Raw genomic sequence first — 115,343 nt, 5'->3', positions numbered from 1 at the left:
AGTGCCCATGCGCCAGAGAAGAACCTGGAAACAGCGACGCCGCCTTGCCGACCCGATCGAGGAACATGTCGCGTTCAATGACACCGAAACCAAGATCGCCCTGTCCGGGCACCCCCTGCACGCGATGATGGTCGCCTTTCCCATCGCGCTGGCTTTTTCCACATTCGGCGCGGACGCGCTCTATTGGTACACCGGCGACGAATTCTGGCCCCGTGTCGCGCTGTGGGCCACGGGTGCGGCCTTTGGGCTGGGTGTGTTGGCCGGGATCACCGGGACGATCGAACTGTTGATGGTGCCCGGCATCCGCATCCGGGCGGCAAGCTGGACGCATTTCATCCTCGCGGTGATGCTGCTGTCCCTGCTGGGACTGAACTGGGGGTTCCGCCTGCCCGACCCGCAGGGCGTCGTGCTGCCTTGGGGCATCCTGCTGTCGGCCCTGACAGCCGGAATGACCGGGATCACCGGCTGGCACGGCGGAAAGCTGGTGTTTGACTATCAGATCGGCACCAAGAGCGATGGGGCGGGCGGTTAGACGGACCATCATGCCTGGCCCGCCGATTGCCCACGCGGCGCCAGCATGAATTCGGGCAGCCAATCCGCGACCCACGCCAGGTCGGGCTTGGCCAGCACCAGCCACAGTACCCCCACAATCATCGGCAGTCCGAAAACTAAGGCCCACATGGCCGAGGGCATGTTCTGCAGCCCACGGTTCTCTCCGGACGTCAGAACCAGATGGCCGATCCACGCATGGACCAAGGCCATGCCTGCCACCAGCGTCAGTTTTGCCACGAACCACAGATCGAACACTTGTCCTGCAAAGATCAGGCCGGTCCCCGCGGCAATCGCGATCACTGCCGCCGGTGTCGCAAAGCCCACGTAACCGTAATGGGTGATCAGACGAAATTCGGCATAGCGGGCCTGGGTCTGGCTGCTGTCGGCCTTGCCGCGCCATATCTGGCCATAGAAATGCAGCAACAGCGGCAGTGCAAGAAGCCCTGCGCACCAGCAAAGCATGGCGGCCAGATGCAGGTATTTCAGCCCTGCGACCATCATGTGGCGAACCCACGCCGCCAGGCGTGCCACACCATCCGTCCCGCGATGGCCGCCACGGGAATGAAGCCCGGGACCCACATGATCAGGCCAGCCAGTTGTTGGTCGGCCAAGGGCGACATCCCCCACGTCATCGCGCCGCCGACATGAGGGAAATACAGGATGTCGGGCGCAAAGGTCAGGATCGCGCCCAGAAAACCCATGATCCCCGCCAGGCCGCCGATCAGCACGGCTCGGCGCATCGCCTCTTCAGCCCCAAAACCGGGGGACAGGACCGCGGACCAAAACGCCCAGGCAGGCAGCAACATGGCCGCCTGCATCAACCAATACAGTCGGTCCGATGCCCAGATCGCGTCATAGACCCCCGGCAGGTGCCACGCGATCATTGCCGCGCTGACAGCAGCCAGCGACAGGCTGGCCGGAAGGCGCGTCATCAGCGGCAACGCCACTGCCAGCGCCGGTGCCGCGACCGTGATCAGCACCAGGTGATGCGCCGCCCGTGCTGAAAACAACGCCACCGTCAACGCACACAAAGGGGAGACGAACGCCACGAACAATGCTCCGACCGCCAGAATGGCCGGGCCGCGCCGTTCCGAACCCCCGCGTCGCACCAGAACCACCGCCAGCGCCGCGATGCCCGCCAGTACCACGGGGTCGAAATTCCAGCTGTTCCACAGCTGGTCGGGGGCCGGTGCCGGGCCGCAATAGGGCATCAGCCGCTGTGTCATCGTCTCTCCGTGATCATGGATCATCTGCAGAACGTGCGCGCACGAACTTGTTTCTCAACAATGACCTGCGCCGCGGGTTCCATCGACGGATGACATCGGATCGGTTTGCGGTGCCGCCTGTGCGAACCCGCCGCCGGTTCCCCGGCCGATACTCGCGCTGCCGATCAGATCGGGTCCACTAGTGTGCGCGACATTCTGATACTGCTTATCGCTGGTGCTGGGTCATTTCAGGATAATGCGCAATTCATACGCGTACGACAGGTTTGCGCTGCGCCCTTTGAAACCCGATTTCGGATGGACACCGGGCCGGATCGCCCTGTCGTGTCTTTTTGCTATTGCGGTGACGTCGCCGTTCCACACGCGGCTGCGCCCGGATGACCCGTGGCAGCGCCGTTCGCATGTCGGTCGGGATCTGACGGTGTTTGTCTGCGGATGCTGTGCGGTGGCAGTGACATTGGTCCGGGCAGGGTTTTTCACCATATCGATTTTCCGCATTCAGGGCGTCTGTCGCGCCACGATCTGCGCAGGGTCGAGAACCCTGACCCTGCGACGCGCCATTATTGGCATCCCTGACGGTCCGAACGACGGGCGGCGCGCCGTTTTGCGTGCGCGACCGCGGTGCACCGTCTTAGGGGCGACAGCGGAGGGTCCGGATGTCGCATGGTGATCACGCTATTAGGCGATGACAGCCGCGGCCTGTTCCACACCGCCTCCGACGCTGGCCACCTTGCGCCGAATCATTCGCGGAATTGCCCTGCACGAAGTGCGGCGCGGCGTGGATCCCGGGGGCGACCCACGCGGGACCGACTGAAAAAGGGACGTCCGTATCCGCTGTCCATGCCGAGGTCATGTGCGTGTCGTGACCGATGCGCCTGTGATTTGACGTGATCTTGACGGCGCTGACCTCAGGCAGAGGTCACGCGCCAGATGATATCGCCCACGTCGTCGGCCACCAACAGCGACCTGCCGTCCGCACCTATGGCCACGCCGACCGGGCGGCCATAGGCGGTTCTTTCGTCATCCGACAAAAAGCCCGACAGGATGTCGCGCGGCGGTCCCGAAGGTTTACCGCCCGCGAACGGCACAAAAATCACCCGATACCCGCTGAGCGTGGACCGGTTCCAGGACCCGTGCTGACCGATGACCATGCCGTCGGGAAAACCGGGCAGGGTGCCCGCGGGCATCCAGCACAGGCCAAGCGATGCGGTATGCCCGCCCAAGGCGTAATCCGGGGTGATCGCGCGCGCGACCAGCGCCGGGTCCTGTTCGACGCGGTCGTCGACCGTCTGGCCCCAATAGCAATAGGGCCAGCCATAGAACCCGCCCTCGCGGACGGATGTCAGATAGTCGGGCGGCGTCTCGTCGCCCAGACCGTCGCGTTCGTTCACCACCGTCCACAACGCGCCCGTCGACGGCTCCCACGCCATTCCCACAGCATTGCGCAGGCCCGAAGCAAAGATCCCGGCCTGTTCGGTTGTCAGATCCAGCCGCCAGATGGCCGCGCGGCCCTCCTCGGCATCCATGCCCTGGTCGGCGATATTGCTCAGCGATCCTACCCCGGCATACAGGCTGGTGCCATCGGGCGACACGATCAGGCTGCGCGTCCAGTGGCCGTTGGGCTTGAATGTGACCAGCTTGCGTCCGGGGGCAGTGATCGCCGCCTGGTCCGCCGCATAGGGAAACGCCACGATCCCGTCCGTGTTGCCCACATAGAATGTGTCGCCAACCAGAGCCATGCCAAAGGGTTGGTTCTGGTGTTCCAGAAACACCTCTCGCGTTTCGGCAACGCCATCGCCGTCGGTGTCGCGCCACAGCGTGATGCGGTTCGCGCTGATGCCGATGGCGCGCGCGCGGCGCATCGTCGCCTGTGTCGCGTGGGCCATCAGCGTCTTGGGCGGGTTGGGCTGTTCCTTGGATTCCGCGACCAGAACATCGCCGTTGGGCAGGACCTCGATCCAGCGAGGGTGATCCAGTCCCGATGCAAAGGCGTTGACGGCCAGCCCCGGCGCGGTGTCCGGGACGTGGCCCGGCTCCCAGCCCTTTGCCGTGGGCATCTTGAGCGTCATGATACCCTGTGGTTTGGCGTCCGGAATGGCTGGCGCGGTGCCGACCGCGGGCACCTTGGGCGCGCCGAACCGCCTGATCGCCACCATCGTTCCGCCCACGATTGCCGTTGCGCGTGCCAGAAATTCCATCATCCGCCCCATCTTATCACGAAGACGCACCTTAGCGGCCCCCACCGGCGCGTCAAACGCTGATGGTGTCGCGACCCGGTTGTTCTACCAGCCCGCAGCGTGACGGGGTTCGACAGTTGCGGGGCGCGACACCTGCTGTGGCGTGGTGCGGAACTGGCGGGTCTTTTGCTCCAGATGGTCGGTCTGTTCCTCCAGCGCGCGGGCGGCGGCGGTCGTTTCCTCGACCATGGCCGCGTTCTGCTGGGTCACCTTGTCCATCTGGTCGGCCCCTGCCGACAATGCGCGCAGGCTTTGGGACTGTTCGCGCGTGCTGGACGCGATCATGGTGATGATTGTGCGGACCGCCGACACCTCATCGACGATGGTGACAAGCGAGCTGCCGGAACTGCGTACCAGGCTGGCGCCTTCGCGCACATGGACCGTCGATGCGCCGATCAGGTCCTTGATCTGATGCGCGGCCTCGACGGTCTTGTGGGCCAGGGCGCGAACCTCGTGGGCGACGACGGCAAAACCGCGCCCGGCCTCTCCGGCGCGCGCGGCCTCGATGCCGGCATTCAGCGCCAGCAGGTTGGTCTGGAACGCGATCTCGTCGATGACAGTGATGATGGTGCCGATCTGGCGGGTCGATTCCTCGATCTGGCCTACGGCCCCCACGGCCTGCTGCACGATTTCGCCACCGCCCTGGGCGTTGCGCTGCGCCGTTTCCGCACTGGTCTGGGCGGTCGACACGCCCTCGGCTGCCTGATCGACGCCGCGCGACACCTCTGTCAGGGCGGCGACGGTTTCCTCAAGGTTGGCGGCCTGCTGCTCCGTGCGATGTGCCAGGTCATGGGCGGCCGTGCTGATCTCGGCCAGACCGCCGCGGATGACGGAGACCCCTTCGACGACCAGCCCCAAGGCGTCGTCCAATTGGCCAAGCGATGTGTTGAACTGATCCTTGACCGATTCGAACTCGGGTGCGACCGGATCGGTGATCCGCACCGTCAGGTCACCGCGGCTGAGACTGTCGAACCCTGTGCTGATCGCACCCACGAACTGCTGCAGCTGCATCGCGCGCAGGTTTGTCTGTTCGACCATCTGCGCCTGTTGGGCATTCACGGCATCGGCGTCGCGCGACAGGCGGTCGCGATCCTTGGTCGCGGCGCGGAACGTTTCGACCGCACGGGCCATGGCGCCGATCTCGTCCCGGCGGGCGGACCCGGGGGCGGCGTCGTCGGTATTGCCCTGGGCCAGGCGTCCCATCATCGCGGTCAGGGCCTTTATCGGCTTGCTGATGCTGCGCGACAGCGGGATCGCACAGGCGATCAGCGCCAGAAGCAGCAGCACGGACCAAACGCCGCTGCGCTTGATTTCGGCCATGAAACCGGCAGCGACATCGTCAACGTACAGACCCGCACCGACCGTCCAGTTCCACGGCGTGAACAGCGTCGAATAGGACAGCTTGGGCTGCGGATCGCCACCCGACAGGCGCGCCACGAAATATTCGGTGAACCCGCCGCCCTCGCGGGCGGTCACGATCATCTCACGGATGTGCAGCTTGCCGTTCGCGTCGGTCGCCTCCCACGCGTTCGTGCCCTCGCGCTCGGTGTCGGGATGCATGACGCGCAGGCCCTGTGGATCATAGATGAACACATAGTCATCGTCGCCATAACGAATGGCCCGTGCGGCTTCCTTGGCGCGCTCCTGCGCCTCGGGGAGGGTCATCACGCCGGACTGCGCCTGCGCCGCGAAATGGGTCAGCATGCTGATCGTGCTTTCGACCTGCGTCTCGATCAGCTCTCTGCGGTCCTTCCACAGAAGGTGGTGCAGCGAGCTTAGCTGGAGCGACATGGCAATGAGGCTGAGCAGCACCGCAACCCCGGTCAACAGCGTCAATTTTCGTGAGATACCAAAGGTCATGCGGCGGCCTTTCCGATTTGTTCAAACCACACATAGCTGCGACACATGAACGGACCGTTGACGGCGGCAGATGATTGAACCCGGCGCCGATTGCGTCGACACTGCTCGTCGACGGGATCTGGGGAATACGACGATGTGCAGACAGTGCGATTACACCATTCATGCGGCGCAGCATCATCTTGGGTGGGACAACGCGATTGCCCCGGTCCAGACCGTGGCGCCGGGATCGACGATCCGGTTCGCCTGCATGGAGGCGTCCGGCGGACAGTTGAGCCTGTCCAGCACCGCAGACGACATCGCCGGATTGGATTTCGAACGAATCAATCCGGTCAACGGGCCGATTCACGTCGATGGGGCCGAACCTGGGGACGCGCTGAAAATCACGCTGATCGATTTTGCTCCGCAGGCACAGGACGGGCAGGGATGGGGATGGACCGCAAACATCCCGGGGTTCGGCCTGCTGGCGGACCAGTTCCCCGACCCGGCCCTGACGCTGTGGCGCTATGATGCCGCGACGCTGGCCCCGGCATTGTGGGGCACGCATGGCCGTCTGGGGCTGAAACCGTTTGCCGGGACCATCGGCGTTGCCATGGCGGAACCGGGCACCCACTCGATCGTCCCGCCGCGGCGCACGGGCGGCAACCTGGACATTCGCGACCTGTCGCGCGGGGCCGAACTGTATTTGCCGGTCGAGGTGGCGGGCGCGCTGTTCTCGGTCGGTGACACCCATGCGGCCCAGGGCGACGGAGAGGTGTGCGGCACAGCCATCGAAAGTCCGATGGACGTCACCCTGAGGCTGGACCTGGTCAAGGGCGCCAATCTTGCCATGCCGCGGTTCACCACCCCCGGCCCGGTGACGCCGCATCTGGACGCCAAGGGCTACGAAGTCACCACCGGCATCGGCCCTGACCTGATGGCCGGTGCGCGTCAGGCGGTCGAACAGATGGTCGACCTGCTGTGCGCGCGCCACGGGATGCCGGCGGTCGATGCCTATATGCTGGTGTCCACCTGCGGCGACCTGCGGATATCGGAAATCGTCGACATGCCGAATTGGGTCGTGTCGTTCTATTTTCCGCGATCGGTGTTCGAATGAACGACCCGCATCCCTGGGCCGTGGGGTTGGACAGCCTGCGCGATCAGGTCTGGCAGCGGCTGCGGCGCGGCGTGGCGGACCGGCACGATCCGGCGCGCCACCCGGTGCTGGCCACGGTGACGCCGGGCGGCATGCCGCAGGCGCGCACGGTCGTGCTGCGCGGCGCCGACCCCGCCGCCGGGGTGCTGGAGGTGCATACCGACCTCATGTCGGGCAAGGTCGCGGATCTGCGGGCCAACCCGCTGGTGGCCCTGCATGTCTGGGACGCAGGCGCGCATCTGCAGACCCGGATCGAGGCGCGGGCTGCCATCCTGACGGGTGACGCGGTGGCGCAGGTCTGGGCGCGCGTCCCGGACCCGTCGCGGCAAAGCTATGGCTCGCAACCGCCGCCCGGCACGCCCATCGACGATGCGCTGGCCTATGCGAAACGCCCGGATGCCGCATGTTTTGCGGTGCTGCGGCTGACGGTGCTGGCCATAGACGCGGTGCATCTGGGGCCCCAGCACCGCCGCGCGCGATACACGCGCGAGACGGGTTGGCAGGGGCAGTGGCTGGCGCCCTAGACCATCACGAAATGACGCTCTGCGACCTGACGCCAATCGCGTTTCGGCAGTTGAAACCCGATTGGCCGGACAGGGCTTTTCAGTTCGTCGACCTGCATGGCGCGGCGCAGCCCGCGGCGTGCGGGGTCAGGGACCGGAACGGCGGCGATCAGCTTTTTCGTATAGGGATGCTGGGGGTCGGCAAAGATCGCCTCGCGCGGGCCGATCTCGACGATTTCGCCCAGATACATCACGGCGACGCGGTGGCTGACGCGTTCGACCACCGCCATGTCGTGGCTGATGAACAGATAGGCGATCTTCAACCGCTCCTGCAGGTCCATCAGCAGGTTGCAGACCTGCGCCTTGATCGACACGTCCAGCGCGGACACGCTTTCATCGGCCACGATGACCTTGGGATTCAGGCCCAGCACGCGCGCGATCGCGACGCGCTGGCGCTGGCCGCCGCTGAATTCATGCGGGTACCGGTCCATCATCGATCCGTCCAGCCCGACCTGACGCAGCAATTCGGCGGCGCGGTCGCGTGCCTCGGCCCGGCCGGCCAGCTTGTGCGCCAGGATCGGTTCGGCCACCGTCTGGCCCACCGTCATGCGCGGGTTCAGGCTGGAGAACGGGTCCTGAAAGATCATCTGTCCCGACCGGCGCATCCGGCGCAGGTCGCTGCCCCCGGCGGTCAGCACGTCGAAACCGTCCAGCTGGACCTGTCCCGATTCCGGCTGGACCAGCCGCAGGATCGACCGCCCCGTGGTCGATTTTCCGCAACCGGATTCGCCCACCAGCGACAGGGTCTCTCCCTGCCACAGATCGAATGACAGGTCTTCGACCGCGTGGACCTTGCCGGTGGGGCGGCCCAGCAGGTCGGACCCGGCGGCAAAGCGGGTCACCAGGTTCTTGACCGACAGCACCGGGGTCGCACGCCGGTCGACGGTATCGACCACCGCCGGCTGCGCGGTGATCGCGCCGCTGGCCATGTCGACCCGTGGAAAGCGCAGCGGCCATTGCTGGCCCGCCATCTGCCCAAGCCGCGGCACCGCCGCCAGCAGCGCGCGGGTATAGGGGTGGCCGGCATCCCGGAACAGGCCCGCTGTGGTGCCGGTCTCGACATGGTCGCCGCGGAACATGACCACGGTGCGATCGGCGATTTCGGCCACCACGCCCATGTCATGGGTGATGAACAGGACGGCCATGTCCTGTTCCTCCTGGATCTCCTTGATCAGGTCCAGGATCTGGCCCTGGATGGTCACGTCCAGCGCCGTCGTGGGTTCATCCGCGATCAACAGACGCGGCCGAGCGGCCAGCGCCATCGCGATCATCACCCGTTGACGCATGCCGCCGGAAAACTGGTGCGGATAGTCCTTGATGCGCGCCTGTGCGTTCGGAATGCGGACGCGGTCCATCAGGCGCAGAACCTCGGCCGCGACCTGATCGCGGGGGACCTGACCGTGCCGGATCAGCAGTTCGGCGATCTGGTCGCCGACCGGAAAGACCGGGTTCAGCGACGACATCGGTTCCTGAAAGATCATCGCGATGTCGTTGCCGCGGACCTTGCGCATGTCCTTTTCGGGCAGGCGTGTCAGGTCGCGCCCCCCCAACAGTACCTGACCGGTGATGCGGGCGCGCTTGTCCAGCAGGCCCATGATCGCCAATGATGTGACACTTTTGCCCGAACCACTTTCGCCGACGATGGCCACGGTTTCGCCCGCGCCCACGTCAAAGCTGATGTTGCGGATGACCTCTTTCATGCCGTCATCGGTGGGAAAAGAAACGGAGAGATCGCGCAGCGACAGGACGGAACTGGTCATGTTACCGCCCCGCCGCATAGGCCTGCATCAGCCGGGGCGTGGCCGCCGCGCGCAGGATGCCCTGTGGGTCGCGGCTGGCCGCGGTCAGGCGACCGATGTCCCATGGTCCGGTGACGGTCACGTCATGGCCGCGGCGGCGCAGCTCGTCGATGGTGGGCTGGCCCACGCGATCCTCGATCAGCATGCCGCCCGGTGCCGCGGTGCGCGGGTGGAACGAGGCCGGGAAATGCGTCGAATGGAACAGCGGCGCATCGATGGCGGCCTGCAGGTTCGGTTCGAAATGCGCGTGGCGCAGAAAGAACACCAGTTGCCATTGGTCCTGCTGGTCGCCGCCGGGCGTGCCAAAGGATAGATGCGGCATGCCGTCCCGCAGCGCCAGCGATGGCGTCAGCGTGGTGCGCGGCCGCCGCCCCGGCGCCAGCGACGTGGGCAGGCCGGGTTCCAGCCAGAACATCTGCGCCCGGCTGTTCAGGCAAAATCCCAGATCCGGGATGATCGGCGACGATTGCAGCCAGCCGCCCGACGGCGTGGTGGACACCATGTTGCCCCACCGGTCGATCACATCGATATGCACGGTATCACCGCGCTTTTCCGACAGATGCGCCATGGTCGGTTCGTACACCGCGCCCTTGCCCATGTTGTCCAGCAGCGACAGGGTGCGGGCGCGCTGGTCCTCAAACCCCGGTACAGTGCCGGGACGCAGGTCCAGTGATGCGGTATCACCGATCAGCGCGCGGCGGTCAGCGGCATAGGCGTCCGACAGCAGCGCTTCCATCGGCACATCGTGCATGGCGGGGTCGCCGTAATAGACCTCGCGGTCGGCATAGGACAGTTTCATCGCCTCGATCACGGTATGGACGAAGTCGGGGCCGTTCGGGTCCATCGTGGCGATGTCGATGCCCTCCAGGATCTTCAGCCCCTGCAGCAGCACGGGCCCCTGGCCCCACGGCCCGGTCTTGGCGATGGTCCAGTCGTGATAGCTGCCCCAGGTCGGTTCCTCGGTCGTGGCGGCGTATCCGGCCATGTCGTCCGCGGTCAGCACGCCGCGGTGTTTCTTGCCGCTGCCGTCCATGACCTCGGTTTCCTTGCAGAACCGGTCGATCGCCTCGGCAACAAAGCCGCGATAAAACGCGTCGCGGGCGGCCTGCACACCGGCCTCGCGCGTTGGCGCGGCATCGGCGGCGGCGACAATGCGGGCATAGGTGTCGGCCAGCACCGGGTTGGTGAACAGCGCGCCCGCCTGCGGGAGCTGCCCGCCGGGCAGCCAGGTGGCATGCGACGTGGGCCATTCGACGGCAAAGAATTCGGCCAGACCAGAGATGGTTCCCGCCACGCGAGGCAGCATCGGGTGGCCGTGGCGGGCATAGTGGATGGCGGGGGCCAGAACCTCGGCCACGGTCATCGTGCCATGGTCCTGCAGCATCAGCATCCAGCCGTCGAAGGCGCCGGGAATGACCGTCGCCAGCAGGCCGTTGCCGGGGATCAGGTCCAGCCCCTCGGCCCGGTAATGATCGATCGTGGCACCTGCGGGGGCGGCCCCTTGGGCACAGATCACCTGCGTCTTGCCGGTTTTCGCAGAGTGGATGATCGCGGGCATGTCGCCCGCCGGGCCGTTCAGGTGCGGTTCCACGATCTGCAGGACGAACCCGGTCGCCACGGCGGCGTCAAAGGCGTTGCCGCCCTTTTCCAGGATCGCCATGCCGACGGCGGTCGCGATCCAATGGGTCGAGGTGACGACGCCGAACGTGCCGGTGATCTCGGGGCGTGTGGTGAATTGCGTCATGGGATGTCCTTGCGGTCAGTGTTCACGCGGGTCCAGCGCATCGCGCAGCCCGTCGCCAATCAGGTTGAAGCCGATCACGACCAGAAAGATCGCCGCCCCCGGCCACCAGGCCATCCAGGGAGCCTGGGTCAGAAAATTCTTGGCCACGTTCAGCATCGAACCCCAGCTGGGGGCAGGGGCCTGCTGGCCCAGGCCCAGAAAGGACAACGACGCCTCGGCGATGATCGCGGTCGCAATGGTCAGCGTCGCCTGTACGATGATCGGCGGCACGATGTTCGGCAGGACATAGCGGCCCATGATCGCCATGTGGCCCAGGCCGATGGCACGGGCGCCCTCGACATAGTCCTCTGTCTTGACGGCCATGACCTGCGCGCGGGTCAGGCGGATAAAGATCGGCATGGCGGACAGGCCGATGGCGATCATCGCGTTGGTCAGGCTGGGGCCCAGAAAGGCGGCCAGCGCAATTGCCATGATCAGGAACGGCATCGCCAGCAGCGCGTCGGTGAACCGAGAGATGATCGTGTCGGTCCAGCCGCCGAAATAGCCGGCGATCAGCCCGATGGGCACGCCCGTCAGCACCGCGATGGCGACGGACACGACGCCCGCCATCAAGGACGCCTGCGCGCCCCAGATCATGCGCGACAGGATATCGCGCCCGATATCATCCGACCCCATCAGGTATTCTGCCGATGGTGCCAAACGAATTGCCGTCCAACTGGTGGCCAGCGGATCGGCAATGGGAAGAACGGGCGCGGCAATCGCGATCAGGGCGAAAAAGGCCACGATGATACCGCCCACAAGCGCCGCGCGGTTGCGCCGGAACTTGCGCCAGAAGCGGCTTTTGGCGCGGGGTGCGGGCATGTCGATGGCGGTCATAGGGCGGCCCTCATCCGGGGGTTCAGCATCACGGACAGCACGTCAGCGATCAGGTTCATCAGCAGGAAACCGACAGCCGTGCACAGCACGACCCCCTGGACCACGGCATAGTCGCGGTTGAACACCGCATCGACGATCAGCTTGCCGAAACCGGGAATGGTAAAGATCTGTTCGGTTAGCACGGCACCGGCCAGCAATTCGCCGAACAGCAACGCGGTCAGCGTGATCACCGGCAACAGCGCGTTGCGAAAGCTGTGTTTCAGCACCACCTGACGGCCCGACAGACCCTTGGCACGGGCGGTGCGGATATAGTCGGCGCTCAACACGCCCAGCATCGCCGACCGGGTGTGCCGCATCAGCGTCGCGGCCAGCCCGGTTCCCAGCACGAATGCCGGCATGATCATCGTCTGCAACGATCGCACCGGATCGACGAAGATCGATTCATAGCCCGATGCCGGCAGCCAGCCCAGATTGACCGAAACCAACAGGATCAGCATGATCCCCAACCAGAAATTCGGAACGGACAGGCCGGACAGCGCGACGATGTTTGCCGTCCAGTCCAGCGCGGTGCCCTTTTTGACTGCCGCGATGATCCCCGTGGGAATGCCGATCAGGGCTGCAAAGATCATCGACATGATCGCCAGCTGGATCGTCACGGGCAGTTTTTGGGCGATCAGTTGCGCCACCGGTTCGCCGGTCCGCAGGGATGTGCCGAAATCACCGGTCAGGACGCCGCCCAGCCAGCGCAGGTATTGCACCGGAATGGGGTCATCCAGGTTCAGCTGTTCGCGGATGCGGGCCAGCGTCTCGGGGTCGCGTTCCTCGCCTGCCATGGCCAGGACGGGGTCGCCCGGCAACAGCATCTGCAGGCCAAAGACCAGCATGGATACGATCAGCAATGTGGGCAACGCCACCAGCAGGCGCTTGGCGATATAGATCAGCATTGGGGTCCTTTCGCCCTTGGATCGGGGGCGCAAGAGATGCGCCCCCATTCAAGGTCAGTCGATCGAGGTCATTCGGACAGCGTGACATCCTGCAGACGGATCATCCCGTCGGGCAGTGCCTCAAACCCCTGAACCGATTGTTCCAGTGCAAAGATATAGGTCTGGTGGCCCAGATAGATCACCGGCAGGTCCTTGTTCAGGATCACGCTGGCCTGGTCATACAGATCCTTGCGGACCGCCACGTCGCTGGCGGCGCGGGCCTCGTTCAGCAGGCGGTCGACCTCGGGGTTGCAGTATTTCGGATCGTTGATGCCGCCCTCGCAGGTCACGAACTGGTGCAGGTTGCCGTCCGGGTCAGGACGTCCCGACCAGTCCGACCGCGAGAACTGGAAATTGCCCGCCGTCTGTTCCGCCAGCAGCGTCGCAAATTCAGTTGCGCGCAGGGTGACGTCGAAACCGGCCTCGGCGACCATGGCCTGAATGACCTGCATCATCTGCGCGGTCACGGGCGTGTTGGCATGCTGGATTTCCAGCGCGACGCGGTCCTGACCTGCCTCGGCCAGCAGGGCGCGCGCGGCCTCGATGTCGCGCGGCTGCACGGGCAGGTCCTGGTTGTACCAGGGCGAGGTCGGCGGAAAGGGCTGATTGCCCGCGCGCGCCGTGCCCTCAAAGACGACCTGGTTCAGCGCCTCGCGGTCGACTGCCAGCGAGAATGCCTGACGCACGCGGGCATCCTGACCCACCGGGGTCTGTGAACGGTCGCCATTGTCGATGTTCACGTAAATGCCCATGTAGCCAAGGCCCACGGCCTCCTGCAATTGCAGGGCCGGATCCTGGCTGACGGCTGCCACGTCCGGGGCCGCAAGCCGCTCGACGATGTCCAGTTCGCCCGACCGCAGGTTGGCCAGCCGCACGGTCGTGTCAGGGATCGGACGATAGGTCACGCGCTCGATATGAATCCGGTCGGCGTCATAATAGTCGTCGAATTTTTCCAGCACGATGCGGTCCTGCTGGATACGTTCGACGAACTTGAAGGGCCCCGAACAGACAGGGTTCAGCCCGAAATCAGCGCCCGACGCCTCGGCCGCGGTGGGCGAGATCATCATGCCCGCGCGGTCCGACAGCTGTGCCACCAGCGACGCGTCCGGTGCGGTCAGCTGGAATGTCACCTGCAGCGGCCCTGTGGCGGTGATGCTGGCGACGGATGACAGCTCGGACTTGCGGCGCGATTCCGGCAGCGTCATCGAACGTGTGATGTTGGCCACGACAGCGTCCGCATCAAAGGGCGTGCCATCGTGGAACACCACGCCTTCGCGCAGGTTCATGACCAGCTGCATGCCGTCGTCGGAATAGGCCCAATCGGTGGCCAGCATCGGGATGATGTTCACGTCGGCGTCCAGATCGACCAGCTTGTCACACAGGCCGGCATAGACGATGCGACCGACAAAGGTACGCGATTGATCAGGGTCCAGAATGTCGGCGTCGTCGCCCAGGCCGATGCGCAACTCCTGCGCGGCGGCGGGCATCGCGGTCAAAAGGGCAGCCAGCGCAGTGGCGGTCAGCAGATGGCGGGTCATGGGGTATGTCCTTCGTGTTGGGGGTCAAGCATGGGCCGGTTGGTCCGGCCTTTTGGTGTCGTGTGCGGGCAGGTCCGGTGATCCGACGCGGATCAGCTTTTCCTGGAGCATCAGCAGATGCAGCCGCATCTGTTCGGCGGCCTCCTGCGGGTCGCGGGCGGCGATGGCGTCGACGATGGCGCGGTGCTGGGCCACGGGCAGTGCGTGCATCACCTGGCCGCCCCGGGCACGTTCGCGAACCGCCTGCCAGGCAGGATCCTGGCGGATGCGGTTGACCACGTCGAACAGCGACAGGAACAGGGCATTGCCCGCCGCTTCGGCGATCTGGCGGTGCAGGGTGCCGTCCCACAACTCTCCCTCGTCGGCATCGATGCACTGGGCGATGCGGTCCGACAACTCGTGCATGCGGGCAAGCTGGACGGGGTTTGCGCGCAGGGCTGCCAGGGCTGCCAGTTGCGGTTCCAGGCGCAGGCGCACCTCCATGATTTCGAAAAAGTCGGTGGCGGTGGTTGATGCCGACGTATCGATCTGACCGCCGACAAAGGTGCCCGCCCCCTGGCGCCGGGTGATGCGGCCCTCGGCCTCCAGCACCTCCAGCGCGCGACGGATTGCCCGACGCCCGACGCCCATCTGTTCAGAGAGCTGCCGTTCCGTCGGCAGGCGGGTGCCGTTCGGATGACCTGCGTCACCGACCCACGCGCGCAACCGCTCCAGCGCATAGGCAGAGGTCATGTTTCCATGACCCGTCACAGGACCATCATCAGGAATGTCGGGGTCTATCATAAAACGCGCCTGAACCATTTCGGTATTGGTTCATGCTGTCACAAATCTGCCGTCATGCAAGAGCGTTGACTGGCTATCACGTTGTAACGGTGAAAATGGCGCCGTTACGGGACTGGTTCGGCATCTCTGACGGGGATTAAAGGCGAACCATTACAGCGTAATGGTTTGCCAGTGCCGATTTCTTGATCTTGATTGCTCAATATGTGGTCGCATTGAGAAAACTCTCGGTACGATCATCTGTGACCCGTATCACAGGTGGTATCACACCCTTGGCTGCCGGGAATCGGGGCCTGATCCCATTGGTCCTACGCCGTCCGCACTGCATTGTCGGCATGTTCACAGTGTTGAACGCATGCCCACGCGTCGCCTCAGTCAATGTCCGCCCGGGCATGTGATGGCGATCACGGCGCAGCACTGATGCCATCTGGCGCATGCGTCGTGAACCCACCGCCCCGTGATAAACAGTGCCTTTGATGCGCAGGTTTCCTTGGTACAGTGAGTTCACGCCGATCCAGGCATCCGCATTGATCAGGGCTTCGAGTCCGCGACGTTGGCCACGGCACCTTTTGCGTTCTGCCGCCAGCAAGGGCGGAGTACTGCGGGTAACGCACAGCGCGCCTGCATGGATGCCGGGACCGACCACACCCTTGGGCGTCGTTGCGTCCTGTACAGCGGCTGGCCCTGTCTTGCACGACAGGACAGGGGTCTGTTCGTCCGTGGGTTCAGTTCCACCAGCGGTCACGGGACGACCCCAAACATCCGTGGACTGCCGCCCACCGCCACAGGTCCTGCGCCGGCAATCCCCCACGGGGCTCGTCGATCACCATTGCGCCTGCCGATCAGCGTCCATATCGCCCATGCGTTGCAACGCCGGTGGACGCCCCACGGCGGCACGATCCGGGACGGCTGGGGCAAGGTGACGCTGTCCCAGTGCGCTCTGCTCCTGACATGTTGATACTCATCCAGCGCCCAGATCGGCCCCGGAACGGAACGCAAAGCGGCGTTGCCGTGACCGACGCAAAGGCCCGGACCATTTGGTTCCAAACGCGGCGACTGCACCGATGCGGCGGCGATGTCGCGCGGTCTGCCACAGGCTGACGGGACACAGCGTGCATCACGAGAGCAAACGCTATCGGATCACGCCCATGTTTGGTCTGCTGAAAGACATGCGACATGCGGCCCCGCCTTATTCCTGAAGCTGCACCTGTCGGTCTTTTCCGCATCCCACGTGCGAAGGCGTTTTGGCTGCGCAGGCGGATTGCGGCCAATCCCGATGGGCTGCTGGTGATGGGTGCCAGAGATGCCGTTCCGGTCGATCATCACGTGTTCGATTGGAGAAATTCCCGGTGGGACGGCTTTTCAAGGGGGCGTTGACCTGGGGGCGGCCTGCGCTTGTGAAGCCCGGCCAGCTGTCGGAGGTCATGGAGGGACGTGTGCGACCGCTATCGCCACCCGGTGGCAGCGTGGCAGCGTGGCAGCGTGGACGCGCGGACATCACAACCGTTTCATGATCGTGCCCGAAGCGCCTGATAAAGCCACACTGACCAAGGCCTTGGCATATCGTGGCTTTTCGCGGTTACCCCCGGTTCTGTCCACGAAAAATGTGGATAAACCCGATCACCAGCGCAGGCGCTTGTGTCCGGCGACCGCGCCCGCCACTGATGACAAGACAATGGCCGCACCATACCAGAACACATAGAAAAGGGGCGAATCCTCGGTGCAGGACAGCGCATAGCCGGTCGCCGCGCCAGCCCCCGCTGCCAGCCCGATCAGCGCGCCTGCCAATACGGGACGTGTGCTGGCGCCCCGGCGCATCATCCAAATCCCCGCGATCAACGGTGCCGCCGACAGGGCCAGCACCGCAATCATGCAGTTTTTCGCCGAATGGCCCAGCCACTCGTTCATCAGCCTGTCGCCCGGCGTTTGAAACAGCGCCCAGCACGCCAGTACCAGCGCCAGCGTCATGGGCAACGCCAGAGGCCAGATGTTGAGGCGCGCACCCGGTCGCCCCACGCGCGCCACCTGCGGCCACACGATCAGCAGTGCCATCAGCGGCAGCAGCGGTTTGGCCAGCGTCACCGGATCGGCCAGCGACGCCGCCAGGTCGGCGCGCGGCCCGGACAGCGTCATTTGCAGCGTCAGGCCCAGCAGTGCCGTTCCCGCCATCGCGACAGTCATCCGCACGGTCGAGAACCGTGCTGTCGGCTGCGACTCTGCCGCCAGTCGCGCGATCAGCGCCTCGGTCGAGGATGCATGTGTCATTCGCGTGTTCCCAGTCCGATTGCGGACAATTTTTTCATGGCGCGGTGCAGGGCGACCCGGACGGCGCCGTCGGTCATGCCAAGGCGCGCGGCAACGTCATCCGAGCTGTGCCCTTCGATTCCGACGGCACGGACGATGCCCGCGGATCGCGGGTCGATGCGTGATAACAGCACGCCAAGATCGCGCGCGGCGGTCGGATCATCATTGCGGCTGTCCGCGATGATGTCGTCAAAATCATGGATGGGCAGATGGACCCGGCTGCCACGCCTGCGGAACGCGTCGATGACCTTGTACCGGGTGACCGCGTACAGCCATGGCCGCAGCGGGGTGTCGGGTTGCCAGCTGTCGCGTTTCAGATGGATGGCCAACAGAACTTCCTGAACGATATCCTCGTGCAGGTCGCGCGGCAGGCTGCGCCCGCGGGCGCGCACCACGGCACGGATCAGCGGCGTCACCTGCGTCAGGAACCGGGACATGGCGCGGCTGTCGCCGGCCTGCGCCGTCGCCAGAAGTGTCGCCCATTCGGTGCCGTCCTGTTGCATGCCCGGTCCTTGTCTGCGCCCCTGTGCGGCTGGTCGCAGGCTAACCGCTGGCAGGGCAGCCTGGCAAGGCACGATGGCGGCATGCGCGATCACGGCTGAACGCTGCGCGTCATCAGGATATGGTCCACCGACCACCGTCCCGGCCCATGCGCGATCAGCGCCAGAAACGCCGCGGCCCAAAGGCCATGCGTGATCCATGCCGATGGATAGACAAAGATCTGGATCGTCGCCGTCATAACCAGCAGCGCCAGCGCCGAAACGCGCGTCATCAGGCCCACGATCAGCAACATCGGCAGCAGATGTTCCGCCACGGTCGCTGCCACGGCGGCCCAGTCCGATGGGATAAGGGGCAGGGCATATTCGTGTTCGAACAGGAACCAGGTGCTGTCCTTAATCGACCATCCCTGGACCTTGGTGCGACCCGATTGCCAGAATACCGCCGCTGGAAACAGGCGCAGGGCGAGGCCTGCCAGATCGGTCAGGATGGGTTTCATGGCGCTGTCCCCGTGTCGGTCAGGCTGCCCGAGCGCATTAGCAAAAGCAGCAGCGGTTGCGGATCATGGTCGGGCTGCACCGCCTGCGCGGCCTGTGCGGCCTGCGCCAGCGACCCCGTCGGGATAGCCGCGATCATGGCGGCGTCGGCGGCGCTGATCGCGGTGACTGGCACGGTCCAGTGCGGATCGCGCAGGATCAGCGCGATCTGTGGTCCCGGTGGGACGGGGCCGGGGGTCATGCCGGGTTGGTTCATCGCCCAGGCCGCGACGCCCGCATGGCGCAATGGCAGCACCATCACCGAAGGGTGAAGGCCCAGCCTCAGCGAGGCGGCATCGGCATGGGCCAACCGAATCTGTTGGACCGGTGCAGCGTCGGCGGCATGAAAGGCCAGCCCGCGGGCATGTTCGATCCGCGCCACATCGGCCATCCAAGGCCAGGCGGCCAAAGGCGCAAAATCGGCAAGAAACGGGGCGAATCCGGTGCCCCATTCCGCCATCACGGGCGACCGTGGCCGGTCGGTCGCGACAAAGCTGGCGGCCAGTGCTGCGAAATATTTCGCCCCGACCAGCCTTTGGATCACCGGAAACCGCTGCGCCAGCGCAGCCGACAGGCCGACCGCGACGTTGTTGCGATAGACGGCAAAGCGACGCTCGGCCTCGGGTCCGGACACGCCAAGGGGCAGCGGCCCGCCGCGCAGTGCGGCATCGAATGCCGCCGTGAAATGGGTGTGATCAAACGGCACGGGCCAGCCCTGCATTGCGCAGGATCGCGCCTGCGCGCGCGGCCTCGGCCGCAAGAAGGGGCCAGTCGGGCACGTGGTTGTCCCATTCGACCAGTGTGGGCAGCGGGCCCTGACGTGCAATGACGTCCGCGTACAGCGCCCAGACCGGGTCGCCAACGGCGCTGCCGTGATCGTCGATCAGCAGCGGACCGGACGGCAGCTCCTCTGCCGCATGGCCGCCTAGATGGATCTCTTGCACAAGGTTCAGCGGAAAGGCGTCCAGCCATTCCCAGGGGTCGCGCCGATGGTTCACCGCCGAGACATAGAGATTGTTGACGTCCAGCAGCAACCCGCAGTCGGTGGCCTGTGCAATGGCCTGAAGGAACTGGGTCTCGGGGATTTCCGACTGCTCGAACGTCAGGTAGCTGGCCGGGTTTTCCAACAGGATCGGACGGGCCAGCGCGGTCTGCACCTCGTCGACGTGATCGATGACAAGCGCCAGTGTCTGGGGCGTATACGGCAGGGGCAACAGGTCGTTCAGGTATTCGGCACCGTGGCTGGACCATGCCAGATGTTCGGAAAAGCTGTCGGGCTGATAACGGTCGCACAGCGCGCGCAGCCGCGTCAGGTGGTTCCCGTCCAACCCGTGCGGGCTGCCGATCGACAGGCCGACACCGTGCAGCGACAGCGCGAAATCAGCGCGCAGCGCAGTCAGTTGCGCGTGGGGCAGGCCACCTGCGCCAAGGTAGTTTTCGGCGTGGACCTCAAAGAACCCGACGGGGCGGGCATCCTGACGGATCGCGGCGAAATGCTGAGGTTTGAAACCGACGCCGGGAGTGGCGGGAAGGCGGGACATGGCAACACCCTTTTGGAAGTGGACGCGCGGGGCGATCCCCCCGCGCGGTCCGTGACGGATCAGGCGGGCAGGTCGCGCATCTGTTCCTCCAGCGTGCCCATGCGGGCCGTACCGTCGGCCTGCGCGGGCAGGTCCATCGTGGTGCAGGTACCGGCCGGCACCAGCGACCAGGCGTTGCCCTGATAATCAACGACAGAGGTGCCGGCGCACGTCGTGCCCGGTCCCGCAGCACAGTCGTTCTGCCCGGCCATCGAAACGCCAAAGCATTTTTCCATGTCCTGTGCCATGACGGGGGCGGCGGCCATTGCGCCCAGTGCGCAAGCCAGCGAGGTGCCAAGGGCAAGACGGGTCGTGAATGCGGTCATGATCATCTCCGTTGCGATACAGAAGACGCCTGATGCAGCCTTCATACAGATCCGATCGCGCCGCATGTCCTGTCCGTTACAGCGATCCGGTGAATTACCTGCAGGCGGCGGATGCCCGTTGGCAAGGCATTGCCCGGTACGGCCCAATTCATCTTTCTTAAGTCGACCGGTTTTCCGTGAACCGATGGCTGGTCAGCGGTGTTCCTGCACCAGTGGCCGGATTGCACGGTCTGCAGTCAGTCTGCCGAAAGGCATAACATGTACATTCTTCATCTAGCCTTGGGCGGTTGCCTCAAGGCCGCTCCGGTACGCTATGGCGTCACCGAGGATACGGGGGGGCACATCGCCTATGTCCTGGGTGCCGCACTGGCGCAGGCCGCCCTGCCGCAGGTCACGTCGGTGGACATCGTTACCCGCGCCTTTGATGGCATGGACCCAATCCATGCACAGGCGACAGAGCAGATGGCGCCCGGATGCCGCATCCTGCGCCTGTCGACGGCAAGTCGCCGCTATCTGGCAAAGGAGGCCCTGGAGGCCGAGCTGCCTGCCCTGACGCAGGCGTTCTGCACCATGCTGGCGGGCATGGATCGCCTGCCCGACGTGATCCACGCGCATTTCGCAGACGCGGCCCGTCTGGCGCGGGCGGCGCAGGATCAGTTTGGCATTCCATGGATCTATACCCCCCATTCGTTGGCCCTGCAAAAGGACCCCACGGCTGCGCGCCGTCCCGATCTGCGCGACCGGATCGCGGGGGAAAGGGCCGCGGTGGCGGGCGCGTCGGCGATCATCGTGTCGTCGCGCGACGAGGCCGAGCGCCAGTTGCGCCCCTATGGCAAGGCCGCCGAAGGGCGCAGCCATTGCGTGGCGCCCGGTGTGACGCTGTTGCCCGATGTTGGGACCGCTGCGGCCGATGCCCTGCTGGCGCCGTTTCTGCACGCACCCGACCTGCCCATCGTGCTGGCCGTGGCGCGCCCGGTGACCAAAAAGAACCTTGTCGGTCTGGTCGACGCCTATGCTGCATCTGCGGCGTTGCAGAGCCGTGCGAACCTGGTGATCGTGGCCGGCCTGCGCGAGGGCGTCGATTTCGGCCCTACCGAGCAGGCACAGGTTCTGAACGGGTTGTTCGACCGGATCGACCGGCACGGGCTGTGGGGCAAGGTCGCCCTGCCGCCGCGCCATGATGCCGATCAGCTGCGCGCGTTGTATGCGCGGGCGGCACAGGGTGGGGTGTTCGTGAACCCGGCCCTGCACGAACCCTTTGGCCTGACCCTGGTCGAGGCCGCGCAGGCCGGCGTACCGGTTGTGGCCACGCGCAATGGCGGACCCGTGGATATCATCGCGCAACTGGGCCACGGCGCACTGGTCGATCCCTGCGATCCCGCGCAGGTCGCAGCCGCCTGCCTGCGGATGATGGACGACCCGCAGGGTGCCATCCGTGCGCAGGCCCGCGCCCTTGCGGCGTTCGACTGGCAGGACTGGGCGCGGCGGTCGGTGGCGATCTGTCAGGATCTGCATCGCGCGGCTCCTGCGCCGCGCCGCGCGGTCCGCCGCATTCTGGCCAGCGACATCGACGGTACGCTGACCGGCTGTCCGGTGGCCGCCGCGCGGTTTGTCGACTGGCACGCGCAGCGCGACGAAGGGTTGCTGTTCGCTGTCGCAACCGGCCGGTCGGTGTCACAGGCGCGGCGGGTGCTGGGTGATTGGTCGTTGCCGCGGCCAGACGTCTTCATCACCTCTGTCGGGTCCGAGATCTGGCGGTGGGGCGCGGGTGACCGCCTGCATCCCTGTGGCGACTATGCGGCGCTGCTGGACGCGGACTGGGACCGGGACGCGGTGCACGCCGTCCTGACGTCGCGCAGGCCCGTCTGGCAGGCCGATTACGAACAGCGCCGGTGGAAACTGTCGTTGCTGGGGACTGCCGCACAGGCATCCGCGATCGAACGCGATCTGGCGCAGGCGGGTCTGGCCGCGCGGGTCATCGCCTCGCACGGGCAGTTCATCGATGTGCTGCCGCAGGCGGCCGGCAAGGCCGCCGCCCTGCGGTTCGAGGCGCAGCGCCGCGGCCTCGACCTGCGCCATTGCATCGCGGCGGGCGACAGCGGCAACGATGCCGACATGCTGGCCGCCAGCGGGGCGTCGATCCTGCCGTCGAATGCCTATGCGGAACTGTCGCATCTGCGCGGGCGCGGCATCTATCAAAGCCGCTATCACCATGCGGCAGGGGTGATCGACGGTCTGGCGCAGCTGGGGTTGGCGCGCCAGGCACAGCATGCGTGATCTGACCCCCACCGGTTCGGGCCAGCGGCCCTTTGGCTATTTCGTCCACCATCAGGGGCGGGGTCACGCCGAACGCTGTGCGGCCATCGTCAACGCCCTGCCGACCGACCGTCCTGTGACGATCTTTTGCGCGCGCGACGATATCTTTCCGCCGCTGGCCTCACAGGCGCGCATCGTCGCCATCCCGTCCCTGTTTGAACGGACAGGGGGCGAATGCGACATGGACCATGTGCCCACGCCCGACACCCTGCATTGCGCGCCCCTGGGGTGGCCGGGCATCAGGCAGGCGATGGGCCAGATCGCGGGATGGTTCGCCAGCGAAGACCCCGCGCTGATGATCTGCGATGTCAGCGCCGAAATCGCGCAACTGTCGCGCATCTGTTCGGTCCCCCACGTCAAGATCCTGCAACATGGCGACCGCAGCGATGCGGGTCATCAGGCGGCCTATGCGGGCGCGGTCGGCCTGCTGGCGCCGTTTTCCCCGGCGCTGGCGCAGCCGGATTGGCAGCCCTTTGCGGATCGCATCCATTTTGCCCCCGGGCTTGGCATTCCTGCCGTAGCGCCGATCGACCGGGCAACGGCGCGGCGCGCCCTGGGGCTGGACCCCGACCGGCCGGTTGCGCTGCTGGTGTCAGGGGCGGGCGGCACGGGGTTCGCGCAGGCACCGATGGGCGTGGCCGCACGCGCCTTTCCCGATTGGCACTGGATGACCATCGGCGCCACCCAATCCGACTGGCACGCGACACAGGGTTGCAACCTGACCCACCGAGGCTGGGTGGACGACCCGGCGACGCATGTCGCGGCCGCGGATCTGGTGATATCGTCGACTGGCAACACCACCTGCGCGCAGGTGCTGGCCACCGGGCGACCCTGGATCGTGGTGCCTGAATGGCGCTATTTCGACGAACAGCACGTGAAGGCTCACGCCTTGGCCCGCGCCGGCGTGGCGCTGCACCTGCCGCATCTGCCCTCCAGCGCGCATGCCTGGCGCTCGGCGGTGACGCGGGCGATGGACGAACACGACCCTGCCGCACAGGCGCGTCTGGTGACACCCGATCCCGCGAATGACACGGCCCGATGGCTGGAAACCCTTGTGCGCGACCTGTGGTCCGCGCGCGCCCCGATCCGCATTCCCGAAGGAGCTTCTGCATGATCCACGTTTCCGCCCTGACAATCGCTGCGGGCCGTGCGGCCCATTTGCGCAATGTCGTTGCCGGCTTTCAGGCCCAGCATCACAAACCGTCCGAACTGATCATCGGGGTGATGCAGGATGACGAGTATACCGACCTGCCGGCCACTGATTTCCCCATCCGTCAGATCCGCGTGACGGCGCCAGAGCTGCCGCTGTCGGCGGCGCGCAACGCGGTGGCCGACGCGGCGACGGGCGAGATGTTGGTATTCGTTGATGTCGACTGCATTCCTGCGCCCGATTTCATCACGGGCTATCTGGACCGCATGGCGGGTCATCGGGGCCTGTTCATGGGCGAGGTCATGTACCTGCCGCACAACACCTCTGATGCCGGGCTGGATTTCGACCGTTTCGCCGCCATCGCTGTCAAGCATTCCGACCGTCAGGGCCCCCCTGCGGCGGGGCTGGAGGCATGCGCGGACTATCGGTGTTTCTGGTCGCTGAACTTTGCACTGTGGCGACAGGATTGGCTGGACGGTCCCCGCTTTGACGAGGCATTCACCGGCTATGGCGGCGAGGATACCGATTTCGGCCGTGCATGGTCGGAAAGCGGCGCCCCGATCTGGTGGATCGCAGGGGGCCGCGTCTATCACCAATATCACCCTCATTGCATGCCGCCCGTGCATCACCTGCATTCCGTGCTGCGCAACACCGAGGTATTCGCCCGCAAATGGGGCCACCGCACCATGGAACACTGGCTGTATGCGTTCAAGCTGATGGGCCTGATCCGCAACACGACGGACGGCCTGAAGGTGCTGCGCGAGCCCGGTCCCGCAGAATTCGCACTGTGCGAACAGCAAGGTCACATGCCCTATGCTAATTCCCGCCGTGTCATCGACCACCTGCATATGCAGGCGCAAGATGGGCGTATTTCGGCTGAACGAACGGTCCGCGAACAACGTGCCCTGCTGCTGCCTGCCGCCGAATGACCGCGCACCCGCTGCGGATTGCGGTGATGGCGCATTGCCGCCATCCTATCGCCGCGCCATTCATGGGCGGGATGGAGGTTCATGCCCACCATCTGGTCCATGCCCTGCAGGCGCGTGGACATGACGTGACGCTGGTCGCGGCGGGTGGCAGCCGTGTTGACGTGCCTCTGTTGCCACTGATGGCGCAGCATTACGACCGTGACTATCCATGGCACCAATATCACGGAACAGCAGCGCTGAATGAACATCTGGACCGCCACCATGCCGACAGCCTGACAACGCTGGCGGGCATGGGGTTCGACGTGATCCACAACAACACGCTGCACCGCTTTCCCCCGCGCTTTGCACGGGCGGCCCGTGTGCCGATGGTGACATCGCTGCACGTACCGCCATTTGACGCGCTACGTCGGGCGGTGCGCGACAGTGTTGCGCCGTGGCATGTGACGACGGGCTGTTCGCGGCGGCATCTGGCGGCGTATTTCCCGGAACATGCGCCTGCATCGACGCGGGTGGTCCCCAACGGCATCGACCTTGCCCAGTGGCCGTATTCACCGCAGGGCAACGGGCAGGCAGTCTGGGCGGGACGGATCACGCCGAACAAGGCGCCGCATCTGGCGATCGCCGCCGCGCAGCGGGCGGGGGTTGCCCTGACGCTGTTCGGCAGCATCGAGGATGGCGACTATTTCGAGGCAAAGGTCCGTCCGCATCTGTCGGGTGACACCCGGTTTGGGGGGCATCTGGCGGGACCGGACCTGGCGGCGGAATACGGTCGTGCGTCGGCACTGCTGTTCACGCCGCAATGGGACGAACCCTTTGGCCTGACCGCGATCGAGGCGATGGCCTGCGGCACGCCCGTCGCCGCCGTCGCGATGGGCGCGGTCCACGAAGTGCTGGGCCCGGCGGGACGGTTTTCCGCCCCCGACGGCACCGGGCTGGACCGCGCGCTGGTCCGGGCGATGGACATTCCCCGTGAGGTGCCGCGCCGCCATGTCACCGATCATTTCGGACTGGACCGCATGATCGACACGTTGTTGTCGTTGTATGCCGAAGTGATCGCCCGACGGCATGATCGCGCGCAGCCGGTCGATTATCCGCCGATAGAATTGCCGCCGTCGCTGACCGCGCGTCTGGCTGACGCAGTGCGTCCCTGAGGCAGAACCCTGTCAGGGATACCCGACGGACCGACAGATGAAAGAACCCCAACGCGCGCTGCGGTGATAGGGCATCACGGGTTTGGCGACAGCCCTGTTTCATCGCGGCGGGATGGCGCTGACAGGGCATGCAATGAACTTATGTCAACGGAACGAGCGATGGTGGGCGCGGTTGATTTGCCGGAGTACAGCCCCGTAATCCTGCCGGGCTATGGAGACATCTCATGGCAAACACCAGCAACACCAAGACGACATCCTCGACCAAAAAATCGGCGCGCGCGGCCGGGCAGAAGACGGCAAAGCCGACTGCCGAGGTGCGGACCAAACGATCCCAGACGGTCGCCGCCAAATCAAAAGCTGCGGCCGCAAAGTCCGCCGTGTCGGACAAGGGGCTGGCCGATCTGTTCGAGCATGCCCTGGCCGACATATATTACGCCGAAAAAAAGATCTACAAGACGCTGCCCAAGATGATCAAGGCGGCTGACCACCCGGATCTGATCGCCGCCCTTACCGAACATCGCGAGGAGACGGCTGGCCAGATCGAGACGCTGGAGGCGATCTTTGAGCTGCTGGGCAAGCGTGCCAAGGCCGTGAAATGCGAAGCCATCGACGGGATCCTGGAAGAGGGCGAAAGTCTGCTGGAGGATTTCGGCGACAGCGTTGCCGCCGACGCCGCGATCATCTTCAGCTGTCAGGCGGTCGAGCACTATGAGATCACGCGCTATGGTTCCATGCGCGCCTTTGCCGAGGCATTGGGCATGGACGAGGCCAAGACCCATTTGGAGGGGATACTGGCCCAGGAAAGCGCAGCCGACAGCAAGCTGACAGACCTGGCCCAGGATTCCGTCAACGACGCCGCTGCCGAATACGACGACCACGCCGCGTGAACATTTCGATGGGCCCCCGCACAGCAGGGGCCCATCGTCTATCCAAGGAAGAACGCCATCATCGCATCTGTCGCCTGCGGGCCCGGCGCGGTGTGGCTGGCAGTCGGCGCACCGCCGGACCAGGCATGACCCAGCCCATGCACACGCCACGTCTGAATTCGCAGGCTGCCGGTGTCGTCGCGATAGCGTCCGATCTGGACCATGCGATCGTTCAGTGTCGCATCCGCCGCGCGCCGGATCAGGCCGGGTTGGCGGCGCAGCGCCTGCGCCAGCACGACATCGGCGTTGCGCGATGATACAGTCTTGTCCATTGTTCCGTGGACGATGAACAGCCTGCAGCCGACGCCCTGACCCTGATCCGACCCACCCTGAGACATCGCCTGAAACGCGCCCGCCATGTCGGTGGCTGCGCCGTTCGGCAGACCGGAATGGCACGCCACCGCTGCAAAATCGTCGGCAAAGACCGCGCCCAGGATAACAGCCATGGCCCCACCCGCCGACAGCCCCGCGGCAAAGCGCCGGTCCGGCGGCACGGCATGGTCATGGGCGACGCTGCGGATCAGATCGACCAGAAACGCGGCCTCGCCTGCATCGCGGGCGGCGTGCCGGGCCTCGAACCAGTTCCAGCAGCGGTTCATGTTCGCCTGCGCCGTCTGCGCAGGGACCACAATGATCATGCGATCGCGTTCTGCCGCCGTCATGATGCCTGTGCCGCGGGCAAAATCATCCGGGTCCTGAGTGCAGCCGTGCAACAACAGCAATAGACCTGCCGCCGGTTGCCCGTCCAGCGACGCCGGCAGGTACAGACGATAGTCGCGTGATTGCCCCGCCGCCTGATGCCTGTGCGTGGTCCACGTGGCACCGGCGATCAGATCGACCGACGTATCGCCCCGTGCCGTTGCCCGGGTGGAAAGGCCCGCAGGCATCTGCGGCATCGACAGGGCGCCCGCCGACATACCCGGAATGGTGCCGCCGCCAAGCCCCGATTGTATCATCTGTGTGGCCTGCGCCAGGTCGCCCGACCGCATCAGTTCGGTGATCCGGGCCATCGTCATCCGTTCGGTCATCATCGTGTCCCCTTGTTCCTGCGGCAGGCATTCAGCGCGGTCTTGACCCCGGCATCGGCCTGAATGGTCCCCAGAACCTCGATCGAACGGATCGTCGCAGTGATCAGGTCGGGGGGAATGTCGCGCGCGAACCGGGCAAGTCCGATCACCCGCAGATCCAGCATCTGGTTGGCATCGCGCAATGCCTCCAGCTCGGTGCGGGACAGGTCCCGCAGGCCCATGACGAAATCATCGCGGACGATGGCGGGTGCCACCGACGCGTCATGGCGATCCAGCTGAGCGCGGATCGCGGTTCGGATCAGGTCGCTGCGGCTGGCATAGAACCCTTCGCGCACCAACAGGTCTATCCGCCCCAGATCGACAAAGCCCAGATTGATGGTGATCTTTTCAGTATCGGCCGTTCGGGCCGGAGAGGCGGTTGCCATGATCGAAATCCCTTCCTGATGACATCCATATGGATGGTAAAAGGAGGGATTGCGATGCAATCTTTGTCAGTCCCGCACAGTGTCCCTCTATGACACCAGCCTGCGTCGCCGTCCGGTGGCCATGCCACGGGCGATCGCCTCTGCGATATCGGCGCAGGCTGTGATGCCTTGGACAAAGGGCCGGTCGTGCATCAGGTAGGGAATTGCGGCCATGCACAACCGGCCGCTGAACGCGCCGGCACCCAGCAGGCTGTAATCCTGTGCCACGTCGGGAACCTGTTGATCCGCCTCCAGCAGGACCTTGCGCAGGGTGGGAAACGGCAGATCGCTGCTGGACAGCGATTTTTGTCCTCTCGCATCGATAAAGACCTCAAAGCGTTCGGTCCTGTCGTCATGCACGATCACCGTTTCCGCGCCGTCGCGGGTCATGTCATAATCCTCGCCAAGGGGCATTATCGACAAAATACCGGCATCGCGCAGCGCCAGGACACGTCGGATCGATTCCGATGGAACGGCGGCATAGTTGTCCACGAACACCTTTTTCAGGCCGTGATCAAAGCGGTCGCGGTCATCGTCGGACAGATCGGGCACGATCTCCTCGACTTGCTCATGCATGCGCAGCAGGGCGTAGCGCCACGCCACGGTGATTTTCTTTGCCTTGTTGTGCTCGACTTCGTCGAGGTTGGCGCGCGCCCATTTGAAGGGGTCTGCAGTCTCTCGCGCAGAGAAATAGGCGTCGGCAAAGCTGTCGGCGTCCAGCCCGCCCAGACCGATCTTCATCGAAAAGGCCGGATCGGCCTGCATGATCTCTGCCCGGATAAGATCAAAGGCGGCGTCCAGTGGCGAAGGGGTAGTCAGGCATGCCGCCAGTGCGGGAGCGGTCGCGATGGTCAGCGGCTCGTACGGGATCGGGCAATAGAAATCAGCTTCGGGCAGCACGCCCGACCGGGACATCATCACGATACGCAAACCGGCGGATGCCGGGTCCACGTCAAAGCCAAGCTCGCCAGCATGGCGACGGAACCGACCATGCTGGTTCACCACCGCCATTGCCGCGTCGATCGAGCTGAGCGACGTCCCCATGATCCCGACACGTGTCGCGGGGATCGTTGCATCGATCAGGCCGGACCAGGGGCTGGGAAAATAATTGCGCGTCGCTTCGTCGTCGTCGGGAAATTCGTGCCCGGTGGCAACGATCACGCGGTCAAAGGGGCCGTCGGCACCGTCCGCCGTGGTGACCGTCAGACCTTTATCTCCGGGCAGAATGTCCAGAACTTCGGTCTGTTCTACGATATCGATGCGGTGGCCGGCTGATCGCGCACGGTCCACCAAGGACAAAAGCTGGTCGCGGAAATAATTGCCAAGCAGCAGCCGCGGCGTGAACTGGCGGTCGTCCAGGTTCCGCGGGTCCAGCCCATAGGCAGTCAGCCGTTCGTCCGGTTGTGCCTGCAGCCACGCCAGATAGGTGGTGACAATGGGCGGTATCTCGATGCTGGCGATGTTGGCCAGCATCGACCTGTTCGACACCTCGGGTGAGTATGGCATGCCGATCCCCGCGCGCGGACCCTTTTCATACAGGGTCACGGACAGCGGCAAGCCGGCGTCCAGCAGATGCAGCAGCGTATAAATGCCTGTCGGCCCGCTGCCGATGATCGCGATCGTCCTGGCTGTCATGTGCGTCTCCATTGCAGGTGGAAACGCCGTGGGCGGCCGGGTGTTCCAGCATCAAATGCTGGTTGCGTCGATCAAAAAGTCCAGCCGCGCCACCGTGCCGCCACCATCGCCACGCACCAGCAACAGCCGACCGTTCAGGGCTGTCGCGAACTGGCGTGCGACGATCAGGCCAAGGCTGTCCGATGTTTCCAGGTCGAACCCCATCGGCAGGCCCGGACCGTGGTCGGCGATGCGCAGAGCTGCGGGGATCCGGCCGTCGGGATCAGGCGCGCCAACGGTCAGTCCGACGTCAATGCGCGTGTCGCACCCTTCATGGGCGCCGTGTTCAATCGCGTTCATCACCAGTTCGCTGGCGATCAGGCCCAGTGGCACGGCCGTATCGTGTGGCAACGGCAGGCTGTCGGCGCTGAACTGCAGGTCGACATTGCCCGCCCCCGATACCTGCACCACATCCTGAAGGATTTCGCGCAGGTAGTCGGCGGCATCCAGCGTCTGCATGTCCGGCGAATGCAGCCGCCGCTGCAGCAGAGAGATCGAACGGATGCGGGTCTGTGACGCGACAAGCGCCTGGCGGGCGGTCTCGTCCGTGACCAGCTGGGCCTGCAGGCGCAACAGGGCCGCGACCGTGGACAGGTTGTTCGAGATGCGATGCTGCAGCTCCGAGAACATCAGGCTGCGCGATGTCGCCAGCGCGTTGGCACGCTGCTCGGCGGCCAGGTGCTGTTCCAGGGCCCGGCCCGCAGCGGTGATGAAAACCACGTATGTGGCGATGATCAGCGCATAAAGCGCCAGGGCAACGACCGCCCCCGGCGTGACCGCAAGACTGCGCACGGGGTCGATGAAGAAATGCCACGCGATCAACCCGCAAACCGCGCCCGCCACCAAACCCGACGACAGCGAAGAGAAAACCATTGTCAGCATGACTGCGGGAAAGAAGGTCAGGAACGGAAAGCCGGGTGGCAAAGCGCCGTCGAGGACAAAGCGCAGCACCGTTGCCAAGGCGACCGCCGCCAAGGCGAACAGGATCTGATAGCGCATGGATCGCTGCGCCAGCAACGCCGTGCCAAGTCTCTGCATCAATGTGTCGGACAGCGTCCGGCGGTCTGGCGCTGCGGTATTCGTCACGTCATGTTCCGTCATGTTCCCAGGCAGTCGGACCATGTGCCGGACCCCCGCGTAACTTAGCAAGAATAATCAGATCGAAAATGGCAGAAGCGACTGATCTTTGACGGCTCAAAGGGGGTATGCGGATGGTCGTCTTGCCGCCGCCGGACCCTGACCAAACTCCGTTTGGCGGAACCGCATCGCAGTCCGGACAGAGGGTACACAAAGGGTAGACCTGAAATTTCCGCGCGACCATGTCGCCGGAAACGAACCCATAGTGGCCAGCGTCATGCATGGTCAGCCCCGATCGGGTCGGTATGACGAAGTGGTTGCCGGACAGGTCTGGATGTCATTGCTGCGCCTGTTATTCGTACAGGAGCATAGGTGTGACCCAGTGCGCCCGCCCCCGGGAAAGCCGGTGCCGCATCAGCAATGCCGTCGCCTGATTGTTCATGAACCACGAAGGTGGCGACGCTTTACGGTTGCAGATACGGTTTGCAAAGCCGGGGCACGATCAGGCGCCAGTCATTGCGAACATCGTCGATGCCTGGGGCGTTACCAGCTGCACCCTCAGGTCCGCAAATGGGCGGATCAGGTCATCCTTGCTGGAATGCATTTCCGCCGGCATCAGAACCACGATGCGCAGCAGAAATGCCCGGTCTGGCTGTTCGATTGCGCTATTTGCCTAAACCACCCTGCGACCGCTTCTGGCATGGCAGTCCGCGTGTTGAGAGATTGCCGGAACCAGGTATCGGTTATTCCGCCTTGGCTGAAAGTGATATCTGCACTGTCGCGCCGCCATACAGGGCGCGCAGTCTTTCGTCATCGCCGGGCCGGTTGAGCAAATTGGACATGACGACGGCGCAGGGTTTCGCCGCGTTGCTTGTGTTGATGGTCAAGACGTTGCCTTCGTGACCCGTGTCGGCAGCTGGTTCAAGGCAGATGGACTGGACCAGGCAGACGAAGACGACAAGAATTGCAGAAATCTGGACTGTCTTGACCACACGATCAGCAAAAACCCATAATTTTAGGGTATAAGGGCCGGGGGCCTCACGCATTCGATACGGTCTGGAAGCATGACGGCGGTGGTCGTAGGGCCTCGCGTGTCGCCAGCCGGCCCCATCGTCATGTCTAAATCCGCATGCGCCGGATGGTGGCCGTGTCGCTAGGTGCCGACTAACATTCATACATCAACAGGTGGTCCGCGACCTTTGAAAAACGCGGTGAAAGCGGTGACATCTTGCGGCGCAATTCGGCAAAATGACAATCATGGCATGAATTATCATTAACCATAGCTAAAAATTCGCAATTGTAAATTTTGGCGAATAACGTCAATTCATTTATGTGGTGTGGATTAGTGATATGATCCATACATCCGGAAAATGTCATGGGACAATGCCACGTCGATTGGCAGGTATCATCTTATGGACTGTTGGCGCGATCCACGTAAAAGGGCAGCCTGATGGTCCGTAATCAGGACAGTCGTCGCGAAGATCTCATGCACCGTACACCATTGCCCGGTCAGGGGCACGCCCTGCACGTTAAGGCTGAACTCACTGGCCGAAAACTGCAGTGCGACGGCCCGATAGTCGATCCATAGCCCGGTCAACGGAAACTGTGCCTTGAATGCGGCCTCCTTTGCGCTGAACAAAAGTGTCGATGCCAGCGCCGGGGGCAGAAATGGCGGGGGGTGATCCAGCGGGTGACGGATCAGTTCAGCCATGCCGTCATCCATCGCACAGGCACTCTCAAGGTCCAGCCCAAGGCCTGGCCAGTCCTGCTGCCTTGCAACAATGGCCGCCGCAATATGGGCGGTATGGGTGATGCTGCCTGACAGCCCGTCGGGCCAACGCGGTGCCCGGTCCCGGTTCGTCGTCACAGGTGCCGGTGGCAGGCCTGCGTCCGTCATCGCCTGTCGTGCCGCGGTACGGCCCGCCGTGAATTCGCGGATGCGTGCAGGCACCGCGCGGCTGATCGCATGGTCTTCATCCGGCCACAGCGGCGGATGGAGGACGTTGATCTTGCATAATGCCAGCCCGACCCCAGGCTGCACCATTGCCCGGATCGCCCGGGTCAAACTGATGATATTCTCTTTCGTCATGGCCTGATCTAAACTTGCGCCTCGCACCGGGGCAATGGGCACGGTGACACGCTGCCTAGCATTGCCATGGCGCAACCCACGGGCGATAACGTGCGCTTGGCGGACAGGGGATGGACGGCGTCAATGGACTTGAACGGCATCAGCGTCATTCTGCCCGCCCACCAGGAGGCAGACCGCATCGGCCCCTGTCTGCGCGCATTGCGCGACCAGCGTCTTGTGCCGGGCGTGTCTCACCAGATCGTCGTGGTCGCGAACGGCTGCACCGATGCGACGGCACAACTGGCCCGCGATGCGCTGCCTGAATTGACGACGGCGGGGTGGCGGGTCGTTGTGATGGAAACTGCCGTCGGCAACAAGATCGCGGCCCTGAACATGGGCGATGCCACAGCGACCGGCGGCATGCGGATTTATCTGGATGCGGATGTGGTGGTCGGACCAGACATGATCGTGGCGCTGCACGCCGCGCTGTCCGGCATGGGCGCGCGCTATGCGGGTGCCAAACTGACGGTGCCGCCCGCGCGCAGCCTGCTGTCACGGGCATATGCCCGGTTCTGGCAGCGCCTGCCGTTCGTCGCGACGGGGGTGACAGGCGCGGGGCTGTTTGCCATGAATGCCGAAGGGCGCGCCCGGTGGGACCAGTTTCCGCAGATTATTTCCGACGATGGATTTGCGCGGCTGAACTTTGCCCCCGGCGAAAGATCCCGGGTCGAAATTCCCTATTCCTGGCCAATCACCGAAGGGTTTTTTCGGCTGATCCGCGTTCGCAGGCGCCAAGATGCCGGAACGGCCCAACTGGCGGATCTATACCCCGATCTGCATCGGAACGCGTCGGGGGACCGGCCGTCGATGCGGGGGATGCTGCGTATCGGGCTGACGGATCCGGCGGGTTTTGTGGTCTATGCGGCCGTAACTGTCGCTGTGCGTCTTCGCCGCCCTTCGCAAGGCTGGGACAGGGGCCGCTAGGCGCGCAGCCGCAACGTTAGGTTGCACGACGCTGTGCCCGGTTATGATGGTGCCCTGAGGTCTGCTCCGACGACGAATATATATATCAAATCGGATTGATCATTGCTTTGACTTCGGGGAAATAATTTTTCCAATTTATTGAGTCAGGCGATATTTCGGTCATCTCCCTCCGGCAGTGAGCGGCGATTTTTAAAAGGTCACAACCCCAACGTGCATGGGGATTAATTTTAATAAATCAAAAGGCGAAAATTTGCCGCCGGCCCATCTTTTTGTACAACTTGTATCGATATTGGTCTTTTGGATAGAAGCGGCGCATGGGCCCACGTGGCGGTTTGCCGGACCCGTTAGTTAAAATTTTATCGATTTCTTTGTCACGAGTGCGGAGACACGCTGATGCTACAGTCGAACGACGGCCCCGAGCTTGGTTCCTCGCCGGCCACCAACCCGATCGCCGGGATTGAACTTCCGAAAGTCTATGACAATGGCGGCAAGCGTCTCTTGGACCTGTCGCTGATCGTGCTTGCCTTGCCGTTCCTTATTCCGGTGATGGCGATTGTGGCGATGATGGTCATGCTGGACGGTGGCTCGCCGATCTATACCCAGAAGCGCCTTGGCCGTGGCTGGCAGTCGTTCCGCCTGTACAAGTTCCGCACGATGAAGCCGCAGGCTGACATGCTGCTTGAAGAGCATCTGGCTGCCAATCCGGCGGCACGCGCCGAGTGGGATGCCGATCAAAAGCTGCGCAACGACCCGCGCGTGACAAAGGTCGGCGCATTCCTGCGCAAAAGCTCGCTGGATGAACTGCCGCAGCTGATCAACGTGATGCTGGGCCACATGAGCCTGGTCGGTCCCCGCCCGATGATGCCCGAACAGCGCGTTCTGTACCCGGGCGTGTATTACGCGGCGCACCGTCCGGGCCTGACGGGTCTGTGGCAGGTTTCAGTCCGCAACGGTTCGACCTTTGCCACGCGTGCAGTCTTTGACGAGCGGTACTCGCGTGAGATCGGTTTGAAACTGGACGTCTCGACGATCATCCGCACCTTTCAGGTCGTCGCACGCTGCACCGGCTGCTAAGCGACCCTGCGATATAAAAAGCAAAGGCCTGCCAACCTGATGGGGTGGCAGGCCTTTGCTTTTCAGTGTGTCGACAGGACGTCGCGGTAAAGCTGGATGATCCGGGCGGCCTTGGCATCCCAGGTATAGTGATCCTGCACCAGCTTTCGTGCGGCGGCTGCCATCGTTGACAACTGTGACGGGTCGTTCACCACCCCGGCCAATGCCTGCTCCATCCGGGCCGCAATCTGCTCTCGTGTTCCCAACGGAATGGCAAAGCCCGTATCGGGCGTTACCAGCTCTCCGGGACCGGCATAGTCGACGACCATCGGCACGACGCCCAGGGCCATCGCCTCCAGCACGACACCGCCGCCGAATTCGCGGATCGAGGGAAAGGTCAACAGGTTCGCAGCCGCTAGGATCTGCTGAACCTGCTGGTGGGGAAGGTGGCCGTGGAACGTGACCTTGTCGCTGACGCCAAGGCTTGCGGCCTGGGCGGTCAGCTCTGGCAACATCGGCCCCTCACCGACGATGTCCAGCACCATCTGGCCTGACCGGGCAAAGGGCGCGATCGCATCCAGCAGGATGTGCGGCCCCTTGTACGGGACCAGTCGCCCGACAAAGCAGGCGCGCAGCGGCAGTGCCGTGTCCTGTGGTGCGACCATGTTGAACCGCGCGGGGTCGATGGCGTTTTCGGGCAACCAGGCGACCTTGTCCTGAAACCGTTCCGGGATCTCGCTGGCGGTGTGCCGCGATCCGGCGATGATCAGCGCTGCAGCTGCATGGGTCTGCCGCAACTGCGGATTCAGTTTGTAGATGCCGCGGATATAGGACAGCCACTCGCGCTCGCGCCGTCGTTCTGCATCGAACCCTTTGGGCCAGGGCACACCACCGTTCAGCGGTCCGAGCACGAATGGCACACCGGCCGCAGCAACCTTGGGTGCCAGCGTCGATGCGGTCGTGGGCGATAACGGTGTCACCCGGTGCACGACGTCGAACCGTTTGGCGCGGATGTCGTCGCCGAACCGCTTCCAGACCAGATGTTCGAAATACGGATAGCTCAGTGCGGCGATGGCGGTGACTGTCGTCCAGCCGCGACCTTTGCCCATGCGCAGAACCTCTGCCATGCGGTACATGGGTGCGGCGACGGCCTCGCTGTCGATTGCCGTGAAATCACGCCCCTCGACCATGCCGGCACGCAGGAATGCCTCGCGATTGCGGATCTGTGTCACGATATGCACATCGGTCTGGCGATGCAGCGCGGCAGCCAACGACCAGCCGACCAGCGGAACAGAGACCCATTCAGGGTTGGCGGCTTCGGCAATTACCAGGACCCGTGGTCGAGACAGGGACATCAGATGCCTTTCCACTAGATCTTGAACGCGCCGACGCGATGGCGGACAACGGTCCAAGACTAGCCGACTCGTGCAGCCTAGACCATCGGCCTGATCGAAAGATTGCACCGATTTTTAGTCCGGCATCGCAGATGGGGAACAGGGCATTGCCCACGGACAGGGAGACGCGATCTTGGCGCTAGGCTATGTGGTTCCTGAATTCCCGTCGCAAACCCACGCATTCTTCTGGAGAGAGATCGGCGCCATCGAAGAGGCGGGGACCCCGGTCCGTCTGTATTCGACACGCCGACCGCCTGCGGGGTCGTGTCCCCACGCATTCGCACAACAGGCGACCGCGCGGACGACCTATCTGTTTCCCGCGCGTATCCGTCCGGCGCTGCGCCTGTTGGCACACCCGGTCCGGGTGGCGCGCGCCCTGTCCTATCTGGCAGGACTGTCGCAGACGTCAATCGCCGGCAGGCTTCGACTGCTGGCGTTGATTCCTTCGGCCGCGGATTTGGTGCAGGACGCACAGGACAATGACGTAAGCCATTTGCATATCCACTCCTGCGCCAATGCCGCGCATCTGGGCGCTCTGGCCGCTATTCTTGGCGGACTGACCTACAGTCTGACGCTGCATGGCGATCTGCCGGTCTATGGCACCGACCACGCCGCCAAGATGGCTCGCGCCAGCTTTGTCGCGGCGGTGACCCGACCCCTTGCGCAGCAGATCGCCGATGTCAGTCCGACGACTCCGAACCCGGTGATCTGGATGGGCGTCGATTGTACGCGCTTTGCCCCATCTGATCGTCCAGCGGGCGGGCAGTTCATCGTCGCGACGGTCGCGCGCCTGAACCACATGAAGGGACATCGGTTCTTTTTGCAGGCGATGGCCCAGCTTCGGGAGCAGGGTATCATCATCACCTATCGTATCGCCGGCGATGGCCCGGAGCGGGATGCAATTACTGCGGAGATCGACAGGCTGAAGTTGCAGGACCAGGTTCAGCTTCTTGGTTCGCTCGACGAATCACGTGTGCTTGCCTTGCTGCAAGAGGTCGATGCGCTGGCCCTTTCGTCCTTCGGTCAGGGAGAGGCTGCACCTGTTACCGTGATGGAGGCCATGGCCTGTGGTCTTCCGGTGATCTGTTCGCGAATCGGTGGCACGGGGGACATGATCCGCGACGGCGTCGACGGTTTTCTTATTCCACAGGAGGATGTCGACGCGATCGCCGACAGACTTTCTCGGTTGCAATCTAACGCGAAATTCGCTGACATGGTCGGTAAGGCTGCGCGTCAGACGGCGCTTGCGTCGTTCGATTGTCGGCGAAATGCCCGTCTTCTGTTGAGTCAGATCACGGGAATCCGCGGCCGCACTTAAATCCCGGGGACAGGCGGAAATGCGCTGCCAAGGCTAAAATTCATTGACATGTACATTCAAATGCGGTGTTCCGCCCAAGCAAAATGACCAAAAGCAAGATCTCGCTGGATAATGGGAACTTTTCCGGTAGGGGATAATAATGCGTTAACCTTGATAGCATAATGCTGCCCGGAACGAGGCAACATGGATGGGATCACGGGATGCCGACAATCAGAGGATCGAGCGGCGACGATGCCATGCGGGGCACGTGGCAGTCTGACGTAGTCTGGGGTCTGGATGGACTGGACACGTTTTATTGGCGCCCAGGCATGGGCAGCGACGTCTATCACGGTGGCACCGGTAGCGAACGTTACGATGCCAACCCCTACACTCCGGGCAATCCCGGCGGTGACCGACTGTTCCTCGAGGGCGACAGGGGTGTCCGGGTCAATCTGACCTCAACCGAGAGCGGGTTCGTCCAAAGCGGCAACGAGCGTCTGCAATTCACGGGCATCGAACGGATTTACGGTACGGCGGGCAATGATATCGTTTCCGCCGCCTTTGCCGTCATGAATGCTGCTGGCGGGGGCAAGCCCACGCACGGCGTTTCGATCTTTACCGGGGCAGGCAATGACCGGATTGCAGGGTCGCGGTATGATGACGTGCTGGACGGCGGCTCGGGCAATGACACGATAAATGCCGGTGCGGGCAATGATTTCGTGCACTCAAGCACGGGGAACGACTGGATCAACGGCGGCCTTGGCGACGACAATATCCGGTGGGGCAACGGTGACGCCAACCACAATCCTGGCCGTGACTGGATCAATGGCGGTGGCGGAAACGACCTGATCAATATCTGGATCAAGCAAGGCGATATTTACGCGCATAACGAGGACGTCGGCATCCAGGGCGTCACCGTCAGCGTCTATCGCGTTCTGACGACCGGAGCGTTCTTCGGAAATGCCAGCACGACGATCGGTGGTCCCGCAAGCCTGCACTTTGGTGACTTTGAGCTTGGCTGGACGCATGCGGGGAACGATGTCCTGAACGCATCGCAGGCCCGGGTGTCGGTTGCCGGTGTCGGCGTGAACTTCAACACACGTTGGGGTCATGACCGGTTAATCGGTAGCCGCGGCGACGACACCCTTGACGGATCGATGGGCAAGGACACCATTCAGGGCGGTCAGGGTGACGATGAGATCTGGATCGGCGACGGTCGCAATGGTGACGGCGATCGCGACGTATTGATTTTCCGCGCCGGTGATGATGCCGACCATGTCTATGGCTTCGAGACAGGGCGTGACGTGCTTGACCTAGGTGGGCGGAACTATTCGGCAACAGAGGTCCGCGACGGAACGCTGCTGAATTTCGGCGGTGGTGATTCTGTCCTGCTGCATGGCGTGTTCGACTTTATCTGAACGACACAACCAAACGGCGCGCATCTTCCTGACAGAAGATGCGCGCCGCTGCTAGCGGTTCAGGATCAGGATGATCGCCGCGATCATCCCGGCCAGCAGGATGACACAACTGGCTGCATTGCGCGTGCGCTGCATCACCTGTTCGCGCGCCGTCGGCCGATACGGAATGGCGGCGATCGGGGCCACGCCCAGATATTTGGTCACCATGGCCTGCGTGCGCAGGATGGGACGCCGGATTTCCAGAGCGAATCCGGACAGCAAGGCAAGTCCCACACCCATGATGATGCCCAGCATCGCCAACCGTTTCCGCCCTGAACTGAGCGGATATTCCGCCTCGGTCGCGCTTTCCAACAGGATCATTTGCTGTCCGTAATCGCTGGTGACCAGGCTTTGGTCCAGTCGGGCTCGGGATAACCGTTCCGCGATCGCGATACGTGGAATATCAAGCGCGGCAAGCCGCCGGGTATAATCGGCCATGGTTTCCGTCACTCCGGGTATCCCCGCGACATTCGATGCAATCACGGGCAACCGGCGCTCAATGGCCTGCAACTCCAGCTGCAGCGATTCCTCCTGCTGCAGGATCAGGTCGATCTGACGGCTTTGTCCGGCTGGCATCTGTTGATCATTGCCATCGCGCAAGGCATCGATCTGCGCCTGCAGGCGCAGCACTTCCGGATGGTCGGGGGCCAGCGTCCGACGCGCCTGTGCCACGTCGACTTCCAGGATGCGCAACTGTTGCGCCAAGGGTTCCTGACGGCCCAATTCGGGTGTGCCCACCTCCAGCGCAATTCGCTCGCGCTCCAGCGATTGCATGGTCCGGATCAATTCGGTGCGTTGTTCCTCAAGGCGGGTCTGCTCGGCGGCCAGAAACTCCAGGTTCTCGGGCATACTGTCGATATTTGCCGCGCGAAACGCAGCCAGATCCGCCTCTACCCTGCCAATCGCCTCCGCGGCACGCTGATCCTGAGTCTCCAATGTACCGATCAGACCGCTCAGCCGCTGGTCACGCTCTCGCAGGTTGCCCGTCTGGATCTGGCTGACGATGTCATTGGCGAGGTTCGCGGAATTTGCGGCGGTCCCGGTCCGTGCCGTCACCTGGATTGCCGAAACCTCCTCCATCGCACCCGCCGAGGCGGTCACTCCGGACACGAAACTGACCCGTACGTCCTGCCGGAACTGCGCGACCCTTTCATCCTCGCTCAGGGGCGTGTCGTCGTACATTCCAAAGCGGTCGATCATGTCCAGCACGTTATTGCGCGCCATGATCCGCTGTTCGATCGTGCGCAGGCGGGTCGCGGTGTCGCCGCTGTCAACGCCACCGGTCAGAACGGTGGGTTGGACCTGCAGCACCGCGATGGATTCAAACGCACGGGGCAGGGCCAGCGCCTGCGCCAGCGTGACCAGTACGCACACAACCAGCAGCGCGGCCATTACTGGTCCGCGGCGTTCCAGCATCCCGATAAATTCGCGTATTCCGACAATCGGTCCCATTCAAGCCTCGGCGCTATGAAGAAAGATGCCCAGAACCGGGCAGTGACGGGTGACATGCGCCTCGCACCGGCGCAAGTCTGCGGCGGTGTCGCGGCGTCCGTCGACGGTCAGCAGAACCGTGTCGACCAGCGGCAACGCGGCCAGCCCGGCGTCATCGGCCAGGCACGATGGCAGGTGCAGGATCGTCACATCGGCGGCCATGTGTGCAATGGTATCGGACAGAGCCTGCTGAAATTGCGGCGACAACAGCGCGATGGCGGCTGATTCCGGATCGGCCTGCACCGTCGAGAATGCAAGCTGAGGGGTCACGGCGCGTGTCTGAAACAGGGGACCCGTCGGCACGACCGTATGACCGAAACGTCCCGCAACAGATTGGTTGGCGATATCAAGGTCGATGAGCAGGACATGGCGGTCGGGGCGTCGTGCCTCGGACAGGGCCAGGTTCAGTGCGGTCAGGGGCGCGGCGCTGCCAGGTCTGGCTTGACTGACGCCGATGCGCGTCCACCCGCGTTCCATGATCTCGGGCAGCATCCTGGTCCGCAAAAGGTCATAGGATCGGCTGAGTTCGGATCCGCGGTCGTCCGCAATTGTCGCGCGCAGGCCGACCTTTTGTGGCATCGCGAGTGGTGGCAGGTCCGACCAGGCTTTCAATGTGTCCTGCCTGCGCGCGCTGGTACCATCCATTCTCAAATTCTTTCTTCCGTCTCGACGCCGTTTCGTATCATATCAAAAAGCACATTGCATGAAGCAGATCGACTTGTCCGCACCTTCCGACACATCTTTCCCGCAATATCCCGTCACCGCGATCGTCATTGGACGAAACGAGGGCACGCGCCTGCAGGCCTGCCTGCGGGCCTTGTCGCAGCAGTTGTCCCGGATTGTCTATGTCGATTCGGGATCAACTGACGGCAGCGCCGAATTTGCAAAAGGCTTGGGCGTTCAGGTCGTCCAGCTGGACATGGCATTGCCATTTACCGCGGCCCGTGCCCGCAATTTCGGGCTGCGTGCCGCTGCCACGGATCCGACCGATTTTATCCAGTTCATCGACGGCGACTGCATCCTTCAGCCGGAATGGCTGCCTGCCGCCGTTCGGACCCTGCAGGACGCGCCCGAGCTCGCCGTTGTCGCCGGCCGTCGCAGGGAGCTGTTCCCAGAGCGGTCCGTCTATAACTGGCTTTGCGACCTTGAATGGGACACGCCTGTCGGAGAGGCGCGCGCCGTCGGGGGGGACATGCTGATACGCCATGACGCGATCCGCGCCGTGGGCGGGTTCCGCGAATCGCTGATCGCCGGAGAAGAGCCTGAGATGTGTGTGCGACTGCGCGCGGCAGGGTGGCGTATCCGCCGACTGCCGGTCGAGATGACGTTGCATGACGCCGACATCACCCGATTTGGACAATGGTGGCGGCGCAGCAAGCGCGCCGGTCACGCCTTTGCCGAAGGCGCGGCCCTTCACGGCGCCGCGCCCGAACGCCATTGGGTTGCGGAAACGCGGCGCGCGCTGATCTGGGGTCTGGCCCTGCCGATCATTGCCGTTTTGGGCGCGCTGTTGGTGCATCCGGTCATGCTGGCGCTGCTGCTGGTCTATCCGTTGCAGGTTGCACGGTTATCGTCGCGTCTGGGACGCAAGCGGGCGGTCTATACGCTGTTGGGCAAGTTCCCCGAGGCATTGGGCGCGGTCCAGTTCTATCTGAACCGGCTGCGCAATCGTCGGGGCATGCTGATCGAATACAAATAGCGCGTCGGCCGGTTTCCCGCCCGACGCATCGCGGGTCAGTTCTGACCCGTGGGCCGCATGCGTGCGCGCAACGCCCGGCGCGCGGCCATCATGTCGCCCGCCGCCACCGCCGGGGCCGGTTGGCCGGTTTCCGGTCCGGGTGCCGGTGCAGCGATGACGGGGGCGACTGTCGCCGTCCGTGCGCCGCCCAGATGTGTCGCAAGATCGCGCAGCACGGGGAACCGAAAGATGTCCGTGATCGAACTGCGGGTTACCGCAAGTTCGTCCCGGATGGTCCGATGCAGCTGCACCGCCAGCAGTGAATGCCCCCCCAGCTGGAAGAAGTTGTCGTCCTCACGGACCTCCGGCAGGCCCAGGATGCGCGCCATGATCTCGCCGATCCGCGATTGCAGGTCCTGGACCTCTGGCATCGACGTGGCAACCGGCGCGGCAGGTGCGGTCCTGGCGACCGGCGGCGTTGCAACCCGGACCGGTGGCGTGGCGTCTGTCGCCGCCAGGGCCTTGCGGTCGATCTTGCGGTTGGGTGTCAACGGCATTTCCGGCAGGACATGGATTTGCAGCGGCACCATGAAATCGGGCAACTCGCGTGACAGTGCTGCGCGCAAGGCCGCACCGTCCAGCGCCTCTCCGGTGGCATAGCCGATCAGCTGGCGGTCGCCCGGCCCCTGACCCTTGGCCACGACGGCGACGTCGCGGACACCGGGCAGACGGGCAAGGCGGGTTTCGATCTCTCCCAGTTCGATCCGATAGCCGCGCAGTTTGACCTGCTGGTCGATGCGACCCAGAAACCGCAGGCGTCCGGTGCTGTCGCGCCGGCACAGATCGCCGGTGCGGTACAGCCGTCCCTGCGCGGTCTGAGGAAAGGCCGCATCGGTCTGTGCCTGACGGTTCCAGTAACCGCGCGTGACACCCGCCCCGCCGATCCACAATTCACCCGCAACGCCGTCGGCCACCGCCTCTCCCTGCGGATCGCGCAGGTGCAGGCTGGTCGCGGCGATAGGATCGCCCAGCCAGACGTCGTCGGCCTGCGTCCCCAAATCGGCGACCGCGGACCAGATCGTCGTCTCGGTCGGGCCGTACATGTTCAGCACGCGCGCAGCCCCGTTGCCCCGCAGATCGGCCAGCAGGCCTTGGCTCAGCGCCTCTCCCCCCAGGGCGATCGTCTTCAGCCCTGCCATCGCTGCGCGTGACGGCGCGTCCTCCAGCAGCAGGCGCGCCATCGACGGGGTGGCCTGCAGATGCGTGACCTGATGACGCGTGATCTGGGCCGCGATGCCGTAATCGGCAACCTCTGTCACGACCGGGTTCACGCGGTCATGCAGCACCGCCAGATGCCGCAGGCTGTCCAGAACCATCGACGGTGCGATGCCAAAATCGATCAGGCACGCGATCTCGGTCACGCCGATCCTGCGCAGGGCCGCGATCCGCGCTTCGGCGTCATCCACCGTCCCGAACAGGCCGCTGTCGTTGAAATAGCGCAGGAAGGCGAAATCCAGAATGCCCTCCATCTCGTCCGCGTCCAGGTTGGACAGGTCCAGCGACATGGCGTCCGTCACGCCCGCGGGCTTTTTGAACGCGGGGAACGCCCAGGCATATTGCTTGACCAGCGCGGCAGCCGCGCGAAGGTAGTCCTTCATCGGTTCGCGGGCGACCTCCATCGCGGCCTCGCGCGTGTCGGCCAGATAGCTGTGCAGCATCAGCGTGACGGTGAAATCGGCCGGGTCGTGTCCCGCCCCCCGCAGGGCCGCGTGATATTCAGGAATGCGCGCGGCAATGTCGTCCATGCTCTGCCCCAGAAGATGGGTCAGGACGTTCGCGCCAAGCCGCCCGGCCTCGCGCCAGGTTTCGGGGTTTCCGGCGGTGGTCACCCAGATCGGCAGTTCGGCCGACACCGGCCGGGGTTGGGTCACGACCGCAAACGGGGTGCCGTCGGCACGCGGAAATTCCACCGCCTCGCCGCGCCACAGCCGTCGGACCTGGTCGATCGTCTGCAACATCGCGGGCTTGTTGGCGGGGGGCGTGTTTTGGGGGCGCAGCACGAAATCGTCCGGCTGCCAGCCCGATGCCACCGCGATACCGCTGCATCCGTTGGTCAGGTTGTCGATGACCGCCCATTCCTCGGCGATGCGGGCGGGGTGGTGCAGGGGGCCCACGCATGACCCTGCGCGCACCGCTATGTTCTGCGTAACCGCCGCCACAGCCGCCCCGGTGACCGAAGGGTTGGGATAGGGGCCGCCGAACGCATGGAAATGCCGCTCTGGCGTCCAGACGGCGACAAAGCCATGCCGGTCGGCAAATTTCGCGCCCTCCAGCAGCAGTTCGTATTTCTTGGGGCCCGCGCCGTCGTCATTGCCCCAATAGTACAACGACATCTGCATGCCCTGACGGCTGCCGGTCGCGGGCTCTGTCGCAGCAGCGGCGGCGCCCAGCAGGTCGCCCGCAACCACGACCTTCCAGCCGCGCGTCAGCGTCCAGAAGATCTCCAGCACAGAGATGTCGAACGACAGGCTGGTGACCGCCAGCCATGTGCCCGGTTCGGGCGAGGCCAGCGACCGGTCCATTCCGGCAAAGAAGTTCACCACGTTGCGGTGTTCGACCATGACCCCCTTGGGCGTCCCGGTCGAGCCGGAGGTATAGATCAGATAGGCCAGATCCTGCGCTGATGCGGGCTGCGGGTCGGCCTCTAGACCCTTGGCGTCCAGCGGCAGCACACGTGCCTGATGCGCGGGCAGGCGCGACAGGATCGCGGGGTCGACCACGACCACGGGCGCGCCACTGTCGGCGATATAATGCTGCAGCCGGTCCGCCGGATAGTCGGGGTCCAGCGGCACATAGGCGCCGCCCGCCTTGAGGATCGCCAGCGCGCCGACGACCAGTCCCAGCCCGCGGGGTGCAAACAGGCCCACGGGCACGCCCGGTCCGACGCCCATCGCCGCCAGCTGTCGTGCCAGATGGGTCGCGCGCTGGTCCAACTGGGCATAGCTCAGCCGTTCTCCGCGAAAGATCAGCGCGTCGGCCTCGGGTCGCCGCGCGACCTGCGCCGCAAAGGCGTCCTGGATCGTCGCGGGTGCGTCGGGGCCTGCATCGCGGTCGTCGCGGGCCACGGTCGCCGCGTCATGGTCCGACAGGGTCGGAGCCTTGTCCAGCGGCAGGGACGGATCGGCAGCGGCCAAAGCCTCGGTGACGTTGGCAATGGCACGCCATGCGGCCTGCGACAGGCGCGCGCGGTCCCACCAGACCTGCACCCGGGACTGGTCTGCGTCCGCCAACGCCACGCAGATTGCGGCCCCGGTCGGCGCATCCTGCGGCCCTGCGGCCAGGATCAGGCCGGGGGTGCCCGGACGCCCCAGTTCCGGTGCGCGCGCGATCAGGTCGGCCTGTACCGGTGCGCGGTCCAGCAATGCGCCACGGTCGCGATCCAGCGTCGCCGCCAACGATTCCAGCGTCTGGTCGTCAGCATCGACGGTCAGCGGACGATAGCCCAGCATGTGATCACGCACGCTGTCCGGCAGATGCGGCGCCAGCCCGATGTCAAAGGTGGTCGATCCCGTCATTCGCACCAGCGCGCCCACCATCGCGGCCAGGATCATTGCGGCGGGCAGCGGACGTGCCAGCGTCAGACCATCCGCCTGCCAATCCGGAGGGGCGTCCGACAGCGCGGCCTCGGGGACGGCCACGGGGGCAAGGCGCGCCATGCGTTTGCGCCAGAACGGCTCGTCACGGGCCGCGGCGCGGATAGCTGCGTCCAATGTCGGATCGGTGAGGCCAGTCGGCAGGTGGTCCCCCACCGAGAGGCCATGCGCCGCCGCCTGTCCATCTGTGCCGTGCAGATCGGACAGACGCAGCGCGCCGCCCTGCGCCGTGGCGACAACGATGGCGTGTTCCCCGACCTGCAACACCTGTCCGGGCTGGGCCGACGGATTGCCGGGGGCAGGTTCCGCGCCGCCCACCAGCAGAATGCCGCGTTCCGTGCGCAGCCGCGGGCGCAGCATCGGATTCCAGTAGGGGCCGTGATCCAGCGCGCGGACCAGCCGCGCCAGGCCGTTCGCGTCCTGCGCCAGGTCCAGCGTCGCCGTACCGGCCGGGCGGTCGATCCGCATGTGCCGTTTCAGTGGCGCGTGCGGTTGCACCGACCCCTGGTCGTCGCCACGTTCCAGCATGTCGATCAGGGTGGGCAGGCTGCTCAGCGCGGCCTCCCAGCAACGGGCGTTCAGGGTCAGGGCGGTATCGTCGGACGCGATCTGCACCGGTACGCGCAGCAGGACCGGACCTTCGTCCACACCGCCGCCGATGCGGTGCCAGGTGATCGCGTGGCTGTCGGCGCCATCCAGCAGCGCCCAGATCGGGGCGTTCAGTCCCGCCCGTTCCGGCAGCGGGCCGTCGTGGAAATTGATCGCCCCCCGCTGAGCGAGGGCCAGCGTCTGTGCCGGAATGACCGTCAGGTTCGCCACGCTGAGAATATAGTCGCATTCCACAACCGGGCCCACCGGCAGGCCCTGTGCCCGCGCCGCCGCGGCCAGGGCCGGATCCTCGACCGTGAACGAGCGCAGGATATGGCCGCGCCCGATAAGGGTCCGCGCCGCCTCCAGCGCAAGCGAGGCGTTTCCGATCAGTGCGAAATCAAGCTGGGTCAAGGTCTGTCTCCGGGTCGGAAAATCTGGCGGGGTCGACTTGGGGCCAGCGCGTGGCGGATCAGCGCGCGCGCCTGCCCCCTGGGCAAGGTCTGGTCGTCACGTCCAAGCGCGCGCAGGCGTCGGATCGTCAGGCCCGCCAGATGGGCCAGCATTGCCACGACTGCATAGGGGCGCCCGTGGTTCTTGCGATAGTAATGTTCGCGCGAGGCGAACCAGTAGTCAGGCGGCAGGGTCCATTCCCGCATGCCGGTGCTGACCGATCCGATGTGCATCACGGAGGCGTCGGGCAAGTAATGCGTGGGCCAGCCCGCCTTCGCCGCGCGCAGGCACAGGTCCGTTTCCTCGAAATACAGGAAATACGCCTCGTCAAAGCCGCCGATCGAATTCAGGACATCGCTGCGGATCATCAGGGCGGCACCTGCGGCCCAATCCACCGGTGCCGCGACCGGCGGCATCGGCAATGTCACGACATGGCGCGCCAGCAGGCGCGAAATCGGCCCGGTCCGGGCCGCATCCTCCAGTTCGCCGGCCGCTGAGGGAAAGCGGAAATGGGTGGTGTGATGATTGCCGTGTTCACCCAGAACGCGACATCCCAACAACCCGATATCAGGATGTGTCAGCATGTGCGTCCGCATGCGTGCGATCGTATCCGGCTCCAGGAACGCGTCCGAATTCACGAACAGAACCAGATCGCAGGGCCGGTCCGGGGGCACGCGCAGCGCCGCGTTGTTGCCGGCACCGAAGCCGCCGTTATGGCCCGATTGCAACACCCGCAGGCGACCGCCCTCAGTCCAGCCGCGATCCGCCGCGTGCTGGCTCATCTCTTCAAAGCTGCCGTCGCCGGAGTCGTTGTCGACCAAGGAAACAACGCCGTCGATCCCATCCATCGCGGTGATGGCGGCTTTGGCCGCGCGCAGCGACATCTGGGCACTGCGCCAGTTCAGAATGATGACGTGCACGGTACCAACGCTCATTCTGCGGCCCTCCGGACCATCGTCTTGTCGCTCTGCGCCAGATCCTTGCGCATCCAGTCGGCCAGGACCCTGACGCAGGGCTCCAGCACCATCGAATCGTGATCGCCGGGCACCTCGACCACGGACAGATCAGGCATCCACGGCGACCAAAGGTTGTCTTCGAACACATATTCACGGGCAGTGCTGACATGCATTCCGCCCGACACCGTGAACTGCCGGTCCAGCCGCGGTCGGTACAGGGTCACCGGGCCGTTCCAGACCTGCATGTCGAACTGCGGCAGCGCGCCCAGAAATGCCGTATGGATCGCGGCGTTATGGAAACCCGCGGAATCGGCCTGCGGCACCTGCTGGCGGCGCGCGCGTTCATAGGCCATCCGTTCGCGCAACCAGCGCGAGGCAAAGCCCGGACCTTCACGCCGGATTTCGGCCATGCGGATCATCAGGCGGTCCTTGCGGGACAGGGTCGGGCGCATGGGCACGGGCGTGTCCAGCATGACCAGTCGCGCAATGTGTTCGTCGCCCGCCTGCAACTGACGCGCGATCTCCAGCGCGGTCAGGCCGCCGCCGGAAAAGCCCGCGACCAGATAGGGCCCCTGCGGCTGGATCTGACGGATCTCCTCGATGCAGCTGGCGGCGGCCTCGGCCAGGGTCCGGTGCGGGTCGGCGTCGCCGAACAGGCCGCGGGCCTGCAGGCCCCAGACCGGACGATCGGGCGACAGGCGCTGTGCCAGCGCCCGCAGGTTCAGCACGTTGCCGAACATGCCCGCGACGATGAACAGCGGCGTGCCACCCCCGGCGGCGCCCTGGCTCATCGGGACCAGATGGGTGAAGCTGGCCGTCTGTGCCAGCGGCACGACCTGGCCGGGGGTCGCGTCGGTGCGCGGTCCGATCCGTGCCTCTATCAGGGCCGCCAGGGCCGCCACGTTCGGGGCCTCGAACAACGTCGCCAGCGGCAGATCAACCGTATAGGCTTTGCGGATCATCGCGAACAGCCGCACCGCAATCAGCGAATGGCCGCCAAGGTCAAAGAACCCGTCGTCGACACCCACCTGCTGCACGCCCAGCAGATCGCGAAAGAACCCCGCGATGCTGCGTTCCAGATCGGTCCGCGGTTCGACATAGTCGCTGTCCAGATCCGGACGCTCGAAACTCGTGCTGGCACCGGCGGCGCGCGCGCGGCTGTTGCGGGTCTCGTGCGCGATCAGCTGCGGCAGGTCCATGCTGGAGATGGCGATCTGTGGCAGCCCGGCCCGCAGCGCCAGTTCCAGCAGCACGGCTCCGCGTGCGGGCGGAATGCCCTGCGCGACCATGCGCGCCAACCGTTCCTGTCCAGGCCGTGCGGGTTGCGCCATGTCGGGCCCACGCATCGCCAGCCGCAGCGCCGGGGCGGCGTCCAGACGGCGCAGGGTCAGCCCCTGAACCTCGACCAGGATGCGGCCCTGCGGATCGGTCAGCGTCACGTCAAAGCTGGCATAGCCGTCCGACGCATTGGCCAGCGTGACAAGGCTGGCAACGGCGGCGGGCAGCGGTGCGTGCATGGTCAGCGCCCGATAGGACAGTGGCACCCACAGCTGCGCCCGGTCATAGCCGGGGATCAGGTCCATCGCCCAGCCTGTCGCGATGTCCATCAACGCAGGGTGCAACACGAAACCGCGCTCCAGATCCGCCAGCGCCGCATCGGGCAGCCGCAGCTGCGCCAGACCCTGTCCATCGCCCATCCACGTGGCCTGCAGAACGCGCCAGCGCGGGCCAAAGGCCATCTGGCCCTCCTGCGCGGATTCCAGGGCATGGCCGATGGGCGCACGGTCGACCCGCATCCGCGCCGTCAGCGCCAGCAGGTCCAGCGGTGCGCGCGCGGGTTCGGCGGTGGTGACGCTGGCCTCGGCCACGGCGACCGGACCTTGGCCGAAATCGGCCTCGACCAGGAAAGCGGTGCTTTCCTGCCCCGGCGTCAGGGTCACGCGGAAATCGCGGGTACCGCCATCCTCGACCGTCAGCGGGTCCAGGAAGGTCAGATCGCGCAGGGCCCAGGGTGCCTTGCGCCCCGCCGCCTGCAGCGCCTGCGCCGCCAGTTCGATGGTACCGGTGCCGGGCATCAGGGCCACGCCGTCGCGGGTGCGGTGTTCGGCGATGATCCAGTCCGTCGCCGACAGTTTGCCGCCAAAGCGGTCAACCGCGTCCTGACGCGTATGCGTCGACAGCAGCGGCTGATCGACGGGCACCGGTGCAGGTTCGTCGCGCCGCCCCGACAGTGCATCGGCGGCCATGCCGATATCGGCCCAGATCCCCCAGTTCAGCGAGACGACCTGACCAAAGGCGGCAATGCCGGCCCCGGCGACGGCATTCAGGTATTCGTTGGCCGCGACGTAATCGACCTGTCCGGTCGCTGCGATCTCTGTCGAGGTCGACGAGAACAGCACGGTGCGCTGAACCGGATGCGCGGCCAGAACCATCGCCAGGTTGCGGGTGCCGTGAACCTTGGGGGCCAGCACGTCCTCTATTCCGGCGCTGGACTTGGCCAGCATCGGCGCATCGTCGACGACGCCCGCGGCATGGATCAGATCGGTGATCGGCCCCAGTTTGGCGCGCAGGGCGGCCACGGCGCGTGACAGCGCCTCGGCATCGGTGACGTCCGCAGCCTCGACCGCGATGGTCGCACCACCCGCGCGCAGGTCGCGCAGTGCCGTCATCTGACGGGCCTGACGATGGGCGGGATCGGCCGCGATACGGGCGTCCCATTCGTCTTCGGGCGGCAGCGGACGGCGCGTCAGCAACGCCACCGCCGCGCCCTGCGCGCTGATATGGCGCGCCAGGGTCAGCGCGATGCCGCCCAGGCCGCCTGTGATCAGCACCACCCGTCCCGGACCGAATGTCGGTGCGGCGTCCGGTTCGGGCAGCGTCGCAGGCACCAGGTGGCGCGCCAGGCGCCGCCCGTCACGCCATGCGGCGCGCGCCGGGGGGGCGGGGTCCAGCAGATCCTCGACCAGACGATGGGCCAGCGCGGTCTGATCGCCGCGCGTCTGCACGTCGATGCTGCGCGCCGACAGCCACGGGAATTCGCGCAGGCCCACGGCCAGCGGCCCCAGGATGGTGGCCTTTTCCGGTGCGCCTATCCGTTCGGTTCCCACGCGCGCCGCGTCCGATGTGACGGCGACGAAATCGACCTCTTGTCCGCCGCCTTCGTTGGCCAGCGCGCGGATCAGGTGCAGCGCGGTGTTGAAACCCTGTTCCAGATGCCGGTGAAACGCGCTGAAGCCCGCCCGCGCGCCCTGGCGACCGGCATCGGGCACCAGCCAGAAACTGACGATCCGCTGCGGCAACCGGTTCTGCGCCACCAGCGCGGCGATCAACAATTCGAAATCGGACGCGCCGTTTTCGGGCGCGACGATGAAATCGGATTCGCCCGTCTGCGCAAAGCAATCGCCCGGGCGCAGCCAGATCACCTCGTTCCCGGCATCGCGCAGTTGCGCGCCAACACGTTCGGCAAGGCCCGTCTCGTCCGCCAGGATCAGCCAGCGTTCGGGCGCGCCCTGTGGCCGGCCATCGGCACCCAGTTCGATGTCGGGCGCGGACAGCCGCCAGGACGGGCGCCATGCCCAGCCTTGCGATTCCGGGATGGCCAGCGGCGCATCGTCGGTCGTGGCATAGGATGCGTCGGACGATGCCGGTTCGATGAAATAGCGTTTGGTCTGAAAGACATAGCCTGGCAGGGGCACACGGCGGCGACCCTCTCCCCAGATGGGCGACCAGTCCAGGGCCAGACCCGCTGCGGACAGCCGCGCGAATGCGTTCAGGAAGAATGCATCGTCGTCGATCGCATGGTCGGGATGGCGCAGCGTGCTGACCACCCGGTCGGGCAATGCGCCATTGGCCTGTGCCAGCGCCGACATGGCGCGGCCGGGGCCGACCTCGACGAACAGGCGGGCGGGATCTTCGCGCAGCGTGGCGATGCAGCCCGCAAAATCGACATGGTGGCGCAGGTGGTCGACCCAGTACCGCGGATCGGTGGCCTGTGCGTCGGTCATCCAGGTGCCGGTGCGGTTCGACAGGATCGGGATGCGCGGCGCTGACAGCGGAATGCTGCGCAGGAACGCCTCGAATTCCGGCAGGATCGGTTCCAGCATCCGCGAATGGGCGGCGATGTCGATCGCGACGCGCTGACAGTCGATGCCGCGCGCGACCAGCGCCGCCTGCAGCGCGTCGATCGGGTCGCGGGGGCCCGACACCACGGACAGGCCGGGCGCGTTGTCGCAGGCCAGGTCCAGATCACCGCCCGCCTCGGCCATCAGCTCTGCCGCCGGCAGGGGCACGCTGAGCATGCCGCCAGGCGCGATGCGGTCGAACAGGCGTCCGCGCAGTTCCACCAGCGCGATGCAGTCGTCGAACCCGATCACCCCGGCCAGGCAGGCGGCGGTGTTCTCTCCCATCGAATGACCGGCCAGGGCCTGCGGGACTGCGCCCCAGCTGATCCACAGCTGCGCCAGCGCGTATTCGACGATCATGATCAGCGGCAGTTGGACCGAAGGGCGGTTCAACGCCTCGGTCGCGGCCTGTTCCTGACCCGGTTCGGGCAGCCACAGCGCGCGCGGGTCGCGGTCGGTCAGACGTTCCAGCACGGCCAGACCGCGGTCCATCCATTCGCGGAAGACGGGTTCGGTCTCGTACAGGCCACGGGCCATGTGGATCGATTGCGCACCGCCGCCGGGGAACAGAAAGGCGGGCTTGGGTGCGGCCGACATCCTGTCGTGGTTGAAGACGCGGCGCGTGTTGCCGCTCTCCAGCAACTCCGCCGCCTCGGTCGCGTCAGCGGCGACCAGCACGCGGCGCTTGTCGAACAGCTTGCGCCCCTGTTGCAGGGTGAAACCGACATCGGCCAGATCGGCATCGGGATGCGTGCGCAGCCATGCGGCCAGCGCCGCCGCGTTGGCGTCCAGCGCGGCGCGGGTGCGGCCTGACACGATCAGCGGCTGGACCGGCCAGTCGGATGGTTCGGACGCAGGGGCAGGGGGGGCCTCCTCGACCACGACATGCGCATTGGTGCCGCCCACGCCAAGCGAGTTGACCGCCGCCCGGGCCGGACGACCCGGATGCGCGGGCCATGGTTCGCGCATGGCCACGACGTGGAAGGGGGTGGAATCGAAATCGATGACCGGGTTCGGGGCCTCGTATCCCAGGCTGGGCGGGATTTCGCGGTGGTGCAGCGACAGCGCGACCTTGATCAGGCCGGCGGTGCCCGCGGCGGTGTCGGTATGGCCGATATTGGTCTTGACCGAACCGATGCCGGTCCGACCGCCGCCCTGACCCTGGGCAAAGGCCTCGGCCAGGGCCGCAACCTCGATCGGGTCGCCTAGGCTGGTGCCCGTGCCGTGGCATTCGACGTAATCGATGGTCGATGGGTCGACCCCCGCGATCAGATGCGCCTCGGCCATGGCCGCCGCCTGCCCCTCGACCGAGGGGGCCAGATAGCCAGCCTTGGCCGCGCCGTCGTTGTTGATCGCGCTGCCCCGGATCACCGCCCAGATATGGTCGCCATCCGCGATTGCATCCGACAGGCGGCGCAACAGCACGACCGCCGCACCGCTGCCAAAGACGGTACCCTGACTGCGGTGATCGAACGCCCGGCAATGGCCGTCCGGCGACAGAATTTCGTTCGGCTTGTAGATATAACCGCGTCCCTGCGGCAGCTCGATCGTGACACCCCCGGCAAGGGCCGCGTCACAATCGCCCGACAGCAGCGCCTGGCACGCCGAATGGACCGCCACCAGCGATGTGGAACACGCCGTCTGCACCGACACGCTTGGGCCGCGCAGGTCAAAGATGTGGCTGACGCGGGTGGACAGGAAATCCTTGTCGTTGCCGGTGTGGCGCAGCAGGAACATGCCCGTTTCCTCGACCAGGTCGCGGTTCGAGCAGATGTTGACTGAAAAATAGCTGCCCATCCCGCAGCCGGCCCAGACCCCGACCGCGCCCAGGCTGTCGGGCCGGTGCCCGGCATGGTCCAGCGCATGCCAACAGGTTTCCAGAAACTTGCGATGCTGCGGGTCCATGACCGCCGCGTCCTTGGGGCTGAGGCCAAAGAATTCAGCATCGAAATGATCAAACCCATCCAGGCGGGCGGCGAACGGGACATAATCCGGATGGCGGATACGCGATTCTGATTCGCCGGCTGCCCGCAGGTCCTCTGCCGACAGCGGAATGATCGATTCGACCCCATCGCGCAGATTGTTCCAATATTGCCCAGGATCGGATGCGCCAGGAAGGTCGACACCAAAGCCCACGATGGCAATGTCACGCATGTTGGTCGGCGTATCGGTCAAGCCCGTCTTCCTTGTACTTCCGCACGGCAACCCTGCGCAGGGCAGAGGCAGCAGTCCATCACTGAAACCTTACAATCGGATGATTATCAAAGCTGACGGGATGTTGCATTGGTATTTACACTAATTCCTGTGGATTCACGTCAACGTTCCCCTTAAGCGTGACGTTCAAGCTGGGAGAGGACATGGGCAACAGTCTGTCGCTGATCATGTTGGCAGCATGGCCGGCCTTTGCGGCGCTGCTGTTCTCGCGGCTGACGCCCCGTCAGGCACTGATCTGGGTGCCGCTGTTGGGGTATATGCTTTTGCCGCCGGTGGTTGGCATCGACCTGCCGATCGTGCCGTCGCTGGACAAACACTCGATCCCGGCGCTGTCGGCCATGCTGGGGGCGGTGATTTTTCGTGACCGGTTTCCGGTGCCGTGGATCCGGCCCGAGGGTTGGATCGTCGCCCTGACCGCGCTGGCGCTGGTCACCCCGATGCTGACGATGGCCACGAACCCCGAACCCCTGATCGAAGGGATCACCTATCGCCCCGGCCTTGGACTGTTCGATGCGTTGAACGGCACCATCAACACGGCATTCACGCTGGTGCCTTTCCTGCTGGGGTACCTGGTGCTGTCATCGACAGATGGTGTCCGGGCGTGGATGGTGGCGCTGACGGTGGGGACGCTGGCCTATTCGCTGCCGATGCTGCTGGAGATCAGGGTCAGCCCGCAGCTGAATGTCTGGATCTACGGTTTCTTTGCCCATGATTTCAGTCAGACGATTCGTTATGGCGGCTTTCGGCCAATGGTGTTTCTGGAACACGGGCTGTGGGTCGCAATCCTGGTCGTGACCGCCGTGATCTGCGCCGCCGTTGCGCTGCGCGACGGCAACCGACAGGCGCGGATGCGCAACATCGCCGTGCTGGCCTATCTGATGGTGGTGCTGGTGCTGTGCAAAAGCGCGGCCTCGATCATCTACGGGATGCTTCTTGTCCCGATGGTCCTGCTGACCTCGCCGCGGCTGCAGGTCCGGATCGCCGCGGTGCTGGCGGCGGTGGTGATGCTCTATCCGCTGGCGTTGTGGCTGGGCGTGATGCCCACCGATGCCATCCGCGACTTTGCCCTGTCGATGGACGCCGAACGCGGCCGGTCGCTGGAATTCCGCTTCATGAACGAACAGGTGCTGCTGGACCGTGCATCGCAAAAGCCGCTGGCCGGCTGGGGCGGATGGGGACGCAATCTGGAGATCGACCCCGTATCGGGACAGTTCACCAGTGTCAGCGACGGGTATTGGGTTGTCGTGATGACCATCAGCGGCATCGCGGGATACCTGTCGATCTTTGGTCTGCTGTGCGGTTCGGTGATCCGGTTGTGGGCGGCGGCACGGTCAGGCGCGGTCAGCCGCTGGACCGGCGGTCTGGCCCTGATCATGGCGGCCAGCCTGGTCGACCTCATTCCGAACGCAACGGTCACGCCCCTGACCTGGATCAGTGCAGGGGCGTTGGCCGGGCTTGCAGCGCGGGGCATGCCGGCCTCTGCCAAGAGCACCGTCGCGTCCCAACCCGCCAGTCGTGCGATGAAGACGGTGATCGGATGATCGCCCCGGCTCATGCGCATCGTGGGGCAATGGCGTCTTTGTCGACGCCGTGGCCGCATTGCCCGTTTCCTGTCGCATCCCACAGATTTGAGATCTCATGGACGATATCATGACCAAATCCTGGGACGTCATCATTGTCGGCGCCGGTCTTGGCGGTGGCCTGTGCGGCCGTGCCCTAGCCGAGGCAGGCCTGTCGGTGCTCTTCGTGGAAAAAGGTTCCAGCAGCCCACGTCTGGCTGAAAACGGTCAGGAATGTGGCTATGATGATCCTTTTGCGCGTCAGATGTTCGGGTGCTGGCCAGTCCCGGTGGAATCGACCGTCGACGGCGCCACCTCTGTCGGGTGGGGCGCGCAGGGTGTCGGTGTCGGTGGCACGTCCGTGTTCTATGCCGCAGCGATGGAACAGCCTGAACGCCATGATTTGGAATCCCTCCCTGATCTGCCGCATCCGACCGGCGGTTGGCCCGTAGGATACGACGAATTCGCACCGTGGTATGACCGTGCCCGCGACGTGATGGCCGTGAATGGCAGCCAGGACCCGTTGGGTGCACCTGCGGCCCCCTTGGCCGCCCCCCGACCCCTTGCCGCGCGCGACGAGGCCTTGGGCCAGGCGCTGACCCAGGTGGGCCTGCACCCCTATCGCGCGCATCTGGGCATCCGCCAGCTGGAGGGGTGTCGCGAATGCATCGGCCGCAAATGCCCCCACGACTGCAAGATGGACGGCCGGTCTGCCGGAGTGCTGCCTGCGCTGGCCACCGGTCGCGCCGCCGTGCTGGAGGGTGCCGACGCGCTGTCGTTGCAGGGTGACGCCGGAACCGTCACTCACCTGCGCGTGCGCCGCGACGGGGTAGAGCATCTGCTGTCCGCGCGGGCCTTTGTCCTTGCCGGGGGCAGCCTGTCGTCGCCGCGGCTGATGCTGGCCTCGGCGACCGACTATTGGCCGGACGGTTGTGGTAATTCCAGCGGTCTGGTGGGGCGGGGGCTGATGTTCCACATCAATGAACGTATCGCCATCTGGCCACCACGCAACGCACCCGCCAGCGCACCGGGGCCGCTCAAGACGTTCTCGCTGCGCGATCTTTACCGTGACGGGCCGGATCGGATGGGCCTGTTTCAGTCCCTTGGCTTACCTGCTGATTATGGCAATATCCTCTATGTGCTGCGCCAGCGCTATCTGGCGTCGCCCCTGCGTCGCCTGCGCATCGGGTACGAACTGTTGCGCCTGCCCGCGCTGACCGCGGCCAAGCTGCTGGGCGATGCGCGCGTCTTTGCAGGGATCATCGAAGATCTGCCGGACGAGGATAACCGCGTCCGCCACGACCCCGCGCGGCCAGACACGATCATCTATGAATACCGCATGTCCGACGAGTTGCTGGCCCGCCGGGTGCGGTTCCGCCGGTTGCTGAAACGGCGCCTGCGCGGGGTGCGGTCGCTGTGGCTCAGCCATGCTCCCGAACTGAACATCGCCCATCCCTGCGGTACGCTGCGCTTTTCGGACGATCCGCGGCGGGGTGTGTTGGACCGTGACTGCAAGGCGCATGACCTGGACAACCTGTTTGTCGCCGATGCCAGCTTCATGCCCAGTTCGACCGGGGTGAACCCGGGCATGACCATCGTGGCGAACGCCCTGCGCGTGGCCGATGCGATGGCGCGACGCCTGAAGGGCGCGCCATGACCCCGGTCGCCGTCGTCACCGGCAGCAGCACGGGTGTGGGCCAGGCCATCGCGCGACGGCTGGCGGCACAGGGGGTCGTGGTCCGGGGCATTTCGCGCAGGGACCGCCCGGCCGAGGGCGCGTTCCAAACGGTGCAGGGGGACGTGACCGACGCGCAGGCCATGCGTGACCTTGCCCAGACTGTCGAGACAGAGGTTGGTCCGGTGACCATCCTGATCCACGCCGCCACCATCCATCACCGCCAGGATTTCCTGACTGCCCGGGCTGAGGACGTCTGCCGCCCGGTGCAGGTGAACCTGTGCGGGCGGATCAACGTCACGGCGGCGTTCCTGCCGGGTATGGTCGCGCAGGGGCGCGGCCGCATCGTCACCATTGCCCGGCCCGTGCCGCAACCACCCTTGCCCGGGAACCTGGGGTTCGCGGCGGCACAGGCCGGTGCCGATACCCTGTCACGAACCCTGGCGGTCGAGGTCGGCATCCGCCTGCCCGGCATCGTCGTGACGGAATGGGTGCCCGCCCTTGATATGGAACACGACCCCGATCTGATCGCAGGTCTGGGGGCATCGCTGGCGCTGAACGACGATCCGGCGCTGCACGGTGCGACCGTCTTGGGGGATCGGCAGATCCTGCCGGGTCGGTCCCTGCGCCGTCGCGTGCTGGACCTGCTGCTTTTGAAACCCGCCGCCCGACCCATCGTTCTGGCCCAGGAACCGACCCGCCCGAAAGAGACGACATGAAGCATATCCTGTTACCCGCCATCGCCGCCCTGGGCCTGTCCGTGCAGGCACCAGTCGCGGCCGAATCCGCGCGCGACAGCGCCCGCGTGTTCGTGTTCGGCAACAGCCTGATCCACCACCTGACCGATACGGACGAAACCACCGTCCCCCACTGGCTGGCGGTCATGGCCCGGCACGAGGGGCGGGATCTGGCGCTGGACGGGCGGTTCGGGTTTCCCCGCGAATTCGCGGCCGAACTGCCGCCGGTCGCGAACTGGGCCTTTGACGCTGTCACACCGGCATGGGACCCGGATCAACCGTTTGCCACGGCCGATTTCGACACGATCATCCTGAACCCTGAAAACTTCATCCAGTACGGCCGGGCCGACAAACGGTATCCAGGCGACAACCCAGACCGGCAGTCCCCTTATGGTGCGACCGTGACGGTGCTGGACTGGGTCGCGCAGAATACCGACGCGCCGCGGATCCTGATCTATGAAGGCTGGGCCGACCTGCACCCCTTTGCCGATGATTTCCCGCCCAAACCGGGCGAGATGGAACAGTATTACCAGCACGCGCAGGACGGCTATGCCGGCTGGTACGACGACTATGTCGCGCGTCTGGCGGGGGTGCGGCCCGATGCGGATATCAGCCTGCTGCCAGTCGGGCGCGTGATGGCCCGTCTGCTGTCGGAGAAGCCGTTGTCGGCCATCGCGCCTGACGCGCTCTATTCGGACCTGTCCCCGCACGGAACCGAAACGGTCTATCTGCTGGCCGCGATGATCACCTATGCCGACGTCTACGGCGCGCGGCCGCCGTCCGGGCTGACGCTGCCTGACACCATCGACCCCGATTTCGCCGCCGCATACGACGTGACGGCAGACAGGATCTGGGACATCATGCAGACCGGGCGGAACTGACAGCCATGCGCGCATTGATTGGATCGCTGTTCACCGGGCAGGGGCTGGCTCAAAGGGCCTTTCGCGGCTCGGCCCTGACCATGATCAGTTTCGGGGGTATCCAGGCAATCCGCTTGGCCTCGAATCTGATCCTGACCCGCCTGCTGTTCCCCGAGGTGTTCGGCCTGATGACCCTGATCATGGTCATCATCCAGGGCCTGAACAATTTCTCGGATGTCGGCATCACCCCTGCGATTCTGCAAAGCCGCAGGGGCGACGACCGGACCTTTCTGGACACGGCGTTTACCATGCAGGCCATTCGCGGGGTGATCCTGTGGTTGGGTTGCTGCGTGCTGGCGGTACCAGCGGCGTCGTTCTACGGCGTGCCCGAACTGGTCTGGTTCCTGCCCGTCGCGGGAACCACCGCGATGATCTATGGGCTGCTGCCCACCAAGATCGAGACCGCGAACCGCCACCTGAGGATGGGCCGCCTGACGATTGTCGAACTGGCCACCGCCGCGGTCACCACGATCATCACCATCGTTCTGGCATCGATCCTGGAATCTGCCTGGGCGCTGGTCATCGGATTGATTCTGGGGTCCGTGGTCAAGGTTCTGATGGTCAGCTTCTGGATGCCCGGTCCGGCCAACCGATTTCGGTGGGACCCGGATTGCGTGGCCGAACTGGTCCGTTTTGGCAAGTGGATCATGCCGTCGACTGTGGTGGGCTTTGTCATCTCTCAGGGTGACAAGGCGGTTCTTGCGCGGCTGCTGACGCTGACGCAGCTGGGCATCTACAACATCGCCTTCTTTCTGGCCAGCTTTCCGCTGATGCTGGGAACGACGGTGATCTCGCGCGTGATGATCCCGCTGTATCGTACCGCATTCGAGGACCCTAGTGCAGGGCATATGCGCCGCGTGCGGATCGTGCGCGCCGTCCTGACGGGCAGCTTCATGCTGCTGCTGGCACTGCTGGCGACGTTCGGAGAGCATCTGGTCGTGGTGATGTACGATCCCCGCTATACCAGCGCGGGACCGCTGGTGACGCTGATCGCGCTGGCCAGCATCCCATCGCTGATCGGCCTCAGCTATGATCAGGCGGCCTTGGCAGGAGGGGATTCCCGCGGTTTCTTCTGGGTCACGCTGGTCCGGGCGACGCTGTTTCTTGGCCTGTTCACGCTTGGTGGTATCCAAGCGGGTATTCCCGGCGCATTGGCGGGGCAGGCACTTGCCGCGGTCCTGGCCTATCCGATGCTGGTGCGCATCGCGCGCAAGCACGGGGCATGGGACGGCCTGCATGATCTGGTCTTTGGTCTGGCTGGCATGCTTCTGGCTGCTGTGCTGCTGCTCTAGCCTGGCAGCGCTGCAACCTGGCGCAGGTGATCGATGCGACGCCTGAACTCGCTGTGGAAATCGTGGGATTGCGCGAATTTCAGCGCGCTGGCCGAGGCTTTGGCGATTGCCGCGCGATCCAGCCCCGCGATGATGCCGGCGGCCCTGTCGGGATTGCCCATCGGCATGACCCAACCGCCGCCCGACTGCCGGGCCAGTTCGGACCACATCCGGTTATCGGTGCCCAAAACCGGGACGCCGCATCCCATTGCCTCCAGATAGCTGCAGGACGGGTCGGACTGTCGGTGGGGTGCAAGGAACAGATCCGCATTCCGGCGCATCCACGGCACCAGCCCGATCGCAAAATCGATAGGCTCGTGCAACTGGACGGTCCCGTCCAACGCATGGCGGGCAAGATCGTCGATGATGGTCTGTCGCATATCCCCCGCGCCAAAGATGTCCATCCGAAATTCAACGCCGCTGTCGCGCAGGGCGATGGCGGTTGGGATCAGGTCCTGGGTCCCCTTCATCGCGATCAGGCGCCCGGCATGCACGATCCGCAGCGGTCCGCGCCACGCGGCGCGGGTCTGCATTTCAGGCGGCGTGGCCATCGTTCCACGATCTGACCGATTGTCCAGATACAGGCACATGTTTCCGTTCAGCCCACCATAGGCCTGCATGGCGGGAAAACCGTTTGCCTGTACGCCGTCCGCCGATCGCAGCGCCCGGCGCAACCGCAGTTCCTGCATCAGCAGCCATTGGACCGTCCGTGCCAGTTTCATTGGCCGGCGCGCCAGGTCCAGACGTGCAACCGCCAAACGCGTTTGCAGCGGGTATTCAATGGCATAGACCAGTCGCGCCCCGGCATCCGCGCACAGCGGCGCCAGATTCAGCTGGCGGTGATCGTCTGCGGTGCCCAGTACCACCGTTGCCCCGCGCAGATCGTCCGCGGTGATGGCGGCATTTTCGTCGATCAGCCGCAGGTCTCCGGGCAAATCAGCAGCCGTCACGGGGCTTGAAAACGGCAGCAGACCTGTTCCTTTGCGCAGGATGACCCGCGTGGGGCCGCCCCATTCGCGTGCGAACAGGTGCAGCCCGGCCACGAATTTGTCGTCCATCCACATCTGCCCGTCCCGTGTCACGACAACATGCACCGAGGGCACCATGACCAACATGCCGGTCATGACTGACGGGACCGTGCGCGCAGCGCACGCAGAGCGTGGCCCGGCAGGATCAGCGCGCCGCGGGCATAGCGTGGTCCCAACCGCCTGGGGCTCAGCGCAGCGCGCCACAGCCACTCCAGGCGTGCGGCCCGGAACAGCCGCGGTGCGCGGCGTTGCGTTCCGGTCACAAAGTCGATGCCCGCGCCCACCGACGCGAAGCCGACCTGCGGGCAGATCGTCCGCCCACGCGCGGCCAGGATTTCCTGCCGCGGTGCGCCGACGGCCAACAGGCACAGCGATGCGCCGCTGGCATTCAGGCGGTCCAGCAGGGTATCGGCCTCGGCACCGTGGGGGTCAAAGGGGAAACCGGGTGCCGCGACCAGGCTGACGGCCAGCCCGGGATGCGCGGCCGTCAGCCTGCGGGCGGCGTCCTGTCCGCCTTGCTGCGTACCGGCCAGGATGGCCACACTGCGGTCCAGCCGCGCGGCAAGCGCGCACAGCGGCTGTACCAGGTCGGATCCGGGGACCAGCGACACCTTCTGACCACCAAGCCGCGCCAGCCAGACCACCGGGTTGCCATCGGCCACGATCAGGTCGTGCTGAGCATAGGCGGCCCGGAAATCGGCATCGCTGCGCAGCTTTTCCAGATGATCGACGTTCATCGTCGCCAGCGCAAAGCCTTGGCGGGCCGCCAGCCGCGTTTCCACGATGGACAACAGCGTCTGCCGATCCGGCACGGTCAGGGCTATGCGATCGTCACCGACAGCGAATTGCATCATGGCTCCTTTACGGGTGGGGCGGTCGGGCCGGGCGGCAAAAGCGCGCGCAGATGGCCGGCAAGGACGTCGACGTTGCCCGGCTCGAGGATCGAGAGATGCGTGCCAGGCAGGTCGTGCAGCGTCCACCCTCCCGCCGCGATCGGCGCCCATCCAAGCCCCTGTCGCAGGCCCTCTGGCGAATCCCAAAAGCTGGCATCGGCGCGAAAGATGGCGACAGGGCTGTCATAGGGCTGGGGGTGGTAATGGACCACCGCGCGGACGTTGGCCTCGATCAACTGGGCCATGTCGATCGTCGGCCCATCGACGTCACTTGGCAGCAGGTCGCGCTGCTCTGGCTGGTCGTGAGGGCGGCGGTTGTGCAGTGTATCAACGATGTGGCGCAGGCCATGGCGGCGCAGTTGGCCCAGATGGGCCCGCAGCCTGGCCCATCCGCGTACGGATGGCCGACCCCCAGGCCCCGCCGCGTCCAGAACCACCAGCAAGGGCACGTCGCGTCCGGCCCGGCGCAACTGCTGCGCCAGTTCCAGCGCGAAATACGACGCCATCGATACTGCAACCAGGCAGACGGGTTGCCCCGGAAGGTGGCGGTCCAGTTCCTCGAGGTAGGTGCGGGCGACGGCCTCGACCTGAATCTCCAGCCCGTCTTCCGGGACGCCGACGGTCAGACCCAGCACCGGAAAGTCCGGACCAAGCGCATCAGAAAGCGGCCGGAACAACGCCTGTCTGCGGCCCAGCACATGCACGCCGATGATCGGCACCCGGCTGCCCATGGGCTGGGTCGAGATAAGATAGCGCGGCCTGTCGGGGGTCGTGCGCTGCAGGCGCACCAGCCCTTCGGGCGTGGGGGCCTGCATCACGTCGGCCGTATGCAGGCGCAAACCCGTGCGGGTCCGCACAAGGCTGATCAGCCGCAGCGCCAACAACGAGTCGCCCCCCAGGTCGTAGAAATCGTCATCGGGGCCAACATGCGGCAGTTCCAGCACATTGGCCATGCAATCGGCCACCGCCAGGACCTGAGGCTCCGCCTGTGCGGCGGTTGCCAAGGGACCCGCGGCAGCGGGTTTCGGCAAAAGGTCCCGCGCGATCTTTCCGTTTGTCGTGACCGGCAGATCGGTCACGGCGATCAGCCGCGGCACCATATAGGCTGGCAGCAGGTCGCGCAGGTTTCGGGTAATCCGCGCAACGTCTGTGCCGTCCTCCGTCACGACCCAACCCAAAAGGCGCGGCGGCGGCCCTTTGTCCAGATCGACATAGAACTGCACCACGCCGGGTTGCGAGGCCAGTGCGTTTTCGATCTGCCCCAGTTCGATCCGCTGGCCGCGCAGCTTGACCTGCCGATCCTCGCGGCCCAAAAACATCAGCTGTCCGTCCGCCGACCAGCGGCCAAGATCGCCGCTGCGATACAGGCGACCCTGCGCAATGTCAGGGTCTGGCAGGAATGCCTGCGCGGTGGATTGCGGGTCGTCCAGATAGCCACCGCTGACCGCGCGGCCGCCAATGACGATCTCTCCCTCGCCGCCCAGGGGAGTGGGGGTGCCGTCGGGCGCGCGTAAATGGATGCGGGCATGCCCCGCGGGACGCCCGATTGGAACCTCTGACCCTTCGGGAAGGCTGTTGCCCGTCCAAAGCGTGCTGGTCACTGTGGTTTCAGCAGGGCCATAGGCGTTGACGAACCGTACGGTCGGTGCCAGCCGCAGCCATTCGCGACAGGCGGCGGGCGGGACCCGTTCGCTGCCTGTCACCAGCAGGCGCAGGCTGGGCGGCAGGGGGCGGGGATGGTCGCGCAGGTCTGCCACCATTTGCTGCCAATAGCTGGCAGGCAGGTTCAGGACCGTCAGGTCATGGCGCGTGACCAGGTCCAGCAGCCCCTGGATCGACCCGAGGGGCGATGCATCGCGCAGCACGACATGCGCACCCGACAGCAGCGTGGGCCAGATCTCTTCCAGGGCGACATCGAAACTGGGCGTCGCGAATTGCAGGACAACGTCACGCTCGGCCAGGGCATAGGCGTCGGCGATGGCATGGGCATGCGCGCTGAGTGCAGCGTTCAGTCCACGAACCGCCTTTGGCGTTCCGGTAGAGCCGGAGGTGAAGGTTACATAGGCCAGGGTGTTAGCATTCAGTGCGGGACGCGGTGGGGCATGCGCCTGGCAGGCGTCATCGGCCAACAGGACGTTGGGCACGGACGCGGATAGCGGTGTATCCTCAGGCGCGACAATAGCCCTGACGCGGGCCTGCCGGATCAGGCCGGACAGATAATCGGGGGACTGTTCCAGATCCAGCAGCAGGAATGCCGCTCCGATCTTGAGGGTGGCCAGCATGGCCGCGATCTGCCGCACGGACCGGGGCAGGGCAATCGCGACGACGTCACCCGGACCGATCGCGCATCCGACAAGCCGGGCTGCCAACGCGTTGGCCTGATGGTCCAGGGTGGTGAAATCGACGGACAGTCCTGTCTGCGCCTCGGTCACCGCGGGTCGGCTGCCGTGACGCGCGGCGGTCGCCTCAAACGCGGATGCCAGGTCGGCAACGTCATTGGGGACCGGACGTTCGGGCCGCCCCATGGCCAGCAGGCGGTCCTGTTCGACCGCGTCCAGCATCGTCAGGCCGGACAGGGGCGTGTCGGTATCGGCCTGTCCCATCGCCTGCAGCAATGCGGCGACCTGTTGCAGGATGCGGTCCCCCATATCCTCTGGCAGACGGGCAATGCTGTACTCCAGCGATATCCGCAACGCCGCCTCGTCATGCACCGACAGCGACATCAGCGCCGTCCCCTGCTCGATCAGGCGAACGCCCGTCCAGCCACAGCCGTTCGCCGCCAACCGGGTGGCCAGCGTGCCGTGTTGGTACATCACTACCGTGTCGTATAACGCCGCGCGCCCCTTGCGACCCGACCACTGCCGGATCATCGTCTGCCGTGCATGGGCATGCGGGCGCAGTTCCAATGTCAGCGCCCGCAAGCGGTTCAGCAGATCGCCCAGGGTCGCGACGTCATCCAGGCGCACCTGAAACGGCACGGTTGCGATCAGGCATCCCGCCACGTCCTCGGCATGCCCGCGTCCCGATTCCACCAGACCGAAAGCCGCGCCCGGCCGTCCGGTCCACCGCATCAGGAGCGTTGCCCAAGCCGCCTGAACCACAGTCAGCGTCGTGACCGTGGCCGACCGTGCAAGGTGACGGATGGCGTCCGATGCTGCAATCGACAAGGTCAGGTCGGTCTGACCCATTTGGCCGTGATTCTTGGCCGGCGCCGCGGGAAAAGCGGCGGCGACGGTGTCGTCCGACAGTGCGGCGGCAAATGCCGCACGGGCCTGTGGTTCGTCCAACCCCCGGTCGCGGATCGTTTGAACAAAGCTGTGGGCCGGTGCTTCTGGTGCATTCCCGGACAGGATCCTCCACAGGTCGGTCAGCAACAGCGCGATGCCGGCGCCGTCGATCAGGGCATGATGGATGGTCAGCACCATCCGCGACTGTCCCCCACCCAGATCGCCGTATGTCACGCGCCAGCCGGGCCGATCGGCAGTGTCCACACCGGCTGTCCTGTCGGCTGTCAGAAATCGGTCAAGGACGGCATCCGACAGGTCGGCAGGGTCGATGCGCACCTCTGCTCGGTCCAGAACGCACAGCCGCAGAATGCCCGTCGTGTCGGTGACAAGCAGCGTCCGCAGCGTTTCGTGCCGCATCGCCACCTGCTGCCAGGCATCACGCAGGGCCTGTGGTTCCAAAAGCGTGGATGGCCCGTCCACAACGATCTGTTCAATATACGCGCCCGTCGACCCGACCTGGTCGCTAGCCGCCAGAAACGCCGCCTGACTGTCGGTGGCGGCGGGCAGGCTACAAAAGCCGTCGCGATCATCCGCGCTGACAGATGGTGCATGCAGCATAACCAGAATCCGTTTCGACGAAAAATTAACACAAGCCATACTGGCGCAACCACGCTACCGCAAAGAAAGAGTTGCGGCATAGCGGATTGATTGAGATTTTATTTAGATAGGTCGATGTCCGGAGTGGTTCGTCACGTGTTGCGCGTGGCCGCGAACTTCGCAGCCAGCTTTGCCGCCTCTATCGTGATGTCGTGGCGCGACAGCGCGCGGGCGCGTGCGGCGGTGCCCATTTCCGCCAGCCTGTCGCGCGGTGTACGCGCGGCGGCATCAAGCGCTGCGGCCAGATCGGTCTCGGATCCCGCAGGGATCAGCCAGCCAGTCTGGCCGTGAACCATCAGTTCCGGGATGCCTGCGATCAGCGTGGCGATGCAGGGTCGGCCCGCCGCCATCGCCTCCATCAGGGCGACGGGCAACCCTTCGGCAAAGCTGGGCATCGCCATGACATGCGCCGCTGAAAGCGCATCACGAACCCCCGCCTCGTCCAGCCAACCCGTCAGTGTGACACGCGTTTCCAGGCCATGCGCCCGAATCGCCTGTTCCAGGTCCCCGCGCAGGGGACCGTCACCCACCAGCGTCAGCTGGATCGGCGCAGAGCTGCGCGCCATCGCCTCGATCAGCAGAACCTGCCCTTTCTGTTCGGCGAAACGCCCGATGCAGACGACCCGCAAAGGGTTTTGCGCATCAGGCCCCGCTGGCAGGGGAACGGGGTTTGCAAACAGTGCGGGGTCAATCCCGCAATGCACGACCGTAATCCGGCCCCACGCGTCGAACGGCGCCCAACGTGCCAGCTGGCTGCGGCCAAAGGCACTGACCGCGACTGCAAATCGCGACTCGGCCACCTTTTCACGCAACAGCAGCGCATGGGGACCGTCAAACTCTTCGGGACCGTGAAAGGTCACGCTATAGCCGGGCGCGCCCAGCATCCGGGCATAGCGGACGACATCCGCCGAATTGGTTCCGAAATGGGCATGCAGGTGCGTCAACCCCAGTGCCCGGCAGCGATCGGCAAGAACTGCCGCCTCGGCCAGATAGATCACCTGGCGCAACGGCCCGCGGCCCGGCCCACCCTGCCGCCCGGCCGAAATCGCCCTGACCAGCGCCCGCGGGTGCCGGATCACGGCGCGAATCAACGCAACGCCCAACCCCTTGGCCCCGCGGTCCAGGACATATTCGGTGTGGTCGGCCTCGGCCTGGTCCTCGGTCGACAAGACGGGCTGTTCGTCGCGGCGCATCGCAAAGCGGATTACGGTCAGGCCTGCCGCCTCCAACGCGCGAATCTCCCGGCGGATGAAGGTTTGTGACGGACGGGGATATGTGTTGATGACATAGCCGATCCGGTCGAGGGGCAGCATCGGGTCCATGTCGGTGTCGCTCATTTTATTCGCCTTAAAGTTGATTGATTCAAATACGTTATTCGTTGCGATGGTGATCGATCCGGAACAATCTGTCGATCTCGTTTCGCAAATGAACCGATCGGTGCTATCGTGACACGGTATTTGATGAAGGGATCGGGTTCGCTTTGCTGGTTGGTATTATCGCAACATCCGCCGTGATCGGAATTATCTCAACCATCGTGTTCCTTTTATCGGGGTTCGGATGGCTGGCATCATTCTTGTGCGGTTATATCGGCTGCGGCATGACCAGCGTCGTCGCCCTATCTCTTCTTATCACCTATTCTGACCGACGTCGCAGGTGCATCCGACGGTCGACCCTGAACGCACCGGCCCCGGCCGGTGGTGGTACGGATCGCGATTAGCCCTTTGGGGTAAGACGGTCAAAGCTGACATATCGATGGTGCTCGCCGCGGTGATGTGCGTGCAGATCTTTCTGCGCCGTGCGATTGCTATGACTTGATGTTGCCTTGCCCTCACGACAGTCGCTTCACGCGCCAGCGTTCAGATATGACCGATCGTCGCCTTTGCAGACGCAGCTTTGATTGGTCAGACGCTCTCAGCCGTTTGCCGGGTGACCGACATGCTTGGCAATGCAGTGGGTGATTTGGGAAAAACTGGGGTTCATGCCCGGAGGGGCATGGACTGTATCGTAGGGTAGGCGCAATCGGTGCACCTTGGCGATCAGGCACAGCACGATACCGGACCGTTCAGAGGACTTGCACAACCGCTCAAGCAGCCGTGGTGGAACCGTAAAGGTGACGTGCCTCGCGGAAAGAGACCAGGCGACGGCGCTTTTCGTCCCACAGATGCAGGTTTACCGACCGCAGGCTTTCCCGCAGTGTCAGCCGCTGCGCAGAGGCCAGTTCGTCATGATCGCGCAGGATCTCTGGCAGACGATAGAATGGGATGCGGCTGTACAGATGGTGGACATGATGCACGCCGATATTGGCTGACAGCCAGCGCAGGGGTTGAGGCAGGATATAGTGGGAAGACCCGGCCAGCGCGGCGTCGTGCAGCTGCCATTCGTCCCCATCTGCCCAATGCGTTTCTTCAAACTGGTGCTGGACATAGAACAGCCACACCCCGACCGTCCCGGCTACAATCGTTGTGGGCAGAAAGATCAGCAGTACCGGCATCGGACCGGCAAACCAGATCATCGTTCCCAGGATCAATGCCAGAGCAAGATTTGTTCCAAGAGCCGAGGCCCAGAAACGCCAGCCTGCCCTCATAAGTCCAAGTGGCAAACGATTCTGCAGCAGAAACAGGTAGCTTGGTCCCAGAACGAACAGGACGACGGGGTGGCGGTAAAGACGATACATAAGCCGTCCGACACGCCCACGGCTGCGATACTCTCCGACCGTGAGTGTCATCACGTCGCCGATACCGCGCTCATCCAGATTGCCGTGCTGCGCATGGTGCAGCGAATGGGTGCGGCGCCATACGTCATAGGGCGTCAACGTCAGTACGCCCAACCCGCGTCCGATCCAGTCCTGAACCTTGCGGTTATGAAAGAACGACGCGTGGCCGCAATCGTGCTGGATGCAGAAGATACGGACCAGAAACAGCCCGTTGATCAGCGCGATCGGCACAGCCAACCAATAGCTGACCGACAATGTTGCCCAAGCCAGCGCCCAAAGCGCCAGGAACGGAACAATCGTGGCCGTCAATTCCCACACGCTGCGACGGGTCGAGGGCTCTCGATACTTGGCGAGGACCTGCACCCATTCCTTGGCCTGGCGCGGCATGCTTGCGTTCGGTGTACCCATAATCAGCGACTCTGCGCCCCCTCCGTTCATTTCAGGCGGCGATAGCACATAAAGCACGCCGTCGCCTATGCCCCGTTTGACGTCCGTTTGCCGCATCATGACAAGGGCATGCCAATCGCAACGGAACACGTTGCCGTCATATGACCTGTCACAGGCGCCGCCGGTCGGGGAACCGCCGCTGTCCGGCGGCGTTCCGTTTTGCAAAGTTCAAACGAGGCCACTGATGGTATGTCCGTTCGCACGATCGGCGCTCAGCGCCGCAATTCTTGCTTCGACCGTTTTCGTCGCAGGCCTGCAGGGCGGAGCGGCTTTGGCGCAAGCCTCGACGCAACAGGGTACCTCCGCGGCCCAAGATTGCTCCGAGCCTGCCGGTATTGCGACTGCAGCAACGCAGCCTGACGGATCAGAGGACAGCACAGCTGCGGAAAATGCCGGCACGACAGGTTGGAGCGGGGGCACCGGTGGCTCTCAGCTGGGGACAAATATTCAGGGCGCCGTAGAATCTTCGCCTACGTGGCAGCCCCCCACCGCCCGCGGTCTGGACTTGGCTGGAAAGCCGGATGCAGCAGTCTGCTGAGCACCAAGCAGGCTCTGCAGATGATGCGAACAATAGAGTAGGTCTTTGTACGCTGTTGATCGCGAAAAACCGTTGGATTTTGGTCATGACGACATTAACGAGACCAAACCTTGCCCAAACCCATAACGGTCCGGGCAAGTTACATAAAATTTCGCTTACCGACCGTCAAAACTCCATCAGTCGCGAAGTTCCAGCGTTGGTCGAACGGCTGCGCGTCCTTGCGTCAGACGAATCGGCATTTGCTCTGATCGCGCTACGGGATCCTGCATCGTGCGATTGCCGCGCTTGAGGCGGATGGAATGTAAAGCTTGTCAGCGCAGAACCCAGCACCCCGGCCTGCTGCTGCAGAGAGGCCGCGGCGGCATTGGTCTGTTCTGCTACTGCCGCATTTTGTTGCGTGACCTGATCAAGGTGGTTCACACCGGAATTGATCTCGGACAGGGCTGTGGACTGATCGCTGGCAGCCAAGGCGATCGCCGCTACCTGGTCTGACACTTCGCGTGCCTTCTGCAAAATCTGCTCAAGGCTGCCACCTGTACGACTGACGAGGGATGATCCGGATCGCACATGCTGCGACGAGTCCGAGATAAGCCCTTTTATTTCACGCGCGGAATCGGAGGCGCGCTGCGCCAGCCCGCGCACCTCCGAGGCGACAACTGCAAAACCACGCCCTGCTTCGCCCGCGCGGGCCGCCTCGACACCGGCGTTCAGGGCCAACAGGTTGGTCTGGAACGCGATATCGTCGATGACGGTGATGATCCGATTGATCTGGTCCGATGAGGCCTCGATCTTTTCCATCGCCTGAATGGCCTCTCCGACGATGCTCTGCCCCTCCTCTGCGATGGCGCGGTTGTTTTTCGAAACATTTTCGGCGGTACGGGCCAGATCGGCGGTCGAATGGACGCTGGCGGTCAGTTCGGTCAACGCAGCGGCAGATTGTTCAAGCGTCGCCGCCTGTGTCTCTGCCCGTCCGGCCAGATCCTGCGCGGCCGACGTGATCTCGTCGGATCCGGTCCGGACTTGCCGCGCAACGTCGACGATGCGTCCCATTGTCGTTCCAAGATCAGATACGACCTTGTTGAAGGTCGCGCGCAGAGCCTCGTATTCCTGGGGGAAGGGGTCATGTGCGGGACTGGTGATTTGTGCTGTCAGGTCGCCACCGGCCAGACGCTCCAGACCGACCGATATGTCGGTCACGATCCGACCTTGCTTGCGGGATTGGGCCTGCGCCTCTGCGGCACCGGAGGCCTGCAACGCGGCGGCGGCCTCTGCGGCGTCCCTGGCCTGAGCCAGGCCGTCGCGGAACCGTTCCAGATTGCGGGCGATCGACCCGATTTCATCGCGCATCGCCGTACCGGGAATGGGGCGGTCATACTGTTGCCGCGCGACATCTTGCATCGCCTCGTCGACGGCCGACAACGGGCGCAGGGCGCGGCGCGTCATCGCCAGGTTCAATGCAAAGGCCAGCAGCAATGCAACACCCGTGAGAGCGACAGCCGTCATCAGGTTGCGCCAAAGCACGGCTTCGATCTCGGACATCGCAACACCGGCATACAAGACGCCGTTGATTTGTCCTGCCTGATCGCGGACCGGAACGTACAGCGTTAGATAGGGTTGCTCCAGAATCATCGTGGTACCGGAATAGGTCACGCCTTGTAACATTGCCGCGTGAACAGGACCTGCGGGGTCCAATGGCGTCCCCACGGCCCGGGTGCCATCGGGCCGCTTGACGTTCGTTGTCATGCGGATGAATTGCCCCTGATCGGGGTCCAGACGGAATATCGTCGCCGTCTCTCCGGTTTTGCCGCCCACATCGTCGATCATCGTGTGATCGGCGAAATCAGGGATTTCCGGCCAGACCACGTCACCCAATGTACCATCCGTCCCCGTTCGTGCCGAATACCCTTCGTGATTCTCTGCCAGGTCGGAGGACAGCACGCGCAACGTCACGCGTTGCGCGCTTTGGGCGTTTTCCAACAGGCTTTGGCGTTGCGCCATGCTGAGCATCGTGACCAGGACAAGGGCCAGTGTCGTCATCAGGCCAAGACTTGTCAGGGTGATCTTTTGGCGAAGGGACAAGCGCGGAACGAAAGGCATCGGAATCTCCGGAACAGGGGCCAGGCGCCCATGCTATCGAAGAAATCCTAACTGCAGGTTAGCGTCGGCGCGCTTGACTTGCCCCCGACCGCCGCCTAGGCACCCCACCTTCGCAGTCACAGGGCAGGGCATTCGACATGGCAGCGCGCGACAACGGCCTGGGCATCGATTTCGGCACGTCGAATTCCGCGGCAGGACATGCCCCCGACGGCACGCCCCGCCTGATTCGGCTGGAACCGGGGCAAACGACGATGCCCACGACCTTTTTTCTGGACGCGGATACCCGCACGACCCTGATGGGCCAGCCCGCGAACCGCGCCTTGCTGGACGGGCACGAGGGCCGGTTCATGCGTGCGCTGAAACGCGTCCTGGGTACGTCGCTGATGCATGAAAAGCGGATGATCCTGAATGAGCGGGTCACGTTCGTGGACCTGATTGCCCGCTTTCTGAACCGTATCAAGACCCGGGCAGAGGCAGAGACCGGCCAGACCTTTGACCGCGCGCTGTCGGGTCGGCCCGTGGTGTTTCACAGCGACGGCGACCCGCGAGAGGCCCAGGCCCAGGACGACCTGCGCCAATGCTATCTGGCCGCGGGTTTTCGTGATGTGGACTTCATGCCCGAACCCGAGGCCGCAGCCATCGCCGCGGGTGCCGCCCGGCCCGGCGCGACGGGCCTGATCGTGGACGTCGGCGGCGGTACGTCGGATTTTTCGCTGTTTCAGGGACAAGGGACGGGGGTGCGGATCCTGGCCAGCCACGGCGTGCGCATCGGCGGCACCGATTTCGACCGCGCGGTCAGCCTGGATCACGTGATGCCCCTGCTGGGACGGGGGTCCGTCCTGCGCAAGGCGATGGGGCCTGGAACGTCGCCCGTGCCGAACGCGATCTACAACGACCTGGCGACGTGGGAGAAGATTCCGTTTGTGAACACCCCCCAGTCCCGCCGCATGGTGGCCGAAATGGTCCGCCTGGCTGAACGGCCCGATGCCATGGCGCGCCTGTCGCGCGTGCTGGAGGACGATCTGGGCCATGATCTGGCCTTTGCGGTCGAACGCGGCAAGATCGCCGCAAACAACGGCGATGCCGACGCCGCCATCATGTTGGATGAGGTCGAACGCGGGCTGTCAGCGCCCCTGGCCCGGCAGGCCCTGGCAGACAGTCTGGCGCGCAACGCAGCCCAGCTGCGCGACGGCGCGGCCGAGACCCTGAACCGTGCCCAGCTGACCCCGGCGCATATCGACCGGGTTATTTATGTCGGCGGGTCAAGCCTGATGACGGTCGTGGGGGACACCATGCGCGCGGCATTTCCCGACGCCACCCATTCGGCGCAGGACGTGTTCACGGCCGTTGCCGACGGGCTGGCAATCGCGGCGCGGTAAGGGATGGCGGAAGGGAATGGGAGTCGAACCCACCCGGGACAGGCTCGCTGCCCCGACCGGATTTGAAGTCCGGCCAAACCACCGGGTTTGATGCCCTTCCGCAGGCTTTCGCATCATTCACCTAGGGGGTGGGGGCTGGTCCTGCAATAGAATGTTTCGCAACACCGTCGCGTTGGACGCAAGCCGCGCGGCCAGATCGCGGTGGCCGGGATCGTCGAACGATACCGCATCGACCGCCTGCTGCAGGGTGTCCACCGCGTTGTCACGGTCGTGCGCCGGGACCTTGGCAAATTGCCGCGCCACGTTCGCAACCATCAGGTTGCCGGTGGGCCTCATTGCGTGGAATGCCGCAAACACCGCCATCCGCAGATGCCAGACCTGATCGACATGCCGCGCCAACCGGCCATAGACGGCGATGAAATCGGCGGGCAGGGATTCGTTGATCCGGGGGGCGTCGCGCATCGGGCGATCGGGCGACAGATCCAGCAGTCTGGCAAAGTCCCCGATGAAATCATCCTCCAGCCGCGTCAGAACCCATGATGCCGCCCCTGTGTCACGCGCGATCAGACCGGCCATGGCGCCAAGATCCATCATCGCACGGATGGCAGGCCTGCGCGCGAAAGCCTCGAACGGGGGGACCGCCAGCGGCTTGCCGCGGGGCACCGGGTTGATCAGGGCCTGTTTCCACAGCGAGCGCAACCACCCGTCCAGATCGCGTTCCACCATGAACAAGGTCGTGTCGAGTCCACTCAGCACCTGCCGGAACTGCTGCCACGCGCTGTCGGGGATCAGCCCGCGGTTGGTCATCACGCCTTCGCATGACAGGATCAGGGTGTGGGCGCTGCCGTCGCGCAGGGGGGCGATCTCGGCGCCAAGCCGCGACAGGTCGCCCTGTTTCAGCCCCTGGACCAACCACTGATGCTTGGGGTCGGACGGCTTGTCGACCGAGGCATAGACAACCCCCTGCGCGGCCAGCGCCGTGCGGTTCAGATGGCACCACGCCTGCAGCGTGGATGTTCCCGTCTTGGGCGGACCGGGATGCAGGATGACGCGCGGACGGATGTCGTTCATGTGCGCCATGTCGGCCCGATCAACCAACGATGTCAACGCGGGCGGGCCGTCAGCCCGCTAGCAAGGCCGCATTCCCACCCGCAGCCGTGGTGTCGACGCACAAATGACGTTGATGCGTCACGTATGCGTGGTCCGGCATCGCGGTGATCAGCGGCACCAGTGGCCCCGGCCGCGCGGCCAACGCCTGTGCCATCGCCCGCCCGGTCGCCTGATCACCCCACCACAGGACCGCCGCGACGTCCGGCAGGTCGCACAGCGCCTGCGGATCGACATGGCCCTGCGCGACAACCGCCTGCCCGCCCGCATCGGTCACGGCGCGCGCCTGCGCCGCCGCAGCCCGGGCGCCCGGGCCCAGGCACAGGACAGGGCCGCGCGGCAGTGTGGTCAGGCGGTTCAGCTCTCCGGTCGGGCCGGGCATCAGTTGGTCGACGGGTGCCGCGCCGGGGGCGGGACGGGACAGCGACGCGGACAGCCGTTCGGTGCTGTCGTCCTGTGGCCAGTCCACTGCGGGGGCATCGGGTGCGGTGGGGGCCATCAGCCGTGTCAGGTATTGCGGGCCGCCGGCCTTGGGGCCAGTGCCCGACAGCCCCTCTCCGCCAAAGGGCTGGCTGCCGACGGTGGCGCCGACCTGGTTGCGGTTCACATACAGGTTGCCCGCATGGATCGCCTGCGTGACATCCTGGACGCGGCCGTCGATACGCGAATGCAGCCCAAAGGTCAGCCCGTACCCGGTGGCGTTGATCGCCGCGACAACCCGGTCCAGATCACGCGCGCCGAACGTCGCGATATGCAGGACCGGGCCAAAGATCTCGCGCGTAAGCGTGTGGATGCCGTCGATGCGGATCAGCGTCGGGGGCACGAAATGCCCGGTCGCAGGGGCCGCAACCTGGTGCAGGATCCGGTCGCGGTTCCGGTCCAGATAGTCCAGAATACCGGCCTGCGCCTCGGCGTCGATCACCGGGCCGACATCGGTCGCCAGATCCCACGGGTCGCCGACGCGCAACTGGTCCATCGCCCCCTGGATCATCGCGATCAGATGCGGGGCCACGTCCTCCTGGACATACAGGCAGCGCAGTGCTGAACAGCGCTGTCCGGCCGACCGAAAGCTGGAGGCGATGATGTCGCGCACCGCCTGTTCGGGCAACGCGGTGCTGTCCACGATCATCGCGTTCAGGCCGCCTGTCTCGGCGATCAGCGGCGTGCCGGGGGCCATGTGATCGGCCATGCTGGCTGCGATCAGCCGGGCGGTGTCGGTGCCACCGGTAAAGACGACGCCGTTAATGCGCGGATCGCGGGTCAACGCCGCGCCCACCGTCGCGCCATCGCCGGGCAACAGTTGCAGTGCGTCCGTCGGCACGCCTGCGCGGTGCAACAGGCGCACGGCATGCGCGGCAATCAACAGGGTCTGTTCGGCAGGCTTTGCCAGCACGGCGTTCCCCGCCATCAGCGATGCCGCCACCTGTCCGGTAAAGATTGCCAGCGGAAAGTTCCACGGACTGATCGCCGCAATGATTCCGCGTGGGGCATCTGGACGGCCCTCGCCCTGTTGAGCGTAATAGCGCAGGAAATCCACCGCCTCGCGCAGTTCGGCCACGGCATCGTTGAGGGTCTTGCCCGCCTCGCGTCCCAGAATGCCAAAGATCGGGCCGAAATCTGCCTCGAACAGGTCGGCGGCCCGGCGCAGGATCGCGGCGCGGTCCGCGGCGGGGGCGGCCCAAGGGCGTGCCGCGTCGATGGCGCGGGTAACGGTGGCCTCATCGGCCTCGGTAACGGTTGCCAGGGTTTCCCCGGTGGCGGGGTTGATGACCGGGACGGTCTGTCCGGTCGCCGCCTGTGCGGTCAGCGGACCGGCATCGGGCATCGCCCCGTCGCGGGCGGCAAAGATCGCATCCAGCTGGTCGCGGGCGGCCAGATCGAACCCCTGCGCGTTGACGCGTCCCGCGCCATAGATCGCATGGGGCGCCAGCAGGGTGGCGGGGGCCTGCGCCGTCGCCAGCGCGTCGAACGGATCGCGGGCGATCTGTTCCGGCGTCACGTCCAGATCGACGATCTGGTTCACGAAACTGCTGTTCGCACCGTTTTCCAGCAGGCGGCGCACCAAATAGGCCAACAGGTCCTGATGCGCGCCGACCGGGGCATAGATGCGGCAGGCGGTGGCATGGTCGCGCAGCACGATGTCGTGCAGCCGTTCACCCATGCCGTGCAGGCGCTGAAATTCGAACGGCGCGTTACCCGCCAGCTCCAGAATGGCCGCGACGCTGTGCGCATTGTGCGTTGCGAATTGCGGATAGATGCGGTCCGTCATGCCCAGCAGCTTTTTCGCCAGCGCGACATAGCTGACATCGGTCGCCGTCTTGGATGTGAACAGCGGGAAATCGGGGTGCCCCTCGACCTGGGCTCGCTTCATTTCGGTGTCCCAATAGGCACCCTTGACCAGACGCAACATGATGCGGCGGTCGTGCTGGACGGCCAGCGCATGCAGCGCGTCGATCATCGGCCCCGCCCGCTTGCCATAGGCCTGCACCACCACGCCGAACCCGTCCCATCCGGCCAGTTCCGGGTCCGGCAGCACGGCGGCGATCACCTGCAGCGACAGGGCTAGGCGGTCCTGTTCCTCGGCGTCGATGTTTAGGCCCATATTGGCGGCGCGGGCCTGTCGGGCAAGATCACGCACCACGGGGACCAGTTCGTCCATCACGCGGTCCGCTTGTGCGACCTCGTATCGCGGATGCAGCGCCGACAGCTTGATCGAGATGCCGGGGTTTTTCGCGACCGACCCATGCGTGCAGGCCCCGGCAATCGCCGCGATCGCCTTGCGGTATTCGTCAGCATAGCGGTCGGCGTCGCGGGCGGTCATCGCCGCCTCTCCCAGCATGTCATAGCTGTAGGTGTATCCCTTGGCCTGCTGCCCCCTGGCGCGGTCCAGCGCCGCGTCGATGGTCTGGCCCAGCACGAACTGGCGCCCCATTTCGCGCATGGCGCGGGTGACGGCGGTCCGGATCACCGGCTCTCCAAGGCGGCGGACGGCACCGCGCAACGTGCCGGCCAGACCCGGTTTGCGGTCGTCCAGCACCCGCCCCGTCAGCATCAGCGCCCAGGTCGAGGCGTTCACCAGGCTGGAGGCGCTGTCGCCCAGATGGCGGCCCCAATCGGACGGCGCGATCTTGTCCTCGATCAGCGCGTCGATGGTGGCACGGTCGGGCACGCGCAGCATCGCCTCGGCCAGACACATCAGCGCGACCCCTTCGCGGGTGGACAGGCTGTATTCGGCCAGCATCAGTTCCATCATCGTGGGTTTCGATTCCGCGCGGATGCGGCGGATCAGGTCAGCCGCGCGGGCGCTGATCCGCGCGCGGGTATCGGGCGACAGCGCGGCATCGCGGACCAGACGGTCCAGTAGCGGCCCTTCGGGCTGGAACTTGGCGGCGAGTGAAAGGTCGGTCATGGCGGCACCCCTGTCTGATCGGTGTCAGAATATCGCAGGCGCTCTGGACGATGGGACCGATCATGGGCAGGATCGCAGGCACATCGTCCATTTACGGGGCCTTTGACATGACCGACCTGCTGGACCCGATCAACCGCCGCATTCTGGCGGAACTGGTGGCCAACGCCCGCATTCCTGTAACCGAACTGGCGCGCAAGGTCGGCCTGTCCAAGACCCCCGTGGCGCTGCGCATCCGTCAGTTGGAGGAGGCGGGCCTGATCACCGGATACCGCGCCATCCTGTCGCCTGTCCGCCTTGGCCTGACCCATGTCACCTATGTCGAGATGCGCCTGTCGGACACCCGCCATAAGGCGCTGGAATCGTTCAACGCCGCCATCCGCCTGATCCCCGAGGTCGAGGAATGCTATATGATCGCGGGGGGGTTCGACTATCTGCTCAAGGTGCGGTCGCGCGACATGGCCGATTACCGGCGCATCATGGCGGTAAAGCTGTCCGCCCTGCCGCATGTCGCCTCGACCTCCAGCTATGTCGCGATGGAGGCGGTGATCGAACAGGGCATTGCGCCGTTCTAGCCGAACTGGTCCAGCCGGTGCGGGTTCAGACGCCGCAGGTCGCCCCGGCGCAGTGTGACGCCATGCCTGTCAAAGAAATCAAGGATTTCAATCGCGACCTTGCGGCCGTTCTGGACCCGGTCGCGGAACAAAGGCGCGGTGAACCAGCCGTCCGGCGTTCCCGCCACCACGTCGCGCAGAATCGCCACCATGTCGGCGGTCACGGTACGGGCAAAGAAATGGTCATGCGCGATCTGATCGGTACGGCCCAGTTTCTGGGTCATGCGCAAGACGCGGCGCACGTCCTTTTCGTCCAGCCCGAACTCGGTCGCGAAATCGCGCACCCGCGGCGGGCGATAGCGCAGATCGCCGGTCAGCATCGGGAGGATGCGGTCCCACAGCGCCTCGTCGTCGGGCGACAGACGCACCTCGTGACCGGGCAGACGCAGGAAAGCTCCATCGGGAAAGACCCGCCCCGCATCCGATTCCACCCGCAGCAGCGCCAGATAGGCATCCTTGGGCAGGCGCGGGGTCAGCGCCAGCCGCAACCGTTCGCGGCCCAGACCCGGCAGGTCGGGATTGGCGGCGTGAAACGCCGACAATTCGTCGGTGATCCCCCGTTGCAGCGCGTCCAGATGCGCGGGCGACAGGGCCAGTCCAGCCACCAGCCGTGCCCCCGTCAGCGCCGTCGCGGCGTCGGCTGGCGACAGGGCGCGGTCGCGGACGAAGACGACAGAATCAACCGGGCCGACCGCCAGCATCGCCTGCAGCGGATCAGGCTGCTGGGCCGCGCTGATCAGGGCCAACCGTTCCGGCGTGCGCCGCTTGCGCGCGGGCGGGCGCAGGTCCAGGAAATGACCCCCGCCGATGGTCCGGCTGGCCGACACGTCGCGCAGGATGAACCGGTCGCCGATGGTCGCGGCCATGGGTCGGTCCAGCACGATCTGCACCGGGCCGCTGTGGCCCGGCGCGATGGGATCGCCCAAGGGGACGATGCGCGCGCCCAGTTCGGCCGCGTGGCTGTGCAGACGGGCGGGGAACCATGTGCCGATAGGCCTGGGTTCGCTCTCCAGCACGGTCAGCACGGCGTCGATGCGTTCGGTCGGCGCGTGCAGCGCGGGATCCAGCACAATGTCGCCGCGATGGACCGCATCCTTGGCGACCGATTCTCCCGCCAGGTTCAGCGCGCAACGCTGTCCTGCAACGCCGCGGGTGGCCTGCTGGTTCTGGGCATGGATGCCCCGCACCCGCGCCGCGATCCCCGACGGGCTGATCGTCACCAGATCGCCGACCGCCACCTGCCCGGAGAGGACCGTGCCGGTCACGACCGTGCCTGCGCCCTGCAGGGTAAAGCTGCGATCGACCGCCAGGCGAAAGCCGGCATCGGCGGTGCGATGGGCAACCCGTGCCTCGGCCGCGATCAGGGCGTCGCGCAATCGGTCCACCCCTTCGCCCGTCAGGGACGATACCGGAATGATCGGCGCATCGGCCAGACCGCTATCGGCCAGCGCCGCGCGGATCTGGTCGGTGACGTGCCCGCGACGGTCCGCGTCGGCCAGATCGGCCTTGGTCAGCGCGACCAGACCCTGCGACAGGCCCAGCAGGTTCAGGATCGCCAGATGTTCACGCGTCTGCGGCATGATGCCGTCATCGGCGGCCACGACCAACAGCGCCAGATCAATCCCGCCCGCCCCCGCCAGCATCGTGTGGATCAGGCGTTCGTGCCCGGGCACATCGACGAACCCCGTGACCGCCCCGCCGCCCAGATCGGCATAGGCAAAGCCCAGATCGATGGTGATGCCGCGGGCCTTTTCCTCGGCCAGACGGTCGGCATCGGTGCCGGTCAGCGCCTTGACCAGCGCGGTCTTGCCGTGGTCGATATGCCCCGCGGTGCCGACGATCACGACAGCGCCTCCAGCAGGTCGCGGTCATCGTCCAGACAGCGCAGGTCCAAAATCAGCGCACCGTCGCGGATATGGCCGATCACCGGACGTGGCCGGTCACGCAACCACGCGGCCAGCCGGTCGGGCGCGTCGCCGCCCGTCCCGGTGATCCGCAACCCGGCCGAAGGGATCGTGTCCGTCGGCAGCGACCCGGACCCGATCTGGCTGGCGCAGTCGGTCGGCGCCACGCGGTGATCGGGCAGCAGCGCCGCGACCTGCGGCGCAAGGCGTGCGGCCTGTGCGGCAATGTCGGCCTGCGGGCGCGACAGCATGCGCAGGACGGGCAACCGCTGGTCCAGCCTGTCAGGGTCGCGATACAGGCGCAGCGTCGCCTGCAGCGCGGCGATGCGGATCTTGTCCAACCGCAAGGCGCGCTTCATCGGGTTTCGGTTGATCCGCGCGATCAGGTCGCGCCGCCCGACGATGAACCCAGCCTGCGGGCCGCCCAACAGCTTGTCGCCCGAAAAGGTGATCAGGTCGGCGCCCTCTGCGACCGCCTCGGCCACGGTGGGTTCGCGGCGCAGACCCCATCGCGACAGATCAACCAGCGATCCGGCGCCCAGGTCGTTCAGCATCACCACCCCCGCATCGCGTGCGATGGCGGACAGGTCAGGGGCGGCGACCTCGGCGGTGAATCCCTCGATCCGATAGTTCGAGGTATGGACCTTGAGGATCAGCCCGGTCCGGTCGGTGATCGCGTCACGATAATCATGGGCATGGGTCCGGTTCGTGGTGCCCACCTCGACCAGGCGGGTGCCGGCGCGGGCCATGATGTCGGGCATGCGGAACGCGCCGCCGATCTCTATCAGTTCGCCGCGTGACACGATGCTGTCACGGTCCTGGCCAAATGTGTTCAGCGCGATCAGGACGGCGGCAGCGTTGTTGTTGACGACGGTGGCATCCTCGGCCCCGGTCAACTCGCATAGCAGGCCGCGCAGGTGGCCGTCGCGCTGGCCACGCCCGCCGGTCTGCAGGTCGAACTCCAGCGCCAGCGGCGCGGCCATTGCGGCGGATGCGGCGGCGATCGCCTCGTCCGCCAGGATTGCGCGGCCCAGATTGGTGTGCAGGACAGTGCCGGTCAGGTTCAGGATCGGACGCAGTTGCGTGACCGCAGCCGCCGCCAGATCGGCGGCCAGCAGATGCGGCAGGCGCGCGGCCTCGACCGCGCCATCGGCACCGTCGCGAATGGCTGCACGCGCCGCGTCAAGGCACAGCCGCGCGGTCCGCGTGACCGCCTGACGGCCATGCGCGTCGATCAGCGACGGCACCGCCAGCAGCAGTTGATCGACCGACGGCAGCGCCCGGAACCCCGACATCAGTAGCCTGCAAGAAACGGATTGAACCCCCCACGACGGATGGTCGTGTCCTTCATCAGCAGGTCTAGCCCAAGACTACCGACGTCGTCGGCGATCGCCTCGAGGCTGGGGTTCTTGTTCTGGTACAGGATCTTGACCCAGCTGTCGCAATCGTCACAGACCTCGGCGCGCACGGTCGCCTGATCGGTCTCGACGCTGCGATAGCTGATCTGGCCGGTCTGGCCGCAGCACAGGCAGGTCAGACGTACCTCGTTCCACTGGGTCTGGCAGCAGGCACAGGCGGCATAGCGCACGCCGTCCAGATCGCCGACCCCGATCACGCTGGACGTTGCGGGCTTGCCGCCGCAGGCCGGACAGACCCCGGTGCGGATCTTGACCAGTTGATCGGCGGGCAGCCCGGCCGCCAGCCGCGACAGGTGCAGTTGCACCGCCAGCGACGCAAACAGATGCGGCGCAACGCTGTCGTCGGGGATGGTGTCGGACAGGATGTTTTCCAGCAGCCAGTGGCGGTCGGCCAAAGACGCGGCGGTCACCGCGGACAGGGCGATGCGTGCCGGTTCGGGCATGTCCAATGCCGCAGCGTGGGTCAGCACCGCATCCAGCACCGTGTGCAGGTCCGGGTCGGATGCCAGCCGCTGTCTGTCGATCGGGGGCATGCGGTTTTCGCGGGCCAGACGGATGCGGTCGGCGGGCAGGGGGGCGGGGCGGGGCAGATCCTCGGCCAATCGGGCCTGCAGATCGGCCAGCTGTCCCAGAAAGGCCAGCCACGGCCCCAGGTTCGCGCTGTGCTGAGCCAGAAAGGCCAGACGTTTTGCGCGGGTCGCAAACAGGCGCAGGGGCTTGGGCAAAAGGGCCAGCGGCGCCGTGGGGACGCCGCCGATGGCCGAAGGATCAGGTTGGATCGTGGTGGTCATGTCAGTCTCCGGGCCGAACCGGCCACAGGGGATGCCGGTAATGGTGGCCGGCAGATTACTCTGCCGGGCCCTTGTTGTCGCGGCTGGCGATTTCGCGCAGCCATTTGCGGTGGTGGCGCCAGGCCCATCCACCGGTCACGGTTCCCCGGGTCATCGCGCGCAGCGTGCCCCGCGTCCAGATCGCGGCATAGACGTGCATGATGAACACCAGGATGATCGCCACTGCGGACAGCGCATGGACCAGAACCGCAATGCGGCGCAGCGGCACGCTGACCAGATGACCGGCCACCTGTTGCCAGATCATCACGCCGGTCACGATCAGGACGATGATCAGCGCAGACATGCCCCAGAACACGAACTTCTGGCCGGCATTGTACTTGCCCAGTTCCGGCAGGTTCTCTTCGCGGCCCTTGACCACGTCACCGATGTTGGCGACCCAGGTCGTGTCCTCGGGCTTGGGCATGTTCAGACGCCACAACTGGATGAACATCAAAGCAAAGCTGACGAACAGCACCACGCCGATGATCGGATGGATCCAGCGCGTCGTCTGACCGCCCCCGAACAGCGCTGTCAGAAAGTACAGCGCCGGATCGAACAGCGCCAAACCTGACAGTGCCAGCGCGATCAGGCTGAACGCCGTTACCCAGTGGTTCGCGCGGGTAAACCCGCGATAGCGGCTGACCTCGACCGGCTGGATGCTCTCCAGCCGGTCGCCGCGCTCAGAATAGTATGGACGATGCGCCATCAGACATGCCCTCCGTGGTCGGGATCTTCACCCTTGACCAGCTTGTCGGCGGCCTCGATGTCATGATCCTCGACCTCGTTGCCACGAGAGAACAGGCCGTGCAGCGTGGCACCGACCGCCGCCAGTCCGATGGCCGCAAGGCCCGCGGTCTTGGTCACGCCCTTCCATCCCTCGACCACCGGAGAGATCCGCGGATCCTCGGGCAGGTCGTTATAGATGCCGGGCTTGTCCGCGTGATGCAGCACATACATCACGTGGGTGCCGCCAACGCCGGCCGGGTCGTACAACCCGGCATTTTCATAGCCACGCGATTTCAGGTCCTCGATGCGGGTTTCCGCATGGGCCTGCATGTCGGCCTTGGTGCCGAACACGATGGCCTGCGTGGGACAGGCCTTGGCACAGGCGGGACCCTGACCCACGGCTACGCGATCCGAACACAAGGTGCACTTGTAGCTCTTGTGGTCGGTCTGGCTGATGCGCGGGATGTCAAAGGGACAGCCGGTGACGCAATAGCCGCAACCGATGCAGTTGTCGTGAATGAAATCCACGATGCCGTTGGAATACTGCACGATGGCGCCGGGCGCCGGGCAGGCCTTGAGGCAACCCGGATCCTCGCAATGCATGCAGCCGTCCTTGCGGATCAGCCATTCCAGGTCGTTCGTCGCCGGGTTCTCCCATTCCGCGAAACGCATCAGGGTGAACATGTCGGGGGTCAGGTCGTGGGGGTTTTCATAAACCCCCACGTTTTCGCCGATTTCGGGGGTGGTGTCGTTCCATTCCACACAGGCGGATTGGCAGGCCTTGCAGCCGATGCACTTGGACACATCGATCAGCTTGGCCAGCTTTTCCAACTGGCGTTCCGGTTGCGGCACGTTCCGCGTGGCCGAGATGCGCACGACATCGCGCGCATCGAAATAGGCCTCGGTCGGTTGCACGGGCGGGTTGGACGCCGCCGTGGTCGGGCTGTTTGCCATGTCGTTCATGCCACCGGCTCCTCGGTTGCGGGTTCGATGTTGACCAGGAACGCCTTGAATTCGGGCGTATCCGTGTTCGCATCCCCGATGAACGGCGTCAGGCTGTTCGGCCCCCAACCCTTCTTGGCGGCCCCCATGAAGCCCCAGTGCAACGGAATGCCCACCACATGGACGGGCTTGCCGTCACAGATCAGCGGCTGCAGGCGACGGGTGACCACCGCCTTGGCCCAGACCTGCCCGCGTTTGCCGAACACGCGGACGCGGCTGCCGTTGGTGATGCCGCGTTCCTCGGCCAGCTGGACGCTGATCTCCACAAAGAACTCGGGCTGCAACGCGGCGTTCACCCGGTTGTGCTTGGTCCAATAGTGGAAATGCTCGGTCAGACGATAGGAGGTCGCGACGAACGGAAACTCATCGCTGTTCCCAAGCCGGGCCACGTCGTTCTCAAAGACCCGTGCCACCGGGTTCCCGCGCATCTTGGCGTTGAACACGTTGGCCATCGGGCTTTCGAACGGCTCCATATGCGTCGGGAAAGGCCCGTCGCGCATCATGCCCCGGCTGAACAGTCGCGACACGCCCTCCTGGTTCATGATGAAGGGTCCGACCGTCGACGGGTCCGCCGTCGGCGCGATGTCGGGCACGTCATAGCCGCCCCATTTCGCCCCGTCCCACTGAATCAGCGGGCGCGTTGCGTCCCAGGGTTGGCCCGCCATGTCGGCCGAGGCGCGGTTGTACAGCACCCGCCGGTTGGACGGCCAGGCAAAGGCCCAGTTCAGGAACATGCCGGTTTCGTCGGGGTCGGAATTGTCCCGCCGCGCCATCATGTTGCCGTCCTCGGTCCAGCTGCCGGCATAGATCCAGCAGCCCGCCATGGTGGTCCCGTCGTCGCGCAACTGTCCGAACCCGGACACCTGCTGACCCGCCTGCAGGATCTGCGCGCCCGTCGCCGGATCCGTCACCGGAGCCAGCGCACGACCGTTCATTTCCTTGGCCAGTTCCTCGGGCGTGGGTTCGCCCGCATCGGCATAATCCCATGACAGGTTCACGATCGGATCGGGGAAGGCACCGCCTTCGGTCCGATACAGATCGCGCACCCGCGTCCAGATCTGTGCCATGATCCAAGTGTCGTGCTTGGCCTGACCCGGAGGCGTCGCCCCCGCCCAGTGCCATTGCAGCCAACGGCCCGAATTGACCAGCGCACCCTCGTCCTCGGCAAAGCAGGTCGTGGGCAGTTCCAGCACTTCGGTCTGGATGCTGGCCGTATCGACCTCATTGTGCGCGCCGTGGTTCTGCCAGAAATGCGAGGTCTCGGTGGACAGGGGGTCCATCACGACCAGCATCTTCAGCTTGGACAGGCCGGCCGTCACCTTGCCGCGGTCCGGAATGGACAGCATCGGGTTGAAGCCCTGGCAGAAATACAGGTTCACCCGGTCATGGTTCATCAGCTCGAACATGCGCAGGATGTCATAAGCAGGGACGTCCAGCTTGGGCAGATAGTCATAGGCCCAGTCATTCTCGGCCGTGGCGGCATCGCCCCACATCGCTTTGAGGAAACTGACCATGAACTTGGAATAGTTCTGCCAATAGCTGGTCTGACCCGGCTGCAGGGGCGTGAACTCCCGCGTGGACATATAGGTCTGCCAGTCCACTTCCTTTTCGGTCGGGATGTTCAGATAGCCGGGGATCAGGTTCGACATCAGGCCAATATCGGTCAGGCCCTGAATATTGGAATGGCCGCGCAACGCGTTCATCCCGCCACCGCGGACGCCGATATTGCCCAGGATCAGCTGCAGCATGGCCATGCCGCGGATGTTCTGGGCACCCTTGGAATGCTGGGTCCAGCCAAGCGCGTACATCGACGTCATCGTCTTGTCGACAGCCGAGCATTCGCCGATCATCCCGCATATATCGAGGAACTTGTCACGTGGCGTGCCGGTGATGTTTTCCACGAATTCGGGCGTATAGACCTCAACATGCTGTTTCAGCATGTTCCAGACGCAGCGGGGGTTCTGCAGCGTCGGGTCGGTCAGCGCAAAGCCGTCCTCGCCGATCTGATAGTCCCAGCTTTCCTTGTCGAAATCGCGCTTTTCCTCGTCATAGCCGGTGAAAAGCCCGTCGGACCAGCCAAAGTCATCGCGCACCAGAAAGGACGCGTTGGTAAAGTTGCGGACGTAGTCCCACTGGACTTTGTCGTTTTCCATGCACCAGCGGATCACCCCCATCAGGAAGGCGATGTCGCTGCCCGGACGGATGGGCGCGTAATAGTCCGCCACCGATGCGGTGCGGGTATAGCGCGGGTCGACCACGATCAGCTTGGCGCCGCGATGCGCCTTGGCCTCGGTCACCCATTTGAACCCGCAGGGATGCGCCTCGGCGGCATTGCCGCCCATGACGATCGCCAGGTCGGTGTTCTTGATGTCAGTCCATGGATTGGTCATCGCTCCACGGCCAAATGTCGGGCCCAAACTGGACACCGTAGGGCCGTGTCAGACGCGTGCCTGATTATCGAATCCCACAATCCCCATGGACCGGACCGTCTTGTAGGTCAGCCATGCGGTTTCGTTGGTCGTGGCCGAGGCCGCCAGGAACCCCGCCGTCGTCCAGCGATTGACGGGGGTGCCGTCATCGTTGGTGGCGATGAAGTTCGCGTCCCGATCATCCTTGAGGGCGCGGGCGATCTTGTCCAGCGCCTCCTCCCAGGTGACCTCCTCAAAGCGGTCCGATCCCGGACGGCGCAGGCGGGGCTGCGTCAGGCGCGTGGGCGCATGGACGAAGTCCTTCAGCGCGGCGCCCTTGGGGCACAGCGTTCCGCGGTTCGTCGGGTGATCGGCATCGCCCTCGATATGCATCAGCTCGGCGGTCTCGCCGGCCTTCACGTCGCCGCGCGAATACATGATGATGCCGCAGGCGACCGAGCAATAGGGACAGGTGTTGCGTGTTTCCGTGGTCGTGGCCAGCTTGAACGCGCGCACATGCGCGGCCTCCGCTGCCTCGGCCCCGCCGAAGCCCATGGCTCCAAGCGACGTTGCCGCAACCCCCGCACCCGCTAGCCTTAGAAAGCCGCGACGCGAAAGGTCGATATTCATGGGACCCTCCCTCTGCCTGTCAAATTCGATAGGTACACTCCAATTCTCTGCCGCGGCTCCGGTCAAGTCAAGGTACGAAGCCTTGCGCGCGACCGAACGGACGGTCTAGAACGAGGGCATCAAGCCGATGCGCCGGGGGCGTTCGGGCCGCGTGGCTCCGCCGGAAACGGGGGCTTGGCACATCGGCGCGAGACCCCGCGTTCAGCGGGGTCCGCCGATCCCAACCCTTCACCCTGACCGGAGCCATCCCATGCCCCTGATGTCACGCCTGCTGGCGACCTTTCTTGCCACGGCCCTGCCGCTGTCCGCCGCCGCCCAGGAAACGCTGTATTTCTCGGCCATTCCTGACGAGGACGAGACCCGTCTTGTCGACCGCTTTACCGCTGTCGCCGACTACCTGTCGGACGAGCTGGGCGTGCCGGTCGAATTCGTCCCGGTCAAATCCTATCCCGCCGCCGTGACCGCGTTCCGCAACGATCAGGTCCAGCTGGCCTGGTTCGGCGGCCTGTCGGGCGTTCAGGCCCGCCTGCTGGTCGACGGTGCCCGCGCCATCGCGCAGGGCGACGAGGACACCAGCTTCGTCAGCTATTTCATCGCCCATACCGACACCGGCCTGACCGAGGCCGAGGAATTCCCCGAGGCCGCGCGCGGCATGTCGTTCACCTTCGGGGCCAAGACATCGACGTCGGGGCGGCTGATGCCGGAATACGCGATCCGCGAAAACACCGGAGAGGCGCCCGAAGAATTCTTTGACCGCGTCGGCTTTTCGGGCGATCACAGCCAGACCCTGCGGCTGGTCGCGTCGGGTGCATGGCAGGTCGGCGCCCTGAATTATACTGTTTATGACCAAGCTGTTGCCGACGGCGCGCCCGAGATCGAGACCGCCAAGATCATCTGGAAAACGCCGCCCTATCCCGATTACAACTGGACCATCCGCGGCGACGTGGATGCCCGTTGGGGCGACGGGTTCGCCGACAAGGTTCAGGCCGCACTGGTCGGCATGAACGACCCGGACCTGCTGGCGGCGTTCCCGCGCAACGCGTTCATCCCTGCCGCGAACGGCGACTATGCCCCCATCGAACAGGTCGCCCGCGATCTGGACCTGCTGGAGTAACCCTTGCAGCTGCTGGATGGGGTCGATCTTGGCTATGGCGGTACGCCCGTCCTGGCCGGGGTGCGACTGCATGTCGCGCCGGGTGAGCGGGTCGCCCTGCTGGGACGCAGTGGTTCGGGCAAGTCGACCCTGCTGTCGGCATTGCACGATGCAGCAGCGGCGCGCGGCATGCGAATCGCGCTGGTCCCGCAGGACGCGGCGCTGGTTCCCCAGCTGTCGGCCCTGCGCAACGTCCTGATGGGGCGGCTGGACGATCACGGCGCGTGGCGCAACCTACGCACGCTGATCCGTCCGGCAACCCCCGACCGCGCCACGGCACTGGCCGACCTGGACCGCGTGGGCCTGACGCCACAGGCCGATGCCCGCGTGGAATCCCTGTCGGGCGGGCAGAAACAACGCGTGGCGCTGGCCCGTGCCCTGCATCGCGGCGGCGACCTGATCCTGGGGGACGAGCCGCTGTCCGCGGTCGATCCGCGTCAGGCGCAGGACCTCGCGGCGCTGCTGAGGGCGGCCTTTCCGACCGCGATCCTGGCGCTGCACGATGTTGCTGTCGCACGCGCATTCGCGACGCGGGTGATCGGGCTGAAACAGGGGGTCTTTCTGTTCGACCTGCCGATCGACAGGCTGGACGCCCCGCGGATCGAGGCGCTGTATGGCTAGCCTGTCGCGTCTTGGCGTGGTTGCGGGGTTTCTGGCCGTCGCCGCATTGTGCCTGCCCCTGGCCGATCTGACGGTTGCCGGCCACGACCCATGGGCCGCACTGGCCCGGATGGGCCGCGGCTTTCTGGCCCCCGATTTCGGCGCCGTCGAACAGATCGTTCAGGCCGTCGCGCTGACGGTGGCCTTTGCCGTGGCGGGCGTGACACTGGGCGGGATGGCCGGCCTGATCCTGGCGCCGTTCTATAAAATACGGGCGGTGCGCGGGTTCGCTATCGCCTTGCGGTCGGTCCACGAACTGTTCTGGGCGCTGCTGCTGCTGCAGCTCTTCGGGATCAGCGTCTGGTCAGGGGTGCTGGCCATCGCGCTGCCCTATGCCGGGATCTTTGCCAAAGTCCTGTCGGAAATTTTGGACGAAGCAGACCGCCGCCCCGATCGCTGGCTGGGACCGTCGGTCGATCCGCTGACCCGGTTCCTGTGGGCCCGCGCGCCGTTGGCGTGGCCGCAGATGGCGACCTATGCGCTGTACCGGCTGGAATGCGGGCTTCGGTCGTCGGCGGTGCTGGGTTTCATCGGGCTGCCGACGCTTGGGTTTCAGTTGGACACGTTTTTCCGACAGGGAGAATACGGCGCGGCGGGGGCGGTGATGGCGATCTATATCACGCTGATCGCGACGGTCCGGCTGTGGATGCGGCCCCGGCTGCTGGTGGGCTGGCTGGTCTTTGCCGTGGTGATGCTGGCCACCGTGCGCACGCCGCCGATGGGGCAGGGCGCGCTGTGGCGGTTTCTGTCCCAGGACATCATCCCCGCCCCCCTGCGCCAGGGCGACCCGGCGGCGCTGTTGCCATGGCTGTGGGATCTGACCACCGCGGCGATCCTGCCGGGACTGGCCGCAACGCTGGTGGTGGCGCAACTGGCGCTGGTGCTGGCGGGCGTGGTGGCGTTCATCGCGCAGGCGGTGATCGTGCCGCGGGTGACCGGGCGCGTCGGCGCGGCTTTGGGGCATCTGGTGCTGGTGGTCCTGCGGTCGTTCCCCGAATACATGCTGGCCTATCTGTTCCTGCAGGTCTGGGGGCCATCCATGCTGCCCGCGATCCTGGCGCTTGGGCTGCATAACGGGGCGATCATCGGGCACCTGCTGGGCCGTCAGGCGACCGGCCTGACGCTGCGCGCGGACGCACCCCGCGGCCTGACCCTGTGGGGCTGGGAGATCGTGCCCCGCCTGTTCGGTTCCTTCGTCGCCCTGTGCCTGTACCGGTGGGAGATCATCATCCGGGAATCCGCGATCATGGGCATTCTGGGCATCGCCACATTGGGGTTCTACCTGGACGACGCCATCGCCGAACTGCGCATCGACCGGGCGATCGTCATTCTGGCCGCGACCGGGCTGATCACGGTCGGCATCGACGCGCTGTCACGCGCCATCCGCACCCGGCTTGGTGCGGACACGCTGCAGGTCGGGGGCGCGCGGCCGGGGGCGACCCCCGGTCAGGCGGTTCCCGGTCAGGCGACCAACTGCTAGGCGGCCATCTGCGGCTGACGCACGGCGCAGGCAAAGGCCAGAAACTTGCCGTCGTCGTTGGACACCAGATCGCCCATCGGTCGCGGCGTCCAGCCAAGGCGTGAGGCCATGCGCAGAAACGCCGGCGGTCCCAAAAACAGACAGTCGGTGGCGCCGACGTCGTGCAGGTATTCGTTCGACGCCTCCAGGATCGCTTCGGCAAGGCCCGGGACGGGCAGGGCGGCAAACCGCGTCAGTTCCCATGCCTGCGGGTCGACCGGAGGCTCGTCATGGCACAGGTTGGTGGGCATTCCCGGCAACAGGCCACGATGCGCATCACGGATCATGTAGGAATAGATCACCTTGCCGCCACCGAACGAACAGTCGGTCCGTTTCAGCCGCGCGCCGCCAATCGCACGCCCGTCACGATGGGCGATCACATAGACGGTGTCAAAGGTGTCGTACTGCTCGAACTCGATCCCTTCAGCATGGTGCAGGGGCCAGGCCATCCGATCCACAAAGATCTGCTTGCGCAGCTGAAAGAAGCTGGCAACCAGATCGAACCGGGCCATGTCGCGCGGCAGGCGGATCGTGGCGATCTGCACGTCGGTCATTGTCTGTGTCATGTCACGCATCCCTATTGCCGATATCCGTCAGGCAGCTTGGCCAGCCCCAGGAACTGGCGCCCGCCAGTCACCTTGTTGGGCAGCCAAAGGCCCCAACTGGTAACCTCGACCGCAAGAACGCCCTCGTCGGCATAGACGTCGAAATAGGTCAGCATCGTCTCGACCATGTCGCGGCTGAACTCTGCAGTTGCCAATCTAGGCTCTATGATTCCCTGCATCACTTTCGTCCTCCATAATTAACACGTGTTAACGGTCTGCGGCTCCAAGCCGGACTTGTCGCCCAAAAAACGGACAAGCTGCCTTTTCAGTATGTCCGAAAAGACATACCCTTGGGTTCGTGAAGCGGGAGAGGTGCGATGCTGAACGATCTGATCCCCAATTTCGATGCCGAGATTGCGGAGATGCACGCCTTGGCGCCATCGGGTTGGATCATGGGGTTCAATCTGACCTACAAGGGCCCTGAACACCTGCACAACGCCTATCCGGACGCATGGCGCACCATCTATGAGGACAGGAACTATTTCTTTGGCGATCCCATCGCGATGTGGACGATGACCCATGACGGTGCCACACGCTGGTCAGAGGTGCGCATCCCGGATCTGCGCGGGGTCATGCAGGCGGCACGTCGGTTTCGCCTGAACCACGGTGTGGCGATCTCTCGCAAGGTGGCGGGAAAGCGGTCGTTCCTGACGCTGTCGCATCCCGACCGCGAGTTCACCGACGACGAAATCGCGCGCTGTCATGCCAAGTTCAACCTGTGGACCGATCTGGTGCTGAACCGCGCGGCCCTGACGCCCGCCGAACTGGACGTGCTGCGCTGTTTCCGCGACGGTCTGGGCCAGATAGAGACCGCGACCCAGCTGTCCATCGCCGAATCGACCGTCAAGCAGCGCGCCGTCAAGGCGTGCGGCAAGCTGGGTGCAAAAAGCCGCACCCAAGCCGTCGCCATCGCGGTCGCCCGCAACTATTTGTAACCGTTACTGTATCGTGCGGATCGCCGGATAGGCAGCACGATAGGCCCGGTGCGCCGCGGCAAACGCGTCGCGCAGGCCCGCGTCCGGCGCGATCTCGGTGGTGACGCGGGGGGCGGTCATCACCTGTTCGACCGTCCCTGTCCCCGACGCGACCATGCCAAGCCGCGCAGCACCCAGGGCCGCACCGAAATCGCCGTCTTCGGGCAGGGTCAGCGTCACGTCCAGCGCGGTGGCAATCACCTGCAACCAATAGTGCGACCGTGCGCCCCCACCGATCGCCATCAGACGTGTCGGTTGTGCGCCAGTCGATTTCAGCGCGGTCAGACTGTCGGCCAGACCAAAGGCCACCCCCTCCAGCACCGCGCGGGTCAGGTCGTTGCGGTCGGTCGCCGACGCCAGCCCGGTCAGGCTGCCCCGGATCGCGGGGTCGTTGTGCGGCGTGCGTTCCCCCGACAGATAGGGCAGGAACCGCACCGGCCCCGGCGCCCGCAGCGGCCCCAGATCGGCGGTCAATTGCGCGGGCGTCGCGCCGGTGACGCGGCCCAGCCAGTTCAGACTGTCGGTCGCGGCCAGCATCACGCCCATCTGGTACCAGCGCCCCGGCACTGCGTGGCAAAAGCTGTGCAGCGCCGTGTCGGGCGCGGGGGCATAGCCGTCGCGCGCCGCCAACAGCACACCCGATGTGCCCAGAGACACGAAACCCGCGCCTTCGGCCATCGCGCCGATCCCGCAGGCGGCCGCCGCATTGTCGCCCGCCCCCCCGGCAACCGTCACCGTCGCGGACAGGCCCCACCCGGCGGCCAGATCGGCGCGCAACTGTCCGGCGGGGGCCGACCCCTCGACCAGGCGGGGCATCTGCGCGCGGGTCATTCCGGTGGCGGCCAGCAGGTCGTCCGACCAGTCGCGCGCGCCCGTATCTAGCCATGACGTCCCCGACGCGTCGGACAGATCGCCCACCGCATCACCGGTCAGCCACAGGTTCAGATAGGCAGCGGGCAACAGCACGCGGGTCACGCGGGCGAACAGGTCGGGCTCATGCGCGGCCATCCATGCCAGCTTGGGCGCGGTGAAACCCGGAAACACGATGTTGCCGGTCAGATCGCGAAAGCGCGGGTCGGCATCCATCGCGTCGGCCTCTGCATGGCTGCGCGTGTCGTTCCACAGGATCGCGGGGCGCAGCACGCGATCCTGTGCGTCCAGCACACAGGCACCGTGCATGTGACCCGCAACGCCGATGCCGCGCAGCGACGCGAATTCCGGATGCGCGGCGCGCAGGTCGGCAACCGCCCCCTGCAGCGCGGTGATCCAGTCGGCAGGGTCCTGTTCGGACCAGCCGGGATGGGGGTTTGATACCTTGTAATGGCGTTCCGTCGACCCGATCGGTTGCCCCGCATCATCCACCAGCAGCGCGCGCAGCCCCGATGTGCCCAGATCGATCCCCAGAAAGCTCATCCCGCGTCCCCCATGTTGTCCGGACCGACCTTGACCACCGAAACCGAAATGTCCAGCCGAAGCCTTGCACCCGGTCCCGGTTCGGACAAAGGTCGGGGAAACAAACGGAGCGTACCATGACACCGCGCATCATCGACCGCGACAGCGCCCGCGGGCTGGACTGGCCCGGCGCCATCGATGCCCTGCGACAAGGGCATCTTGCCGCTGCGGGACAGGTCCGCGACCTGTTTCTGGGGCCGGGGTCGGGCAGCCTGCTGACACGGGCGGCGTGGCTGCCGGGGCGGGGTTTCGGCGTCAAGGCGGTGACCGTCTTTGGCGACAACCCGGCACGCGGCCTGCCCTCGGTGCAGGGGGCGATGCTGGTGTTTGACCCTGAAACAGGTGCGCTGACCGCCGTGATCGACGCGCCTTTGGTCACCGAATACAAGACCTGCGCCGATTCCGTGCTGGGCGCCCAGATCCTGGCACGGCCAGACAGCCGCAGGTTGCTGATCGTCGGCGCGGGGGTGCTGGCGGGCGGGCTGGTCGCGGCCTATCGCGCGGGCATGCCGCATCTGGATCAGGTCCAGGTCTGGGCGCGCCGGCCCGAACAGGCGCAGGCACTGGCCGACAGCATGGCGGCGCAGGGCCATTCGGTCACCCCGGTCACGGATCTGGCGGCGGCGGTTGCAGGTGCGGACATCGTGTCCACCGCGACCATGGCGCGCGAACCGGTGCTGCGCGGGGACTGGGTACGGCCCGGTACGCATGTCGACCTGATCGGTGCCTTTCGCGCCGACATGCGCGAGGCCGATGATGCCCTGATGACGCGGGCGCGCATTTTTGTCGACAGCCGCGACACCACCATCGCCCATATCGGAGAGCTGGCAATCCCCATCGCCGCGGGTGTGCTGACGCCTGACGATGTGCTGGGCGATCTATACGATCTGGTGCCCGGTCAATGCGGACGCACCGGTGCGGACCAGATTACGGTGTTCAAGAACGGCGGCGGCGCGCATCTGGACACGATGATCGCGGCCTGGATCGCCGCCGCGACCTAAGGCAGGGCGGGCATCACGCGGCCTGTGCAGGGCCCGAACCCCACCCGATACCCTGACCCCTGCGCATGCGCGAACAGGCCAACCTCGTCTCCGTCCTGCAGAAAGGTGCGGGGCTGGCCGTTCACGGTCACAGGCTGCTGCCCGTTCTGCGTCATCTCCAGCAGGGCGCCGGTCTGGTCGGGGGTTGGGCCGGAAACCGTGCCCGAGCCCAGCAGGTCGCCCACCCGCATCGGACAGCCCGAACTGGCGTGATGGGCCAGCGCCTGCGCCTGTGACCAGTGCATTTCGGCATAGTTCACACGGGCCATCACCTGCCCGTTCAACGTCCAACCCATCGACAGGTCGTGAAAGCCGGGGCGGCTGTCGCGCAGATGGGGCAGCGGGGCGACGACCCGTACGGCGCCCGTCCGGCGGAACGGCTCCAGCGCGGCGCGGGTCACGATCCACGGGCTGATCGTGGTGGCAAACGCCTTGCCCTGAAACGGCCCAAGTGGCTGGTATTCCCACGCCTGAATGTCGCGCGCCGACCAGTCGTTCAACAGGACGTGGCCAAAGATCATGTCCTCGGCCTGATCGACGGTGATGCGGGTGCCAAGCGTGGTCGCGACGCCCACGATCGCGCCCAGTTCCAATTCCAGATCCAGACGGCGGCTGGCCGTCCATTCCGGGCCGGCGGGGCCAGCCACCTGACCCATCGGACGATGCACCGGCGTGCCCGATGCCACGACCGACGATGCCCGTCCGTTGTAACCGATGGGCATGTGGTCCCATTGCGGAGGCAGGGCATTGTCCGGCCCGCGAAACAGGCAGCCCACGTTGTACGCATGGTGGCGCGAGGCATAGAAATCGGTGAACGCCTCGACCCGGATCGGCAGGTGCATCCGCGCACCTGCCATCGCCACCAGCGGCAGGTCGCGCGGCCCGTCAGGGGACAGCAGCGCCGTCAGCCGGGCGCGAATGGCCGCCCATGCATCAGGGCCAAGGGCGATAAAGCTGTTCAGGTGCGGCGCGGCGAATGTACCGCCGGCGTCCAGCATGCCCCTCGCCTCGCAAGCTGCCAGGTCCAGGATGCTGTCGCCGATCGCCACCCCGCAACGCGGTCCCCGGTCGTCCGAAAAGACGCCATAGGGCAGGTTGTTCAGCGGAAAATCACAGTCGGGGCGGTTGGCGGGCGCCACGTGCGACGGCATCAGGCACGGTACGGCCCCGGTCATTTCAGGCCCGGCGTGCCGTCGAACTTTTTCTCCAGCCTGCTCCAGACATTGATGTATTCGGGCTGCATCGGTGCCTCATGGGCGGCATATTTGGTCAGATGCTGGGGGAACCGCGTCTCGAACATGAACGACATCGTCTCGGCCAGCTTGTGCGGAACCAGATCTCCGGTCGTGGCTTTGTCGAATGCATCGCGGTCGGGGCCATGCGGCAGCATGCAGTTGTGCAGGCTGATCCCGCCGGGCGCAAACCCCTGCGGCTTGGCGTCATAGACGCCGTGGATGTTGCCCATCAGCTCGGACATGATGTTCTTGTGGTACCATGGCGGGCGGAACGAATGTTCGGCGACCATCCAGCGGTCGCGGAACAGCACGAAATCGATGTTCGCGGTCCCGTCCTGTCCCGACGGCGCGGTCAGCACGGTGAAGATCGACGGGTCCGGATGGTCGAACAGGATCGCGCCAACTGGCGAATAGGTCCGCAGATCATACTTGTACGCGCAATAGTTGCCATGCCACGCGACCACGTCCAGCGGGCTGTGGTCGATCCAGGTCTCATGGAACTGGCCGCACCACTTGATGACCACGCGGGACCGGGCGTCGCGATCCTCGAACGCCGCGACGGGGGTCTTGAAGTCGCGCGGGTTGGCCAGACAGTTCGCGCCGATCGGGCCGCGGTCGGGCAGGTCAAACTTCTGACCATAGTTCTCGCAGACGAACCCGCGGGCGGGGCCGTCCAGCACCTCGACCCGGTAGACCAGGCCGCGGGGCAGGATCGCGATCTCTTGCGGCTGGACGTCGATGATGCCCAGCTCGGTACAGAACCGCAGGCGGCCCTGTTGCGGCACGACCAGCAACTCGCTGTCGGCGGAAAAGAAGTATTCGTCCTGCATCGATGCGGTGACCAGATAGACATGGGTGGCCATGCCGACCTGAATGTTCACGTCGCCCGCCGTGGTCATGGTCCGCATGCCGGTCAGCCAGGTCAGGTCGCCATCGGGCACCGGGATCGGGTCCCACCGATACTGGCCAAGACTGGTCACCCCCGGCAGGACGTGCGGCGCGGTCTTCCAATAGGGCAGGTCGATCGCCGCGAACCTTCCCGTGTGATGCACCGACGGACGGATACGATAGCACCATGTCCGCTCGTTCTGGCCGCGCGGCGCGGTAAAGGCGGTTCCCGACAACTGTTCCGCATACAGGCCATAATTGCATCGCTGCGGGCTGTTCTGGCCTTGGGGCAGCGCGTCCGGCAGGGCCTCGGTCTCGAAGTCGTTGCCAAAACCGGGCAGGTATCCGGGATGCGCACCCCGGCCTGCCGGGGCGCTGGTCATCCCCGAGGTCTGATCGCTGTCGCTCATCGCGGCACCCATTTCATTGCATCTGCAACGAATATAGCCACCCACCTCGCGATGCGTCAAGCGACGCGGCCTTGCGCAGGCCACGCGGGCCGTGAATGCTGACACCCTGACGGAACGGAGGCGGTCATGACCGACATGCGCATCGCGAAACTGGGGCCGGGCGATCTGGCCGCGTTCAAGGCGATCCGGCTGGAGGCGCTGCGCCTGGCGCCGACGGCGTTTGCGAACACCGAGGCCGACTGGTCAAGCCTGTCGGATGACGAATGGGCCAGCCGGATGGCGCATCCCGTCTTCGTCGCGTTCCGGGGACAGCACCCGGTCGGGATCATGGGCCTGTTTCCGCAGCGGGGCATAAAGCGGTCACACCGGGCGACGCTGATCATGGTCTATCTGCGCGACGACTTGCGCGGGACCGGGGTGGCGGATGATCTGCTGAACGCGGTCACTGATTTCGCCGCCGATGCCGGCATCAATCAGATCGAGCTGGCGGTGAACGACCACAACGACGCCGCCATCCGGTTCTATCAGCGCCACGGCTTTGTCCAGACAGGCCGGATTCCCGCCGCACTGATCGACGCCGGGCGCGAGGTCGACGAATTGCTGATGGTTCGACGGCTGCGCTATGTGGACAGCTCACTGGGATAATCCGAGTTATGCAACATAGCAGTCAGGCCCGGTCGTCCTTGGACGTACCGACGATGACATGGGTGACGATCGTGGTCAGGTCGGGAAAGCCGCCCAGAACTTCGTGGTGGAACTGCTTGTAGCTGGCAAGGTCGCGGCATTCGACACGCAGCAGGTATTCCACGGTCCCGGTGATGTTGTGGCATTCGACGACCTGCGGCGCGGCGGTGCAGCGCGCCTCGAACGCCATCTGGACCTGCGCGGTATGCCGTCCCAGCCCGACCAGCACAAAGGCCGCAAATCCGGTCTGGCGCGCTGCGCCACCCAATACGGCGCGATAGCCGGCGATGATGCCCTGACGCTCCATCGCCTCGACACGGCGCTGGCAGGTCGATGCAGACATGCCCACCCGTTCGGCCAGCGCCTGATGGGTGATGCGCCCGTCCATTCGCAGGACGCGCAGGATCTTTTCATCGACGGCGTCCATCACGAGGTTTTCCTGCATAATGGGCGCCAATATCGCGCAGATCGGGCCCATCCACCAGCCGCCATGTGGCACCATCCGCCGTAATCACGCAGGAGGCAGGAAATGGACGCGCTAATCGGACTGGTGGGGTTTGCGGCGGTGACGACAATCACGCCGGGGCCGAACAATGCGATGCTGATGGCATCGGGCGCGACGGTTGGGCTGCAGGGCAGCTGGCGGCATATGGCCGGGATCGTGCTGGGGTTCGCGGCGATGGTGCTGGTGCTGGGCATGGGGCTGGCCCCGGCGCTGCAGTCGGGCCCCGACCTGCGGCGGGTGATGCAGGCGGCGGGGCTTGCCTATGTGCTGTGGCTGGCTTGGAAAATCGCGCGCGCGCGACCGATGCAGGCTGGATCGGCGGGCCGTCCGGTCGGCCTGTGGCAGGCGGCGGCGTTCCAATGGGTGAACCCCAAGGCCTGGGCGATGGTGCTGGCCGCGCTGGCGACCTATGGCGCGGCGCTCGGCGGTCCGCTGCCGGTTGCTGCGACCTTTGCGGTCGTGGGTCTGCCCTGCCATGTGCTGTGGGTCGTGGCTGGCGCGCGGATCGCACGGCTGATCGACGCGCCAGAGCGGCTGCGCCTTTTCAATATCGCGATGGCGGGGGTAATGGTCCTGTCGATGCTGCCCGTTCTGCTAGCATAGCAGCGGACAAGGGGCGCGCCGGGCCGCAAGGGCCCGGCGCAAGGTCGTCACATCGCGGGCAGAACCGTCAGATCGCGGATCTGGCCTTCGGCGGCGATTTCGCCCGCAGCGGTGGCCGCACCGGTTTCCAGATCGACCGAATGGATGGTGTTGTTCGTCACCAGCCACGCCATGTTTGCGCCTTCGGCATCGGTCTGGACGTCGAACGCCATCATGTCGCCGGGGTTCTCGACGTTCAGCATGCCGATGGTGGCCAGCGTGCCGTCGTTCGGTGCGGTCTGCTGCAACAGCGCGCCCAGACCTGCGTCGATGTTGTACATCGCCGTCGCCTCGGGGGTGCCGTGGCTGTTGATATAGGCCGCAGCAGCGATCATCGGGCTGGCCTCGGCGTTCTCATCCTCGGGCACCCAGTTCAGGCTGCCGTCGACGGTGACTTCGCCCGTATCCACGTTCACGCGGTGGTTCGTGGTCCCGGTCATGAAGCGCAGGCGGTCGGCCATCGGGTTGAAATCGACGATGACGGGCATGTCGCCCATCTCCAGCGGGGTGTCCATGGTGGACAGGTCGGTGGCGGCACCGGTTGCGGTGTCGATGGTGACGATACGCATGTCGTCGGTCACGCCCACCAGCGTGTTGTTCGACGGGCGCAGGTCGATGCCCAACAGACGGTCGACGCCCTCGACATCCATCGTGCCGGTCACTTCCAGCGTTTCGGTGTCGAACATGACCAAGGTGCGGTCGTCGGTCAGGCCGACGCCGGTCGCGGCAGCAGCCGCCGAAATGGACAGCGCAAGAGCAGAGGTCGAGAATGCAGCAATGCGAAACATGGGAATGTTCCTTTCGGTTCAGCTTCTGTCACAGGCGGCGGTCTTCGCCGTCCTTGACCCGATGACGCGCCGCCCGCGAAACCGGATGCAAAAAAAGTTAGCCCGATCGCAAAATTTCCGGTCGCGTGAAAAGTGACCGTACAGGCGGTTGCAACCGCGCAACCTATCGCGTCAGGATACCCGCACGATCAGGAGAGTTTTCGTGACCGATGACACAAAACAGCGCAGCCGCCAGCTTGACCGGGCCTTGACCGCATGCGCCGACGGCCGCCCCGAAGGTATCGATGCGATCCTGGACATCGAGGGGTCGCAGTTGCTGGGCGTGGCACGCCGCATTTTGATCCGTCATGATCTGGCCGAGGAGGCGGTGCAGGACGCGATGGTGCTGATCTGGCGCAAGGCCGCCCAGCAGCGACAGGGCGAGGGGTCGTCGCGCGGTTGGATCTATGCGGTGCTGCGCAACCGCTGCCTGACGATCCTGCGCGATGGCAAACGCCTGTCCAGCCTGTCGCCGGACGAATTGACGCGCATGCAGGACGCCCGACAGGACCTGTGTCACGACGACGACTGGAAGTTGCTGGCCGGGACAGGCCGGCTTGGCGATTGTCTTGACGCGCTGGACGATCCGGCACGGCGCGCGATTCTGCTGGCGCATGTCGCGGGATACAGCCACGGAGAGATCTCGGCCCGACAGGGCGTGCCGCTTGGCACGGCGAAATCCTGGATCAGACGCGGCCTTGCGTCGCTGCGGGAGTGCCTTTCATGAGCGTGTTTCAGGATGACGTGGCTGCGTTCGCCGACGACTATGTACTGGGCCTGATGTCGCCGACCGAGGCGGATCTGTTCGAGGCCCTGATTGCTGCGGACCCCGCCCTGTCCGCGCATGTCGCACGCCTGCGCGACCAGCTGCTGCCGCTGGATCTGTCGGCCGAGGCGATGGCCCTGCCTGCGGACTTTTCCAGCCGCGTCGGGGCGATCATCGCGCAGACGCCGCAGGACGCGGCCCCTGCACCCACGCCGATGTCGTCGGACCCCACCATGATACCTGTCGCCGCCAACATGCCTCGCGCGCCGCGCCGTTGGCTGACAGGATTGGCCGCGTCGCTGGTCCTGGGGTTGGCCCTTGGATTTGGCGGCGCGATGCAGCGTCCTGTCCCCGCCCCGCAGGTGGTGGCCGTACTGCTGGACAACGAGGGCCAGCCGCGCGCCGTCATCGAGGATTACGGCAACGAGACGGCCCAAATCCGCTTTGTGTCCGACGTCGATGTCCCGCAGGGCTTTTCGATTCAGGCATGGACGCTGCCATCGGCGGAAATGGGACCACAGTCCCTGGGGGTGCTGGACGGGCCGCGTGCTGCTGCGTTGGTCGGTCCCGAACTGCCCGGCCCTGCCGACGCGCAGTTGTACGAGATCACGCTGGAACCCGAAGGCGGATCGCCCACCGGGCGTCCGACAGGGCCGGTCATCGCCAAGGGTCTGGCCGCGGCGCAGAACATCTGACGGATGCAAGGGAACGTGTGGCGGCCTGGTCGGTTAAGGGGGTGCAGCAACACCTCAAGGTATCCATGTCCTCAACGTTCGACCCCTCCGACCCGGCCCAATCCGACCTGATCTGTGACGTGGCCGTGATCGGCGCGGGTACCGCCGGCATTGCCGCCGAACGCGCCGCGCGCAAGGCGGGGAAACGGACCTTGATAATCGACCCGGAGTTTCGCGGCACCCTGTGTGCCAACACCGGGTGCATGCCGTCCAAGCTGTTGATCGCGGCATCGCATGCCGCCCATGCCGTCCGTCGCGCACCGGTTTTCGGCGTGCATTCCGGTGAACCGATGATTGACGGCCCCGCCGTCATGGCCCGCGTCCGTGCAGAACGCGATCGGTTTGTCGAATTCACCCGGGAAAGCTTTGACGATCTGCCCCAAGGCACCGCGATCCGTGCCCGCGCCCGGTTTCTCGGACCGACGCTGTTGGCGCTGGATGACGGTCGCCGCGTCCGGGCCGGCGCAGTCGTGATCGCCACCGGGTCCTCGGCGCTGGTACCGGAAACGTTTCGCGATCTTGGTCCCCGCATCCTGACGAACGAGACCATATTCGAACTGCCCGACCTGCCAGAGAGCCTTGCTGTGATCGGGGGCGGTCCCATCGGCTTGGAACTGGCGCAGGCGATGGGGCGTCTTGGCGTGTCGGTCACCTTGTTCGATCAGGGAACCCGCCTTGGCAAGGCGCGCTGCGATGTGGTCCACGATGCCCTACATGACGCCGTCGCGCGTGATATGACCCTGTGCCTTGGGGTGGAAACGGTAGCCAGCGCTGATGCTGACGGCATTCGGCTGACCTGGACGGGCGATGCGCAGGGTGAACAGGTGTTCAGCCACGTGCTTGTCGCCGTCGGACGCCCGCCGAACCTGTCGGATCTGGACCTGAAGGCATCGGGGCTAAAGCTGGACGATCATGGTACGCCAACGTCAGACCGTACCACATTGCAATGCGGCAGTGCCCCCGTGTTCATTGTCGGCGATGCAAACGCCGACGCCACGCTGCTGCACGAAGCATCGACCGAAGGCGCCATCGCGGGAGCAAACGCCGCGGCGTTTCCCGACGTGACCCCCCGCGAACGCAGCGTTGCATTTGCGCTGACGTTCACCGATCCGCCGTTGGCGATGGTCGGAACGGGTCCCGGCGATGGTGTCATCAGTGGTCGCAGCGATTATTCCAACCAGGGCCGGGCGCGTGCCGAGGCGCGGGCCGAAGGTGCCGTGACGCTTTATGCCGATGCACAGGGCCGGCTGAGCGGGGCGGACCTTTGCTGTCCCGGCGGCGATCATCTGGCGCATCTGCTGGCGTGGTCGGTCCAGTCGGGCGCCACAGCGACGGGACTGCTGGCAATGCCGTTCTACCACCCCACACTTGAAGAGGGTCTGAAGGCTGCCCTGCGACAGATCTGCAGTGAGACAAATCAGGCGGAACCCGCCGGGCGTGACTTCGGTACGCCTCCGGGTGCATAGGGTGCGGTCATGACGGAATCGATTCACGATCTGGGCCAGGGGTTCTGGTCGATCCGGGGCGATCTGCGCATGGGTGGCGTGTTGAATGTCGGCACGCAGGCGTCGCTGGTTCGCCTGCGGTCGGGAAGCTTTGTCATGCTGGACAGCTATCCACTGACAGGAACAGTCCGCGACACCGTGATGGCATTGACCGATGGGGGCCGCGCGGTACAAGCGGTGCTGAATCTGCATCCGTTCCACACGCTGCATTGTGCAGCCATTGCGCGCGATTTTCCGGATGCAGCCCTGTTTGGCGCGCATCGCCATCGTCTGCGCCATCCCGATCTGGCGTGGCGCCCCGAGGCGGTGGAATCGCCCGAGGTACAGGATATGTTCGCGGACGACCTAGTGTTCTCGATGCCGCGCGGCATCGACTATGTCAGCGCCAACGAACGTGTTCACGCCGGATCGCTGCTGGCATGGCACCCGGCCAGCCGGACATTGCATGTCGACGACACGATCAACCTGATGCCGGTGCCGCGCCGTCTGCGGGCGGTTTTTCCGGAACCGCGCGTGTTCCTGCACCCCACCCTGCCCCACGCGTTGCTGCCGCAGGCCGGGGCTGTGCGCGACTTCCGCGACTGGTTGCACGGGCTGGCGGCACTGACCCGCGACCTGCGTTGGTTATGTGCGGCGCATTCCGGTCTGCGCGAGTTCAAACCCGGACAGTTCAAGGTCGAGCTGGTTGCGGCGTACCGCCGCGTGGAGGACAAGCTGGCCAGAACAGAGGCACGCCGCGACTGATCTTGTGTTTCAACGATTGACGCGGTCTGATCGCCCCGACAGGGGACCGCGATGATCGATATGGGACAGTTGCCCGACGGGCGCAGGGTACAGGCCGTCGACCTCCAGGCCGGGCGGCTGAGCGCACGGGTGCTGACCCTTGGCGCAATCGTTCAGGACCTGCGGTTGCAGGACATCGATCGCCCGCTGGTGCTGGGACACCCCGATCCTGCGGCCTATCTGGGCGCGTTCCGCCATGTCGGCGCAATCGTCGGGCGGTTCGCGAACCGTATCGCCGGTGCGCGCATCCGCCTGTCGGGGCGCATGCATGATCTTGATCAGAACGACGCCCCGAATTGCCTGCATGGCGGCAGCAACGGTGCGTCGGCCCGGCTGTGGCGCATCACGCAGGCCCGCCCCGACGCAGTGACCCTCGCCCTCGATTTCGCGGATGGAGAGATGGGCTTTCCCGGCGCGATGCAGGCGGTGGCGACCCTGTCGCTGTCGGATCACGACGGCATCGCCGCGCTGACCGTCACGCTGCAGGCGACGGCCACCCGTCCGACACCCTGCAACCTGACGCATCACGGATACTGGACTCTGTCGCCGGATGGGGCCGCGGCCCAGATCCTGCAGGTCGATGCCGACCGCTATCTGCCCGTGGATCACGAACTGATCCCCCTGCCCGATGCCCCCGCGAACGTCGCGGGAACGCGGTTCGACTTTCGCCAGCCGCGGCCGGTCGGGCATGCGGGGCTGGACCACTGCTGGTGTCTGTCGGACAGACATGGCCCGTTGCGCCATGCCGCCAGCCTGATCGCGCCGGACGTCCGGCTGCGCGTGTTGACGACGGCGCCGGGGTTGCAGGTCTATGACGGGGGACATTTCCCGCAGGCGGGCATACCGGGCCATCCCGACCAACTGGCACGCCCCCAAGGCGCCGTCGCGTTCGAGGCGCAGGAATGGCCCGACGCCCCGAACCGCCCCGATTTCCCCCAGGCGATCCTGCGCCCCGGCGCCGTCTGGCGGACCACGACGCAATATGTTCTGGACCGCCCCTAGCCGACCGTGACCACGGCCTCGGCCTGTGGGAACTGCGGATGGCGGGCGGTGATGCGGATGGTCCCCGCATCGCCGGTCAGACGCAGCCACAGGCCCGTCGTGCCCCCCTGCAGCATGCGCAGGTCCGGCCCGATCAGGCGCGCGGGGCCCTCGACCGTGACGGCGATTGCGGCGTCCAGAAACGGCAACCGGTTCCCGACCTGATCCAGCGCGCGCAGCATCACCCGCAGGTCGATATCCGCATCCGCCGGCAGCCTGTCGCGGTCGGGCGCGACCTGCAGCGTGGTCGGCAACGGGTCGGCGACATAGTCGCGCACCGCCACCTGTTCGCCATTCAGCCAGCCGGTGATGCGACCCGGATGCCAGCTCATCCCCCACTGGCCCAGCTCCTCGGCGCTGATATGGCGATGGTCGATGATGACGGGCGGGTGCGGCAGGTGCGGGAACCGTTCCCGGTCGGGACCGACGCGGCGGGTCACGCCCGCGCATTCGAACTGGACCTCGTCACAGTTGGTCAGCACGATCAGGGGCAGGACGCCGCCGATATTGCGCTCGCCGCGCGCCCAGAAGGTCACAGGCTCCATCACGATGCCCTCGGACGGTGGCTTTTGGCTGCCATAGGCATGGGCCGCGAATTTCGGTTCGCGCCAGATGTCCATGACCCCATGATGACAGATGCGGTCGCCCGCGCCGAAATCCTTGTGCGTGTTGTAATCGAACATGCACCAGCCGATGCATCCGGAAATGGCCGGGTCGCCATGCGCGGCGTTCAGCACCTCCAGATGCCGGATCACGTGCTCCATCTGGCGCAGCTCCGGGTCCTGCGCCTTGGTCGGGAACATGTGGCCATTATATTCGGTGACCAGATAGGGCACCGGCGTCTTGATCCCCGTGACCTCGGGCACCGACCGCAGCGCGGTGCGCGGACGGTTGACCAGCGGCAGCTCGGATTCGTCCAGGATGAAATCATTCATCGTATAGACGTCCTCCAGCATCTCGCTGTCGGTGATGCAGCGCACGCCGCCGGTGGCCCGCGTCGGGTCCAGTTCACGCGCCAGCGCGTTGGTACGGGCATAGAAGTCGCCGTTGTCCGCGCTTTCGTTGATGCGCACGCCCCAGATCACGATGCTGGGGTGGTTCCAGTCGCGGGTGATCATGGCGCGAACGTTGTCCACGCTGCGGTCCTGCCACGCGTGGTCGCCGATATGCTGCCAGCCGGGGATCTCCTCGAACACCAGCAACCCGATCTCGTCGCAGCGGTCCAGAAACCACGGGCTTTGCGGATAGTGCGACGTTCGCACCATGTTGCAGCCCAGGTCATGGCGCACGATCTCGGCGTCGCGTTCCTGGGCGTGACGGCCCGCGGCATAGCCCTGATGCGGCCAGCTTTGATGCCGGTTCAACCCGCGCAGCTTGATCGGCTGGCCGTTCAGCAGGAACCCATGCGGCGTCCACTCCGCGGTGCGGAAACCAAAACGATGCCTGGTCACGTCGCCACTGTCAGGCAGGGTCAGTTCGACCGTGTAGAGCTGCGGGTTCCCTGGCGACCACAGCGACAGGCCGGTCAGGTTCGACAGCGTCAGGTCGCCCTGTCCCTCGGTCGCGGCGATCTCCCGGTCGCCGTCCAGCAGGCGGGCGCGCACCGCGCCGGGGCCAGTGACCTCGGGCTGGATCACGACGGTCTTTCTCTCCGACAGCGCATCGGGCGTCAGGATGCGGGCATTGGTCAGGTGCCGTTCCGGCAGCACCATCAACCAGACATCGCGATAGATGCCCGCATAGGTCAGATAGTCGATCTGGGCGCCAAAGGGCGGGATCGCCGGGTTTTCCGACCCGTCGATCCGCACCGTCACCAGGTTGTCGCCGGGGCGCAGATGGTTGGTCAGATCGGCGACAAAGGGCGTGTAGCCGTCAGGATGGGCCATGACCTGCGTGCCGTTCACCCAGACCACGCTGTCGGCCATTGCCCCGTCGAACCGCAGATGCACCCGGCGGCCCGCCCAGGCATCGTCCCACGCGATCGCGCGCTGATAGGTGAAGGCGCGCTGATAGGACGTTTCGTCAAAATAGCTCAGCGGCAGGTCGACCGCGTTATGCGGCAGGGCGACCGCGTCGCCCGCCAGTGGTGAAATGGGGTCGGCCGCGCCGCCGGCAAAGATCCAGCCGTGGTTCAGTTTTTCGACGGTCCGCATGATCACCACTCTGCAAAGCTGCCGTCGGCATGGCGCCAGACGGGGTTGCGCCAGCGGTGCCCCTGGGTGGCCATCTGGCGGACCTTGTCCTCGTTCACCTCGATGCCCAGGCCCGGCCCCTGCGGAATCGCGACAAAGCCGTCGTCATAGGCAAAGACCGACGGATCGGTCAGGTAATCCAGCAGGTCGCTGCCCTGATTGTAATGGATGCCAAGCGACTGTTCCTGGATAAAGGCGTTGTAGCACACCGCGTCCAGCTGCAGATTCGCCGCCAGCGCGATAGGCCCAAGCGGACAGTGCAGCGCCAGCGCCACGTCATGCGCCTCGGCCATGGCGGCGATGCGATAGGTCTCGGTGATGCCGCCTGCATGGCTAGGATCGGGTTGGATGATATCGACGAAACCGCCCTGCAGGATCGTCTTGAAATCCCACCGGGAATACAGGCGTTCGCCCAGTGCGATGGGGGTGGAGCAGTGGTTGGCAATCTCGCGCAGCGCCTCGACATGTTCGGACAGGACCGGTTCCTCGATGAACATCAGGCGAAAGGGTTCCAGCTCCTTGGCCAGCACCTTGGCCATCGGGCGATGGACGCGACCGTGGAAATCGATGCCGATGCCGAAATCGGGGCCCATCTCCTCGCGGATGGCCTGTACGCGGGCCAAGACCTGATCGACCTTGGCGTGGCTGTCGACAAACTGCATCTCCTCGGTGCCGTTCATCTTGACGGCGGTAAAGCCCCGGTCGCCGCAATCGCGGGCCATCCGCGCCGTGTCGCCCGGACGGTCGCCGCCGATCCATGAATAAACGCGGATGCGGTCGCGCAACTGTCCGCCCAGCAGGGCGTGGACCGGCACGCCTAGATCCTTGCCCTTGATGTCCCACAACGCCTGATCGATGCCCGCAATGGCCGACATGTGAATGCCGCCGCCGCGATAGAACCCGGCGCGGTACATCACCGTCCAGTGATCCTGAATCAGGCGCGGATCGCGCCCGATCAGATAATCGGACAACTCCTCGACGCAGGTGGCCACCGATGCGGCGCGACCCTCCAGCACAGGCTCGCCCCAACCGCTGATGCCCTCGTCGGTGCTGATTTTCACAAAGCACCAGCGGGGTGGCACGATAAAGGTTTCGACGGCGGTAATTTTCATGGGCGATCCTCATAGGCGGGGGCCGCGTGCTGGCGGCCCGTCAGAAAGGCATCGGCGACCAGGCGCAACGGGGCCAGGTCGCATTCGCTGTCACCCGCCGCGACCAGATCGCGGAAACGGGCGTAAAGACAAGCATATTCGCGGTTCTCTCCGGCGGATTTCACGCCCGGGGCAGTGAAACGCGCACCGCCCTCGGACAGGGTCGCGGGGCCAGCATCGGTTTCAAAGGCGATCTGCCAGGTCTCATCCCCCGTCACGCGCCAATCGAAATGCGCCGTGATGGGGTGACCCGCATCCAGCCGCAGATCGGCGGCGATCGGTGTCTGGCGGCCCGCGGGCACGTGCAGATCGGCACCGACCAGCCGCACCGCGGGGATCAATGCGGTCAGGATCGACAGCGCATTGATGCCGGGGTCAAACACGCCCAGGCCCCCGGCCTGCCAGATCCAGTCCTGGCCGGGATGCCATTTACGCACATCCTCGCACCAGTCGATGCGGACGTCGCGAATGCGCGTGCCCGCCAGCCACTGTCGGGCGGCGTCCACTGCCGCCGCCTCGCGCGAATGCCATGTGGCGAACATCGTGACACCCTGCCGCGCGGCCTCTGTCTGCAGCACGGCTATCTCTGACAGGGTCGCGCCGGGAGGTTTTTCCAGCATCAGGTGACGGCCCGCACGCAGCACGGCCATGGCCTGATCGAACCGCCCCTGCGGCGGGGTGCACAGCGACACGGCGTCCACGTCCGCCAGCAGGTCGGACACGTCGCGGTGGTTCGCGACCCCCTCCAGCGTTGCGTTGCGGCTGGCGATGGCGGTCAGGGTCAGACCACCCGTCGCGGCGATGGCGGGCAGGTGCTGGGCGCGTGCGATGGTGCCCAGGCCCACGATTCCGACACGCAGGCTCATCTCAGCCGCTGCCCGGTATCGGCGTCGAAAAAGAACGCATCGGCTGCGTCGAATGCCAGGCCGACGCTGCCGCCGCCAGCCGGGTTCAACCGCTGCGTGGTTTGCACGACCAGCTTTTCGCCCGTGGGCGCGCGCAGATGCGCAAAGGTGGTGCCGCCCAGGTTTTCGGCCAGATCCACGCGGAACGGGCCTTGCGGCGTCAGGGTCAACGCGTCGGGGCGCAGCCCGATCTCGACCGCGCGACCCTCAGTCAGCGACGGGCCGGATCGATCCAGCCGGGCATCAAAGGCGGGTGCCACCACCTGACCACCCTGCACGCGCCCCGCGACAAAATTCATCGCCGGGCTGCCGATGAAGCCCGCGACAAAACGGTTGTCGGGGTCGTCGTACAGCTCCATCGGGCTGCCGACCTGTTCGATCCGGCCCGACCGCAGGACGACGATCTTGTCGGCCATGGTCATCGCCTCGACCTGATCATGGGTGACATAGATCATCGTCGCGCCCAGCTCGCGGTGCAGGCGCGCGATCTCGGCCCGCATCTCGACGCGCAGCTCGGCGTCCAGATTGGACAGCGGCTCGTCGAACAGAAAGACCTTGGGGCCGCGCACGATGGCGCGCCCGATGGCCACACGCTGACGCTGGCCGCCCGACAGGTTGGCAGGCTTGCGGTCCAGCAGCGGGTCCAACTTCAGGATGCGTGCGGCCTCGGCCACCTTGGTGGCGATCTGGGCCTTGGGGTGGCCGTTCATCTTCAGGCCGAAACCCATGTTCTGGGCGACCGTCATGTGCGGGTACAGCGCATAGGTCTGAAACACCATCGCCACGCCCCGATCGGCCGGGTCGGCATCGGTGACGTCCTGATCCTCGATCCGGATCTGGCCGGCGCTGGTCTCCTCCAGCCCCGCGATCATCCGCAACAAGGTCGATTTCCCGCAACCGGACGGTCCCACGAACACGCAGAACTCTCCCTGGTCGACTTGCAGATCGACGCCGTGGATGACCCGCACGGGGCCGAAATCCTTGGTGACGCGACTTAACTGGACGCCGGACATGGCAACCTCATGCTTGCTTGTGTTCGGGGAACCGCCAGGTATCGGCGGTCGCGGCGATTTGCGCCGCAGCCTGGGTCACAGGACCGGCCAGTGCCAAAAGCTGGTCGCGGCTGGTCGTGGCCGTTGTTGTGGTCACGGAAATTGCGCCCAGAATGCGCCCGGTCCCGGACAGGATCGGTGCGGCAAGGCAGGCGATACCCGTCTCGTGTTCCTCGTCGTCCAGCGCATAGCCGCGCTGGCGGATGCGAACCAACTCGTCGCGCAGGGCGTCGGGCGTGGTCAGCGTGTTGGGCGTATGCGCGTGATACGATTGCCGCGACAGCGCTGCGGCCAGCTTGTCCTCGGGCAGGTGGGCCAGCATCGCCTTGCCCACGCCGGTGCAATAGGCGGGACCGATCTTGCCCGATTGGGCGAACATCTCGACCGGCTTTTTGGCGTTACGCTTGTCCACGTACAGCACGGAACCGTTGTCCAGTTGCGCCAGATGGACCGTCTGCCCCAGATCGACGGCCAGCCGGTCCAAGACCTGTTGCGCGACCGGCGCCAGACTGGATTGCGCCCAGGCCGAATGGGCCAGCCGCACCAACCGCATGCCGGGGGCATAGGTCTGACGATCCTCGTCATAGGCCAGCATGTCCTGATGGGTCAGCGCCTGCAGGAACCGGTACAACGTCGCCTTGGGCAGGCCCGCCACAAGCATGATCTCGGCAAAGCGCGCCGGGCGACCGAACGCCGCCACAAGGTCCAGCACCGCCAGCGTGCGGCCCACCGTACCATCCGTCGTTTCGCGTCCCTGCCCCGCCACGCCATCCTCCCTCGTTGTTGACAGGCTATGCGATTCGAAGCATAGTTTCAATATTCAAAACTAAGTTTCAACATGTGGAACAAAAATGGGAGGGAGACCATGGTCCATCTGAGAAAAGGGCTGGTGCTGGCGATGCTGCTTGCCACCACCGCCCCGGCCTTTGCGCAAAGCCGTGTGCTGGTGTTCAACACCGACGCGTCCGACCCCGCACCAAAGGCCGCATTTGACCAGCTGATCGCGGATTTCGAGGCCGAGTACCCTGAAATCGACGTGCAGGTGAACATGTTCGACCACGAGGGATACAAGACCGCGATCCGCAATTTCCTGACCGCAGATGCGCCCGATCTGGCGAACTGGTATGCGGGCAACCGGATGAGCCCGTTTGTTCAGGCGAACCAGTTCATGGACGTGTCCGACATCTGGACCCAGAACAACCTGACCGAAACCCTGGGTTCGGCGCTGTCGTCGATGACGATCGACGGCAAGCAATGGGGCATCCCCTATACGTACTATCAATGGGGCATCTACACCAACAAGGACGTGTATGCGCAGGTCGGCGTCGAACCCGCCGAAACCTGGGACGAGTTCATTGCCAACTGCGAACAGTTCCAGGCGGCCGGGATCGACTGCCTGACCACCGGGTCCAAGGCGCTGTGGCCGGTCGCGGGTCTGTTCGACTATCTGTCGCTGCGCACCAACGGCTATGACTGGCACATGCAGCTGACCAACGGGGAAATCCCCTGGACGGACGACAGCGTGCGCGCGGTGTTCGCCGAATTCGCCAAGGTTCTGCCCTATGTATCGGCCAATCACGCCGCCATCGACTGGCAGGATGCAGTGTCGAACCTGGTCCAGGGCAAGGCCGCGAACTATGTCATGGGCAACTTTGCCGTGGCGGCGTTCAAGGATGGCGGCATGACGGACGAGACGTTGGGCTTCATGCCCTTCCCGACCATTAACGCCGACATCCCGCGGGCCGAGGATGCGCCGACCGACACGGTCCACATCCCCGCCGGCGCCAAGAACCCCGAGGATGCCAAGCTGTTCCTGACGTTCATGGCGCGCCCGGACGTGCAGACCAAGATGAACGAGACGCTTGGCCAGCTGCCCATCAATGCCGAAAGCAGCGTGGGCGACGATCCGTTCCTGCAGGCCGGGTTCGAGCTGCTGTCGACCGCCGAGGGTGGCATATCGCAGTTCTTTGACCGCGACGCACCGCCGGAGATGGCCAAGGCCGGGATGGAGGGGTTCCAGGAATTCATGGTCCGCCCCGAACGTCTGGACGCCATCCTTGAACGGTTGGAGCGGATGCGCCAGCGCGTTCACGCCCAATGATCCCGTCGCGGGCAGGGACATCCCTGCCCGCGCGTTTTCCCGCAAGATGAAGGTGGCCCCATGACCGCCCTGCCCGACACCCCACGACCGCGACGCCGGTCCCGCCGTCAGTTGACGCCATGGCTGTTTCTGGCGCCGGGATTGCTGATGTTCTCGGTCTACGTGATCATTCCGATCTTTCAGTCGGTCTGGGTCAGCTTTCACGATTGGGACGGCCTGGGCCCGATGACCTGGGTCGGCCTGGCCAATTATGACGAGCTGTGGTGGGACGAGGCGTTCTATACCAGCCTTAAAAACAACATCATCTGGCTGGCACTGTACCTGTTGGCGGTGCCCCTGGGTCTGATGATCGCGCTGTTCCTGAACCAGACGATCCGCGGTATCCGCATCTACAAGTCGCTGTTCTTCTTTCCCTTTGTCATCAGCCAGGTCGTGGTGGGACTGATCTTTTCGTGGTTCTATGCACCGGGGTTCGGACTGTTTTACGTGTTGATCGAATGGGTCACCGGCACCGGCGTCGCGGTTCTGGCCGACGAACGCTATGTCACCTATGGCATCATCGCGGCGGGCCTGTGGCCACAGATCGCGTATTGCATGATCCTGTATCTGACCGGCCTGAACGCCGTGGCCCCCGACCAGATAGAGGCCGCGCGGCTGGACGGTGCGCGGGGCTGGCGGATGCTGTGGCACGTCGTGCTGCCGCAATTGCGCCCCGCGACCTTCATCGCGGTGGTCGTGACCGTCATCGGCGCCCTGCGCAGCTTTGATCTGGTCAGCATCATGACATCGGGCGGGCCGTTCGGGTCGTCGCGGGTGCTGTCCTACTACATGTACGAACAGGCGCTGTCGGAATACGGCTATCGCATGGGGTATGGCGCGGCCATCGCGGTCGTCCTGTTCGCGATCATGATGATCTTCATCTCGGGCTTCATCTGGAAGATGTGGCGCGACGAGAAAGGGGTCTGACCCATGTTTCCCCGTCCCATCCAGACGATGTCCCCCGCGGCGCAGCGCACGTATAAGATCGTGCTGCCGATCATGCTGGTCCTGTGGCTGCTGCCGCTGTTGGGGGTTGCCATGACCTCGGTGCGCCCGTCGGGCGACCTGGCCGCGGGCAACTATTTCGGCATGCCGTCGCGTTTCGCGTGGGAGAACTATGCCGACGTGTTCCGCAATTCGCCGCTGGCGCAGTACCTGTGGAACAGTTTCCGCATCACCATTCCGGTGATGATCGGCGCGGTGGGCCTGTCCTGCCTGACCGGGTTCGCGCTGGCGGTCTACAGGTTCCGCCTGTCACTGGTGGTGTTCTTCATGTTCGTGGCGGGCAATTTCGTGCCCTTTCAGATCCTGATGGTGCCGGTGCGCGACCTGACGGTGGACCTGGGGCTGTACAACACGATCACCGGGCTGGCGCTGTTCCACATCGCGTTCCAGACCGGGTTCTGCACGCTGTTCATGCGCAATTTCATCAAGGCCCTGCCGCGCGAACTGATCGAGGCCGCCCGCGTCGAGGGCGTCACCGAATGGCAGATCTTCTGGCACATCGTGCTGCCGCTGGTGCGGCCCGCCATCGCGGCGCTGTCCGTGCTGGTCTTTACCTTTATCTGGAACGACTATTTCTGGGCCATGGTGCTGACCACGGGCGCGGATACACAGCCGGTCACGGCGGGGCTGAACAGCCTGAACGGCCAATGGATCGCCGCCTGGCATCTGGTCAGCGCGGGGTCGATCCTAGCCGCCATGCCGCCGGTCCTGATGTTCTTTCTGATGCAGCGGCATTTCATCGCCGGCCTGACCCTGGGTGCCGTGAAATGAGCGTCTGGCGCATCGACACGCCCACCCAGACCATGGTGCTGGGCAGCGATGGCGGCATGGCCTGTTGCCATTACTGGGGCGCGCCCCTGCCCTTGGACACCGACCTTGCCGCGCTGGTCGTGGCGGGGGCGGGCGGCATCACCGGCGGCATGCTGGATGCCCTGCCGCCCCTGTCCCTGATCCCCGAAGCGCGGCGCAGCTTTCCGGGCCAGCCGGGGCTGGTGGCGTTCCAGAACGGGCTGCCGCTGGAGCCGGACTGGCGTCTGGACAGTGCCGATCAGGGCGATGCGCTGATCCTGCGCCACACGGCGCCGGGGTTGCGGCTGGATGTGACCATTCGCGCGATGGATCATGGGCTGATCGGGCTGTGCGCCCGGCTGTCGTCGGATACGGAACTGACATTGCACCATCTGGCGCTGGCGCTGCCGGTTCCTGCGCACCTGTCCGAATTGACCGAACTGGCAGGCCGCTGGACCCGGGAATTTCAGCCGGTGACGACCACGCTGGACCACGGTGCCCGCCTGCGCGATGCGCGCACCGGGCGGTCGGGGCATGAACATCCGCCGCATCTGTGGATGACCACCCCCGGCACGACCAACACGGTCGGAGAGGCCGTGGCCCTGCATTACGGCTGGTCCGGCGGTCACCGCATGCTGGTCGAGGCCCTGCCCGAAGGCCGCCGCCAGATCCAGCTGGGCCATGCATCGGGGTCCGAACGCGCGCCCGGCACCGTGTTCCAGACGGCAGAGATCTGGCTGGCGCGCGGCGATCAGGGCCTGAACAGCGTGGCGATACCGTTTCAGCG

General features: G+C 65.3%; 90 protein-coding genes and 1 tRNA gene (1 of these 91 running past the window's edge). 36 read left to right on the top strand and 55 right to left on the bottom strand.

What is annotated here, in order from left to right; translation table 11 throughout:
* The first annotated feature begins 7 nt into the window (after positions 1-7).
* On the top strand, positions 8-532 hold the full coding sequence (locus tag ACJJVR_RS11470) for a DUF2231 domain-containing protein (protein ID WP_405404680.1): 525 nt from the start codon (positions 8-10) through the stop codon (positions 530-532).
* Positions 533-540: 8 nt separating this feature from the next.
* Here the strand turns inward: ACJJVR_RS11470 and ACJJVR_RS11465 are convergent, their stop codons facing one another.
* The 4 genes from ACJJVR_RS11465 to ACJJVR_RS11450 all read right to left on the bottom strand — a co-directional run bounded on the left by ACJJVR_RS11465 (position 541) and on the right by ACJJVR_RS11450 (position 5,872).
* Positions 541-1,053, bottom strand: a complete 513-nt coding sequence (locus ACJJVR_RS11465; RefSeq protein WP_405404678.1) for a CopD family protein — start codon at positions 1,051-1,053, stop codon at positions 541-543.
* The gene (locus ACJJVR_RS11460) at positions 1,050-1,802 is read right to left on the bottom strand and encodes a cytochrome c oxidase assembly protein (protein WP_405404676.1); all 753 of its coding nucleotides are present in this window, start codon (positions 1,800-1,802) and stop codon (positions 1,050-1,052) included. The genes ACJJVR_RS11465 and ACJJVR_RS11460 overlap by 4 nt, the downstream gene beginning before the upstream one ends.
* Positions 1,803-2,683: 881 nt before the next feature.
* Positions 2,684-3,973: a PQQ-dependent sugar dehydrogenase gene (locus ACJJVR_RS11455; RefSeq protein ID WP_405404728.1), complete on the bottom strand. Its 1,290-nt coding sequence runs from the start codon at positions 3,971-3,973 to the stop codon at positions 2,684-2,686.
* 84 nt (positions 3,974-4,057) lie between these two features.
* Positions 4,058-5,872 carry a methyl-accepting chemotaxis protein gene (locus tag ACJJVR_RS11450; RefSeq protein WP_405404675.1) on the bottom strand — a complete coding sequence of 605 codons (1,815 nt, stop codon included), beginning with the start codon at positions 5,870-5,872 and terminating at the stop codon, positions 4,058-4,060.
* Positions 5,873-6,005: 133 nt separating this feature from the next.
* Between ACJJVR_RS11450 and ACJJVR_RS11445 the strand changes: the two genes are divergently transcribed.
* Together ACJJVR_RS11445 and ACJJVR_RS11440 are read left to right on the top strand one after the other, a co-directional pair.
* A complete protein-coding gene (locus tag ACJJVR_RS11445) occupies positions 6,006-6,965 on the top strand; it encodes an acetamidase/formamidase family protein (protein ID WP_405404672.1) in 960 nt (319 codons plus the stop codon).
* Positions 6,962-7,528, top strand: a complete 567-nt coding sequence (locus ACJJVR_RS11440; RefSeq protein ID WP_405404671.1) for a pyridoxamine 5'-phosphate oxidase family protein — start codon at positions 6,962-6,964, stop codon at positions 7,526-7,528. The genes ACJJVR_RS11445 and ACJJVR_RS11440 overlap by 4 nt, the downstream gene beginning before the upstream one ends.
* Here ACJJVR_RS11440 and ACJJVR_RS11435 read toward each other — a convergent pair.
* The 12 genes from ACJJVR_RS11435 to ACJJVR_RS11380 form a co-directional block, all read right to left on the bottom strand.
* Positions 7,525-9,327, bottom strand: coding sequence for an ABC transporter ATP-binding protein (locus ACJJVR_RS11435; protein ID WP_405404669.1), 1,803 nt, complete (start codon positions 9,325-9,327; stop codon positions 7,525-7,527). The genes ACJJVR_RS11440 and ACJJVR_RS11435 overlap by 4 nt on opposite strands.
* Position 9,328: 1 nt before the next feature.
* Positions 9,329-11,110, bottom strand: a complete 1,782-nt coding sequence (locus ACJJVR_RS11430) for a gamma-glutamyltransferase family protein (RefSeq protein ID WP_405404667.1) — start codon at positions 11,108-11,110, stop codon at positions 9,329-9,331.
* A gap of 15 nt (positions 11,111-11,125) precedes the next feature.
* Positions 11,126-11,986, bottom strand: a complete 861-nt coding sequence (locus tag ACJJVR_RS11425; RefSeq protein ID WP_405404666.1) for an ABC transporter permease — start codon at positions 11,984-11,986, stop codon at positions 11,126-11,128.
* The gene (locus tag ACJJVR_RS11420; RefSeq protein ID WP_405404665.1) at positions 11,983-12,930 is read right to left on the bottom strand and encodes an ABC transporter permease; all 948 of its coding nucleotides are present in this window, start codon (positions 12,928-12,930) and stop codon (positions 11,983-11,985) included. Before ACJJVR_RS11420 ends, ACJJVR_RS11425 begins: the two co-directional genes overlap by 4 nt.
* 68 nt (positions 12,931-12,998) lie before the next feature.
* Complete coding sequence (locus ACJJVR_RS11415; protein ID WP_405404663.1) at positions 12,999-14,507, bottom strand: ABC transporter substrate-binding protein; 1,509 nt, start codon at positions 14,505-14,507, stop codon at positions 12,999-13,001.
* A gap of 24 nt (positions 14,508-14,531) precedes the next feature.
* On the bottom strand, positions 14,532-15,290 hold the full coding sequence (locus tag ACJJVR_RS11410) for a FadR/GntR family transcriptional regulator (protein ID WP_405404661.1): 759 nt from the start codon (positions 15,288-15,290) through the stop codon (positions 14,532-14,534).
* A 1,617-nt stretch (positions 15,291-16,907) separates the two neighbouring features.
* Positions 16,908-17,552 carry an NrsF family protein gene (locus ACJJVR_RS11405; protein WP_405404660.1) on the bottom strand — a complete coding sequence of 215 codons (645 nt, stop codon included), beginning with the start codon at positions 17,550-17,552 and terminating at the stop codon, positions 16,908-16,910.
* Positions 17,549-18,094: a sigma-70 family RNA polymerase sigma factor gene (locus tag ACJJVR_RS11400; RefSeq protein ID WP_405404658.1), complete on the bottom strand. Its 546-nt coding sequence runs from the start codon at positions 18,092-18,094 to the stop codon at positions 17,549-17,551. The genes ACJJVR_RS11405 and ACJJVR_RS11400 overlap by 4 nt, the downstream gene beginning before the upstream one ends.
* A gap of 89 nt (positions 18,095-18,183) precedes the next feature.
* Positions 18,184-18,588, bottom strand: a complete 405-nt coding sequence (locus ACJJVR_RS11395; RefSeq protein WP_405404656.1) for a DoxX family protein — start codon at positions 18,586-18,588, stop codon at positions 18,184-18,186.
* Complete coding sequence (locus ACJJVR_RS11390) at positions 18,585-19,331, bottom strand: putative DNA-binding domain-containing protein (protein WP_405404654.1); 747 nt, start codon at positions 19,329-19,331, stop codon at positions 18,585-18,587. The genes ACJJVR_RS11395 and ACJJVR_RS11390 overlap by 4 nt, the downstream gene beginning before the upstream one ends.
* A complete protein-coding gene (locus ACJJVR_RS11385) occupies positions 19,321-20,166 on the bottom strand; it encodes a DUF692 family multinuclear iron-containing protein (protein WP_405404652.1) in 846 nt (281 codons plus the stop codon). Before ACJJVR_RS11385 ends, ACJJVR_RS11390 begins: the two co-directional genes overlap by 11 nt.
* Positions 20,167-20,225: 59 nt before the next feature.
* Positions 20,226-20,531 carry a DUF2282 domain-containing protein gene (locus ACJJVR_RS11380; RefSeq protein WP_405404651.1) on the bottom strand — a complete coding sequence of 102 codons (306 nt, stop codon included), beginning with the start codon at positions 20,529-20,531 and terminating at the stop codon, positions 20,226-20,228.
* 258 nt (positions 20,532-20,789) lie between these two features.
* Between ACJJVR_RS11380 and ACJJVR_RS11375 the strand changes: the two genes are divergently transcribed.
* The 5 genes from ACJJVR_RS11375 (at position 20,790) to ACJJVR_RS11355 (ending at position 26,964) form a co-directional block, all read left to right on the top strand.
* Positions 20,790-22,808 carry an HAD-IIB family hydrolase gene (locus tag ACJJVR_RS11375; protein WP_405404649.1) on the top strand — a complete coding sequence of 673 codons (2,019 nt, stop codon included), beginning with the start codon at positions 20,790-20,792 and terminating at the stop codon, positions 22,806-22,808.
* Complete coding sequence (locus ACJJVR_RS11370; RefSeq protein ID WP_405404648.1) at positions 22,801-23,961, top strand: glycosyltransferase; 1,161 nt, start codon at positions 22,801-22,803, stop codon at positions 23,959-23,961. The genes ACJJVR_RS11375 and ACJJVR_RS11370 overlap by 8 nt, the downstream gene beginning before the upstream one ends.
* Positions 23,958-24,926, top strand: a complete 969-nt coding sequence (locus tag ACJJVR_RS11365) for a glycosyltransferase (RefSeq protein ID WP_405404646.1) — start codon at positions 23,958-23,960, stop codon at positions 24,924-24,926. Before ACJJVR_RS11370 ends, ACJJVR_RS11365 begins: the two co-directional genes overlap by 4 nt.
* On the top strand, positions 24,923-26,077 hold the full coding sequence (locus ACJJVR_RS11360; protein WP_405404644.1) for a glycosyltransferase: 1,155 nt from the start codon (positions 24,923-24,925) through the stop codon (positions 26,075-26,077). The genes ACJJVR_RS11365 and ACJJVR_RS11360 overlap by 4 nt, the downstream gene beginning before the upstream one ends.
* A 224-nt stretch (positions 26,078-26,301) precedes the next feature.
* Positions 26,302-26,964 carry a ferritin-like domain-containing protein gene (locus ACJJVR_RS11355; RefSeq protein ID WP_405404642.1) on the top strand — a complete coding sequence of 221 codons (663 nt, stop codon included), beginning with the start codon at positions 26,302-26,304 and terminating at the stop codon, positions 26,962-26,964.
* 38 nt (positions 26,965-27,002) lie between these two features.
* Here the strand turns inward: ACJJVR_RS11355 and ACJJVR_RS11350 are convergent, their stop codons facing one another.
* The 6 genes from ACJJVR_RS11350 to ACJJVR_RS11325 form a co-directional block, all read right to left on the bottom strand.
* On the bottom strand, positions 27,003-28,034 hold the full coding sequence (locus tag ACJJVR_RS11350; RefSeq protein ID WP_405404640.1) for an alpha/beta hydrolase family esterase: 1,032 nt from the start codon (positions 28,032-28,034) through the stop codon (positions 27,003-27,005).
* Positions 28,031-28,456 (bottom strand): CopG family transcriptional regulator, encoded by a 426-nt coding sequence (locus ACJJVR_RS11345; protein WP_405404639.1) that lies wholly within the window; start codon positions 28,454-28,456, stop codon positions 28,031-28,033. Before ACJJVR_RS11345 ends, ACJJVR_RS11350 begins: the two co-directional genes overlap by 4 nt.
* An 87-nt stretch (positions 28,457-28,543) precedes the next feature.
* The gene (locus ACJJVR_RS11340; RefSeq protein ID WP_405404637.1) at positions 28,544-30,130 is read right to left on the bottom strand and encodes an FAD-NAD(P)-binding protein; all 1,587 of its coding nucleotides are present in this window, start codon (positions 30,128-30,130) and stop codon (positions 28,544-28,546) included.
* Positions 30,131-30,181: 51 nt separating this feature from the next.
* On the bottom strand, positions 30,182-31,255 hold the full coding sequence (locus ACJJVR_RS11335; RefSeq protein WP_405404636.1) for a sensor histidine kinase: 1,074 nt from the start codon (positions 31,253-31,255) through the stop codon (positions 30,182-30,184).
* Positions 31,256-31,989: 734 nt separating this feature from the next.
* Entirely contained in the window at positions 31,990-32,292 is a 303-nt protein-coding gene (locus tag ACJJVR_RS11330; RefSeq protein ID WP_405404635.1) for a hypothetical protein, read from the bottom strand.
* Between the two features lie 359 nt (positions 32,293-32,651).
* Positions 32,652-33,335, bottom strand: a complete 684-nt coding sequence (locus tag ACJJVR_RS11325; protein ID WP_405404634.1) for a phosphopantetheinyl transferase — start codon at positions 33,333-33,335, stop codon at positions 32,652-32,654.
* 123 nt (positions 33,336-33,458) lie between these two features.
* On the opposite strand from ACJJVR_RS11325, the gene ACJJVR_RS11320 reads away from it, so the two are divergent.
* Both ACJJVR_RS11320 and ACJJVR_RS11315 read left to right on the top strand, forming a co-directional pair.
* Positions 33,459-34,298 (top strand): glycosyltransferase, encoded by an 840-nt coding sequence (locus ACJJVR_RS11320; protein WP_405404632.1) that lies wholly within the window; start codon positions 33,459-33,461, stop codon positions 34,296-34,298.
* Between the two features lie 393 nt (positions 34,299-34,691).
* Positions 34,692-35,372, top strand: coding sequence for a sugar transferase (locus ACJJVR_RS11315; RefSeq protein WP_405404631.1), 681 nt, complete (start codon positions 34,692-34,694; stop codon positions 35,370-35,372).
* A gap of 62 nt (positions 35,373-35,434) precedes the next feature.
* On the opposite strand, the gene ACJJVR_RS11310 is transcribed toward ACJJVR_RS11315, so the two are convergent.
* On the bottom strand, positions 35,435-36,706 hold the full coding sequence (locus ACJJVR_RS11310; protein ID WP_405404629.1) for a glycosyltransferase family 4 protein: 1,272 nt from the start codon (positions 36,704-36,706) through the stop codon (positions 35,435-35,437).
* Positions 36,707-37,109: 403 nt separating this feature from the next.
* On the opposite strand from ACJJVR_RS11310, the gene ACJJVR_RS11305 reads away from it, so the two are divergent.
* Positions 37,110-38,063, top strand: coding sequence for a glycosyltransferase (locus tag ACJJVR_RS11305; protein ID WP_405404627.1), 954 nt, complete (start codon positions 37,110-37,112; stop codon positions 38,061-38,063).
* Positions 38,064-38,371: 308 nt separating this feature from the next.
* On the top strand, positions 38,372-39,460 hold the full coding sequence (locus ACJJVR_RS11300; RefSeq protein ID WP_405404625.1) for a calcium-binding protein: 1,089 nt from the start codon (positions 38,372-38,374) through the stop codon (positions 39,458-39,460).
* 51 nt (positions 39,461-39,511) lie between these two features.
* Here the strand turns inward: ACJJVR_RS11300 and ACJJVR_RS11295 are convergent, their stop codons facing one another.
* Positions 39,512-40,951 carry a hypothetical protein gene (locus ACJJVR_RS11295; protein WP_405404624.1) on the bottom strand — a complete coding sequence of 480 codons (1,440 nt, stop codon included), beginning with the start codon at positions 40,949-40,951 and terminating at the stop codon, positions 39,512-39,514.
* Positions 40,952-41,635, bottom strand: coding sequence for a hypothetical protein (locus ACJJVR_RS11290; protein ID WP_405404623.1), 684 nt, complete (start codon positions 41,633-41,635; stop codon positions 40,952-40,954).
* Positions 41,636-41,693: 58 nt separating this feature from the next.
* Here ACJJVR_RS11290 and ACJJVR_RS11285 point away from each other — a divergent pair, with 58 nt between their 5' ends.
* Complete coding sequence (locus tag ACJJVR_RS11285) at positions 41,694-42,689, top strand: glycosyltransferase (RefSeq protein ID WP_405404622.1); 996 nt, start codon at positions 41,694-41,696, stop codon at positions 42,687-42,689.
* 35 nt (positions 42,690-42,724) lie between these two features.
* On the opposite strand, the gene ACJJVR_RS11280 is transcribed toward ACJJVR_RS11285, so the two are convergent.
* The 3 genes from ACJJVR_RS11280 to ACJJVR_RS11270 are packed head-to-tail and all read right to left on the bottom strand — an operon-like array spanning position 42,725 to position 54,614.
* Positions 42,725-47,323: a MupA/Atu3671 family FMN-dependent luciferase-like monooxygenase gene (locus tag ACJJVR_RS11280; protein ID WP_405404621.1), complete on the bottom strand. Its 4,599-nt coding sequence runs from the start codon at positions 47,321-47,323 to the stop codon at positions 42,725-42,727.
* Positions 47,320-48,297, bottom strand: a complete 978-nt coding sequence (locus ACJJVR_RS11275) for a glycosyltransferase family 2 protein (RefSeq protein WP_405404619.1) — start codon at positions 48,295-48,297, stop codon at positions 47,320-47,322. The genes ACJJVR_RS11280 and ACJJVR_RS11275 overlap by 4 nt, the downstream gene beginning before the upstream one ends.
* Positions 48,294-54,614 (bottom strand): type I polyketide synthase, encoded by a 6,321-nt coding sequence (locus ACJJVR_RS11270; protein ID WP_405404618.1) that lies wholly within the window; start codon positions 54,612-54,614, stop codon positions 48,294-48,296. Before ACJJVR_RS11270 ends, ACJJVR_RS11275 begins: the two co-directional genes overlap by 4 nt.
* A 158-nt stretch (positions 54,615-54,772) precedes the next feature.
* On the opposite strand from ACJJVR_RS11270, the gene ACJJVR_RS11265 reads away from it, so the two are divergent.
* From ACJJVR_RS11265 to ACJJVR_RS11245, 5 genes are all read left to right on the top strand, one after another.
* Positions 54,773-56,194 (top strand): hypothetical protein, encoded by a 1,422-nt coding sequence (locus ACJJVR_RS11265; protein ID WP_405404617.1) that lies wholly within the window; start codon positions 54,773-54,775, stop codon positions 56,192-56,194.
* A 109-nt stretch (positions 56,195-56,303) separates the two neighbouring features.
* Entirely contained in the window at positions 56,304-57,869 is a 1,566-nt protein-coding gene (locus tag ACJJVR_RS11260) for a GMC oxidoreductase (RefSeq protein WP_405404615.1), read from the top strand.
* Positions 57,866-58,606 (top strand): SDR family NAD(P)-dependent oxidoreductase, encoded by a 741-nt coding sequence (locus ACJJVR_RS11255; RefSeq protein WP_405404613.1) that lies wholly within the window; start codon positions 57,866-57,868, stop codon positions 58,604-58,606. The genes ACJJVR_RS11260 and ACJJVR_RS11255 overlap by 4 nt, the downstream gene beginning before the upstream one ends.
* Entirely contained in the window at positions 58,603-59,505 is a 903-nt protein-coding gene (locus ACJJVR_RS11250; RefSeq protein WP_405404611.1) for a hypothetical protein, read from the top strand. Before ACJJVR_RS11255 ends, ACJJVR_RS11250 begins: the two co-directional genes overlap by 4 nt.
* A 5-nt stretch (positions 59,506-59,510) precedes the next feature.
* Positions 59,511-60,836, top strand: a complete 1,326-nt coding sequence (locus ACJJVR_RS11245; protein ID WP_405404610.1) for an oligosaccharide flippase family protein — start codon at positions 59,511-59,513, stop codon at positions 60,834-60,836.
* On the opposite strand, the gene ACJJVR_RS11240 is transcribed toward ACJJVR_RS11245, so the two are convergent.
* The 6 genes from ACJJVR_RS11240 to ACJJVR_RS11215 all read right to left on the bottom strand — a co-directional run bounded on the left by ACJJVR_RS11240 (position 60,833) and on the right by ACJJVR_RS11215 (position 72,415).
* Positions 60,833-61,999 (bottom strand): glycosyltransferase, encoded by a 1,167-nt coding sequence (locus tag ACJJVR_RS11240; RefSeq protein WP_405404608.1) that lies wholly within the window; start codon positions 61,997-61,999, stop codon positions 60,833-60,835. The two genes, ACJJVR_RS11245 and ACJJVR_RS11240, sit on opposite strands and share 4 nt — an antisense overlap.
* Positions 61,996-62,757 (bottom strand): WecB/TagA/CpsF family glycosyltransferase, encoded by a 762-nt coding sequence (locus ACJJVR_RS11235; protein WP_405404606.1) that lies wholly within the window; start codon positions 62,755-62,757, stop codon positions 61,996-61,998. Before ACJJVR_RS11235 ends, ACJJVR_RS11240 begins: the two co-directional genes overlap by 4 nt.
* Positions 62,754-66,641 (bottom strand): non-ribosomal peptide synthetase, encoded by a 3,888-nt coding sequence (locus tag ACJJVR_RS11230; protein ID WP_405404604.1) that lies wholly within the window; start codon positions 66,639-66,641, stop codon positions 62,754-62,756. Before ACJJVR_RS11230 ends, ACJJVR_RS11235 begins: the two co-directional genes overlap by 4 nt.
* Before the next feature lie 131 nt (positions 66,642-66,772).
* Entirely contained in the window at positions 66,773-68,017 is a 1,245-nt protein-coding gene (locus ACJJVR_RS11225) for a glycosyltransferase family 4 protein (protein WP_405404603.1), read from the bottom strand.
* Positions 68,018-68,763: 746 nt separating this feature from the next.
* The gene (locus ACJJVR_RS11220; protein ID WP_405404727.1) at positions 68,764-69,801 is read right to left on the bottom strand and encodes a fatty acid desaturase; all 1,038 of its coding nucleotides are present in this window, start codon (positions 69,799-69,801) and stop codon (positions 68,764-68,766) included.
* A gap of 742 nt (positions 69,802-70,543) precedes the next feature.
* Positions 70,544-72,415, bottom strand: a complete 1,872-nt coding sequence (locus ACJJVR_RS11215) for a methyl-accepting chemotaxis protein (RefSeq protein ID WP_405404601.1) — start codon at positions 72,413-72,415, stop codon at positions 70,544-70,546.
* Positions 72,416-72,612: 197 nt separating this feature from the next.
* Here ACJJVR_RS11215 and ACJJVR_RS11210 point away from each other — a divergent pair, with 197 nt between their 5' ends.
* A complete protein-coding gene (locus tag ACJJVR_RS11210) occupies positions 72,613-73,854 on the top strand; it encodes an Hsp70 family protein (RefSeq protein WP_405404599.1) in 1,242 nt (413 codons plus the stop codon).
* Positions 73,855-73,858: 4 nt separating this feature from the next.
* Here ACJJVR_RS11210 and ACJJVR_RS11205 read toward each other — a convergent pair.
* The 3 genes from ACJJVR_RS11205 to putA form a co-directional block, all read right to left on the bottom strand.
* A tRNA-Sec gene (locus ACJJVR_RS11205) sits at positions 73,859-73,954 on the bottom strand.
* 17 nt (positions 73,955-73,971) lie between these two features.
* Entirely contained in the window at positions 73,972-74,925 is a 954-nt protein-coding gene (locus ACJJVR_RS11200; RefSeq protein WP_405404598.1) for a hypothetical protein, read from the bottom strand.
* 49 nt (positions 74,926-74,974) lie between these two features.
* Complete coding sequence (gene putA / locus ACJJVR_RS11195; RefSeq protein ID WP_405404596.1) at positions 74,975-78,370, bottom strand: bifunctional proline dehydrogenase/L-glutamate gamma-semialdehyde dehydrogenase PutA; 3,396 nt, start codon at positions 78,368-78,370, stop codon at positions 74,975-74,977.
* A gap of 107 nt (positions 78,371-78,477) precedes the next feature.
* Here putA and ACJJVR_RS11190 point away from each other — a divergent pair, with 107 nt between their 5' ends.
* Positions 78,478-78,942: an Lrp/AsnC family transcriptional regulator gene (locus ACJJVR_RS11190; protein ID WP_405404726.1), complete on the top strand. Its 465-nt coding sequence runs from the start codon at positions 78,478-78,480 to the stop codon at positions 78,940-78,942.
* Here ACJJVR_RS11190 and selB read toward each other — a convergent pair.
* The 6 genes from selB to fdnG are packed head-to-tail and all read right to left on the bottom strand — an operon-like array spanning position 78,939 to position 87,899.
* Positions 78,939-80,825: a selenocysteine-specific translation elongation factor gene (gene selB / locus ACJJVR_RS11185; protein ID WP_405404594.1), complete on the bottom strand. Its 1,887-nt coding sequence runs from the start codon at positions 80,823-80,825 to the stop codon at positions 78,939-78,941. The genes ACJJVR_RS11190 and selB overlap by 4 nt on opposite strands.
* Positions 80,822-82,180: an L-seryl-tRNA(Sec) selenium transferase gene (selA, locus tag ACJJVR_RS11180; RefSeq protein WP_405404592.1), complete on the bottom strand. Its 1,359-nt coding sequence runs from the start codon at positions 82,178-82,180 to the stop codon at positions 80,822-80,824. The genes selB and selA overlap by 4 nt, the downstream gene beginning before the upstream one ends.
* The gene (fdhE, locus tag ACJJVR_RS11175; RefSeq protein ID WP_405404589.1) at positions 82,180-83,094 is read right to left on the bottom strand and encodes a formate dehydrogenase accessory protein FdhE; all 915 of its coding nucleotides are present in this window, start codon (positions 83,092-83,094) and stop codon (positions 82,180-82,182) included. Before fdhE ends, selA begins: the two co-directional genes overlap by 1 nt.
* Positions 83,095-83,149: 55 nt before the next feature.
* Positions 83,150-83,839, bottom strand: coding sequence for a formate dehydrogenase subunit gamma (locus ACJJVR_RS11170; protein WP_405404587.1), 690 nt, complete (start codon positions 83,837-83,839; stop codon positions 83,150-83,152).
* A complete protein-coding gene (gene fdxH, locus ACJJVR_RS11165) occupies positions 83,839-84,822 on the bottom strand; it encodes a formate dehydrogenase subunit beta (protein ID WP_405404585.1) in 984 nt (327 codons plus the stop codon). The genes ACJJVR_RS11170 and fdxH overlap by 1 nt, the downstream gene beginning before the upstream one ends.
* A complete protein-coding gene (fdnG, locus tag ACJJVR_RS11160) occupies positions 84,819-87,899 on the bottom strand; it encodes a formate dehydrogenase-N subunit alpha (protein ID WP_405404583.1) in 3,081 nt (1,026 codons plus the stop codon). The genes fdxH and fdnG overlap by 4 nt, the downstream gene beginning before the upstream one ends.
* A gap of 250 nt (positions 87,900-88,149) precedes the next feature.
* Between fdnG and ACJJVR_RS11155 the strand changes: the two genes are divergently transcribed.
* Genes ACJJVR_RS11155 through ACJJVR_RS11145 form a run of 3 tightly spaced genes read left to right on the top strand, consistent with a single transcriptional unit; the run spans position 88,150 to position 91,192 of the window.
* Entirely contained in the window at positions 88,150-89,013 is an 864-nt protein-coding gene (locus ACJJVR_RS11155) for a putative selenate ABC transporter substrate-binding protein (protein ID WP_405404581.1), read from the top strand.
* Between the two features lie 3 nt (positions 89,014-89,016).
* Complete coding sequence (locus ACJJVR_RS11150) at positions 89,017-89,673, top strand: phosphonate ABC transporter ATP-binding protein (RefSeq protein ID WP_405404579.1); 657 nt, start codon at positions 89,017-89,019, stop codon at positions 89,671-89,673.
* Positions 89,666-91,192, top strand: a complete 1,527-nt coding sequence (locus ACJJVR_RS11145; protein ID WP_405404577.1) for a PhnE/PtxC family ABC transporter permease — start codon at positions 89,666-89,668, stop codon at positions 91,190-91,192. Before ACJJVR_RS11150 ends, ACJJVR_RS11145 begins: the two co-directional genes overlap by 8 nt.
* Here the strand turns inward: ACJJVR_RS11145 and ACJJVR_RS11140 are convergent.
* Both ACJJVR_RS11140 and ACJJVR_RS11135 read right to left on the bottom strand, forming a co-directional pair.
* Positions 91,189-91,797, bottom strand: a complete 609-nt coding sequence (locus ACJJVR_RS11140) for an acyl-homoserine-lactone synthase (protein ID WP_405404576.1) — start codon at positions 91,795-91,797, stop codon at positions 91,189-91,191. The genes ACJJVR_RS11145 and ACJJVR_RS11140 overlap by 4 nt on opposite strands.
* 11 nt (positions 91,798-91,808) lie before the next feature.
* Positions 91,809-92,015: a hypothetical protein gene (locus ACJJVR_RS11135; protein ID WP_405404575.1), complete on the bottom strand. Its 207-nt coding sequence runs from the start codon at positions 92,013-92,015 to the stop codon at positions 91,809-91,811.
* Between the two features lie 138 nt (positions 92,016-92,153).
* Here ACJJVR_RS11135 and ACJJVR_RS11130 point away from each other — a divergent pair, with 138 nt between their 5' ends.
* Positions 92,154-92,771, top strand: a complete 618-nt coding sequence (locus ACJJVR_RS11130) for an autoinducer binding domain-containing protein (RefSeq protein WP_405404573.1) — start codon at positions 92,154-92,156, stop codon at positions 92,769-92,771.
* 3 nt (positions 92,772-92,774) lie between these two features.
* Here the strand turns inward: ACJJVR_RS11130 and xylB are convergent, their stop codons facing one another.
* Positions 92,775-94,223: a xylulokinase gene (gene xylB, locus ACJJVR_RS11125; protein ID WP_405404571.1), complete on the bottom strand. Its 1,449-nt coding sequence runs from the start codon at positions 94,221-94,223 to the stop codon at positions 92,775-92,777.
* A 116-nt stretch (positions 94,224-94,339) separates the two neighbouring features.
* Between xylB and ACJJVR_RS11120 the strand changes: the two genes are divergently transcribed.
* Positions 94,340-95,263, top strand: a complete 924-nt coding sequence (locus ACJJVR_RS11120; RefSeq protein WP_405404570.1) for an ornithine cyclodeaminase family protein — start codon at positions 94,340-94,342, stop codon at positions 95,261-95,263.
* Here the strand turns inward: ACJJVR_RS11120 and fahA are convergent.
* Together fahA and hmgA are read right to left on the bottom strand one after the other, a co-directional pair.
* A complete protein-coding gene (gene fahA, locus ACJJVR_RS11115; protein WP_405404568.1) occupies positions 95,260-96,453 on the bottom strand; it encodes a fumarylacetoacetase in 1,194 nt (397 codons plus the stop codon). The genes ACJJVR_RS11120 and fahA overlap by 4 nt on opposite strands.
* A 20-nt stretch (positions 96,454-96,473) precedes the next feature.
* Positions 96,474-97,835, bottom strand: coding sequence for a homogentisate 1,2-dioxygenase (hmgA, locus tag ACJJVR_RS11110; RefSeq protein WP_405404566.1), 1,362 nt, complete (start codon positions 97,833-97,835; stop codon positions 96,474-96,476).
* A gap of 126 nt (positions 97,836-97,961) precedes the next feature.
* Between hmgA and ACJJVR_RS11105 the strand changes: the two genes are divergently transcribed.
* On the top strand, positions 97,962-98,480 hold the full coding sequence (locus tag ACJJVR_RS11105; protein ID WP_405404565.1) for a GNAT family N-acetyltransferase: 519 nt from the start codon (positions 97,962-97,964) through the stop codon (positions 98,478-98,480).
* Between the two features lie 22 nt (positions 98,481-98,502).
* Here the strand turns inward: ACJJVR_RS11105 and ACJJVR_RS11100 are convergent, their stop codons facing one another.
* Complete coding sequence (locus tag ACJJVR_RS11100) at positions 98,503-98,946, bottom strand: Lrp/AsnC family transcriptional regulator (protein ID WP_405404563.1); 444 nt, start codon at positions 98,944-98,946, stop codon at positions 98,503-98,505.
* 102 nt (positions 98,947-99,048) lie between these two features.
* Between ACJJVR_RS11100 and ACJJVR_RS11095 the strand changes: the two genes are divergently transcribed.
* The gene (locus ACJJVR_RS11095) at positions 99,049-99,627 is read left to right on the top strand and encodes a LysE family translocator (protein WP_405404562.1); all 579 of its coding nucleotides are present in this window, start codon (positions 99,049-99,051) and stop codon (positions 99,625-99,627) included.
* Positions 99,628-99,674: 47 nt separating this feature from the next.
* Here the strand turns inward: ACJJVR_RS11095 and ACJJVR_RS11090 are convergent, their stop codons facing one another.
* Positions 99,675-100,454, bottom strand: coding sequence for a DUF4394 domain-containing protein (locus ACJJVR_RS11090; protein WP_405404561.1), 780 nt, complete (start codon positions 100,452-100,454; stop codon positions 99,675-99,677).
* Positions 100,455-100,656: 202 nt separating this feature from the next.
* On the opposite strand from ACJJVR_RS11090, the gene ACJJVR_RS11085 reads away from it, so the two are divergent.
* The 5 genes from ACJJVR_RS11085 (at position 100,657) to ACJJVR_RS11065 (ending at position 105,283) form a co-directional block, all read left to right on the top strand.
* Complete coding sequence (locus ACJJVR_RS11085) at positions 100,657-101,220, top strand: sigma-70 family RNA polymerase sigma factor (RefSeq protein WP_405404560.1); 564 nt, start codon at positions 100,657-100,659, stop codon at positions 101,218-101,220.
* Positions 101,217-101,954, top strand: a complete 738-nt coding sequence (locus ACJJVR_RS11080) for an anti-sigma factor domain-containing protein (RefSeq protein WP_405404558.1) — start codon at positions 101,217-101,219, stop codon at positions 101,952-101,954. Before ACJJVR_RS11085 ends, ACJJVR_RS11080 begins: the two co-directional genes overlap by 4 nt.
* A 65-nt stretch (positions 101,955-102,019) precedes the next feature.
* On the top strand, positions 102,020-103,459 hold the full coding sequence (locus ACJJVR_RS11075) for a dihydrolipoyl dehydrogenase (RefSeq protein ID WP_405404556.1): 1,440 nt from the start codon (positions 102,020-102,022) through the stop codon (positions 103,457-103,459).
* A gap of 9 nt (positions 103,460-103,468) precedes the next feature.
* A complete protein-coding gene (locus ACJJVR_RS11070; protein WP_405404555.1) occupies positions 103,469-104,242 on the top strand; it encodes a hypothetical protein in 774 nt (257 codons plus the stop codon).
* Positions 104,243-104,293: 51 nt separating this feature from the next.
* Entirely contained in the window at positions 104,294-105,283 is a 990-nt protein-coding gene (locus tag ACJJVR_RS11065) for an aldose epimerase family protein (RefSeq protein ID WP_405404553.1), read from the top strand.
* Here the strand turns inward: ACJJVR_RS11065 and ACJJVR_RS11060 are convergent.
* Genes ACJJVR_RS11060 through ACJJVR_RS11040 form a run of 5 tightly spaced genes read right to left on the bottom strand, consistent with a single transcriptional unit; the run spans position 105,280 to position 111,388 of the window.
* Positions 105,280-107,475 carry a glycoside hydrolase family 2 protein gene (locus tag ACJJVR_RS11060; RefSeq protein WP_405404552.1) on the bottom strand — a complete coding sequence of 732 codons (2,196 nt, stop codon included), beginning with the start codon at positions 107,473-107,475 and terminating at the stop codon, positions 105,280-105,282. The two genes, ACJJVR_RS11065 and ACJJVR_RS11060, sit on opposite strands and share 4 nt — an antisense overlap.
* A gap of 2 nt (positions 107,476-107,477) precedes the next feature.
* Complete coding sequence (gene dgoD, locus ACJJVR_RS11055) at positions 107,478-108,626, bottom strand: galactonate dehydratase (protein ID WP_405404551.1); 1,149 nt, start codon at positions 108,624-108,626, stop codon at positions 107,478-107,480.
* On the bottom strand, positions 108,623-109,531 hold the full coding sequence (locus ACJJVR_RS11050) for a Gfo/Idh/MocA family protein (protein WP_405404549.1): 909 nt from the start codon (positions 109,529-109,531) through the stop codon (positions 108,623-108,625). Before ACJJVR_RS11050 ends, dgoD begins: the two co-directional genes overlap by 4 nt.
* Entirely contained in the window at positions 109,528-110,583 is a 1,056-nt protein-coding gene (locus ACJJVR_RS11045) for an ABC transporter ATP-binding protein (protein ID WP_405404547.1), read from the bottom strand. The genes ACJJVR_RS11050 and ACJJVR_RS11045 overlap by 4 nt, the downstream gene beginning before the upstream one ends.
* Positions 110,584-110,590: 7 nt before the next feature.
* Positions 110,591-111,388: an IclR family transcriptional regulator gene (locus ACJJVR_RS11040; RefSeq protein WP_405404545.1), complete on the bottom strand. Its 798-nt coding sequence runs from the start codon at positions 111,386-111,388 to the stop codon at positions 110,591-110,593.
* 99 nt (positions 111,389-111,487) lie between these two features.
* Here ACJJVR_RS11040 and ACJJVR_RS11035 point away from each other — a divergent pair, with 99 nt between their 5' ends.
* The 4 genes in view from ACJJVR_RS11035 to ACJJVR_RS11020 are tightly spaced (at most 60 nt apart) and all read left to right on the top strand, a layout consistent with a single transcriptional unit that may run on beyond the window.
* The gene (locus tag ACJJVR_RS11035) at positions 111,488-112,723 is read left to right on the top strand and encodes an ABC transporter substrate-binding protein (protein WP_405404544.1); all 1,236 of its coding nucleotides are present in this window, start codon (positions 111,488-111,490) and stop codon (positions 112,721-112,723) included.
* Positions 112,724-112,783: 60 nt separating this feature from the next.
* Positions 112,784-113,689: a carbohydrate ABC transporter permease gene (locus tag ACJJVR_RS11030; RefSeq protein ID WP_405404543.1), complete on the top strand. Its 906-nt coding sequence runs from the start codon at positions 112,784-112,786 to the stop codon at positions 113,687-113,689.
* Positions 113,690-113,692: 3 nt separating this feature from the next.
* Complete coding sequence (locus ACJJVR_RS11025; RefSeq protein WP_405404542.1) at positions 113,693-114,538, top strand: carbohydrate ABC transporter permease; 846 nt, start codon at positions 113,693-113,695, stop codon at positions 114,536-114,538.
* On the top strand, positions 114,535-115,343 hold the 5' end (the start) of the coding sequence (locus tag ACJJVR_RS11020) for an alpha-galactosidase (protein ID WP_405404541.1). The gene runs 1,234 nt beyond the window's last position; only the first 809 of its 2,043 coding nucleotides appear in the window; it begins with the start codon at positions 114,535-114,537; its stop codon lies off the right edge, out of view. Before ACJJVR_RS11025 ends, ACJJVR_RS11020 begins: the two co-directional genes overlap by 4 nt.

Source organism: Paracoccus sp. Ld10, from assembly GCF_045064235.1.
GTDB lineage: Bacteria > Pseudomonadota > Alphaproteobacteria > Rhodobacterales > Rhodobacteraceae > Paracoccus.
The sequence above is the reverse complement of the archived record's forward strand: the minus strand, read 5'-3'. Positions and strand labels throughout refer to the sequence as shown.

What these genes read in the sequence shown, in the direction of transcription:
- ACJJVR_RS11470 (WP_405404680.1), top strand. Translation starts at nt 8, where the DNA reads ATGCGCCAGAGAAGAACCTGGAAACAGCGACGCCGCCTTGCCGACCCG.
- ACJJVR_RS11465 (WP_405404678.1), bottom strand. Translation starts at nt 1,053, where the DNA reads ATGATGGTCGCAGGGCTGAAATACCTGCATCTGGCCGCCATGCTTTGC.
- ACJJVR_RS11460 (WP_405404676.1), bottom strand. Translation starts at nt 1,802, where the DNA reads ATGATCCATGATCACGGAGAGACGATGACACAGCGGCTGATGCCCTAT.
- ACJJVR_RS11455 (WP_405404728.1), bottom strand. Translation starts at nt 3,973, where the DNA reads ATGGAATTTCTGGCACGCGCAACGGCAATCGTGGGCGGAACGATGGTG.
- ACJJVR_RS11450 (WP_405404675.1), bottom strand. Translation starts at nt 5,872, where the DNA reads ATGACCTTTGGTATCTCACGAAAATTGACGCTGTTGACCGGGGTTGCG.
- ACJJVR_RS11445 (WP_405404672.1), top strand. Translation starts at nt 6,006, where the DNA reads ATGTGCAGACAGTGCGATTACACCATTCATGCGGCGCAGCATCATCTT.
- ACJJVR_RS11440 (WP_405404671.1), top strand. Translation starts at nt 6,962, where the DNA reads ATGAACGACCCGCATCCCTGGGCCGTGGGGTTGGACAGCCTGCGCGAT.
- ACJJVR_RS11435 (WP_405404669.1), bottom strand. Translation starts at nt 9,327, where the DNA reads ATGACCAGTTCCGTCCTGTCGCTGCGCGATCTCTCCGTTTCTTTTCCC.
- ACJJVR_RS11430 (WP_405404667.1), bottom strand. Translation starts at nt 11,110, where the DNA reads ATGACGCAATTCACCACACGCCCCGAGATCACCGGCACGTTCGGCGTC.
- ACJJVR_RS11425 (WP_405404666.1), bottom strand. Translation starts at nt 11,986, where the DNA reads ATGACCGCCATCGACATGCCCGCACCCCGCGCCAAAAGCCGCTTCTGG.
- ACJJVR_RS11420 (WP_405404665.1), bottom strand. Translation starts at nt 12,930, where the DNA reads ATGCTGATCTATATCGCCAAGCGCCTGCTGGTGGCGTTGCCCACATTG.
- ACJJVR_RS11415 (WP_405404663.1), bottom strand. Translation starts at nt 14,507, where the DNA reads ATGACCCGCCATCTGCTGACCGCCACTGCGCTGGCTGCCCTTTTGACC.
- ACJJVR_RS11410 (WP_405404661.1), bottom strand. Translation starts at nt 15,290, where the DNA reads ATGATAGACCCCGACATTCCTGATGATGGTCCTGTGACGGGTCATGGA.
- ACJJVR_RS11405 (WP_405404660.1), bottom strand. Translation starts at nt 17,552, where the DNA reads ATGACACATGCATCCTCGACCGAGGCGCTGATCGCGCGACTGGCGGCA.
- ACJJVR_RS11400 (WP_405404658.1), bottom strand. Translation starts at nt 18,094, where the DNA reads ATGCAACAGGACGGCACCGAATGGGCGACACTTCTGGCGACGGCGCAG.
- ACJJVR_RS11395 (WP_405404656.1), bottom strand. Translation starts at nt 18,588, where the DNA reads ATGAAACCCATCCTGACCGATCTGGCAGGCCTCGCCCTGCGCCTGTTT.
- ACJJVR_RS11385 (WP_405404652.1), bottom strand. Translation starts at nt 20,166, where the DNA reads ATGTCCCGCCTTCCCGCCACTCCCGGCGTCGGTTTCAAACCTCAGCAT.
- ACJJVR_RS11380 (WP_405404651.1), bottom strand. Translation starts at nt 20,531, where the DNA reads ATGACCGCATTCACGACCCGTCTTGCCCTTGGCACCTCGCTGGCTTGC.
- ACJJVR_RS11375 (WP_405404649.1), top strand. Translation starts at nt 20,790, where the DNA reads ATGTACATTCTTCATCTAGCCTTGGGCGGTTGCCTCAAGGCCGCTCCG.
- ACJJVR_RS11370 (WP_405404648.1), top strand. Translation starts at nt 22,801, where the DNA reads ATGCGTGATCTGACCCCCACCGGTTCGGGCCAGCGGCCCTTTGGCTAT.
- ACJJVR_RS11365 (WP_405404646.1), top strand. Translation starts at nt 23,958, where the DNA reads ATGATCCACGTTTCCGCCCTGACAATCGCTGCGGGCCGTGCGGCCCAT.
- ACJJVR_RS11360 (WP_405404644.1), top strand. Translation starts at nt 24,923, where the DNA reads ATGACCGCGCACCCGCTGCGGATTGCGGTGATGGCGCATTGCCGCCAT.
- ACJJVR_RS11355 (WP_405404642.1), top strand. Translation starts at nt 26,302, where the DNA reads ATGGCAAACACCAGCAACACCAAGACGACATCCTCGACCAAAAAATCG.
- ACJJVR_RS11350 (WP_405404640.1), bottom strand. Translation starts at nt 28,034, where the DNA reads ATGATGACCGAACGGATGACGATGGCCCGGATCACCGAACTGATGCGG.
- ACJJVR_RS11345 (WP_405404639.1), bottom strand. Translation starts at nt 28,456, where the DNA reads ATGGCAACCGCCTCTCCGGCCCGAACGGCCGATACTGAAAAGATCACC.
- ACJJVR_RS11340 (WP_405404637.1), bottom strand. Translation starts at nt 30,130, where the DNA reads ATGACAGCCAGGACGATCGCGATCATCGGCAGCGGGCCGACAGGCATT.
- ACJJVR_RS11330 (WP_405404635.1), bottom strand. Translation starts at nt 32,292, where the DNA reads ATGCGTGAGGCCCCCGGCCCTTATACCCTAAAATTATGGGTTTTTGCT.
- ACJJVR_RS11325 (WP_405404634.1), bottom strand. Translation starts at nt 33,335, where the DNA reads ATGACGAAAGAGAATATCATCAGTTTGACCCGGGCGATCCGGGCAATG.
- ACJJVR_RS11320 (WP_405404632.1), top strand. Translation starts at nt 33,459, where the DNA reads ATGGACTTGAACGGCATCAGCGTCATTCTGCCCGCCCACCAGGAGGCA.
- ACJJVR_RS11315 (WP_405404631.1), top strand. Translation starts at nt 34,692, where the DNA reads ATGCTACAGTCGAACGACGGCCCCGAGCTTGGTTCCTCGCCGGCCACC.
- ACJJVR_RS11310 (WP_405404629.1), bottom strand. Translation starts at nt 36,706, where the DNA reads ATGTCCCTGTCTCGACCACGGGTCCTGGTAATTGCCGAAGCCGCCAAC.
- ACJJVR_RS11300 (WP_405404625.1), top strand. Translation starts at nt 38,372, where the DNA reads ATGGGCAGCGACGTCTATCACGGTGGCACCGGTAGCGAACGTTACGAT.
- ACJJVR_RS11295 (WP_405404624.1), bottom strand. Translation starts at nt 40,951, where the DNA reads ATGGGACCGATTGTCGGAATACGCGAATTTATCGGGATGCTGGAACGC.
- ACJJVR_RS11290 (WP_405404623.1), bottom strand. Translation starts at nt 41,635, where the DNA reads ATGGATGGTACCAGCGCGCGCAGGCAGGACACATTGAAAGCCTGGTCG.
- ACJJVR_RS11285 (WP_405404622.1), top strand. Translation starts at nt 41,694, where the DNA reads ATGAAGCAGATCGACTTGTCCGCACCTTCCGACACATCTTTCCCGCAA.
- ACJJVR_RS11275 (WP_405404619.1), bottom strand. Translation starts at nt 48,297, where the DNA reads ATGAGCGTTGGTACCGTGCACGTCATCATTCTGAACTGGCGCAGTGCC.
- ACJJVR_RS11260 (WP_405404615.1), top strand. Translation starts at nt 56,304, where the DNA reads ATGACCAAATCCTGGGACGTCATCATTGTCGGCGCCGGTCTTGGCGGT.
- ACJJVR_RS11255 (WP_405404613.1), top strand. Translation starts at nt 57,866, where the DNA reads ATGACCCCGGTCGCCGTCGTCACCGGCAGCAGCACGGGTGTGGGCCAG.
- ACJJVR_RS11250 (WP_405404611.1), top strand. Translation starts at nt 58,603, where the DNA reads ATGAAGCATATCCTGTTACCCGCCATCGCCGCCCTGGGCCTGTCCGTG.
- ACJJVR_RS11245 (WP_405404610.1), top strand. Translation starts at nt 59,511, where the DNA reads ATGCGCGCATTGATTGGATCGCTGTTCACCGGGCAGGGGCTGGCTCAA.
- ACJJVR_RS11240 (WP_405404608.1), bottom strand. Translation starts at nt 61,999, where the DNA reads ATGACCGGCATGTTGGTCATGGTGCCCTCGGTGCATGTTGTCGTGACA.
- ACJJVR_RS11235 (WP_405404606.1), bottom strand. Translation starts at nt 62,757, where the DNA reads ATGATGCAATTCGCTGTCGGTGACGATCGCATAGCCCTGACCGTGCCG.
- ACJJVR_RS11230 (WP_405404604.1), bottom strand. Translation starts at nt 66,641, where the DNA reads ATGCTGCATGCACCATCTGTCAGCGCGGATGATCGCGACGGCTTTTGT.
- ACJJVR_RS11225 (WP_405404603.1), bottom strand. Translation starts at nt 68,017, where the DNA reads ATGAGCGACACCGACATGGACCCGATGCTGCCCCTCGACCGGATCGGC.
- ACJJVR_RS11220 (WP_405404727.1), bottom strand. Translation starts at nt 69,801, where the DNA reads ATGGGTACACCGAACGCAAGCATGCCGCGCCAGGCCAAGGAATGGGTG.
- ACJJVR_RS11215 (WP_405404601.1), bottom strand. Translation starts at nt 72,415, where the DNA reads ATGACGACACTGGCCCTTGTCCTGGTCACGATGCTCAGCATGGCGCAA.
- ACJJVR_RS11210 (WP_405404599.1), top strand. Translation starts at nt 72,613, where the DNA reads ATGGCAGCGCGCGACAACGGCCTGGGCATCGATTTCGGCACGTCGAAT.
- ACJJVR_RS11200 (WP_405404598.1), bottom strand. Translation starts at nt 74,925, where the DNA reads ATGAACGACATCCGTCCGCGCGTCATCCTGCATCCCGGTCCGCCCAAG.
- putA (WP_405404596.1), bottom strand. Translation starts at nt 78,370, where the DNA reads ATGACCGACCTTTCACTCGCCGCCAAGTTCCAGCCCGAAGGGCCGCTA.
- ACJJVR_RS11190 (WP_405404726.1), top strand. Translation starts at nt 78,478, where the DNA reads ATGACCGACCTGCTGGACCCGATCAACCGCCGCATTCTGGCGGAACTG.
- selA (WP_405404592.1), bottom strand. Translation starts at nt 82,180, where the DNA reads ATGTCGGGGTTCCGGGCGCTGCCGTCGGTCGATCAACTGCTGCTGGCG.
- fdhE (WP_405404589.1), bottom strand. Translation starts at nt 83,094, where the DNA reads ATGACCACCACGATCCAACCTGATCCTTCGGCCATCGGCGGCGTCCCC.
- ACJJVR_RS11170 (WP_405404587.1), bottom strand. Translation starts at nt 83,839, where the DNA reads ATGGCGCATCGTCCATACTATTCTGAGCGCGGCGACCGGCTGGAGAGC.
- fdxH (WP_405404585.1), bottom strand. Translation starts at nt 84,822, where the DNA reads ATGAACGACATGGCAAACAGCCCGACCACGGCGGCGTCCAACCCGCCC.
- ACJJVR_RS11155 (WP_405404581.1), top strand. Translation starts at nt 88,150, where the DNA reads ATGCCCCTGATGTCACGCCTGCTGGCGACCTTTCTTGCCACGGCCCTG.
- ACJJVR_RS11145 (WP_405404577.1), top strand. Translation starts at nt 89,666, where the DNA reads ATGGCTAGCCTGTCGCGTCTTGGCGTGGTTGCGGGGTTTCTGGCCGTC.
- ACJJVR_RS11140 (WP_405404576.1), bottom strand. Translation starts at nt 91,797, where the DNA reads ATGACACAGACAATGACCGACGTGCAGATCGCCACGATCCGCCTGCCG.
- ACJJVR_RS11135 (WP_405404575.1), bottom strand. Translation starts at nt 92,015, where the DNA reads ATGCAGGGAATCATAGAGCCTAGATTGGCAACTGCAGAGTTCAGCCGC.
- ACJJVR_RS11130 (WP_405404573.1), top strand. Translation starts at nt 92,154, where the DNA reads ATGCTGAACGATCTGATCCCCAATTTCGATGCCGAGATTGCGGAGATG.
- xylB (WP_405404571.1), bottom strand. Translation starts at nt 94,223, where the DNA reads ATGAGCTTTCTGGGGATCGATCTGGGCACATCGGGGCTGCGCGCGCTG.
- ACJJVR_RS11120 (WP_405404570.1), top strand. Translation starts at nt 94,340, where the DNA reads ATGACACCGCGCATCATCGACCGCGACAGCGCCCGCGGGCTGGACTGG.
- fahA (WP_405404568.1), bottom strand. Translation starts at nt 96,453, where the DNA reads ATGCCGTCGCACGTGGCGCCCGCCAACCGCCCCGACTGTGATTTTCCG.
- hmgA (WP_405404566.1), bottom strand. Translation starts at nt 97,835, where the DNA reads ATGAGCGACAGCGATCAGACCTCGGGGATGACCAGCGCCCCGGCAGGC.
- ACJJVR_RS11105 (WP_405404565.1), top strand. Translation starts at nt 97,962, where the DNA reads ATGACCGACATGCGCATCGCGAAACTGGGGCCGGGCGATCTGGCCGCG.
- ACJJVR_RS11100 (WP_405404563.1), bottom strand. Translation starts at nt 98,946, where the DNA reads ATGGACGCCGTCGATGAAAAGATCCTGCGCGTCCTGCGAATGGACGGG.
- ACJJVR_RS11095 (WP_405404562.1), top strand. Translation starts at nt 99,049, where the DNA reads ATGGACGCGCTAATCGGACTGGTGGGGTTTGCGGCGGTGACGACAATC.
- ACJJVR_RS11090 (WP_405404561.1), bottom strand. Translation starts at nt 100,454, where the DNA reads ATGTTTCGCATTGCTGCATTCTCGACCTCTGCTCTTGCGCTGTCCATT.
- ACJJVR_RS11080 (WP_405404558.1), top strand. Translation starts at nt 101,217, where the DNA reads ATGAGCGTGTTTCAGGATGACGTGGCTGCGTTCGCCGACGACTATGTA.
- ACJJVR_RS11075 (WP_405404556.1), top strand. Translation starts at nt 102,020, where the DNA reads ATGTCCTCAACGTTCGACCCCTCCGACCCGGCCCAATCCGACCTGATC.
- ACJJVR_RS11070 (WP_405404555.1), top strand. Translation starts at nt 103,469, where the DNA reads ATGACGGAATCGATTCACGATCTGGGCCAGGGGTTCTGGTCGATCCGG.
- ACJJVR_RS11065 (WP_405404553.1), top strand. Translation starts at nt 104,294, where the DNA reads ATGATCGATATGGGACAGTTGCCCGACGGGCGCAGGGTACAGGCCGTC.
- ACJJVR_RS11060 (WP_405404552.1), bottom strand. Translation starts at nt 107,475, where the DNA reads ATGCGGACCGTCGAAAAACTGAACCACGGCTGGATCTTTGCCGGCGGC.
- dgoD (WP_405404551.1), bottom strand. Translation starts at nt 108,626, where the DNA reads ATGAAAATTACCGCCGTCGAAACCTTTATCGTGCCACCCCGCTGGTGC.
- ACJJVR_RS11050 (WP_405404549.1), bottom strand. Translation starts at nt 109,531, where the DNA reads ATGAGCCTGCGTGTCGGAATCGTGGGCCTGGGCACCATCGCACGCGCC.
- ACJJVR_RS11045 (WP_405404547.1), bottom strand. Translation starts at nt 110,583, where the DNA reads ATGTCCGGCGTCCAGTTAAGTCGCGTCACCAAGGATTTCGGCCCCGTG.
- ACJJVR_RS11035 (WP_405404544.1), top strand. Translation starts at nt 111,488, where the DNA reads ATGGTCCATCTGAGAAAAGGGCTGGTGCTGGCGATGCTGCTTGCCACC.
- ACJJVR_RS11030 (WP_405404543.1), top strand. Translation starts at nt 112,784, where the DNA reads ATGACCGCCCTGCCCGACACCCCACGACCGCGACGCCGGTCCCGCCGT.
- ACJJVR_RS11025 (WP_405404542.1), top strand. Translation starts at nt 113,693, where the DNA reads ATGTTTCCCCGTCCCATCCAGACGATGTCCCCCGCGGCGCAGCGCACG.